This is a genomic window from Amycolatopsis sp. NPDC004378 (assembly GCF_053602455.1).
Window position 1 is genome coordinate 1 of the sequence record NZ_JBSGDR010000013.1, and the last position, 111,416, is coordinate 111,416.

The 111,416-nt window shown below is 72.1% G+C and carries 103 protein-coding genes, 1 tRNA gene and 1 pseudogene (1 of these 105 running past the window's edge); 39 read left to right on the top strand and 66 right to left on the bottom strand.

What is annotated here, in order from left to right; genetic code table 11:
- Positions 1-158: 158 nt before the first annotated feature.
- Positions 159-1,280 carry a CapA family protein gene (locus tag ACWEN0_RS31235; protein WP_451981556.1) on the bottom strand — a complete coding sequence of 374 codons (1,122 nt, stop codon included), beginning with the start codon at positions 1,278-1,280 and terminating at the stop codon, positions 159-161.
- Between the two features lie 370 nt (positions 1,281-1,650).
- Here ACWEN0_RS31235 and ACWEN0_RS31240 point away from each other — a divergent pair, with 370 nt between their 5' ends.
- From ACWEN0_RS31240 to ACWEN0_RS31260, 5 genes are all read left to right on the top strand, one after another.
- Entirely contained in the window at positions 1,651-2,625 is a 975-nt protein-coding gene (locus ACWEN0_RS31240) for a substrate-binding domain-containing protein (protein ID WP_451981559.1), read from the top strand.
- Positions 2,626-2,693: 68 nt separating this feature from the next.
- Positions 2,694-4,232, top strand: coding sequence for a sugar ABC transporter ATP-binding protein (locus tag ACWEN0_RS31245; RefSeq protein WP_451981562.1), 1,539 nt, complete (start codon positions 2,694-2,696; stop codon positions 4,230-4,232).
- A 64-nt stretch (positions 4,233-4,296) separates the two neighbouring features.
- Positions 4,297-5,322, top strand: coding sequence for an ABC transporter permease (locus ACWEN0_RS31250; RefSeq protein WP_451981565.1), 1,026 nt, complete (start codon positions 4,297-4,299; stop codon positions 5,320-5,322).
- 2 nt (positions 5,323-5,324) lie between these two features.
- Positions 5,325-5,966: a FadR/GntR family transcriptional regulator gene (locus tag ACWEN0_RS31255; RefSeq protein WP_451981568.1), complete on the top strand. Its 642-nt coding sequence runs from the start codon at positions 5,325-5,327 to the stop codon at positions 5,964-5,966.
- Between the two features lie 83 nt (positions 5,967-6,049).
- Positions 6,050-7,129, top strand: a complete 1,080-nt coding sequence (locus tag ACWEN0_RS31260) for a glycoside hydrolase family 88 protein (RefSeq protein ID WP_451981571.1) — start codon at positions 6,050-6,052, stop codon at positions 7,127-7,129.
- 7 nt (positions 7,130-7,136) lie between these two features.
- Here the strand turns inward: ACWEN0_RS31260 and ACWEN0_RS31265 are convergent, their stop codons facing one another.
- From ACWEN0_RS31265 to ACWEN0_RS31315, 11 genes are all read right to left on the bottom strand, one after another.
- A complete protein-coding gene (locus tag ACWEN0_RS31265; RefSeq protein WP_451981574.1) occupies positions 7,137-8,447 on the bottom strand; it encodes a DNA polymerase IV in 1,311 nt (436 codons plus the stop codon).
- 1 nt (position 8,448) lies between these two features.
- Positions 8,449-8,760: a transcriptional regulator gene (locus ACWEN0_RS31270; protein ID WP_086671694.1), complete on the bottom strand. Its 312-nt coding sequence runs from the start codon at positions 8,758-8,760 to the stop codon at positions 8,449-8,451.
- Entirely contained in the window at positions 8,757-9,371 is a 615-nt protein-coding gene (locus ACWEN0_RS31275) for a hypothetical protein (protein ID WP_451981577.1), read from the bottom strand. The genes ACWEN0_RS31270 and ACWEN0_RS31275 overlap by 4 nt, the downstream gene beginning before the upstream one ends.
- 57 nt (positions 9,372-9,428) lie before the next feature.
- On the bottom strand, positions 9,429-10,160 hold the full coding sequence (locus tag ACWEN0_RS31280) for an ABC transporter permease (protein WP_451981580.1): 732 nt from the start codon (positions 10,158-10,160) through the stop codon (positions 9,429-9,431).
- Entirely contained in the window at positions 10,157-11,056 is a 900-nt protein-coding gene (locus ACWEN0_RS31285; protein ID WP_451981582.1) for an ABC transporter ATP-binding protein, read from the bottom strand. Before ACWEN0_RS31285 ends, ACWEN0_RS31280 begins: the two co-directional genes overlap by 4 nt.
- Before the next feature lie 153 nt (positions 11,057-11,209).
- Positions 11,210-12,784: an alpha/beta hydrolase gene (locus ACWEN0_RS31290; protein WP_451981585.1), complete on the bottom strand. Its 1,575-nt coding sequence runs from the start codon at positions 12,782-12,784 to the stop codon at positions 11,210-11,212.
- A gap of 197 nt (positions 12,785-12,981) precedes the next feature.
- Positions 12,982-13,353: an effector-associated constant component EACC1 gene (locus tag ACWEN0_RS31295; RefSeq protein ID WP_451981588.1), complete on the bottom strand. Its 372-nt coding sequence runs from the start codon at positions 13,351-13,353 to the stop codon at positions 12,982-12,984.
- Positions 13,354-13,406: 53 nt separating this feature from the next.
- Complete coding sequence (locus ACWEN0_RS31300) at positions 13,407-15,125, bottom strand: aminotransferase class V-fold PLP-dependent enzyme (RefSeq protein ID WP_451981591.1); 1,719 nt, start codon at positions 15,123-15,125, stop codon at positions 13,407-13,409.
- On the bottom strand, positions 15,122-15,889 hold the full coding sequence (locus tag ACWEN0_RS31305; RefSeq protein WP_451981594.1) for an amino acid ABC transporter ATP-binding protein: 768 nt from the start codon (positions 15,887-15,889) through the stop codon (positions 15,122-15,124). Before ACWEN0_RS31305 ends, ACWEN0_RS31300 begins: the two co-directional genes overlap by 4 nt.
- On the bottom strand, positions 15,882-16,760 hold the full coding sequence (locus ACWEN0_RS31310) for an amino acid ABC transporter permease (protein WP_451981597.1): 879 nt from the start codon (positions 16,758-16,760) through the stop codon (positions 15,882-15,884). Before ACWEN0_RS31310 ends, ACWEN0_RS31305 begins: the two co-directional genes overlap by 8 nt.
- Positions 16,747-17,694, bottom strand: coding sequence for an ABC transporter substrate-binding protein (locus ACWEN0_RS31315; RefSeq protein WP_451981600.1), 948 nt, complete (start codon positions 17,692-17,694; stop codon positions 16,747-16,749). The genes ACWEN0_RS31310 and ACWEN0_RS31315 overlap by 14 nt, the downstream gene beginning before the upstream one ends.
- A 96-nt stretch (positions 17,695-17,790) precedes the next feature.
- Here ACWEN0_RS31315 and ACWEN0_RS31320 point away from each other — a divergent pair, with 96 nt between their 5' ends.
- On the top strand, positions 17,791-18,777 hold the full coding sequence (locus ACWEN0_RS31320; RefSeq protein WP_451981603.1) for a Gfo/Idh/MocA family protein: 987 nt from the start codon (positions 17,791-17,793) through the stop codon (positions 18,775-18,777).
- Here the strand turns inward: ACWEN0_RS31320 and ACWEN0_RS31325 are convergent.
- A complete protein-coding gene (locus tag ACWEN0_RS31325) occupies positions 18,774-19,979 on the bottom strand; it encodes a glycosyl hydrolase family 8 (RefSeq protein WP_451981606.1) in 1,206 nt (401 codons plus the stop codon). The two genes, ACWEN0_RS31320 and ACWEN0_RS31325, sit on opposite strands and share 4 nt — an antisense overlap.
- A 163-nt stretch (positions 19,980-20,142) precedes the next feature.
- Here ACWEN0_RS31325 and ACWEN0_RS31330 point away from each other — a divergent pair, with 163 nt between their 5' ends.
- Positions 20,143-20,535, top strand: a complete 393-nt coding sequence (locus ACWEN0_RS31330; protein WP_451981609.1) for a TIGR03618 family F420-dependent PPOX class oxidoreductase — start codon at positions 20,143-20,145, stop codon at positions 20,533-20,535.
- A gap of 4 nt (positions 20,536-20,539) precedes the next feature.
- On the opposite strand, the gene ACWEN0_RS31335 is transcribed toward ACWEN0_RS31330, so the two are convergent.
- The 5 genes from ACWEN0_RS31335 to ACWEN0_RS31355 all read right to left on the bottom strand — a co-directional run bounded on the left by ACWEN0_RS31335 (position 20,540) and on the right by ACWEN0_RS31355 (position 26,814).
- A complete protein-coding gene (locus ACWEN0_RS31335; protein WP_451981612.1) occupies positions 20,540-21,082 on the bottom strand; it encodes a TetR/AcrR family transcriptional regulator in 543 nt (180 codons plus the stop codon).
- On the bottom strand, positions 21,082-22,614 hold the full coding sequence (locus ACWEN0_RS31340) for an acyl-CoA synthetase (protein WP_451981615.1): 1,533 nt from the start codon (positions 22,612-22,614) through the stop codon (positions 21,082-21,084). Before ACWEN0_RS31340 ends, ACWEN0_RS31335 begins: the two co-directional genes overlap by 1 nt.
- Positions 22,615-22,694: 80 nt before the next feature.
- A complete protein-coding gene (locus ACWEN0_RS31345; RefSeq protein WP_451981618.1) occupies positions 22,695-23,897 on the bottom strand; it encodes a GTPase in 1,203 nt (400 codons plus the stop codon).
- On the bottom strand, positions 23,894-25,678 hold the full coding sequence (locus ACWEN0_RS31350; RefSeq protein WP_451981621.1) for a dynamin family protein: 1,785 nt from the start codon (positions 25,676-25,678) through the stop codon (positions 23,894-23,896). The genes ACWEN0_RS31345 and ACWEN0_RS31350 overlap by 4 nt, the downstream gene beginning before the upstream one ends.
- A 101-nt stretch (positions 25,679-25,779) precedes the next feature.
- The gene (locus ACWEN0_RS31355; RefSeq protein ID WP_451981623.1) at positions 25,780-26,814 is read right to left on the bottom strand and encodes an IniB N-terminal domain-containing protein; all 1,035 of its coding nucleotides are present in this window, start codon (positions 26,812-26,814) and stop codon (positions 25,780-25,782) included.
- A 301-nt stretch (positions 26,815-27,115) separates the two neighbouring features.
- Between ACWEN0_RS31355 and ACWEN0_RS31360 the strand changes: the two genes are divergently transcribed.
- Complete coding sequence (locus ACWEN0_RS31360) at positions 27,116-28,246, top strand: molecular chaperone DnaK (protein ID WP_451981626.1); 1,131 nt, start codon at positions 27,116-27,118, stop codon at positions 28,244-28,246.
- Positions 28,243-30,654, top strand: a complete 2,412-nt coding sequence (locus tag ACWEN0_RS31365) for a LuxR C-terminal-related transcriptional regulator (protein WP_451981629.1) — start codon at positions 28,243-28,245, stop codon at positions 30,652-30,654. Before ACWEN0_RS31360 ends, ACWEN0_RS31365 begins: the two co-directional genes overlap by 4 nt.
- A gap of 6 nt (positions 30,655-30,660) precedes the next feature.
- On the opposite strand, the gene ACWEN0_RS31370 is transcribed toward ACWEN0_RS31365, so the two are convergent.
- The 4 genes from ACWEN0_RS31370 to ACWEN0_RS31385 all read right to left on the bottom strand — a co-directional run bounded on the left by ACWEN0_RS31370 (position 30,661) and on the right by ACWEN0_RS31385 (position 35,317).
- The gene (locus tag ACWEN0_RS31370) at positions 30,661-33,276 is read right to left on the bottom strand and encodes a fibronectin type III domain-containing protein (RefSeq protein ID WP_451981632.1); all 2,616 of its coding nucleotides are present in this window, start codon (positions 33,274-33,276) and stop codon (positions 30,661-30,663) included.
- 90 nt (positions 33,277-33,366) lie between these two features.
- Complete coding sequence (locus ACWEN0_RS31375; protein ID WP_451981634.1) at positions 33,367-34,110, bottom strand: ferredoxin reductase; 744 nt, start codon at positions 34,108-34,110, stop codon at positions 33,367-33,369.
- On the bottom strand, positions 34,080-34,679 hold the full coding sequence (locus ACWEN0_RS31380; protein ID WP_451981638.1) for a sulfite oxidase-like oxidoreductase: 600 nt from the start codon (positions 34,677-34,679) through the stop codon (positions 34,080-34,082). Before ACWEN0_RS31380 ends, ACWEN0_RS31375 begins: the two co-directional genes overlap by 31 nt.
- A 26-nt stretch (positions 34,680-34,705) precedes the next feature.
- Positions 34,706-35,317, bottom strand: coding sequence for a pentapeptide repeat-containing protein (locus ACWEN0_RS31385; protein ID WP_451981641.1), 612 nt, complete (start codon positions 35,315-35,317; stop codon positions 34,706-34,708).
- 44 nt (positions 35,318-35,361) lie between these two features.
- On the opposite strand from ACWEN0_RS31385, the gene ACWEN0_RS31390 reads away from it, so the two are divergent.
- From ACWEN0_RS31390 to ACWEN0_RS31400, 3 genes are all read left to right on the top strand, one after another.
- A complete protein-coding gene (locus ACWEN0_RS31390) occupies positions 35,362-36,276 on the top strand; it encodes an ornithine cyclodeaminase family protein (RefSeq protein WP_451981644.1) in 915 nt (304 codons plus the stop codon).
- 327 nt (positions 36,277-36,603) lie between these two features.
- Positions 36,604-36,858, top strand: coding sequence for a hypothetical protein (locus ACWEN0_RS31395; protein ID WP_451981647.1), 255 nt, complete (start codon positions 36,604-36,606; stop codon positions 36,856-36,858).
- Between the two features lie 207 nt (positions 36,859-37,065).
- Positions 37,066-37,884 (top strand): LmeA family phospholipid-binding protein, encoded by an 819-nt coding sequence (locus ACWEN0_RS31400; RefSeq protein ID WP_451981650.1) that lies wholly within the window; start codon positions 37,066-37,068, stop codon positions 37,882-37,884.
- Between the two features lie 264 nt (positions 37,885-38,148).
- Here ACWEN0_RS31400 and ACWEN0_RS31405 read toward each other — a convergent pair whose 3' ends face one another.
- The 6 genes from ACWEN0_RS31405 to ACWEN0_RS31430 form a co-directional block, all read right to left on the bottom strand.
- Positions 38,149-39,642: a carboxylesterase/lipase family protein gene (locus tag ACWEN0_RS31405; RefSeq protein ID WP_451981653.1), complete on the bottom strand. Its 1,494-nt coding sequence runs from the start codon at positions 39,640-39,642 to the stop codon at positions 38,149-38,151.
- On the bottom strand, positions 39,642-41,063 hold the full coding sequence (locus tag ACWEN0_RS31410) for an ATP-binding protein (protein ID WP_451981656.1): 1,422 nt from the start codon (positions 41,061-41,063) through the stop codon (positions 39,642-39,644). Before ACWEN0_RS31410 ends, ACWEN0_RS31405 begins: the two co-directional genes overlap by 1 nt.
- Positions 41,060-42,712 carry an FAD-dependent oxidoreductase gene (locus tag ACWEN0_RS31415; RefSeq protein ID WP_451981659.1) on the bottom strand — a complete coding sequence of 551 codons (1,653 nt, stop codon included), beginning with the start codon at positions 42,710-42,712 and terminating at the stop codon, positions 41,060-41,062. Before ACWEN0_RS31415 ends, ACWEN0_RS31410 begins: the two co-directional genes overlap by 4 nt.
- Positions 42,713-42,731: 19 nt before the next feature.
- The gene (locus ACWEN0_RS31420) at positions 42,732-43,649 is read right to left on the bottom strand and encodes a ribonuclease Z (protein WP_451981662.1); all 918 of its coding nucleotides are present in this window, start codon (positions 43,647-43,649) and stop codon (positions 42,732-42,734) included.
- Between the two features lie 13 nt (positions 43,650-43,662).
- Positions 43,663-44,232: an HdeD family acid-resistance protein gene (locus tag ACWEN0_RS31425; RefSeq protein ID WP_451981665.1), complete on the bottom strand. Its 570-nt coding sequence runs from the start codon at positions 44,230-44,232 to the stop codon at positions 43,663-43,665.
- 154 nt (positions 44,233-44,386) lie between these two features.
- Positions 44,387-46,573 carry an RICIN domain-containing protein gene (locus ACWEN0_RS31430; protein ID WP_451981668.1) on the bottom strand — a complete coding sequence of 729 codons (2,187 nt, stop codon included), beginning with the start codon at positions 46,571-46,573 and terminating at the stop codon, positions 44,387-44,389.
- Between the two features lie 290 nt (positions 46,574-46,863).
- Here ACWEN0_RS31430 and ACWEN0_RS31435 point away from each other — a divergent pair.
- Positions 46,864-46,936: transfer RNA gene (locus tag ACWEN0_RS31435), tRNA-Ala, on the top strand.
- A 509-nt stretch (positions 46,937-47,445) separates the two neighbouring features.
- On the opposite strand, the gene ACWEN0_RS31440 is transcribed toward ACWEN0_RS31435, so the two are convergent.
- Together ACWEN0_RS31440 and ACWEN0_RS31445 are read right to left on the bottom strand one after the other, a co-directional pair.
- Complete coding sequence (locus ACWEN0_RS31440) at positions 47,446-48,267, bottom strand: hypothetical protein (RefSeq protein WP_451981671.1); 822 nt, start codon at positions 48,265-48,267, stop codon at positions 47,446-47,448.
- Positions 48,264-48,875 (bottom strand): hypothetical protein, encoded by a 612-nt coding sequence (locus tag ACWEN0_RS31445; RefSeq protein ID WP_451981673.1) that lies wholly within the window; start codon positions 48,873-48,875, stop codon positions 48,264-48,266. Before ACWEN0_RS31445 ends, ACWEN0_RS31440 begins: the two co-directional genes overlap by 4 nt.
- Positions 48,876-49,086: 211 nt before the next feature.
- Here ACWEN0_RS31445 and ACWEN0_RS31450 point away from each other — a divergent pair, with 211 nt between their 5' ends.
- The gene (locus ACWEN0_RS31450; RefSeq protein ID WP_451981676.1) at positions 49,087-49,536 is read left to right on the top strand and encodes a DUF1931 family protein; all 450 of its coding nucleotides are present in this window, start codon (positions 49,087-49,089) and stop codon (positions 49,534-49,536) included.
- Between the two features lie 8 nt (positions 49,537-49,544).
- Here the strand turns inward: ACWEN0_RS31450 and ACWEN0_RS31455 are convergent, their stop codons facing one another.
- The gene (locus tag ACWEN0_RS31455) at positions 49,545-50,579 is read right to left on the bottom strand and encodes a hypothetical protein (RefSeq protein WP_451981679.1); all 1,035 of its coding nucleotides are present in this window, start codon (positions 50,577-50,579) and stop codon (positions 49,545-49,547) included.
- Positions 50,579-51,079: a SigE family RNA polymerase sigma factor gene (locus tag ACWEN0_RS31460; RefSeq protein ID WP_451981682.1), complete on the bottom strand. Its 501-nt coding sequence runs from the start codon at positions 51,077-51,079 to the stop codon at positions 50,579-50,581. The genes ACWEN0_RS31455 and ACWEN0_RS31460 overlap by 1 nt, the downstream gene beginning before the upstream one ends.
- Positions 51,080-51,208: 129 nt before the next feature.
- On the opposite strand from ACWEN0_RS31460, the gene ACWEN0_RS31465 reads away from it, so the two are divergent.
- Positions 51,209-52,603, top strand: a complete 1,395-nt coding sequence (locus tag ACWEN0_RS31465) for a M1 family metallopeptidase (protein WP_451981685.1) — start codon at positions 51,209-51,211, stop codon at positions 52,601-52,603.
- Here the strand turns inward: ACWEN0_RS31465 and ACWEN0_RS31470 are convergent.
- Positions 52,600-53,967 carry a serine hydrolase domain-containing protein gene (locus ACWEN0_RS31470; protein ID WP_451981688.1) on the bottom strand — a complete coding sequence of 456 codons (1,368 nt, stop codon included), beginning with the start codon at positions 53,965-53,967 and terminating at the stop codon, positions 52,600-52,602. The two genes, ACWEN0_RS31465 and ACWEN0_RS31470, sit on opposite strands and share 4 nt — an antisense overlap.
- A 142-nt stretch (positions 53,968-54,109) precedes the next feature.
- Between ACWEN0_RS31470 and ACWEN0_RS31475 the strand changes: the two genes are divergently transcribed.
- From ACWEN0_RS31475 to ACWEN0_RS31505, 7 genes and pseudogenes are all read left to right on the top strand, one after another.
- Positions 54,110-55,525 (top strand): amidohydrolase family protein, encoded by a 1,416-nt coding sequence (locus ACWEN0_RS31475; RefSeq protein ID WP_451981691.1) that lies wholly within the window; start codon positions 54,110-54,112, stop codon positions 55,523-55,525.
- Positions 55,525-56,469: a dipeptidase gene (locus ACWEN0_RS31480; protein ID WP_451981694.1), complete on the top strand. Its 945-nt coding sequence runs from the start codon at positions 55,525-55,527 to the stop codon at positions 56,467-56,469. The genes ACWEN0_RS31475 and ACWEN0_RS31480 overlap by 1 nt, the downstream gene beginning before the upstream one ends.
- Positions 56,466-56,597, top strand: a pseudogene (locus tag ACWEN0_RS31485) (FAD-dependent oxidoreductase); the annotation flags it as partial. The gene ACWEN0_RS31480 and the pseudogene ACWEN0_RS31485, both read left to right, overlap by 4 nt.
- 158 nt (positions 56,598-56,755) lie before the next feature.
- Positions 56,756-57,658: an NAD(P)/FAD-dependent oxidoreductase gene (locus tag ACWEN0_RS31490; RefSeq protein WP_451981697.1), complete on the top strand. Its 903-nt coding sequence runs from the start codon at positions 56,756-56,758 to the stop codon at positions 57,656-57,658.
- Positions 57,655-58,017 (top strand): RidA family protein, encoded by a 363-nt coding sequence (locus ACWEN0_RS31495; protein ID WP_451981700.1) that lies wholly within the window; start codon positions 57,655-57,657, stop codon positions 58,015-58,017. The genes ACWEN0_RS31490 and ACWEN0_RS31495 overlap by 4 nt, the downstream gene beginning before the upstream one ends.
- Positions 58,018-58,064: 47 nt before the next feature.
- Positions 58,065-59,270, top strand: coding sequence for a PucR family transcriptional regulator (locus ACWEN0_RS31500; RefSeq protein ID WP_451981703.1), 1,206 nt, complete (start codon positions 58,065-58,067; stop codon positions 59,268-59,270).
- A 200-nt stretch (positions 59,271-59,470) separates the two neighbouring features.
- Positions 59,471-60,907 carry a sialidase family protein gene (locus ACWEN0_RS31505; RefSeq protein ID WP_451981706.1) on the top strand — a complete coding sequence of 479 codons (1,437 nt, stop codon included), beginning with the start codon at positions 59,471-59,473 and terminating at the stop codon, positions 60,905-60,907.
- A gap of 15 nt (positions 60,908-60,922) precedes the next feature.
- Here the strand turns inward: ACWEN0_RS31505 and ACWEN0_RS31510 are convergent, their stop codons facing one another.
- Genes ACWEN0_RS31510 through ACWEN0_RS31520 form a run of 3 tightly spaced genes read right to left on the bottom strand, consistent with a single transcriptional unit; the run spans position 60,923 to position 63,231 of the window.
- Positions 60,923-61,672: an MBL fold metallo-hydrolase gene (locus ACWEN0_RS31510; protein WP_451981709.1), complete on the bottom strand. Its 750-nt coding sequence runs from the start codon at positions 61,670-61,672 to the stop codon at positions 60,923-60,925.
- A gap of 12 nt (positions 61,673-61,684) precedes the next feature.
- Entirely contained in the window at positions 61,685-62,911 is a 1,227-nt protein-coding gene (locus tag ACWEN0_RS31515; RefSeq protein ID WP_451981712.1) for an RNA polymerase sigma factor, read from the bottom strand.
- Entirely contained in the window at positions 62,908-63,231 is a 324-nt protein-coding gene (locus ACWEN0_RS31520) for a YciI family protein (protein WP_451981715.1), read from the bottom strand. Before ACWEN0_RS31520 ends, ACWEN0_RS31515 begins: the two co-directional genes overlap by 4 nt.
- Positions 63,232-63,477: 246 nt before the next feature.
- On the opposite strand from ACWEN0_RS31520, the gene ACWEN0_RS31525 reads away from it, so the two are divergent.
- A complete protein-coding gene (locus ACWEN0_RS31525; RefSeq protein ID WP_451981718.1) occupies positions 63,478-64,200 on the top strand; it encodes an alpha/beta hydrolase in 723 nt (240 codons plus the stop codon).
- Between the two features lies 1 nt (position 64,201).
- Here ACWEN0_RS31525 and ACWEN0_RS31530 read toward each other — a convergent pair whose 3' ends face one another.
- On the bottom strand, positions 64,202-65,110 hold the full coding sequence (locus ACWEN0_RS31530; RefSeq protein WP_451981721.1) for an SAM-dependent methyltransferase: 909 nt from the start codon (positions 65,108-65,110) through the stop codon (positions 64,202-64,204).
- A gap of 45 nt (positions 65,111-65,155) precedes the next feature.
- Complete coding sequence (locus ACWEN0_RS31535) at positions 65,156-65,542, bottom strand: STAS domain-containing protein (RefSeq protein ID WP_451981724.1); 387 nt, start codon at positions 65,540-65,542, stop codon at positions 65,156-65,158.
- A gap of 262 nt (positions 65,543-65,804) precedes the next feature.
- On the opposite strand from ACWEN0_RS31535, the gene ACWEN0_RS31540 reads away from it, so the two are divergent.
- Genes ACWEN0_RS31540 through ACWEN0_RS31550 form a run of 3 tightly spaced genes read left to right on the top strand, consistent with a single transcriptional unit; the run spans position 65,805 to position 70,134 of the window.
- Entirely contained in the window at positions 65,805-67,187 is a 1,383-nt protein-coding gene (locus tag ACWEN0_RS31540) for an FAD-binding oxidoreductase (RefSeq protein WP_451982241.1), read from the top strand.
- Positions 67,184-68,569, top strand: a complete 1,386-nt coding sequence (locus tag ACWEN0_RS31545; RefSeq protein ID WP_451981727.1) for a carboxylesterase/lipase family protein — start codon at positions 67,184-67,186, stop codon at positions 68,567-68,569. The genes ACWEN0_RS31540 and ACWEN0_RS31545 overlap by 4 nt, the downstream gene beginning before the upstream one ends.
- A complete protein-coding gene (locus ACWEN0_RS31550; protein WP_451981730.1) occupies positions 68,569-70,134 on the top strand; it encodes a helix-turn-helix domain-containing protein in 1,566 nt (521 codons plus the stop codon). Before ACWEN0_RS31545 ends, ACWEN0_RS31550 begins: the two co-directional genes overlap by 1 nt.
- A gap of 57 nt (positions 70,135-70,191) precedes the next feature.
- On the opposite strand, the gene ACWEN0_RS31555 is transcribed toward ACWEN0_RS31550, so the two are convergent.
- The 3 genes from ACWEN0_RS31555 to ACWEN0_RS31565 are packed head-to-tail and all read right to left on the bottom strand — an operon-like array spanning position 70,192 to position 75,195.
- Positions 70,192-72,933 carry an alkaline phosphatase family protein gene (locus ACWEN0_RS31555; RefSeq protein WP_451981733.1) on the bottom strand — a complete coding sequence of 914 codons (2,742 nt, stop codon included), beginning with the start codon at positions 72,931-72,933 and terminating at the stop codon, positions 70,192-70,194.
- A 4-nt stretch (positions 72,934-72,937) separates the two neighbouring features.
- Positions 72,938-74,281, bottom strand: a complete 1,344-nt coding sequence (locus ACWEN0_RS31560) for an ABC transporter permease (protein WP_451981736.1) — start codon at positions 74,279-74,281, stop codon at positions 72,938-72,940.
- Positions 74,278-75,195, bottom strand: a complete 918-nt coding sequence (locus ACWEN0_RS31565) for an ABC transporter ATP-binding protein (RefSeq protein WP_451981739.1) — start codon at positions 75,193-75,195, stop codon at positions 74,278-74,280. Before ACWEN0_RS31565 ends, ACWEN0_RS31560 begins: the two co-directional genes overlap by 4 nt.
- 294 nt (positions 75,196-75,489) lie before the next feature.
- Between ACWEN0_RS31565 and ACWEN0_RS31570 the strand changes: the two genes are divergently transcribed.
- Positions 75,490-75,675 carry a hypothetical protein gene (locus ACWEN0_RS31570; RefSeq protein ID WP_451981742.1) on the top strand — a complete coding sequence of 62 codons (186 nt, stop codon included), beginning with the start codon at positions 75,490-75,492 and terminating at the stop codon, positions 75,673-75,675.
- A 144-nt stretch (positions 75,676-75,819) separates the two neighbouring features.
- Here the strand turns inward: ACWEN0_RS31570 and ACWEN0_RS31575 are convergent, their stop codons facing one another.
- The 5 genes from ACWEN0_RS31575 to ACWEN0_RS31595 form a co-directional block, all read right to left on the bottom strand.
- Positions 75,820-76,470 carry a response regulator gene (locus ACWEN0_RS31575; protein WP_451981745.1) on the bottom strand — a complete coding sequence of 217 codons (651 nt, stop codon included), beginning with the start codon at positions 76,468-76,470 and terminating at the stop codon, positions 75,820-75,822.
- 102 nt (positions 76,471-76,572) lie between these two features.
- Positions 76,573-77,226, bottom strand: coding sequence for a polysaccharide deacetylase family protein (locus ACWEN0_RS31580; RefSeq protein WP_451981748.1), 654 nt, complete (start codon positions 77,224-77,226; stop codon positions 76,573-76,575).
- Between the two features lie 2 nt (positions 77,227-77,228).
- Positions 77,229-77,885, bottom strand: a complete 657-nt coding sequence (locus tag ACWEN0_RS31585) for a glycoside hydrolase family 11 protein (RefSeq protein ID WP_451981751.1) — start codon at positions 77,883-77,885, stop codon at positions 77,229-77,231.
- A 351-nt stretch (positions 77,886-78,236) separates the two neighbouring features.
- Complete coding sequence (locus ACWEN0_RS31590; RefSeq protein WP_451981754.1) at positions 78,237-80,762, bottom strand: FtsX-like permease family protein; 2,526 nt, start codon at positions 80,760-80,762, stop codon at positions 78,237-78,239.
- Positions 80,756-81,490, bottom strand: coding sequence for an ABC transporter ATP-binding protein (locus ACWEN0_RS31595; protein WP_451981757.1), 735 nt, complete (start codon positions 81,488-81,490; stop codon positions 80,756-80,758). The genes ACWEN0_RS31590 and ACWEN0_RS31595 overlap by 7 nt, the downstream gene beginning before the upstream one ends.
- Before the next feature lie 125 nt (positions 81,491-81,615).
- On the opposite strand from ACWEN0_RS31595, the gene ACWEN0_RS31600 reads away from it, so the two are divergent.
- From ACWEN0_RS31600 to ACWEN0_RS31610, 3 genes are all read left to right on the top strand, one after another.
- Complete coding sequence (locus ACWEN0_RS31600) at positions 81,616-82,815, top strand: sensor histidine kinase (protein WP_451981760.1); 1,200 nt, start codon at positions 81,616-81,618, stop codon at positions 82,813-82,815.
- Positions 82,803-83,459 (top strand): response regulator, encoded by a 657-nt coding sequence (locus ACWEN0_RS31605; RefSeq protein ID WP_451981763.1) that lies wholly within the window; start codon positions 82,803-82,805, stop codon positions 83,457-83,459. The genes ACWEN0_RS31600 and ACWEN0_RS31605 overlap by 13 nt, the downstream gene beginning before the upstream one ends.
- Positions 83,460-83,530: 71 nt before the next feature.
- Positions 83,531-83,722 (top strand): hypothetical protein, encoded by a 192-nt coding sequence (locus ACWEN0_RS31610; RefSeq protein ID WP_451981766.1) that lies wholly within the window; start codon positions 83,531-83,533, stop codon positions 83,720-83,722.
- A 34-nt stretch (positions 83,723-83,756) separates the two neighbouring features.
- Here the strand turns inward: ACWEN0_RS31610 and ACWEN0_RS31615 are convergent, their stop codons facing one another.
- The 7 genes from ACWEN0_RS31615 to ACWEN0_RS31645 all read right to left on the bottom strand — a co-directional run bounded on the left by ACWEN0_RS31615 (position 83,757) and on the right by ACWEN0_RS31645 (position 90,308).
- Entirely contained in the window at positions 83,757-84,323 is a 567-nt protein-coding gene (locus ACWEN0_RS31615) for a TetR/AcrR family transcriptional regulator (protein WP_451981769.1), read from the bottom strand.
- A gap of 49 nt (positions 84,324-84,372) precedes the next feature.
- Entirely contained in the window at positions 84,373-85,686 is a 1,314-nt protein-coding gene (locus ACWEN0_RS31620; protein ID WP_451981772.1) for an ABC transporter substrate-binding protein, read from the bottom strand.
- Entirely contained in the window at positions 85,673-86,743 is a 1,071-nt protein-coding gene (locus ACWEN0_RS31625; RefSeq protein ID WP_451981775.1) for a branched-chain amino acid ABC transporter permease, read from the bottom strand. Before ACWEN0_RS31625 ends, ACWEN0_RS31620 begins: the two co-directional genes overlap by 14 nt.
- On the bottom strand, positions 86,740-87,591 hold the full coding sequence (locus tag ACWEN0_RS31630) for a branched-chain amino acid ABC transporter permease (RefSeq protein ID WP_451981778.1): 852 nt from the start codon (positions 87,589-87,591) through the stop codon (positions 86,740-86,742). Before ACWEN0_RS31630 ends, ACWEN0_RS31625 begins: the two co-directional genes overlap by 4 nt.
- Before the next feature lie 29 nt (positions 87,592-87,620).
- Positions 87,621-88,328 (bottom strand): ABC transporter ATP-binding protein, encoded by a 708-nt coding sequence (locus tag ACWEN0_RS31635; protein ID WP_451981782.1) that lies wholly within the window; start codon positions 88,326-88,328, stop codon positions 87,621-87,623.
- Positions 88,321-89,112, bottom strand: a complete 792-nt coding sequence (locus ACWEN0_RS31640) for an ABC transporter ATP-binding protein (RefSeq protein ID WP_451981785.1) — start codon at positions 89,110-89,112, stop codon at positions 88,321-88,323. The genes ACWEN0_RS31635 and ACWEN0_RS31640 overlap by 8 nt, the downstream gene beginning before the upstream one ends.
- A 221-nt stretch (positions 89,113-89,333) precedes the next feature.
- Complete coding sequence (locus tag ACWEN0_RS31645; RefSeq protein ID WP_451981788.1) at positions 89,334-90,308, bottom strand: ABC transporter substrate-binding protein; 975 nt, start codon at positions 90,306-90,308, stop codon at positions 89,334-89,336.
- A 346-nt stretch (positions 90,309-90,654) separates the two neighbouring features.
- Between ACWEN0_RS31645 and ACWEN0_RS31650 the strand changes: the two genes are divergently transcribed.
- Positions 90,655-91,572, top strand: coding sequence for a Kelch repeat-containing protein (locus ACWEN0_RS31650; RefSeq protein WP_451981791.1), 918 nt, complete (start codon positions 90,655-90,657; stop codon positions 91,570-91,572).
- Here the strand turns inward: ACWEN0_RS31650 and ACWEN0_RS31655 are convergent.
- The gene (locus tag ACWEN0_RS31655) at positions 91,559-92,866 is read right to left on the bottom strand and encodes an MFS transporter (protein ID WP_451981794.1); all 1,308 of its coding nucleotides are present in this window, start codon (positions 92,864-92,866) and stop codon (positions 91,559-91,561) included. The genes ACWEN0_RS31650 and ACWEN0_RS31655 overlap by 14 nt on opposite strands.
- Before the next feature lie 20 nt (positions 92,867-92,886).
- Positions 92,887-93,873: a methyltransferase gene (locus tag ACWEN0_RS31660; RefSeq protein WP_451981797.1), complete on the bottom strand. Its 987-nt coding sequence runs from the start codon at positions 93,871-93,873 to the stop codon at positions 92,887-92,889.
- A 136-nt stretch (positions 93,874-94,009) separates the two neighbouring features.
- Between ACWEN0_RS31660 and ACWEN0_RS31665 the strand changes: the two genes are divergently transcribed.
- Entirely contained in the window at positions 94,010-94,189 is a 180-nt protein-coding gene (locus ACWEN0_RS31665; protein ID WP_451981800.1) for a hypothetical protein, read from the top strand.
- On the opposite strand, the gene ACWEN0_RS31670 is transcribed toward ACWEN0_RS31665, so the two are convergent.
- Positions 94,132-94,749 carry a thioesterase II family protein gene (locus tag ACWEN0_RS31670; RefSeq protein ID WP_451981803.1) on the bottom strand — a complete coding sequence of 206 codons (618 nt, stop codon included), beginning with the start codon at positions 94,747-94,749 and terminating at the stop codon, positions 94,132-94,134. The two genes, ACWEN0_RS31665 and ACWEN0_RS31670, sit on opposite strands and share 58 nt — an antisense overlap.
- 85 nt (positions 94,750-94,834) lie before the next feature.
- Here ACWEN0_RS31670 and ACWEN0_RS31675 point away from each other — a divergent pair, with 85 nt between their 5' ends.
- Both ACWEN0_RS31675 and ACWEN0_RS31680 read left to right on the top strand, forming a co-directional pair.
- Entirely contained in the window at positions 94,835-97,918 is a 3,084-nt protein-coding gene (locus tag ACWEN0_RS31675; protein ID WP_451981806.1) for a BTAD domain-containing putative transcriptional regulator, read from the top strand.
- A gap of 372 nt (positions 97,919-98,290) precedes the next feature.
- Entirely contained in the window at positions 98,291-99,058 is a 768-nt protein-coding gene (locus tag ACWEN0_RS31680) for a GntR family transcriptional regulator (protein ID WP_451981809.1), read from the top strand.
- On the opposite strand, the gene ACWEN0_RS31685 is transcribed toward ACWEN0_RS31680, so the two are convergent.
- Genes ACWEN0_RS31685 through ACWEN0_RS31700 form a run of 4 tightly spaced genes read right to left on the bottom strand, consistent with a single transcriptional unit; the run spans position 99,030 to position 102,859 of the window.
- Positions 99,030-100,352, bottom strand: coding sequence for a hypothetical protein (locus ACWEN0_RS31685; protein WP_451981812.1), 1,323 nt, complete (start codon positions 100,350-100,352; stop codon positions 99,030-99,032). The genes ACWEN0_RS31680 and ACWEN0_RS31685 overlap by 29 nt on opposite strands.
- Positions 100,349-100,747 (bottom strand): PTS sugar transporter subunit IIA, encoded by a 399-nt coding sequence (locus tag ACWEN0_RS31690; protein ID WP_451981815.1) that lies wholly within the window; start codon positions 100,745-100,747, stop codon positions 100,349-100,351. Before ACWEN0_RS31690 ends, ACWEN0_RS31685 begins: the two co-directional genes overlap by 4 nt.
- Before the next feature lie 9 nt (positions 100,748-100,756).
- A complete protein-coding gene (locus tag ACWEN0_RS31695) occupies positions 100,757-102,373 on the bottom strand; it encodes a PTS system mannose/fructose/sorbose family transporter subunit IID (RefSeq protein ID WP_451981818.1) in 1,617 nt (538 codons plus the stop codon).
- Between the two features lie 6 nt (positions 102,374-102,379).
- Positions 102,380-102,859, bottom strand: coding sequence for a PTS sugar transporter subunit IIB (locus ACWEN0_RS31700; RefSeq protein WP_451981821.1), 480 nt, complete (start codon positions 102,857-102,859; stop codon positions 102,380-102,382).
- A gap of 412 nt (positions 102,860-103,271) precedes the next feature.
- Between ACWEN0_RS31700 and ACWEN0_RS31705 the strand changes: the two genes are divergently transcribed.
- Entirely contained in the window at positions 103,272-103,574 is a 303-nt protein-coding gene (locus tag ACWEN0_RS31705) for an RICIN domain-containing protein (RefSeq protein ID WP_451981824.1), read from the top strand.
- Positions 103,575-103,695: 121 nt separating this feature from the next.
- Complete coding sequence (locus ACWEN0_RS31710; RefSeq protein WP_451981827.1) at positions 103,696-104,640, top strand: MBL fold metallo-hydrolase; 945 nt, start codon at positions 103,696-103,698, stop codon at positions 104,638-104,640.
- 65 nt (positions 104,641-104,705) lie between these two features.
- Here the strand turns inward: ACWEN0_RS31710 and ACWEN0_RS31715 are convergent, their stop codons facing one another.
- Positions 104,706-104,903, bottom strand: coding sequence for a hypothetical protein (locus tag ACWEN0_RS31715; protein ID WP_451981830.1), 198 nt, complete (start codon positions 104,901-104,903; stop codon positions 104,706-104,708).
- Positions 104,904-105,032: 129 nt separating this feature from the next.
- Here ACWEN0_RS31715 and ACWEN0_RS31720 point away from each other — a divergent pair, with 129 nt between their 5' ends.
- A complete protein-coding gene (locus ACWEN0_RS31720; RefSeq protein WP_451981833.1) occupies positions 105,033-105,839 on the top strand; it encodes an esterase/lipase family protein in 807 nt (268 codons plus the stop codon).
- Here ACWEN0_RS31720 and ACWEN0_RS31725 read toward each other — a convergent pair.
- From ACWEN0_RS31725 to ACWEN0_RS31735, 3 genes are read right to left on the bottom strand one after another with little or no spacing between them, the layout of a single operon-like run.
- Positions 105,829-106,671, bottom strand: coding sequence for an ABC transporter permease (locus ACWEN0_RS31725; RefSeq protein ID WP_451981836.1), 843 nt, complete (start codon positions 106,669-106,671; stop codon positions 105,829-105,831). The genes ACWEN0_RS31720 and ACWEN0_RS31725 overlap by 11 nt on opposite strands.
- Entirely contained in the window at positions 106,668-107,579 is a 912-nt protein-coding gene (locus ACWEN0_RS31730) for an ABC transporter ATP-binding protein (RefSeq protein ID WP_451981839.1), read from the bottom strand. Before ACWEN0_RS31730 ends, ACWEN0_RS31725 begins: the two co-directional genes overlap by 4 nt.
- Positions 107,576-108,703 carry a hypothetical protein gene (locus tag ACWEN0_RS31735; protein ID WP_451981842.1) on the bottom strand — a complete coding sequence of 376 codons (1,128 nt, stop codon included), beginning with the start codon at positions 108,701-108,703 and terminating at the stop codon, positions 107,576-107,578. The genes ACWEN0_RS31730 and ACWEN0_RS31735 overlap by 4 nt, the downstream gene beginning before the upstream one ends.
- A 161-nt stretch (positions 108,704-108,864) precedes the next feature.
- Here ACWEN0_RS31735 and ACWEN0_RS31740 point away from each other — a divergent pair, with 161 nt between their 5' ends.
- Positions 108,865-109,518, top strand: coding sequence for a rhomboid family intramembrane serine protease (locus ACWEN0_RS31740; protein WP_451981845.1), 654 nt, complete (start codon positions 108,865-108,867; stop codon positions 109,516-109,518).
- 3 nt (positions 109,519-109,521) lie between these two features.
- Here the strand turns inward: ACWEN0_RS31740 and ACWEN0_RS31745 are convergent, their stop codons facing one another.
- Positions 109,522-110,295 carry an alpha/beta fold hydrolase gene (locus ACWEN0_RS31745; RefSeq protein ID WP_451981848.1) on the bottom strand — a complete coding sequence of 258 codons (774 nt, stop codon included), beginning with the start codon at positions 110,293-110,295 and terminating at the stop codon, positions 109,522-109,524.
- Positions 110,296-110,400: 105 nt separating this feature from the next.
- Here ACWEN0_RS31745 and ACWEN0_RS31750 point away from each other — a divergent pair, with 105 nt between their 5' ends.
- Positions 110,401-111,159, top strand: a complete 759-nt coding sequence (locus ACWEN0_RS31750) for a trypsin-like serine peptidase (RefSeq protein WP_451981851.1) — start codon at positions 110,401-110,403, stop codon at positions 111,157-111,159.
- A gap of 63 nt (positions 111,160-111,222) precedes the next feature.
- On the opposite strand, the gene ACWEN0_RS31755 is transcribed toward ACWEN0_RS31750, so the two are convergent.
- On the bottom strand, positions 111,223-111,416 hold the end of the coding sequence (locus tag ACWEN0_RS31755) for a hypothetical protein (protein ID WP_451981854.1). It continues 631 nt past the right edge of the window; only the last 194 of its 825 coding nucleotides appear in the window; the start codon falls outside the window, past its right edge — the gene reads right to left on this strand; it ends in the stop codon at positions 111,223-111,225.

Sequence of the window (111,416 nt, forward strand, 5' to 3'; positions counted from 1 at the left end):
GATACTTCGACCTGCGAGACACCAGGACATCCTCCCTCCAGACCACTGTCTGGAATCAAGGTGTCCGGCCCCACGGGGCAACTCCACGTGATTGGCGGGGCATCACCGTGATGCCCTCCCAATCACGCGTGATGCCTCCCTGATCACGCGTGAAGCCTCTACTTGCCGGGGCGAGTGAGGCCGGCTTTGTCCGCTTTGAGGCTCAGGATGTTCTTGTCGGTGTCGGCCAGGGCCTTGGTGAACTGTGGTGACGGCGGGGTTGTCGACAAGTCGAGGAGGCGGATCGGGGCGTCGAGCTTGATGTACGTCGGGATGTACTCGGCCTTGTCGACCTTCCAGCGGTCGCCGTCGCGGACGAAGCGGAAGCGGGCCGCCGCACCTTCCTCCGTGTCGCCGCGCGGCTCGGAGTGGCGGGCGACGCTGTTGCCGAGCCCGTAGGCCACCCACTTGCCGCCGATCTTCTCGAACGGCTGGACCACGTGCGCGTGGTGCCCGACGATCAGGTCGACGTCGTCGGACGCCAGGATCTTCTTGGCCTGGGACCGCTGCTCGGCCGTCGGGTCGTGCTGGTACTCGACGCCCCAGTGCAGGCTCGCGATCACGACCTGCGCACCCGCCTCGCGTGCGCGACGAGCCGCCGCCAGGACGTCGCCGACGTCGATCTGGTTGGCCAGCCACGGCTTCCCGGCCGGGACCTTGATGCCGTTGAACCCGAAGGCGTACGACACCTGCGCGACCTTGACGCCGTGGACGTCGAGGATCAGCGGCTTCCCCGCTTCCGCAGCCGACCGCGCCGAGCCCGTGTGCTTGATCCCGACGTCGTCGAGCTTGTCCAGCGTGCGCGAGACGCCGTCCGCGCCTTGGTCGATCGTGTGGTTGGACGCCGTCGAGCAGGTGTCGTAGCCGGTGTCCTTGAGCGCGTCCGCGATCTCCGGCGGCGCGCTGAACGACGGGTACCCGCTGTACGGGCCGCCTTCCGGCGCCAGCGGCGTCTCGAGGTGGCAGATCCCGAGGTCGGCGCCGGAGATCAGCGGCTTGACCCCGGCGAGGAGCGGCCGGTAGTCGATCTTCCCGCCGCCGTCGGCCTCGGCTTGTTCGGTCAGGGCCGGGTGGATCAGGACGTCGCCGGTCGCGACGACGCTGAACGAGCCCTCCGGAGCGGCCGAGAAGGAAGGCGTCTCGGGGAACGGCGTCGGCGCCGGACCGGACTGCGGCGGGCTGCTGCACGCGGCCGCCAGGACGGCGACCCCGGCGAGCGCGGCGACGCGGTACTTCGTCATCGGTCCCCCTCCGGACGTGGTCCGGCCATCCTGCCATCCGGACGAACCCGGCAGGTACGGCGTCCCGATCAACACCAACTTCCACCACAGTCGACAACACCAATCAGAACATTCGCACAGGACAAAACCGGACAACGCGCAGGACAGGCCGGAAAAAATACGATAAATGACCGGCGAGCATGCCACGATGCAACTACGGAGAGTAGGTCTCGCTCCGCTAACTGCGCCTTGACGCTCCACGAACGGGTGTTTTGTAATACGAGTCACCCGGCGGTAACCCGCCAGCAACACTCGTCCCCGGCCCCCATGGGAGCACTCGATGTCCACATACCCGCACAGGTTGCGCACCTGGAGCGTTGTTGGTTGTTGTTTGATTTCCGGTGTCCTGATGGCTTCGTGCTCCTCCGGCAAGGACACCGCCGCCCCGCAGCAGCAGGCGCCCGCCAACGGCAAGATCACCCTGTACTACCTGCAGAAACAGGGCGACCAGCAGTACTTCGTCGAGCAGGCGCAGGGGGCGCAGGAGAAGGCGAAGGAGCTCGGCGTCGAGCTCAAGGTCGTCAACCTCGGCCAGGACGCCAACAAGGCGATCACCGAACTCGACGCCGCGGTCGCGCAGGGCGCGAACGGCGTCGCCATCGTCGTCCCGGACCAGGCCATCGGCCCGCAGGTGATCGACAAGGCCAAGAGCGCCGGCATCCCGCTCATCGCCTCGGACGACGTCATCAAGGACGGCACCGGCGCGAAGGCCCCCTTCGTCGGCTTCAACGGCAGCCAGATGGGCGACTCGGTCGGCACCGAGGCCGGGAAGCTCTTCAAGGCCGCCGGCTGGACCGCCGCGGACACGAAGATCATCAGCGCCTACAAGCAGGACCTGAGCGTCTGCACCGACCGCGTCAACGCCGCGAAGACGGCGTTCGCCAAGTCCGCGGGCGCGGACGTCCAGGTGATCGACGTCGGCACCGACAACTCCCCCGTCGACGCCCAGAACCGCTCCGGCGCGGTGATCGGCTCCAACCCGGGCGTCAAGCACTGGGTCGTGTGGGGCTGCAACGACGAGAACGAGACCGGTGTCGTGACGGCGCTGGCCAACTCCGGCGTGCAGGCGAACAACATCATCGGCGTCGGGCTCGGCGCCTACCTGGACTGCAAGGACTGGGCGGCCGGCAAGGACACCGGCAACAAGTCCGCGCTCTACATCTCCGGCGCCGAGGTCGGCCGCTCGGCGATCCAGGTGCTGGTGGACAAGGTGAAGAACGGCAAGGCACTGCCCGCGGAGACGATCGCGAAGACCACGATCGTCAACAAGGACAACTACAAGCAGGCCGGCGTCAACTGCACCTGACCGAACTCCCGGGCCCGGCACTTTCCCGGGAAGGTGCCGGGCCCGGGCCCCACCGCCGAAGGATCACCATGTCCAGCTCCGCTCCCGCGCTCGCCGTCGAGGGCATCGGCAAGCGCTTCTCCGGCGTCACCGCCCTCGACGACGTCTCGCTGGAGATCCGCTCCGGCGAAGTGCTCGCGCTGATGGGGGAAAACGGCGCCGGGAAGTCGACGCTCCTGCGCGTCCTCTCCGGTGACCAGGGTCCCGACGACGGGCGCCTGCTCCTCGACGGCACCGAGGTCGCGTTCGACACCCCACGCGCGGCGATGGCCGCCGGGGTCCGCGTGATCTACCAGGAACCCGAGATCATCCCGCACGTTTCGGTGGCGGAGAACGTCTTCGTCGGCGAACTGCCCGCGAAGGCGCGCCTCTTCAACCGCCGCACGCTCACGAAGGCGACGCACGACGCGCTCGTCGAGTACGGCTTCGAAGGTGTCCTCAACCCTTCGACGCTCGGCACCGCGCTGTCGCCAGCGCAGCGCCAGCTCGTCGAGATCCTGCGCGTGCTCACCGCGGCCGCGCCGCCGAAGGTGATCGCGTTCGACGAACCGACGTCGTCGCTGTCCGAGCACGAGGTCGAGGCGTTGTTCCGGTTGATCGGCCGGCTGCGCGACAGCGGCGTCGCGGTCGTCTACGTCTCGCACCGGATGAAGGAGATCTTCCAGCTCGCCGACCGCGTCGCGGTGCTGCGCGACGGCAAGCTCGTCGGCGTCCAGCAGGTCTCGGAGACCGACGAGCCCGGCCTGGTGCGGATGATGATCGGCCGTGACCTGTCGGCGCTCGAGCGCCGCGTCACGCAGGACACCGGCGACGTCGTCCTCAAGCTGACCGACGTCACGACCGACGACGTGCACGACATCTCGCTGCAGGTCCGCGCGGGCGAAGTCGTCTGCCTCGCCGGGCTGGTCGGCGCCGGACGCTCGGAGCTGGCCCGCGCGATCGTCGGCGACCTGCCGATCCGGTCCGGGACCGTCGAACTCGACGGGAAGCGGCTTCGCGCGCACAACCCGGGTGACGCCGTGAAGGCCGGGATCGGCTTCGCGCCCGAAGAGCGCAAGACGGACGCGTTGCTCATGCAGCGGTCTGTACGCGACAACGTCTCTATCGCCGTTCTCGACCGCCTTCGCCGCTTTCGCGTCGTGAAGCGCGCGAAGGAACGCGCGCTCGTCGAGGAGTACGTACGCGAGCTTCGCGTGCGTACGCCGTCGATGGAGCAGGAAGTCCGGAAGCTGTCGGGGGGCAACCAGCAGAAGGCCGTCCTCGCGCGCTGGCTCGCGCGGCGGCCGAAGCTGCTGATCCTCGACGAGCCCACCCGCGGTGTCGACGTCGGCGCGAAGGCCGAGATCTACCGGATCATCGACGGCCTCGCCGCGGAAGGCATCGCGCTGCTGGTCATCTCCTCCGACCTGCCCGAGGTGCTGACGCTCGCCGACCGCATCCTCGTGATGCGCGCCGGGCGGCTGGCCGGCGAGCTCGGCCGCGACGAAGCGACCGAGGAAGCCGTGCTGACCCTCGCCATCCCCGAAACCGAACCAGCCGTGGAAGAAGCCCAGGAGATCGGCGCATGAGTGAGCTTGCGAACGAATCACATGTCACAGGAGTAGCCGCGCCGCGCGCCGGCGAGGTCGGCGCATGAGTACCCCCACGAAGGAAACGACGGCCCCCGCCGCGCCGGCCCAGCCGAGCGCCGCGCGCCGCGTGCTCACCGGCATCGGCGTGCAGAACTCGAGCCTGATCATCACGCTGATCGCGTTGATCGTCCTGCTGAGCATCCTGAACGACAACTTCCTGCGCACCAACAACCTGCTGCTGATCGGCAGCGCGATCACCATCATGGGGCTGCTGGCCCTGGTCCAGACGCTGGTGATCATCCTGGGCGCGCTGGACATCTCGGTCGGCTCGATGGCCGGGCTCGCGTCCGTCGTCTCGGCGATGGTGTTCACCTCGACCGGCAACGCCGAGGTCGGCATCCTCGCCGCGATCGGCATCGGCATCGTCTGCGGCCTGATCAACGGCATGATCATCATCTTCGGCCGGGTCAACCCGGTGGTCGCGACGCTGGCCATGCTCGCCACCTACAAGGGGGTCGCGCAGGTCATCTCGGACGGCAAGTCGCAGGGCTACACCGGCGGCGACGACCTGTTCATCTTCCTGGCCAAGGGATCCGTGCTCGGGCTGCCCTCGCTGGTGTGGGTGTTCCTGATCGTCGCGGCGCTGCTGCACTTCCTGCTGAAGTACACCGACATCGGCCGCAACGTCTACGCGATCGGCGGCAACGACACGGCCGCGCGGCTGGCCGGCATCAACATCAACCGGTACATCATCGGCGTCTACGCCCTCGCCGGCGTGGTCGCGGCGGTCGCGGGCATCCTGATCACCGCGCGCACCGGCTCGGGCCAGCCGGTTTCCGGGTCGGAAGGCCTGGAGCTGCAGGCCGTCACCGGTGCCGCGCTCGGCGGCACGATGCTCAAGGGCGGCCGCGGTTCGATCATTTCGACCGTGCTCGCGGTGATCATCCTGGGCGTGCTCGACAACGGCATGTCCGGCCTGGGCATCAACCCCTTCTGGCAGAACGTCGCGCACGGCGCCCTGCTCGTGATCGCGGTCGTGCTGCAGCAGCTGCGCAGCGGGGAGCGCCGCGTCGGCCTGCCCGAGTAGCGGTGCGGAACCTCCACGCGCGCATCGTCGACGAACTGGGCAGGCTCATCGTCGAAGGCGTCCTCGGGGACGGGCAGCCGCTCGTCCCCGAGGAGCTCGGCCGCCGGTTCTCCGCGTCCCGCACGGTGGTCCGCGAGGCGTTGCGCGTGCTCGAGTCCAAGGGGATGGTCACCGCGCGCCCGCGGGTCGGCACCTGGACGTTGCCGCCCGAGGCGTGGGACGCGATCGACCCGGACGTCATCGCCTGGCGCGTCGGCGGTCCCGGTGGCCGCGAGCACCTGCGCGAGCTGCTGGAGCTGCGGCTGGCCATCGAGCCGCAGGCGGCGCGGATGGCGGCGCGGCACCGGCGTCCCGACGAGCTTTCGGCGATGGCGGCGGCCTACACGCAGATGGCCGACGCCGAAGACACCGCGGCCTTCATGGCCGCCGATGCGCAGTTCCACGCCGCGCTGGTCCGCGCTTCGGGGAACACGTTGATCGCGCAGCTGCAGGTGCCGGTGGTGGCGGCGCTGCGGGCGCAGGGCGAACCGGCGGACACGCTCGTCGCGCATTCCCGGGTGCTGACGCTGGTGCTGGCGAAGAACGCCGACGGCGCCGAGTCCGCGTGCCGCCGGCTGCTGGAAACCGTTGCGGCGTACCGGTGATCGGTACCTTGACACGGTTACCGGGACGCGCTTCACTCGCTGCGACCCACCCGCCGCCATGACGTGCTGAGGAGGACGCTTCCATGCGTTTCCCGGGTATTCGTGGCATCGGCGTGCTCGCGGCCGCGGCGGTGGCAGGCAGCCTGTTCACCGCTCCGGTGGCGGCGGCATCGGCGGCCTGCCCGATCACCGGCCAGATGGTCGCCGCGGGCAACTACTGGGTGACCAACGGGACGAACCTCGACGCCCCGGACTGGCAGAACGCGACGTTCCACGTCGGCAACCTCGCGCTGGTCCGGACCACCGGCCAGTCGAACCACAAGACGCTGCCGTGGGCGCAGGCCAACGGCTACCAGCTGCCGCTCGACCCGAAGCGGCCGTTCTTCCCGGACAACCAGGCCGCCGGCGAGGCGTACCTGGACCTGTACACCTACTTCCACCCGGAGATCTCCCTCGACTCGATCCGCACGCGCATCAAGGACGAGGTCGCTTCGGTGCAGGCGGGGCACCGGGACTACTGGAACTACGTCGACGCGCTGAACATGGCGATGCCTTCGTTCGCGCGGATGAGCGCGATCGACCACGATCCGTCCTATTTGGACGCGATGGATCAGCTGTTCCGGTCGTCGGAACACAAGCTGTTCAACGAGCGCACCGGCCTGTGGTACCGCGACGCGCGATTCACCGGCTCGGGGGTGTTCTGGTCGCGCGGCAACGGCTGGGCGCTGGCCGCGGTGACGAAGGTCCTGCAGGTCCTCCCGGCGAACGACCCGCGTCGCCCGGAATACCTGCGGGTGTTCAAGAAGATGGCCGCCACGCTGGCCGCGACGCAACGCCGTGACGGCTTCTGGAACTCGGACCTGCTGAACCCGTGGGACCACGGCGGCCCGGAGACGAGCGGCACGGCGTTCTTCACCTTCGGCATCGGCTGGGGCATCACCGCGGGCATCCTCGACGCGGCGCGGTACCGCCCGGTGGTGGACAAGGCCTGGACGGCGTTGTCGACGAAGTCGTTGCAGGCGTCCGGCCTGGTCGGCTACGTCCAGCCGGTCGGCGACCGCCCGGCGACGGCGCGCGCCACCGACACGGCGGCCTACGGCGTCGGCGCGTTCCTCATCGCGGGCCAGGAAGTGGCCAAGCTGCAGGGCTGCTCGGCCGAGTAGTCATCGTTCAGCGGAGGCAGTCGCCGGGATCGCCGCGGGTCAGGGCCGGGTCGGTCTGCGGGAAGGTGCGGGCCACGCCGGGGCCGGACGTGCGGTGCTCGAACCGGACCGTGACCCGGCCGTGGCCCGCGCCCTGGACCCAGCCCGTGCCGAACTCCGCATGGACCACGTCGTCGCCCTGGCGCCACTCCGAAGGGGCGGCGACGGGTGCCGGCGCCGCGGAGACGACTGTCGACGGTGACGGCGTTGAAGGGGCCGCGAGGGTGAACAAAGCGTCCTGGTGGGGCACGGAAAGGCCGCTGAACGCGACCCCCGCCAGCCGGATGCCGCCGAACTCCGCCGGGTCCAGCAGCAGCCGCTCGGCCGTCGCGGACAGCTCCGCCAGGTCGTCCGTCGGGGCCGAGATCGTCTCCGAACGGGTCACCGTGTGCATGTCCGTGTGGCGCAGCTTGATCACCACCGTGCGCGCCACGCGCTCGGCCTTCAGGAGCCGTTTGTGCGCCCCCACCGCGATCCGGCGGACTTCCGCGCGCAGCGTGGGCAGGTCGATGATGTCCGAGTCGAACGTCGTTTCCGCGCTGACCTGCTTCGTCTCGCCGCGGTCGGCCACCGGGCGGTCGTCGAAGCCGGTCGCCAGGCGGCGCAGGTCGCGGCCGACCACGCCGCCGAGCGTCGCCACCGCGTCCTGTTCGGACAGTGCCGCGAGCTGCCCGAGCGTCTGGACGCCGATGAACCGCAGCTTCCCCTCGGCCACCGGCCCGATCCCCCACAGGGCGCGCACCGGCAGCGGCGCCAGGAACTCGCGCTCGGTGCCCTGCGGGACCACCAGCAGTCCGTCCGGTTTGGCTTCGTCCGACGCGATCTTCGCGATTTGCTTGCCGTTGCCCGCGCCGATCGACGCCACCAGGCCCGTCTCCGCGCGGATCCGGGCCCGCAGCGAGGCGCAAAACTCCGTGACGTCGTCGAAAGAAGCGCCGACGAGCGAAGGTGGCTCGGCGAAGGCCTCGTCGAGGGAGATCTTCTCCAGCAGCGGCGCCACCGCCGTGACGACGGCGAAGACCTCCTGGCTCAGCCGTTCGTAGACGCGGAACCGCGGCGGCACGATCACGCCGTTGGCCGGCAGCAGCCGTCGCGCCTGGGCCATCGGCATGGCCGACTTGATCCCGAACGCGCGCGACTCGTAACTCGCCCCCGCGACGACGCCGCGGGGCCCCAGCCCGCCGACGAGCACCGGGCGCCCGGCCAGCGTCGGGCGGGTGAGCTGCTCGGCCGACGCGTAGAAGGCGTCCAGGTCGAGGTGGATCACCCAGCGAGCCACGTCAGTCGCCGCCGGTGGCGTCCAGCAGCTGGTGCAGCGCCTTGGTGTAGCTCTCGAACGCCGCGCGCCCGGCGGCGGTCAGCCGGACCAGCGTCACGGGCGTGCGGTGCTCGTAGGCCTTGGTGATCTCGACGTACTCGGCGTCCTCGAGCTTGCGCAGGTGCGTCGAGAGGTTGCCGGCCGTCATGTCGAGGAGCTGCTGCAGCCGCGGGAAGGTGATCTGGTCGCCGGCGTGCAGGCCGGCGAGCGCGACCGTCACGCGCAGCCGCGCCTGGGCGTGGATGACCGGGTCGAGCTGCGGCAGTTCGCTCATCGGCGCTTCTCGCGGACGAAGTACACGATCGCCGCGAGCAGGAACCCGCCCCCGCCGCAGAGCGTCAGCACCAGGAAGTTCACCGGGAAGCCGACCAGCACGCTCAGCGCCGAGGACACGATCATCCACGCGCCGAGGCCGTACATCAGCTTGTCCTGCCAGAGCATGCCGCCCGCGAGGTACATGACGCCGGTGAGCAGCAGCCAGGTGCCCGACCACAGCAGCGACACCTGGTCGGAGTCCAGCGCGGCGAAGTCCGTGATCCGGATGTCGATCACGGAGAGCCCGATCGCGGAGAGGGCCCAGCTGTAGCCGTACATCGCGCCGGCGGTCCGCGACGGGCCGCGGATGCCCCGGCCGGCCCGCGCGCTGACGAACGCGGTGTAGCCCATCGCGGCGAGGAACAGCACGGTGACGAGCACCCCGCAGATCCAGCCGGGCACGCTCGAGGTCTGCGTCGCGAAGTAGGTGAAACCCCAGCCGAGCAGCCAGGCGAGGGCCCACGCCGCGAGCATGCGCGCGGGGCCCCCGCCCAGTTCCCGGCGGTTGCGCCGGTTCTGCTGGGCGATCAGGTTCAGCGACTCCTCCGCCGACATCGGCTCGTCGTCCACCCGTCCCGCCCTTCGTCCGCGCAGACCCCTCAGTACTGCACGGAGGTTAACAAGCATTCACAGCCTGGCCGTGTCCAGCCGGAACCGGCGGACCACGATCAGGGCGGGCACGACCAGCCAGCCGGCCAGCACGAGCACCGCGACCCAGGTCCCGGAGGCGTGGGTCAACGGGTCGATGCCGACGCGGCGCAGCCAGTAGGTCGGGACGAAGTGCGCCAGCGCCGTCATCCAGCCGGGCAGGAACTCGAGCGGGATCCACAGGCCGCCGAGCATGCCGAGCGGCATCATCAGCGCACCGGTCACCGCGCCGACCGTGTCGCCCTTGCCGAACAGGCCGATCGCCAGGCCGAGCACGGCGAACGGCAGGGTGGCCGCCCACAGGTAGACCAGCAGCCGGCCCCAGTCGGCCAGGCCGAGCTGCTCGCCGCGCAGGAAGCCGACGAGGAAGATGACCAAGAGCACCGGCAGGGCGACGGCCATCGCCGAGGCGACCTTCACCGCCAGGTAGCCGGGGCCGCGCATTGGCGTGAGGCGGATCTGGCGCTGCCAGCCGTCCGTGCGTTCCTGGGCCACGCGGGTGCCGGTGAACAGGGCACCGCCGCTGGCGCCGTACGCCGCCATGGTGATCATCGTCTGGGTGCTCGAGTGCAGGCCGTTGTCCAGGAGGGTGTCGCCGAAGATGGACCCGAACAGCAGGTACATCGCCGTCGGCATGCCGATGGTGAAGATCGTGAACTGCGGGCTCCGGACGATCCGCTTGATCTCCAGGCTCAGGTAGGTCGTGTTCACGCGGCCGCCTCCTCGGCAGTCAGCGCCAGGAAGGCTTCTTCGAGGCCCAGCGCGGTGATTTCGATGTCGGCGGCCTGCGGGTACGCGGCCAGGAGAGCGCGGATCGCGGCGTCGGAGTCGGCGCACGCCAGCTCGGCGCGGCCGGCGCGCAGCTGCACGCTCGTGACGCCCGGCAGGCCCAGCAGGCCGGCTTCGGCCGCGCCGGGCACGGCGGCCTTGAGGACCCGCCCGGACACCGCGGCGCGGACCTCGGCGACCGGGCCGTCGGCGACGACGGCGCCGTGGCGCATCAGCACCACGCGGTCGGCGTAGTCCTCGGCCTCGGCGAGGTAGTGCGTCGCGAAGAGGACGGTCCGGCCCGTGCCGGCGTACTCGCGGATGGCCGCCCAGAAGGCGCGCCGCCCGTCGACGTCCATCGCGGCGGTCGGCTCGTCCAGCACGAGCAGCCGCGGGTCGCCGGCCAGGGCGAGCGCGAACCGGACGCGTTGCCGTTCGCCGCCGGAAAGCTTGCCGCAGCGGCGCTTCACGAGGTTCTCGAGCCCGGCCCGGGCGATCACCTCCTTCGCCGGCAGCGGCTTCACGTGCGTCGAGACGACCAGGTCGACGATCTCGCCGACCGTGACGTCCCCCAGCAGCGCGCCGTTCTGCATCATCGCGCCGACGAGCCCCCGGTCGACGGCTCCGCGCGGGGTGCCGCCCGCGACGGTGACCTCCCCCGCGTCGGGCTTGGTCAGGCCGAGCAGCATGTCGACGGTGGTCGACTTGCCCGCGCCGTTCGGCCCGAGCAGCGCGACGACCTCGCCGCGCGCGACCTCGACGGACACGCCGTCGACCGCCGTGACCCGGCCGAACCGCTTGGTCAGGCCCTGGAGCGCGAACGCCGGTCCCCCAGTCATGGCGTCCTCCTTTCGTGGACTTTGCGTTTCAAACTTGACCCGCACTTTGTAACACAAAGTCCGCGCGAGTACAAAGCCCACGGTGTCGGAGAGCGCAAAAGACGGGGTGCCGGGCTCTGGGCCCGACACCCCGTCGTGCAGGGTTTACGCAGGTCAGCCGGTGAACCGCCCGGCGACGAGACCCTGGGTGGCACTCACGTCGGCCTTCGCCGCCGTCGGCGCCGGGGGCGTCGGCTGGGGCAGCGGGACGCACTCGACGTCGGCCGTGCGACCCGGCTTGCGGGCCGGGAGCGCGCCCGTCGCCAGGTAGTCGGCGATCTTGCTGTCGACGCACGCGTTGCCGCGCGGGGTGATCGCGTGACTGGTGCCGCCCGGCTCCGCGATCAGGGAAGCACCCGGGAAGCGGCTGCGGACCTCGAGGCTGCCCGGGAACGGCGTCGCCGCGTCGAGGGTCTCGTCGATCATCAGGACGCTCTGGACGCCCTTGCCGTCGACCTTGGTCGGCTTGCCGGCCTTCGCGGGCCAGTACAGGCAGGGCGCGTTGAACCAGGCGTTCTGCCAGGTGAAGTACGGCGCCTTCGCGAACGTCTTCCAGTTGTCGCGCTTCCACTGCTCCCAGCTCTGCGGCCACTGGACGTCGGTGCACTGGACGGCCAGGTAGACCGCGTAGCCGTTGTCGTCACCGCGGCCGCCGAAGGCCTCGAAGAGCGACTTCCAGTTCTGCCAGTCACCCTTGTTCACGAACCGCGACAGCGCGTCCCCGAGCAGCGTCCACCGCAGCTGGTAGTACGACGCCTGCTGGATGACGTCGAGGATCTCGTCCGGGCCGATCACGCCACCCGCCGGGGTGAACTGGGTCTTGAGCAGCTGTTCGTTGACCACGCGCTGCACGGCGGCCTGCGTCTTGCCGAGGTGGTAGACGTCGTCGTGCTGGGCGAGCCAGCCGAACCAGATGAGGATGTTCTGGTCGAACGCGACGTCCTGGTTCAGGTTGTCGCCGTACCAGACGCCCCGCGGGTCGACGGTCGAGTCGAGCACCATCCGGCGCACGTTCTGCGGGAACAGCGTGCCGTAGACCTGGCCGAGGTAGGTGCCGTAGGAGTAGCCGTAGAAGTTCAGCTGCTTCTGGCCGAGCGCCTGCCGGATGGAGTCCATGTCCTTGACCGTGTCGGTCGTCTTCATGTTCTCCAGCAGGGCCTTCGGGTTGTTCTTCGCGCACGCTTCGGCGTAGCCCTTCGACCGGTCGAGCCAGGTCTTCTCCAGCTGCGGCGTGAACGGCACGTACTGCGGCCGGTCGTAGTCCATGTAGTTCGGGTCGCAGCTCAGCGCGGGCTTGCTGGCGCCGACACCGCGCGGGTCGAAACCGATCCAGTCGTAGGCGTCGCCGGCGTGGTTCGGCACGCGGGGCCCGCGGGTGGCGAGCAGCAGGCCGGAGCCGCCGGGCCCGCCCGGGTTGGTCAGCATGACACCCTGGTACTGCGCGTCGGCGACCTTGTGCTTGACGCGGTCGACGGCGAGCTGGATCTGCGCGCCGTGCGGTTTCGAGTAGTCGAGCGGAACCCCCAGGAACCCGCATTCGGCGCCCGCGGCGACGAGCGTGGGATCGGTACACGGCCCCCAGGCGATCGTCCCGGCTGCCGGCGCGGGCGCCGCGGACGCGGCCGGCGCGGCCACGAGCGCGGACGCCACGGCGGCAGCGGCCACCGCGGCGAGAACGGCACGTCTCACTGTTCTTCTCCCTTGTTGGCTGCGACTTCGAGCGGATGAACCCTATGCCCGGCACCGGTCCGCGGGAACGGCAAACGCCCGGTGCCCTACTAAAGGCGGAAATCGGATGCACCCGGCTCGCCGGTGCGGTGTCTCCGTCGCCGCGGCTGCTGTGGAGTCCTTTGTGGAGTGCGAGTGGTCCGGGCCTTCACGGCCGGCTAGCCATGGCGCCGGACGAAGGCCTCGATCAGCTGCTGGCGCTCCGCCGTGGTCGCGCGCTCGAGTTCCACCGTGTCGCCGTCGATCGTCACCTTGATCTTGTGCTTGCCCGCCTGGCGGCCCAGCCACTCCTTCAGCGTCTCCACCAGTCCCGGGAACACCCCGCCCGCCGCGCTGAACGCCACCAGCAGCGAGCCCACCGTCACCGGGTCCGCCGCCTTCGCGCCCGCCGGGGCTTCGGCCGGCAGCGCGCGGAGGTCGACGTTCAGCTCGCCCAGCTCGGCGCGCAGCCGGCGGGCGAGCCGGTCGAACTCCTCCGCGTCCGACTCGTCGTCCAGCTCCAGCCGCACCAGGGCGCGCCGTTCGGTCATGCGCGCCATGGTCCGCCCCGCGCCACCCGGCGGCAAGGTCTGATCGGGCAGCGTCAGGCGCGGATTTCGTTGAGGTAGTTGTAGATCGTGTAGCGCGTGACGTCGAGGCGCCCGGCCAGGTGGTCGACCGCGTCCTTGATGAGGAAATAACCGGCTTCGTCGAGTTCCCGCACCACCGCCGCCTTGTGCCGTTTCTTCATCAGGTCCACCGGGATCCCGGCTTTCGCGACCGCGCGGTCGACGAGGAACCGTTGCAGGCTGTCGACGTCCGGTGGGAAAGTCTCCGGCTCGCCGTTGCCGCCGGACGAAGCGGACGCGTCGACGCTGTTGACGCACAGGCAGCCCACCGCGACCCCGTCGGCGTCCCGCAGGAACAGCGTCGACGAGCGGATCGGACGGCCGTCCGGGCCGTGCGTGCGGTAGTTCGTCAGGTCCTGGGTGGTGCCGCGCCGGACCAGGCCGAGCAGCAGGTCGGTCATCGGGCCACCGACGCTGCGGCCGGTCAGGTCGCCCGCGATGGCGACGATCGAGTCCGGCAGCCGGCTCAGGTCGTGCAGCAGGACTTCGTTGCCCGGCCCGAGCATCGCCGCGAGCCCCGGGATCGCCGGCACCAGGGCGGTGAGCACCTCGTGCGTCGTCGCCCCGGCGGCCGGGACGACCAGCGGTTCCCGCGGTTTCGTCAGCGTCTCCAGCGCTTGCCGGAGCAGGTCCGCCGCGGCCACCGGGGTCGACGCGTGCGGCGAGAGCCGGACGTGCTCGGGCCGCACGGTCGCCGCGATCCCCGCGTTCGCCAGCGCCGCCCCCACCTGTTCGGCGGGGTGGCCGGGCAAGGTGAACGCCAGGATGCCCGCGCGGCGGTCGACCGCCGAGACGACTTCGGCGCCGCAGGACGCCAAAACCTCTTCGAAGGCGCCCAGCCGCTCGGCGATCCGCGCCGCGATGGCACCGACGCCGGCGTCCTCGACGAGTTCGAGGGCCTCGGCGAACGCGCCGGACGTGATCGGGCTGAGGTTCGAGATCGACCAGGCCTGGGCGGTGTCGTCCGGCGGGTGGATCTCATCGTCGAACAGGCCGGGGTCGCGCGCGCCGGTCCAGCCGGACAGCACGGGGTCCATCCGCTCCAGCGCGCGGTCGGACAGCACCGCGAAGCCGGTCCCCCAGCCCGCGCGCAGCCACTTCTGCCCGCCGACGACCAGGACGTCGGCGACTTCCCAGGGCTCTTCGACGACGCCGAAGCCCTGGATCCCGTCGACGACCAGGAGCCGGTCGCCGACGGCTTCGCGCAGGGCGGCGAGGTCGGCGCGGTAGCCGGTGCGGAAGTCGACCGCGCTGACGCTCACCGTGGTGATCTCCGGCGTCAACGCCGCCGCCAGCCGCTCGGGCGTGACATAACCGCCGGTCAGCCGGTGCACCCGCAGCCGCCCGGCCTGCTCGGCGCGGGCCCACGGGTAGGTGTTGGCGGGGAACTCGGCCGCCGACACGAGCACGTCGCCGGAGCTGTTGAACGCGGCCTGGAACAGCCCGAGACTCGTGTGCGGCAGCAGCACCGTGTGGTCGGTGTCCGAGCCGGACAGCCGCGCGGCCGCCGCCTTGGCGCGGACCTCCTGCCGCATCAGCTCGTCCACAGTGGACGGACCGGCGGTGGTGGCCTGGTCGAGCAGCGCGGCCGTCGTGTCGAGCACCGCGTGCGACGGCGGGCCGAACCGGGCGAAGTCGAGGTAGCCGGCGGGCTCGTCGAACTGGAGCAGGTACCGGGGCGAAATCCGCGTCACGCGAGGATCCTCGCCAGGAACTGCCGGGTGCGCTCGTGCTTCGGCGCGCTCAGCACTTCCGAGGGCGGCCCCGTCTCGACGACCGCGCCGTCGGCCAGGAACACCACCTCGTCGGCGGCCTCCGCGGCGAAGCTCATCTCGTGCGTCACGACGACCATCGTCATCCCCTCCCCCGCCAACGTACTCATCACCTCGAGGACCTCCCCGACCAGCTCCGGGTCCAGCGCCGACGTCGGCTCGTCGAACAGCATCAGCTTCGGCTTCATCGCCAGCGACCGCGCGATCGCCACGCGCTGCTGCTGCCCGCCCGAGAGCTGGGCCGGGTAGGCGTCGGCGCGGTGCGCCAGCCCCACTCGATCCAAGAGTTCGAGCCCCTGTTTCCGGGCGTCGTCCGGCTTCCGCCCGAGCACCCGGATCGGGCCCTCGACGACGTTCTCCAGTGCCGTCCGGTGCGCGAACAGGTTGAACCGCTGGAACACCATGCCGATGTCCCGCCGTTGGCGCGCGACGTCGCGTTCGCGCAGTTCGTACAGCTTCCCGCCGCGCTGCCGGAAGCCGATCGGTTCGCCGTCGACCCAGATCTGGCCCGCGTCGATGGTCTCGAGGTGGTTGATGCAGCGCAGGAAGGTGCTCTTCCCGGCGCCGGACGGCCCGAGCAGGCAGACGACCTGTCCCTTGCGGACGTCCAGGTCGATGCCGCCGAGGACTTCGGTGTGGCCGTAGGACTTCCGGACGCCGACGGCGCGCAGCAGTGGCTCAGACACGGGCACTCCTCACCAGCGGCACGCCGCGCAACGCCTTGCCCGCGCGGGCGAGCGGACCGCGGTCGGCCTGGCCGAACGCGCGTTCCAGGTAGTGCTGGCCGACGCCGGCGACGGTCACGACGACCATGTACCAGACGGCCGCGGCCAGCAGCGTCTCCATCACCAGCAGGTTGTTGGACGAGATGTTGTTGGCCGCGTGGATCAGCTCGGTCACGCCGATCACCGACGCCATCGACGTGCCCTTGAGCATGTTGATGAAGTCGTTGCCGGTCGGCGGGATGATCACGCGCATGGCCTGCGGCAGCACGACCCGGCGCAGCGTCGCGGCCGGGGTCATGCCGATCGACTTCGCCGCTTCGGTCTGTCCACTGTCGACACTGTTGAGCCCCGCTCGGACGATCTCTGCCATGTACGCGCTTTCGTTGAGCGCCAGGCCGAGGAACGCCGCGGTGAACGCGCTGATCAGCACGTTCGTCTGCTCGTTCACCAGGAACGGGATGTGGATCACCGGGAAGACGAGCGCGAGGTTGTACCAGAGCAGGATCTGCAGCAGCACGGGCAGGCCGCGGAAGATCCAGATGTAGCCGGCGGCGAACCACCGCGCGACGGGGTTGGCGCTGCGGCGCAGCAGGGCGATCACGATGCCCAGGACGATCGCGACCGCCTGGGACAGCACCGCCAGCAAAACGGTGTTGAGCAGGCCGGTCGCCATCACCTTGAAGAAGACGAAGTCCGGGACCTGGCTCCACTCGATCTGCGCGTTGCCGAGGGCGACGCCCAGCAGCACGAGCAGCGCGAGGATGACGACGGCGGCGACCCAGCGACCCCAGTGGCGGAGCCGGACGATCGGGAGCGGTTCAGGACCCGCCATTGACCACGGCCTCCTTGATCGCACCCTGTTCGACGCCCCAGGCCTGCAGGATCTTGCCGTAGGTGCCGTCCGCGATGAGGGCCTGCAGGGCCTTCTGGACGGCGTCGCGCAACGGCGTGTTCTGCTTGTTGACCCCGATGCCGTACGGCCCGCCCTCGATCGGCTCGCCCGGCACGACCTCGAAGAACTTGCCGTCGCCGGCGGTCCGCGAGATGTAGACGGCGCTGGGCAGGTCGTTGAGGATCGCGGCGACGCGGCCGGTGCGCAGCTGGTTCTGGTTCTGGTTGTCGCTGTCGGTCGCGGTGACGGTCAGCGCGGGCTTGCCGGCCTGCGTGCACTTCGCGCTCTGCGCTTCGGCGAACTTCTGGTGGCTGGTGCCCTGCACGACGGCGACGTTCTTGCCGCAGAGGGTGTCCGGGCCGGTGATGCCGTCGGGGTTGCCCTTGCGGATCATGATCGTGATGCCCGAGGTGAAGTAGTCGACGAAGTCGATCTGGGCCTGGCGCGCCTTGGTGTCGTTCATGCCGGCCATGGTCAGGTCGATGCGGCCGGACTGGAGGCTGGTGATCAGCGAGCCGAACGCCATGTCCTGGTGGGCGACGGGGACGCCGAGCTTGGCGGCGATCGCCTTGGCGAGGTCGACCTCGTAGCCGATCGGGGTCTTGCCGTCGGCGGCGTAGAAGTTGTTGGGCGCGGACTGCAGGTTGGACGCCAGGTGCAGGCCCGCCTGCTTGACGTTCGCCGGCAGGGCGGCGTTGAGCTGGGCGTCCTTCTGCACGCCCTGGACGATCGCCGCGGTGTCCGGGATGCCGGACGCGGGCGCGCCGGCCGCCTGTGACGTCCCGCCCGCGCCGTCCGGACCGCCACCACAGGCCGTCACCAGGACGGCCAGGCTCGCGAGCAAACCCGCCTGCACGGCGCGTGAACGGGACATAACGGACCTCCACTGTTCGGCTGGCCGGAACGGTACAACTCGTTGTTGAAGAGGTCAACTGGCTGTTGAAATCTTGTTCGGTGCTAGCTTGCGCGCATGAGCCTGCGGATCGGCATCCTCGGGGCGGCTCGCATCGCCCCCGCTGCCCTGGTCAAGCCCGCTTCTTCGAACGCCGAGGTCGAGGTCGTCGCGGTCGCGGCCCGCGCGCTCGACCGGGCGCAAGCGTTTGCGACCCGGTATCGCATCCCCCGCGTCCACGCCGGCTACGAAGCCCTGCTCGAAGACCCGGAAGTCGACGCCGTCTACAACCCGCTCCCCAACGGCCTGCACGGCCGCTGGACGCGGGCGGCCCTGGCGGCCGGCAAGCACGTCCTGTGCGAGAAGCCGTTCACGGCGAACGCGGCCGAAGCACGCGAGATCGCCGACCTCGCGGCGGCGTCCGACCGCGTCGTGATGGAGGCGTTCCACTACCGCTACCACCCGTTGGCCCTGCGGGTGGAGGAAATCGTGGCCTCGGGCGAGCTGGGCACGCTGCAGCGCGTCGAGACGGCGTTGTGCTTCCCGCTGCCGATGTTCTCCGACATCCGCTACAACTACGAACTCGCGGGCGGCGCGACGATGGACGCGGGCTGCTACGCGGTCCACATGGCACGCACCTTCGGCGGCGGCGAGACGCCTTCGGTGGTCGCGGCCACGGCGAAGCTGCGAGACCCGCGAGTCGACCGCGCGATGACGGCCGAGCTGCGGTTCCCGTCGGGCCACACCGGGCGGATCGAGTGCTCGATGTGGTCGTCGACGCTGCTGAAGATCAGCGCCAAGGTGGTCGGCTCGCGCGGCTCGATCCGGATCGTGAACCCGGTGGCCCCGCAGGCGTTCCACCGCGTGCGCGTCGAGGTGGACGGCGCCCGCCGCGCGGAGCGTTTCCCGCGCCGCGCGTCGTACTCCTACCAGCTGGACGCGTTCGCGGCGGCCGTCCTGCGCGGCGAGCCGGTCAAGACCTCGGCGGCCGACGCGGTCGAGACGATGACCGTGATCGACGAGATCTACCGCGCCGCGGGACTGCCGCCGCGAGAGCCGTCCTAGGCGGCCACGTAGTTGCCGCTCAGGATGAGCAGGACCTGGACCGTGATGCCCGTTCCGTAGTAGTCCGTCGCGTCCGGGGACCACGTCGAGACCGCCGTCCACAGCTTGTCCAGCCAGGCCTGGCTGCCCGGGTCCGTCATCGCCGCCACCGCGAACGGGGCGGTGAAGCACGGGTGCCGGCCGCTTTCGGTCTTCGAGCCCGACAGCGAGTAACCGCCCTGGATCTTCGCCGGGTCGCCGCCCGTCGCGGACTTGATCCAGGTGTTCATCTTGCGGACCTGCGCGGCCGCGGCGCTGCCGGAGAACGAGATCGCGTCCGCGCCCAGGCGCCACGGGTCACGGCAGGCGTTCCAGCTGTACTTGCCGTCGTTCGGGCCCTCGAGGAAGTTCGACGGCGCCGGCTTCGGCGTCGAATTCGTGGTGACCACGAAGTCCGGCAGCAGGCCCGTGTTCGGCGCGTACGACGACTGCAGCCGGCTCACCGCCGTCTCCGAGCGGGTCCGGACCTGGTCCCAGAAGCCGTCGCCGGTCGCCGCGGCGAAGGCGCGCAGGTGGCCCGGCATCCAGTCCGAGGACCGCGAGCTGTTCTCGTACTCCGCGTCGTTGCCCCAGTCGCCGAGCAGGGTGAACTTCGTGCTGCCGTTGACCTCGGACTTCTTGATCGCGGTGATGATCCGGACGGCTTCGGCCTTGTAGTTCACCGAGCCCGTGCTGCCCCACTTCTTGTCCGCGACCAGCAGGCCGTAGGCGATTTCGAGGTCGCCGTCGGTGGCGGAGTCGCTGCCGTTGACGCTCTTGCAGTTCGAGTCCTGCTCGGCCGCGTGCAGGTCCTTGTCGTTGACCGACGGGTGCGCCTTGACGAACTTGAGGATCCCGTCGACGATCGCACGGGCCTGCGGGTCCTTGTCGGCCATCATCGCCGAGATCGTCATGCCGTAACCCTCGCCCTCGGCGACGAAGGCGTGGTCGGCGTCCTTGGACAGCACGGCGTAGGTGCCGCTGCCGCACTTGGTGGTGAGGAAGTTCTTCTTCCAGAAGTCGTAGTACTTCTGGAGGGCCTGGTCCTGCGCCGCTTGCGAGACGGACGGGCGCAGGGTTCCCGGCACGTAGGGCGTTCCGGCCGCGGACGCGGTCGCCGGCACGCTCAGCAGCCCGGCGGCGAGCGCGGCCGAAGCCACCACCGCCCGGACGATTCTCTTCATCGGTCCTCCGTAAAGACAGACATCGTGGGCTGCGGCGACGACGGCGAACCCGAGCGTGACAGAAAGTTCAAGACGAGGTCAAGACTGTTAAGAAACTTTCCTTACAATTACCGTGAGTGGTTTCACCCCTGCACCGCCGCCCGGACGGACTAGCGTGAGCCGCATGGAGATCGACCGCGGCGCGGACTTCCGCGCCTTCTGGACCGAACGGCACCTGGCCACCCTGACGACGGTCCGGCCGGACGGCACCCCGCACGTCGTCGCGGTCGGGGTGACCGTCGACTTCGAGACCGGGATCGCCCGGGTCATCACGCGCGACGGCTCGGTGAAGGCCCGGCTGGCCCGCAAGGCGGGCGCCGACGGTCTCCCGGCCGCGGTCTGCCAGGTCGACGGCCGCACGTGGTCCACTTTGGAGGGCCGGGTCGTCCTGCGCGACGACCCGGAGTCGGTGCGGGACGCGGAAACCCGCTACGCCGCGCGCTACCGCCGGCCCAAGCCGAACCCGCAGCGGGTGGTCCTGGAGATCACCATCGCCCGGATCCTCGGCAACGCCTGACCCCTCACGAGGCGCGGGAGTGCACCAGCCGCGTGTATTCGGCCAGCAGCGTCGCCAGCTCGCTGTGCTCCCCCGCCGACGCCAGCTGCTGGTGGCCGACCAGCATCGCCATGCCCAGGGACGTCAGGGTCCGCGCGAGGTCGCCGTCGCCGACGATGCCCTTCACCGCCTTGCCGACCGTCCGCAGCCGCGCCGAGTCGACGCGCTTCTGGGCGGCCCGCACGGTTTCGTCGTTCGCCGCCCACGCCCGGATCGCCGCCTCGGCCTGGTGCGGCAGCCCGAGTGTCAGGTCCATCAGCGCGGCGAAGTCCGCCGACGGGCCGCCCGTGCCGAAGTTCCGCTCGCGCAGGATGAGCACCTGCCGGTTCTCCCAGTGCTCCAGGAGCTGGTCGACGAACCCGGGCCAGCCCCCGAAGTGGTGGTAGAACGACCCGCTCGTGACGCCGAGGGCGCGGCAGAGCCGGCCGACGTTGAGCTCGGTGAACCCGTGCTCCGCCAGCACGTCCAGCGCGGCCTCGAAGTACGCCCGCCGCGTGACCGGGGGCATCAGACGTTCCGGTCCCGGTCCCGCCAGTACGGCTCGCGCAGCGAACGCTTGAGGATCTTGCCGGTCGCGTTGCGCGGCAACGCCTGCACCACGTCGACGCTGCGCGGGCACTTGTAGTGGGCCAGGCGCTCCCGGCAGAACTCGACGATCTTGTCGGCGTCGAGCTGTTCACCGGCGACGACGGCCTTGACCTGTTCGCCCCAGCGGTCGTCCGGTACGCCGATCACGGCCACCTCGGTGACCCCGGGGAACTCGGCGACCACCCGCTCGACCTCCGGCGAGTAGACGTTCTCGCCCCCGGTGATGATCATGTCCTTGACGCGGTCCTGGAGGAACAGGAAACCGCCGTCGTCGAGGGTGCCGACGTCGCCGGTGCGCACCCAGCCGTCCACTATGGTCTCCGCGGTGGCTTCGGGGTTGCCGAGGTAGCCCGCCATCCGCTGTTCGGTGCGGATCCAGACCTCGCCGACCTCGGTGTCCTCGCGCGTGACCAGGTCGACGATCCGGATGTCCACACCGGACAGTGCGGTGCCCGCGGACGCCAGCCGTTCCGGACGCGAGGCGTCGCGGTGGGCTTCCGGGTCGAGCGCGGTGACCGCGCCGGACAGCTCGGTCATGCCGTAGACCTGCGCGAACCGGACGTCCGGCCAGGCCGCCAGTACCGTGCGCAGCAGGGGAAGCGGCATCGGCGACGCGCCGTAGCAGAGGTACTTCAGGCGGGAGAACGCCTTGAGCGCGGCCTCACCGGCCTGCGCGATCCCGGCGACCACGGCGGGCACCAGGAAGGCGTGCGTGATCCCCGCCTGCAGCGCGGCGAACAGCGAAGCCGCGTCCGGCTCGCGCGTCAGGTAGGACGGTTCGCCGTAGAGGAACCCGGAAACCGCGTAGCAGCTGCCGCCGACGTGGAACAGCGGCATCGCGACGAGGTTGACGTCGCCCGGCCCGATCGGGAACGCGGTGCCCGCGGCCATGCCGTGGGAAAGCACGCTGTGGTGCGTCAGCACCGCGCCCTTCGGGAACCCGGTGGTGCCGCTGGTGTACATGATCAGGACGCCGTCGTCCTCGTCGAGGTCCGGCGCCCGGTAGGGCTCGCCGGCGGCCAGGAAGTCCTCGTACTCGTCGAGGACCACCACGCGCTCGAGGGCCGGCAGCCGGTCGCGGATCGCGTCGAGCACGGGCAGGCATTCGCTGCCGGCGAACACGACCTTCGCGCCCGAATCGTCGAGGACGTAGGCGAGTTCGTCGCCGGAGAGCCGCCAGTTAACGACCGCGTTGGCCGCGCCGATCCCGCCCGCCGCGAAGGTCGTCTCCAGGCACGCGGGGTGGTTCTTGTCGACGAACGCGACGCGGTCGCCCTTGCCCACGCCCGCGGCGGCGAGCGCGCCCGAAAGCCTGCGGACCCGCTCGTCGAACTCGGTCCAGGTCCAGGACCGGTCGCCGAAGATCAGCGCGGTGTCGCCGGGGCGTTCACGCGCCCAGTGCGCCAGGAGGTCGCCGAACAGCCGGACGCGGGGGCGGACGTCTTCGGGCATGGGCGTTCCCTTTCGGACCGGCGCTGGACCATAGACCGGTCTATGGTGCGTCGCGGTCGCCCGTCCGTCAACCGGGTGACTCAGGCGAACAGGGCAAGCAGACCTTCGGCCGAGCGCACGACGACGTGCGCTGCCGCGCGCTCCGCGTGCGGGCGGTCCGGCCGTTCCGCCTCGTGGCGCCAGCGCCGCAGCGCGTCCAGGCCCGCGTCGTAGATGTCGCCCGGGTCCGCGTCCGGGTCCAGGCCGAGGCGGTCGGCCGGGGCCGTGCCCTGGGCACCCAGCAGCCGGATCGCCTCCTCCGCGGGCTCGCCCGAGAGCGCCGTGCGGCCACCGGTGATGTCCGCGATCAGGCGCAGCTCCCGGAAGTCGTGCGCCGCGGCCGCGAACCGCTCCACCCGGGACACCAGCCGGTCGCCGCCCGGGCGGGGCTGCGCCGCCAGCAGGGCCTCGAGCCGGATGATCGCCGTGCGGGCCTTCAACGCCTCGGCCCGCGCGACGAAACACCCCGCGAGGGTGTCCCGCAGCTCGCCGAGACCGCTGCGGCGGACCAGTTCCGCCGACAGCTTGACGCGGTCGTCGCAGCCGGTACGGATCAGCGTCAGCGCGAGCCGGACGCCGAACATCCCGAAGCGCACCACCAGCGAGCGCCGGGTGTCCACGGTGATCGGTCCGGGGAACGCCGGGTCGGTGAACGAATCCACCGACAGCACGTGCCGTTCCAGCTCTTCGCGCGGCACCGCGGCGAACGCCGCCAGGAGGTCGAACTCGTCGTCGCGCAACGACCGCCCGCCGTACGCGAGCTGCCCCGCCACGGCGATGACCCCCAGGAACCCCGTGCACAGCGGGTCTTCCCGCCACGCCCGGCGCGCCAGCTGCTTCGCGTTGAGCAACGCGTCGATCCGGCCCGCGCCGACCTCGTCGGCCCGCGACAGCACGAGCACCGAGTTGACCGCGCTCTGCTTCGCGAACGGCGAGCCACCCGGCGGGTGCGCCGCCGCGAGCTCGTCCGGTTCGAGGTGGCGCACCAGCCGCACGGTCGCGTCCGGGAAGTCATCGGCCGGGCCGGGGTCGTCCAGCAGGACGAGGTCGCGCAGCGCCCGCGTCGGCCACTCCCCCAGCGCCGCGGCGAGCGTCGTCTTCCCCGACGACGGCGCCCCCGTGAAGGCGACGCGCAGCGGCTGCTCGAGCCGGTGCAGGCAGTCCTGCAGGAGCGCCGAAGCACGCGGGTCGTCGCGGTAGAGCCCGGCCGCGGCGTGCAGCAGGTCGCGAACGTCCTGTGTCACGCCGAAAGCTCCCGCCGCTGCCGCCCGGCGATCGTGCCGAGCTCGCCCGCGCGCTGGTGCAGGGCGGCCAGGCGGTCGATCTCCCGGCGGATGTGCCCGGTGCGCCGCTCCCGCTCCGCCGTGCCGGCCATGATCGTCTCGCGTTCGCGCGTCAGCTCGTCCGCGAGATCCTCGGCCAGCGCGGTGAAGTGGTCACGCAGCCGGCGCTGCACCACGCGGATCGCGTCCCGGCTTTCCTTGCTGAAGCGCAGGAAGACGTCGTCGACGTGCCGCTGCGCCGCCATCTTGGCGACCGCCTGCCGCCGCTGCAGCCGCATCCCGCCCTCGTCGCGGATCGTCTTCACCGCGAACGCCGCGCCGGCACTGATCGAAACCGGGTTGATCAGCGGCAGGCCCAGCCAGGGCAGGCTGGTGACCAGGCCGAACATCAGCACGCCACCGTACGAGCCGCGCAGCCCGGTGAAGGCCTGCTGGCCGATCTTGAACTTCTCGATCTTGGGCCGCCGGACGTCGTCGAGGGATTCGACACCCGAGCCGTCGAGGGGCAGTTCGGGCAGGGCGCGGTCGTACTGGGCGCCGAAGCACGCCGCGACCGCCTGCGCGGTCCACTGCGCCCGCTCGGTCAGCCACGCGTAGTTCGTTTCGACCGCGTCGGCGAGCGCGCCGTCCAGCCACGGCGCGAACTCGTCCCACACCTTCGCCGGGTCGCCCTCGTCGAAGGTCTGGTCGATCGTGTTCACGATCTTGCGGGTCCGCTCGCGCAGGTCGTACTCGACGTCGCCCATCAGGTCGGTGATCTCGTCGGAAAGCAGGTTCTGCCACCGGGTGTTCTGCCGCCGCAGGTCGTCGGCCCGGCGTTGCGCGCGCTGCAGCTGCGCCGCCTGGCCGAGCCCGGCGTCCTGGGCCGCGGTGTCGATGCGGTCGCGGAGCGACTCGACGAGCTCCGCCGCGGCGGCACGGATCCCGACGGCGGCGAGCAGCGCGCGGGACTGCTCCGGCGGACGCGCGGCCTGCTCGGCGATCCAGGTGAGCAGATCCGGGAACCCGGACCGGGCGTTGAGATCCGCGTCACCCGCCTTCGCCGCGGCTTGGCGGACCACGGCCGAAACGGGCAGCACGGGCGCGTCGATCCCGGCCTCGGCGAGCATCCCGCGGTTGCGTTCGGCGACCGCGCGCCAGCCGGGCGAAGCGTCGATCTTGGTCAGCGCCAGCAGGACGTGCGGGCACCAGGTGCGGACGTGCCGGGCCAGCGCGAGCTCGGCCGCGCTGAGCGGCGCGGTCGCGTCGGAGACGAGGATCACGGCGTCCGCCTCGGCGAGCAGGTCGAGCGCCGCGGCCGTGCGCGGCGAGCGCGGGTCGCCGACCGGCGGGGTGTCCACGAGGACGAGCCCGGCCGAAAGGAGCTCCCGGGGCACGCCGACCTCGACGCGGCTGAGCGTGCCGGGCGGCCGGTTGCCGAGCTCGCCGGTGAGCCGGTCGACCGCGACGGGGATCCGTTCGCGGGAGCGGCCGACCAGGGTGGCGGCGGGTTCGGCGGCGTAGCCGATTTCGGTGGGGACTTCGGGGGTCGCGGCGTCGCCGACCGCGCACACGGGCGCGTTCAGGACGGCGTTGAGCAGGTATCCCTTGCCCTGTTTGGGGAAGCCGAGGACGCCGAGCCGGATCTGGCCGGCGGGGGCGTCACGGCGTCTGCGGAGGCGCTCGGCGAGATCGGCGCGGCCGTGGGTGCGGCACGCGTCCAGCGTCTCGTTGAGCACTTCGAGCCAAGCCGGTGCGGTCACGGGGGACGAGTGTCCCCGGTTTGCTCCGGGTGCGCACACCGGGTGCCCGTTCCGCGGCTGCACCCAGACCGCGGAACGGGCACCGGTGACCGGTTCGGGGATCAGTGCCCGATGTGGATGTCGTTGTCGTGCGGCGAAGCGATGTCGCCGATGTGCAGGTTGCCCAGCGCGTTGTGGCTGACATCGGTGACGCCGGACACCACGTCGTGGACGGCGGTGCCGTTGCCGCTGGCGATGTCGCCGACGGCGCCCGCGACGTTGTGGTCGACGCTGATGCCCGTGGCGTTCGACACGACGTTGGTGACCTCGCCCAGCGGGCCGTGGCCGTGGCCGCCGTGGTGCTCGCCACCCGAGGACTTCGCGGAGCCGAGGTCGCCGGCGCCCTGGAGGATGCCGGAGAAGTCACCGACGTGGGTCGCGGTGTCGACGACACCGGACACGGCGCCGGTCAGGTCACCGGTGTGCGCCGCGACCTCGTTGGCCGGGCCGGAAACGGTGCTCAGCACCTCGGTGCCGACGGTGTGCGCGGTGCCCACGCCGCCGACGACCGGCTGCTCGGCCAGCGTCGTCAGCTGGGCGATCTGGTTGGCGTCGGTGAGGTACGCCGGGGCGGCGGTCAGGTTCGTCAGCGCGGCCGAGTCGAGGCCGTTCGCCAGGTCGCCACCGAGGACGGCGCTGGTCACGTTGCCGGCGAGCGCGGTCGCGCTGGCGGCGTTGGTGACGTCACCCACACCCGGCAGGGCACCGACGGGCAGGGAGCCGACGCCGGGCAGGTCGCCCACGCCCGGCAGCGAGCCGACGCCGAGGTCGCCGACACCCGGCAGCTCCGGGGTCGCCGGCAGGCTGAGGCCCGAGGTGAGGGCGGTGAGCTGGTCGATCGCGCCCTGGATGCCGGGGGCGTCGGTGCCGACCGGGGACAGGCCACCGACGGCGGGGAGGGCGCCGACGGCCGGGAGGCTGTCGACCGGCACGTAGTCGAGCACCAGCGGGATGACCTCGTGCACGTCGGCGGCGCTGACGTCGCCGAGACCGGCGGCAGCGAGGGCGCCCTGCGGGTCCGTCCCGAAGGCCGCGAGCGCGGTCGGGTCGTTGAGCAGGTTGAGGGCGAAGTCGTGCAACGTCTGCACGGAGTCCATGGGGATTTCTCCTGGTCCGGTGGATCGGGGACAGCATCGGCCGCTACGACCGGTGCTCCGTGATCAAGTTAGGGAGACCGACCCCCCACGCACATCGGGGATCACTCCGAGTCGCGGGCCGGTCAGCCGATAGGGGATCGATATGTCATCGTTAGGGAGTTAGGGGCTCATCCGAGACGCACGCAGTTGGGTTAAATCCCGCCAAGCCCTTGCCTGACTAACCCGTTTGGGTGAGGATGCCCCGAGCCCTAGGGGGATTTCGTACCCCTGTTCGGCCCCACGAGGTGAGGAGGAAGCGCCGGTGCCCTACGTCCTCGGGATCGATGTGGCCCAGGGGCGGACCCACGCCGCGACCTGCCGCCGGCACGGCCCCGGCTGGGGCGAGCCCGAACCCCTGTGGCTGGGCGAGCGGACCCCGGCCGCCGCGTCCGCGCTGTTCCTCGACGACGAGGGTTACCTGCTCACCGGGGACGCGGCCGCGCAGGCGGGCACCCGGGTCCCCTCCCGGCTGCTCACCGGCTTCCACCGGCGGATCGGCGACGACGTGCCGATGCTCGTCGAAGGCGAGGCGTTCCCGCCGGAGACGCTCACCACAGTGCTCGTCGAAGGCATCGCCGAGCACGCCGCGAACGTGACCGGCGGCCCCCCTGCTCACCTGGTCGTGACCCACCCCGGCGACTGGGGCGCCTACCGGCGTGACCTGCTGCGGCGCGCGCTGGCCGACGCCGGGTTCGCCGCGGTCACGCTGGTTCCCGGGTCGATCGCCGCGCTCGGCGCGCACCTGCCCGTCCCCGGTCCCGGCGCGACCGCCGCCGGGGTGTGCGAGTTCGGCGCCGACGGCGTGCACGTCACGCTGGCCACGGCCACCGGCGCGAGCGGCTGGCAGCCGGCCTCGAGCGCGGAAGGCGTGGCCCCGGCCGCCGCGCTCAGCACGCTGTTCGCCCTCGCCGGCGCGGCGTCGACGTCCCCCAAGGGCCTCGCCGGCGTGGTGTTCTGCGGCGACGTCCCGCCGCACGCGCTGCCGGCCCGGCCACCGTGCCCGGTGTTCACGGGACCGGTTCCGCCGGCGACCGCCGCGCTCGGCGCGGCCGCCATCGGGACGCTGCGCGCGGACAACCGGAGCAGCCCGCTGGCACCACCGGCCGTCGAGACCACCCTGCTCCCCCAGGTGGACACGCTCGGTGACCTCGGCGAGCGGCCGCCCCGGCCGCCGGTCGACATCACGCCGTTCGAACTGCCCGAGCGCGCCGGCCCGATGAACCTGTTCCGGCGGCGACGCCCCCTCGCCGCCGCCGTCCTCGTGCTCGCCGCGGCCATCTCGGCCGTGGTGATCACCGTTACCGCCCGCGAAGCCACCGCCGGCCCCGACCCGTCCCCCGCCCCGAGTCACTGCGCCACCCCCGGCGCCCCCTCCGGTGAAGGTCACTGTTGAACACTGTGCTCACGCAGGTTCCCCCGCTTCGTGCCGTCCCCGTGCACCCCGCGGTGCGGCAGCTGCTCGACCAGGTCGCCGCCGCCCCGGCGGCCCCGTTGCGGCTCGCCGTCGTCGCGCCCGGCGGGTACGGCAAGAGCGTGCTGCTCGCCGCGCTCGACCGCTGCTACCGCGAGGCCGGCGTCGACGCCCTGCTCGTCGACGACGCCGACCGCCTCGGCCCCGACCAGCTCGAGGAGCTGCTCACCGGTGCGGACGGCCCGATCGTCGTCGCGCACCGGCCGGCCGCGGTGGCGTCCGGCTGGACGCTGCTGCAGCTCGGCCCGCTCGGTGTCGAAGACATCGCGCGCCTGATCGAGACCGTGAGCGGCAAGCCGGCCGACCCGGCGGCCGCGGCCGACCTGCACGCGCGCAGCGGCGGCGTGCCGCGGCTGGCCGAGCGGGAACTGCTCGGCCGGCTGGAGGAGTTCCGGCCGGAGCTCGACGAGCTCGACGACGACGTCCTGCGCTACCTGATCGCGGCCGAAGCCGGCGCGGGGCGCAACCTCGACCTGCTGTGCGCGCTGCTGGACCGCGGCCCCGAGCAGCTGCCCGGGATCGTCGACGCCGCCCGCGCGACCGGCCTGCTCGGCCCGGACGACACGCTGCTGCCGCTGGCCGAGGTCGCCGTCCGCGACTACGGGCCACCCGCGCGGCGGCTGACGACCGTGCAGCGGCTGGTGGAACTGCAGCTGGCCAACGGCCTCCCGGTGCTCGACCTCGCGCGTTCGCTGCTGGGCACCGGCAGCTCCGGCGCGTCCGCGGCGGCCGCGTTCGCCGCGGCGGCGGCCGAGGCCCTGCCGGTCGACGCACGGCTGGCGACCCGGCTGTTCGAGGCGGCGGCCGAAGCGGGCGACCGCTCGTCCGCCGTGACGACGGGCTGGGCCCGGGCGGCGGCGTTGTCCGGCGACCTCGACCTGGCGTTGCGCCTGGGCGACGGGATGCTCGGCGCGGCCGACCCGGAAACCCGCGCCGCGGGCGCGGCGATCGCGGCGACCGTGCTGGCGCACCGGGGTGAGCTGGCCCGCAGCGCCGAGCTGTACCACTGGGCGTCCCGCACGGCCGAGAGCTCCCCCGCCGCCGACTGGGCGGGCGCCGACGCGTTCGCGGCCATCGCGTTGCTCGGCACCGGCGACGTCGACGGCGCCCGGCGGCTCCTCGACTCCCCCTCGCCCGGCGTCGCCCCGACGCTGTTCGCCGGCGCGGCGACCCGGATGGCCCGCGGCATCACGGATTCCGTGGTCGGCTGCGCGCCGGAGACGTTGTCGACCCTGCTGGGCGCGGCGGCGATGCTGGAGCCGGCCCTGGGCGGCACGCTGCTGCCGGACAGCCCGGCGGCGCTGGCCGCGCTCTCCGCCCTGCACACCGGCGAACTGGCGCTGGCGGAGTCGGTGCTGACGAGGGCGCTGGACGGCGGCATCGGCGGCGAACTGCTGTCGGTGCGCCACCGGCTCCTGCTGGGCTGGGTCGCGATGACGGCGGGCGACCTCGCGACGGCGGCAGAGCACCACGACGCCGTGGCGGGGCGCGAGCTGGAGGCCCGCGACGAGCTGTTCTTCGCGACGCTGGAGCTGGGGCTGGCCCGGCGGGCGAGCGACCTGGTCGGGCTGCAGCGGTCGTGGAACCGCGCGTACCAGGCGTCGATGCGGCAGCAGACGGACCTGTTTTCGCTGCTGCCCCTGGGCGAGCTGGCGATCGCGGCGGCCCGCACCGGCGCGTACGCCAAGCTTTCGGGCCAGCTCGAACGTGCCCACAGCCTGCTGGCCCGCCTCGGCGAGCCTCCACTGTGGACGGTTTCGCTGGTCTGGCACGAGCTGCACGCGGCGATCACGCTGGAGGACGCGGACGCGGCGAAGGCCCACCTGGCGACGTTGACCACGCACGCCCACTGCGGCCGCTACCCGAGCGCGCTGGCCACGGCGGCCCAGGGCTGGCTGTCGGTGCTGGGCGGCTCGTTCGCCCCGGACTCGATCGCCGAGGCGGCGGCGGAACTGCACGACCTGGGCCTCCGCTGGGACGCGTCCCGCCTGGCCGGCCAGGCGGCGATCCGCACGTCCGACCGCAAGGCGATGGTCCAGCTCCTGGAGGCGGCCCGCCAGTTCCAGGGCACGGCGGCCCGCCGCGACCCGGGCACCTCGGAACCGGCGGCGGCCGGGACGGGGCTGGCGGCGTTGAGCGAGCGGGAGCTCGAGGTCGCACGGCTGGTGGTCGACGGGCTGACGTACAAGCAGGCCGGGTCGAAGCTGTTCATCTCCGGGAAGACCGTGGAGCACCACATGGCCCGGATCCGCGGGAAGCTGGGAGCGTCGGACCGCCGCGAGCTGCTCGCGACACTGCGAGAGCTGCTTTCGCGACCCGACGCCCCCTGAGTCCCGTCAGGCGGCCGCCGTCGTCGCGGTGAACGTCGCCGCCGGGCCCGTTCCCGTCGCCGTCAAAGCCGCCACCGTGAACGTGTACGTCGTCGCCGGCTTCAGGTCGTTCACCACCCTCGTCATGCCCTTGATCGTCGGTTGGGTCACCAGGGCGTCGCGGCCCTGGACCGTGATCGTGCGACCGTCGGACACCGTGATCGTGTAGCCCAGGACCGGGGTGTCGCCGGTGGCCGCCGGCGGGTTCCAGCGGATCGAGGCCGCCGTCGCGCTCGGCAGGGCCCGCGCGCTCGTCGGGACCCCCGGCAGTGCTCCCGGCTTCGGACCCGGCGTCACCGGCGCCGCGGCCAGAGACGGTTCGCTGGTGCCGTAAGCGTTTCGGGACGCGACGGTCACCGTGTACGCCGTTCCGTCCGTCAGGCCGGGCAACTCCGCGTATGCGCGCTTCGCGAAATCGGCCGCCGAGATCGTCGCCGACTTCGTCTCGCCGCCACCCGTGGCCGTCACCACGTAGTCCGTCACGGGTGCGTTGTTGAACGCGAACGTCGGGTTCCACGTCGCGTAAAGCTTCCCGGAGACGGCGAACGTGCCGACCCGCGACGGCGCCTCGGCCGGCGCCCGGCCGCCGACCTGGCGCGTGAGGAGGCCGCGGTAGGCCGGTTCGAGGCCCGCGTTCGCGACGATCGACGCCGGGGCGTCGGCCGGGTCACCCAGGAGCTTGTTGCCGCGGGTGATCGCGCCCTTGTCGACCTTGTCGCGATCGCCCTGTTCCCAGTAGTTGTCCTCGGTGAGGGTCGGGTCGTTGTTGCCGAGGCCGTCGCGGTAGTCGACGTGCACCGTGCCGACGTTCGCGTACGCCATGCGGTACAGCACGTTGCCGCGGATCGTCTCGTACGTGTTGCCGTTGTCGGTGTAGACGCCCTTGCCCAGCCCCCACTGGTCGTGGATCACGTTGCCGGTGACCTTCTCGCCGTCGTCCAGCGAACTGCCCGTGATGCCCTGGGTGTAGACGCCGCCGCCGTCGTCGAGCATCAGCATGTAGTCGGAGATCAGGTTGTCCGAGACCGCGTTGTCGTGCGACAGGTTCGGCGTGGCCGGCTTCTGGATCTTGTCCGGCCAGCCGCCCCAGCCGACCGAGATCGCCGAATAGCCGACGTGGTCGATCTGGTTGTGGGAGATCGTGTTCCGCACGGTGTAGCCGTTGACGATCGCCACGCCGCCATGGAATTCGCGCGGCAGGCCGTAGAGGTGGTTGTCGGTCACCGCGACGTCGCGCACGACGTCCGCGTCCGTGTCCGTCGTCGGTTTGTCGACGCCACCGACCTGCACGCCGTTGCCGGAGATGTCGGTGAAGACGTCGCCGCGGACCTGGGACTCCTTGGTCCCGTCGACGAGGTCGAGCCCGGCGCCGCCGAGGTGGGCGAACACGCTGTCGCTGAACTCGACGCGCTGCCCGTGCGACACGGAGACGTTCGCGGGCTCACGCGTCCACGACGCGTACGGGCAGGTGCCGCCGGGCACGAACTGGCAGAGCCCTTGGGTGGCCCAGCCGTTCGCGCCGGTGATCGTGTAACCCGCCTGGATCTCGGAGAACCCTTCCGGCGAAGACGGTGTCAGCCACGTCGCGTACGAGTAGCGCAGCCCGCGGAAAGCGACGTCGTGGATCCCCCGCGCGTCGACGAGCTTCTCCAGCACCGGCACCTCGACGTCGGCGCGGCGCAGGTCCTGGCCCGGCTCCGGCAGGTAGTAGACGACGTGCGCGGCCCGGTCGAGGTACCACTCGCCCGGGGTGTCGAGCAGCTCGAAGGCGTTTTCCGCGTAGGTCGGGTGCCGGCCGTTGGTGAGGTCGGCCGGGCCGACCATGTTCACGCTGCGGCCGGGGATGTCGGGGAACAGCACGCGTTTCGTCGAGTTGTCCCAGCACGGCTGGGCCATCGTGATCGTCGTGCCCTCGGCCGCGGCCAGCGGGCAGCGCGGCTCGGTCCACTGGCCGAGGCCGTCGCGCTGGATGTTCCAGAGGGCTTCGCCCGCGGTGTAGACGAACTCGATGTCCCGCGGATTGCGCCAGTGCGCCAGGGTGTCCGCGCTCGCGGTGTACCCGGTGGCGGTGGCCTTGACGGTCACCGGCACCGGCCCGCGGGCCCGCTGTTCGCGGACGCCGTCGACGTACAGCTGCCGGGTGTTGTCCAGCCCGGCGGGCGCGGCGGCGGCGAACAGCCCGGGGCGGCCCGCGACCGGCCGCCACCCGGTGACGCGCACGCCGCCGTTCAGCTCGGTGTCGCCGCTGCCCTGCCAGATGACGCGGTGCCCGTTGCCGCCGGAGTCCCGGGCGTCGAGGCGCAGCGGCTGCCCCAACCGGAAGACGCCGGCCGCGAGGTGGACGGTGAGGTCCCGCGTGAGGTGCGGCGCCCGCTGCCGCACGAGGTCGCGGGCCTTGTCCAGCGTCCGCACGGGCTGACGCGCGGTGCCGGGAGCGTGGTCGGAACCGCCGAGCGAGACGTAGACGTCGCGGCTCGCGGCGTCCGGGTCCGCCGAGGCCACCGAGCCGGTCGTGGCGAGCAGCGCGCCCACCGCCAGGAGAACGGCCGCCGCGCGCCGCTTCGAGCCCCACTTGGTCAGCATGGGACGAAACATAGGATCTCTCGACGACGATGTCGACAGCTTCCCGCTCAACGGAGCAGGTTGTCACCTATTCATCGGATGGATGTCCGATCAGTCGCGGCTCGGGCCGAAGCGTTCCGTGCGGATGCGGTGCGGGTCGTGGCCGAGGGCGACCAGGATGTCCGCCACCGTCTCGACGAAGCCCGTCGGACCGCAGACGAAGCACTCGGCACCGAACTCGGCCGGCCAGCCCGCGGTGTTGAGCGTCGCGACGTCGATGCGGCGCGGAATGCCCGAGCGGCCTTCGGGCAGCTCGCGCGTGTAGACGTACGTGACGTCCAGGCCCGCGACCGGCGTGCGCAGCTCGTCGGCGTAGTACAGCTCGGCGGGGGTGCGCAGCGAGTAGATGAGCTTGAACGGCGTCCGGACGCCGGCCGCGCGGCGCGCCCGGACCATCGCCATCAGCGGCACGATGCCCGAGCCGCCCGCGACGAGCAGGACCGGCGCGGGGTCCGCCGGGCGCCAGACGAACCAACCGCCGACCGGGCCGCGGATCTCGACGGGATCGCCGATCGCGTACGGGCCGGTGAGGTGCTCGGACACCTCACCGTCGGCGACGCGCTGGACGGTGAGCTCAACCCGATCGCCGTCGGCGGGTGCGGCGAGGGAGTAGCTGCGCTGCGCGCGGTAGCCGTCGGCCGCGGTGAGCCGGACGTCGACGTGCTGCCCCGCCAGGTGTCCCGGCCAGCCGGGGATGTCGAAGACGAGCGTCCGGGCCGTCGGCGTCTCGTCGCGGAATTCGGCCAGGCGGGCGACCCGCCAGGCTAGTCGCCCTGATACCGCTGTTCGCGCCATGGATCCCCGTAGTCGTGGTAGCCGACGTTCTCCCAGAAGCCGGGCTCGTCCCGGGTCTTCAGCTCCAGGCCGCGAACCCACTTCGCGGACTTCCAGAAGTACAGGTGCGGCACGAGCAGCCGCGCCGGGCCGCCGTGCTCGGGGGTGAGCGGCTTGCCGCCGTATTCGTAGGCGATCCACGCCTGGCCGTCGAGCAGGTCGGCGAGCGGCAGGTTCGTGGTGTAGCCGCCGTAGGAGTGCACCATGACGTAGTCGGCGGCGGTGTCGAGGCCACCGACCAGGGTGTCCACCGAGACGCCGCACCAGCGGGTGTCCAGTTTGGACCACTGGGTGACGCAGTGGATGTCCACCGTCGGCTTCTCGCTGGGCAGGGCCATCAGCTCGGCCCAGCTCCAGGTGTGCTTCTCGCCGGTCTCGGTGGTGACCGCGAACTCCCACGTTTCGGTGCGCACGCGCGGGGTCGGGCCCGCCGACAGCACGGGGAAGTCCTCGGCGAGGTACTGGCCGGGTGGCAGGCGCGGGTTGCCGCTGCGGGCCCGGCCGCGGAACCCCGGTGTCACGACGCCCATGCGGCCTCCTTCCGGTCGAAGCGAGCCTACGCCCGGACGCGCAGCCCGAGCGACGTGACGAGCACCGCAGCCTGTTCGGGTGACACGATCGCCCCGGTCAGCTCGGCGTTCACCGGGTCGAGCGCCGAGAGGTCACTGCCCCGCAGGTCGGCGCGGGGCAGCTTGACGCCGTGCAGCATCGCCGCCGACAGGTCGACATCGGTGAACACGGCGTCGGCGCAGTTCGCCCCGGTGAGGTCGGCCTCGCGCATCCGCACCCCCTGGAAGGCGACGGACCGCAGGTCGGCGCCCGCCAGCCCGGCGAACGACCAGTCGCCACCGGTGACGCGCAACGGGCGCAGCTCGCACTCGCCGAACGTCGCGCCGACGAGCTTGCACCCGGCGAACTCGGCGTCGAAGAAGTTGCACCGCTTGAAGGCGCAGCCGGTGAACGCCGAGTCCGTGTGCCGGGACGCGTTGAAGCGCACGTTGCCGAACACGCAGTCGGTGAAGACCGAGTTCACGGTGTGGGCCTCGGAGAAGTCGACCTCCTGGAACTCGCATCGCACGTAGTGCCGCCCGGCGATGCCCTCCCCGTACCAGTCGTCGCGGACGAACCGCCGTTGCTCGACGGGCGGATCTTGCGTGGCATCGGACACCCCGTCAGGCTAGCGGGAAGTGTCCGACTCCGAAGGGCCCGCACATGCTCGACGCCGACGCCGTCCGCGCGGCCGTGCCGATGGCCGCCGCCGTCGACGCCGTACGGGAGGCGTTCCTCGACCTCGCCGCCGGCCTTTTCGTGGTGCCGCAACGGTTGTCCTTCGGGGGCGGCACGACGCTGGTGATGAGCGCCTGCCACACACCGACGTCCACAACGGTGGTGAAGACGCTCAGCCTGGCCGCCGGCCGCACCCCGATGATCATCGGAACGCTGGTCTGGAACACGGCGGCCGGCCAGGTGATAGCCGACGCGACCGAGGTGACCACGCTCCGGACCGGCGCGGCTTCGGGCGTCGCGACGGACCTGCTGGCGCCACCGTCCGCGAGCCGCTTGGCGCTCCTGGGCACCGGCGCCCAGGCCGCGGACCAAGTCCGTGCCGTGGCAGCGGTGCGCCCGCTGAGCCAGGTGGCGGTGTCCGGACGCGACCGGCCGCGCTTGACCGCGTTCGTTTCCCGTCTGAGAGCCGAATTCCCGGGGATCACGGTGCGGGCCGCCGAATCCGCAGCCGACGCCGTGTCCGACGCGGAGATCGTTTGTTGCGCTACTTCATCTTCGACTCCCTTGTTCGCCGCGGACGACCTGCCCGCTCGGGTGCACGTCAATGCGATCGGGTCGTATCTGCCCTCCATGCGGGAACTGCCTGCCGAGTTGCTCGCGGAGGCGGGGTGTTTGGTGGTGGATCAGGTCGGCGCCGTTCTCGAGGAGGCGGGGGAAGTGATCCACGCAGTCGAGAGGGGGTTGGTGGAGCGGTCTTCGTTGGTCGAACTCGGTGATGCGTTGCGGACACCTCCGGTCGTGAGCGGACGGACGGTTTTCAAGTCCGTCGGGCTGGCCGTGCAGGATTGGGCCATTGCGCGGTTGCTCGGCGCTTCCGTGGCCGGTGCCGCGCGGACCTAGGTGGACGATGCGCCGCCGAGCACAGATCGCGAGCACGCCCGGAGGACCTGGCCAGCGCTCGGCGCCGAACGCACCCGCGGGCATAGGCGGTCAACACGCGGACTTGGCGAGCGGCGCAGGTCCGCCCGGATCCGAGTCGACGAGACGCATACTTGGGCGGGCGACACGGGATTGGCGTGCTGCCTGGCTGGGTAAGCGGGCCTCACGGAGAGCAACGCGAGCCGCCGAACGGCGCAATCTTGGGGGTGGCGCGTTTGATCTGTCACCCGATCCGGGAATTTTGCGCGCATGTCTCCTTGGCGAACCACCACCAGACGGAACACGGCCGTGCGGGTCATCACGGCGATCGGCGCGATCTTCGCGGGGATCGAAGTTCTCTACATGATCATGGTGCTCGCCGGTGCCAACGCCGGCAATGCGTTCTTCATCTTCATCAAGTCACTGGCGGTTCCTCTCGCCTTGTTCTTCCCGGGCCTGTTCCCGGTGGACAACCCCAGCCTGGCCGTCATCCTCGACTTCGGTCTGGCCGCGGTGTTCTGGCTGGTCGTCACCGGCATCATCGCCCGCTTCGCGGGCCGGTGACCCTCAGCGGGCCGCTGTTCGCCGGCCGCCTGCCGGCACCCGTCGATCCTGTGTCGTGTCAGCGACATCGGCGACGGGCCACGGCGGGCGGTCACGGCGCCCGGCCGCCCGCGCTCCGGCGGTGACCGGCCGTAGGCAGGCGTCTTCACTCCGCTGCCGGGCCACCCGGCGTCGCCTTCTTCGGTGTCCTTCGGCGACACTGGAGGGATGAGCGACGGCAGATGGTTCGACGGCTGGGCGCCTTGGCCGGAGCTGGCCGGGCTGGCCGCGGCCGGGCGTTCGCTGTTCCCGAACGTCCCGGTCACGCCCGCCGCCCTCGTGCGCACCGTCACCGAACAGCTCGTCGGACGACGGCTGACCGCCAAGGTCGGGGACCGCGAAGTCGGCCTGACCCTCACCGAGCTCGACTACCCCGCCGACAGCCTCCGGCTGGCCACCGGCCGCATCGGCGACGTCCGGATCGTCGCCGAGGACGTCGACTGGCCCGAGCCCGACCCCGAGGACGGCAGCATCCTGCTGCGCCGGGTCACCGTGCTCGCCGAAGACGTCCGCCTCCGCTCATTGCCCACCCCCTCCGCCAAGCCCGCGCGCGTCGAGCTGCGGATCACGGTCTCCGCGGACGTGCTGCGCGAACGGGTGGCGGCCGTCCGCCCCGGGATCGTCGCGACCCCGGCCGAAAGCGGACTGCTCCAGATCCACTGGGCCAAGCACCCGGACTGGGGACACCTGACGCTGGAGGCCGTGGTGGAGGACGACGCCGTGGTGCTCGTGCCGCGAAACCTCCACATGCGACAGCGAAAACTCCGCGCACCCAAACGCTTCCGGCCCATCGTGCTGCCGCTGCCGGAGCTCCCGCCGGGGATAAAGCTGACGAAAGTCGAGCCCCGGCACGACGAACTCGTGCTGCACACCGTGGCGGAGGAATGGCCTGAACGGCTTTCCCGCATTCCCCTGGCCGACCTGCTGAGCTGGCTGACGACCGCCGCGATGACGCTGACCCTGCCGAACCTCGGTACCCGTTCATGACCCCTCCCTGGGTGAGCCGGACACCGAAAACGCTACTCGAACGCGCGTTCGAACATCACCACCCACAAGGGTAGAGCCGCGAACTCACCCATCCCGGTCGCCCAGTTCCGTGCCCGCGCCGAGCGGCGAACCACCAGGGCAGGTCCAAAGAGGTTTCCCGTGACAGCGGCAGATCCGTCCGCGCCAGGCGCACCACGGAATGCGCCGACAGCCTTGACGCGGAAGCGAGCCGGTTCGAGGCGAACAGCGGGCGAAGGAACGGTCTCAGGTCACCGGGAACCAGGTCCCGGACGCCCATTCCGTGTCGCCCCAGGCTTTCCGCTCGTCCGCCCGCGGGTCGAGCACCAGGTCCGTGTCTTCCCGGAAAACCAGCACCGGCCGCAGTTCCGGGCCGTACGAAGGCCATTCGGGCCCGTCGGCGTCGGCGGCGCCGTCCCGGACGAACCGCACCCAGGCTCGGTGGATCAGCAAGGCCGCCCGCTCGCGCTTCGGGTTCACGTCGCTCGCCTGGGCGTACAGCGGCAGCGGAGTCTTCCACGCCATGGTCGTCTCGGTGCCGTGGCCGCCGTCGAGCTGCTCGGGCACGCCGGGCGCGGCGATGTCGATGCGGTAGCGGTAAACGGGCGCGTGCGCGGACTGCGCGTCGGCGAGGCGCTGCGTCGGGATGCCGTAGCGCTCGTCGCCCATCGCGGCGATCTTCGCGGATTTGAGGTCGGGGACACGGCGAAGGTACGTCTCGAGAAGGTGCGAAGCGCCTTCGTCGCCGAGGATGCTCGAGAGAACACCCGACGCCGGAGCCGTCGCGACGTCGTCGCCGAGCATCAGGGCGTACGTGCTGCCTTCGTTGCTGTTGCAGCCGATCAGCAGCGGGACGCCCGCCGCGCTCCCCCGGCGGATCGGCTCGATCGGGACCTCGGGCAGCACGCGCGGGTGGAGCGTCGGGCGCCAGAGCCACAGCGCCTGGAACCCGGTGAGGATGCGTTCCTGCGCCTCGACGAACTCCTTGGCCGGCAACGCCCGGAGCGCGTCCGCGCTGTGACAGCCGACCTCGTCCAGGAGCCGCCGCGCGAGCGCCGTCCCGGCTTCCGGCGTCGCGACGTGGTCCGCGCCGCCGCTGCTGCTGATCGCCTGCACGAACAACCCCTTGCCGAGCGGGCTGCCCAGCAGGTTCCCGACGCTCTTCGCGCCCGCCGAAACGCCGTAGACGGTGATCCGCTCCGGGTCACCGCCGAACGCGGAGATGTTGCGCCGCACCCACTTCAGGGCCTCGACCTGGTCGAGGAAGCCGCACACCCCGGCGTCCGGTTCCGACGAGCCGAAGATCCCCGCGAGGTGCAGGAAGCCGAGCGAGCCGAGGCGGTAGTTGATCGTGACGACGACGATCCCGGCGCGCGCGAACTCCTCGCCGTCGCCCAGCTGCTCACCGTGCCCGACGCGGTACCCGCCGCCGTGCAGCCAGAACAGCACGGGCCACCCGCCGTCCGGCGCGGGCCCTTCGGGCGTGCAGACGTTGAGGTACAGGCAGTCCTCGTCGCAGACGGCCGCCGGGTTCATCGGGTCCGGCGACTGCATCGCGTGCGGCCCGTACTCCGTCGCGACGTGCACGCCGCCCGAGAGCGACGGCGGCTGCGGCGCCTTCCACCGCAGCTCGCCGACCGGCGGGCGGGCGTACGGGATCCCGCGCCAGACGCGGACGCCCTCACCCGCCAGCCCCACCAGCGCCCCGAGTTCGGTCGTGACCGTCGGGACGGAAGCCATCAGAGCGAAGCCTGCTCGACCGTCGGCAGGCAGACCTCGAACCGCGTGTTCCCGGGCTCGGACTCGACGCGCAGGTCGCCCTGGTGGCGTTCGACGACGATCTTCCACGAGATGTCCAGGCCCAGCCCGGTGCCCTCGCCGACCGGCTTGGTCGTGAAGAACGGCTCGAAGATCCGCTGCTTGATGTCCGCCGGGATGCCGGGGCCGGTGTCGCCGATCTCGACGCGGACCTGCTCGTTCTGACCCCACGTCCGCAGCGTCAGCGTGCCTTCGCCGTTCATCGCGCCGAGGGCGTTGTCGATGACGTTCGTCCAGACCTGGTTCAGCTCCGCCGGGTACGCCGGGATCTTCGGCAGGCTCCGGTCGTACTCCTTGACGACGCGGATCCCGCTGCCGATCTTGCCGGACAGCATCACGAGCGTGGAGTCGAGGCCGTCGTGGACGTCGATCCACTGGTGCGGCGCCCGGTCCATCTGCGAGTACTGCTTGGCCTTGCCGACCAGGGCGGAGATGCGCGTGGTCGAGTCCTCGATCTCGCCCATCAGCATCTCGGTCTCGAGCGCGTAGGCGAGCCAGCGGACGGCGCCGTCCATGAAGGTGTCGCCGACCTGCTCCAGCACGTGGTCCAGGTCGGCCGTGGTCAGCCCGGCGCGGACGTAGATGTCGGCGAGGTCCCAGCCACCGTCGATGTCGTGGTCGTCGAACCAGTCGGTGATCTCGTCCTCGCGGTCGGCCTGCTGCATCGCGGTCAGCTTCTCGGCCTGCGAGACCTGCTTGACCAGGCGTTCCTGGACGTCGATGAGCTGGTAGAGCAGCTCCGGGTCGATGTCCTTCTTGGCCAGGAAGGCGAGCTTGTGCCGCATCCCGGCGACGCGCTCGCGCAGCGACGCCGTGGCCCGCACGGCCGCGGCCGCCGGGTTGTTCAGCTCGTGCGTCAGGCCGGCCGAGAGCTCGCCCAGCGCCAGTAGCCGGCGGCGCGAGCCGATCACGGTGTCGCTGTTGCGCCAGCCGAGGTACATGCCCTCCAGCAGGTGCGTCGCCATCGGGAACCACCGGCGGAACTCGAAGGAGAACTCCTTCGAGGGCAGCGCCAGGAACGTGACGTCGGACAGCGCGCGCACCGTCGCGTTGTAGGTGTGCTCGCTCTCCTGGTGCACGAAGAACTGCGTCGCGCCGAAGTAGGCGCCACGCTGATCGGACCGGTTGGTCTCCACCTCGGTGCCGCTGACCAGCCGCGTCATCCGGATCGCGCCGTTCAGCAGGACGTAGAAGCAGGTCGCCTCGCCGCCCTCGCTGATGACGGTGGAGTCGGCCGCGTACTCCTCGAGCACGGCGTTGTCGGCGATCCAGTCGAGCTGGTCTTCGGAAAGGTGTTCGAAAAGGAAGAGCCCGCGAAGCTCTTCCCGCGGCAATGCGCTCATTGTTCCTCCAGGTACCGGTGTACCAGCGTCACGGCCATCGCGCCCTCGCCGACCGCCGACGCCACCCGCTTGACCGACTGCGCCCGCACGTCACCGGCAACGAACACCCCCGGGACGGACGATTCGAGGTAGTGCGGATCACGGTCGAGGGTCCAGCCGGCCGGCCGCTGCCCGCCCGCCACCAGGTCGGGCCCGGTGCAGACGAAGCCGTGCTCGTCGCGGTGGATCGTCTCGCCGAGCCAGTCGGTGCGCGGGACCGCGCCGATGAAGATGAACAGGTGGCCGCTCTCGACGGTCTCGGTGACGCCGTTCTCGCAGAGCGTGAGCCGCTCGAGGTGCTCGTCGCCGTGGGCCTGCTTGACCGTGGTGTGGGTGCGGACGTGGATGTTCTCGATGCCGGCGATCTGCTCGATCAGGTAGTGCGACATCGACGCCTCGAGGGACTCGCCGCGCACCAGGATCGTGACGTCGCTGGCGTGCCGGGAGAAGAACACCGCGGCCTGGCCGGCGGAGTTGGCGCCGCCGACGATGTAGACGTGCTCGCCCTTGCACTCGGGGGCCTCGGTGGCGGCCGAGCCGTAGTAGACGCCGCGGCCGGTGAGCTCCTCGACGCCCTCGGCGTCGAGTGCCCGGTAGGTCACGCCGCTGGCGAGGATCACCGAGTGGGCGGCGATCTCGCTGCCGTCGCCGAAGGTGACGACCCGGGACGAGCCGCGGGCTTCGAGGCCGACGACGTCGCGCGCGGTCAGCACCTCGGCGCCGAACTTCTGCGCCTGGCGCCGCGCCCGGTCGGTCAGCTGCGCGCCGGAGACACCGTCTGGGAAGCCGAGGTAGTTCTCGATGCGCGAACTGGTGCCGGCCTGGCCGCCGGTCGCCTTCTTCTCGACGAGCACCGTCCGCAGGCCTTCGGACGCGCCATAGACGGCGGCGCCGAGCCCGGCCGGACCGCCGCCGATCACGACGAGGTCGTAGAACTCCTGCGCCGGGCGCGTCGACAGGCCGACCGCGTCCGCGATCTCGCCGCCGGTGGGGTTCTTCAGGACGGCGCCGTCCGGGGTCACGACCACCGGGATGTCGGCGTCGGTGGCGTCCGCGGCCTGCAGGATCCGGCAGCCTTCGTCGTCTTCGACGGAGTACCAGCGGTACGGCACGGCGTTGCGCGCGAGGAAGTCGCGCAGCTGGAACGACGGCGAGTTGTACCGGTGGCCGATGAGCTTGACCTCTTCGACCGGCTTGTCGCCGACGGCCTTCCAGGTCTCGACCAGCGCGTCGATCACCGGGTAGAGCTTCTCCTCCGGCGGGTCCCACGGCTTGAGCAGGTAGTGGTCGACGTCGACGACGTTGATCGCCTGGATCGCGGCGTCGGTGTCGGCGTAGGCGGTCAGCAGGGCGCGGCGCGCGTGCGGGAACAGGTCCATCGCCTTCTCGAGGAAGGCGATACCGTCCATCTGCGGCATCCGGTAGTCGGCGAGGATGGCCGCGACGGCATCGCCGCGCAGCTTGATCTCGCGCAGCGCTTCGAGCGCGTCCATGCCCGAGTCGGCACGGATGACGCGGTAGTCCTTCCCGTAGCGGCGCCGCAGGTCTCGGGCGACCGAGCGGGACACGGCGGGATCGTCGTCGACGGTCATCAGGATCGGCTGGCTCACGAAGGTCAGCCTACGGCGCTCAGTGCCCCGCTGGGGAGGACCGCCGTTTCGGCACCTGGACCCGCTCCAGGTCCTCGGCCACGACGATCTCGCCGCCGAACTCGGCCTTGGCCTCGTGCAGGAACCGCTCCGGCTCGGGGTAGCGCTGCGAGAAGTGCGTCAGCACGAGCTGGCGGACGCCCGACTCGGCGGCGACGCGCGCGGCCTGCTGCGCGGTCAGGTGCCCGAAGTCACGGGCGAGGTGGGTGTCCTCCGCGAGGAACGTCGATTCGATGACGAGGGTGTCGGCGTGGTCGGCGAGGGCGTACACGGCGTCGCACAGCCGGGTGTCCATGACGAACGCGAACCGCTGGCCGGGCCGCGGCACGCTGACGTCCTCGAGGCGCGTGTCGCCCAGCCGGCCCGCCCGCTGCAGGCGGCCGACGTCCGGGCCTTCGATGCCGCGTTCGCGCAGCCGCTCGGGGAGCATGGTCCGGCCGTCCGGCTCGACCAGGCGGTAGCCGAACGCCTCGACCGGGTGACTCAGCCGGCGGGCCTCGAGGGTGACCTTCCCGGTGGCGATGGGGCCGTCGTCGTCGATCGGGTGTTCGCGCAGGTCGGCCGTCTCGTAGAACGCCGTCGCGTGCCGGAGCCGTGCGAAGTAGTGCGCGCCGGACGCCGGGAAGTGGGCGTGGACCGGGTGTTTCACCTTGTCCAGCGAAAGGCGCTGGATGACGCCGGACAGGCCGAGGCTGTGGTCGCCGTGGAAGTGCGTGACGCAGAGGCGCGTGATGTCCGTGGCCGCGACACCGGCCCGCAGCATCTGGCGCTGGGTCCCCTCGCCGGGATCGAAGAGGATGCCCTCCCCGTCCCAGCGGAGGAGGTAGCCGTTCTGGTTGCGGTGGCGCGTGGGCACCTGGCTCGCGGTGCCCAGCACCACCAGTTCGCGGGTCGACACACCCGCACGCTACTCAGGACGCGGGAGTGGTGTCCCCCAGTTTGCGCAGCCGGAACGCCAGCACCAGCAGCATGATCCCGTAGAGCAGGGCGTAGATGCCGACGAGCAGCGCGATGCCGAACGCGCCCGCGATCGGGTTGATCACGATGAGGACACCGGCGATCGCCGAGAGCGCACCGGCCGCGATGAGGAACGCCTCGCCCTCGATCTGCTTGCGGAGCCGGATCGCGGCGGCGATCTCCGCTACGCCGGTGACGATCGCCCACAGGCCGACCAGCAGGGCCAGCAGCAGAACCGTGATCCCGGGCCACACCAGGACGAGGATTCCGGCGATGATGCCGAGCGCGCCGAGGATTCCGTAGGCGGCGCGGTGCCCGGCGTCGCCCGGCCGGAAGGCCTGCATCAGGCCGCCGACGCCGTCGATGATCGCGTACACGCCATACAGGATCGCCAGGACGAGGACGGTGGCGCCCGGCCAGACCAGCGCGAAGACACCGAAAAGGACGGCGAACACGCCACGCACCGCGGCGATCGGCCAGGCCTGGCGGGGTTCTACGACGGAAAACGCTGCGAAGGAGGTCATCGGGTCGCTCCTCGGGGTGTATGGGGACACCCAGTATCGCGACAAAACGGGTGGTTGGCGCGATCCACCACCCGTTCGGGCCACATCGTCCTTTGTGGCCGGACACATAGGACCGGCGTGCGCCGCGGCCGCCACCACGGCGCACGCCGGTTGCTCAGGGGTAGCCGACCAGGTTGACCGGCTTGGTGCCGGCCGGGGTCGTGTCACCCGTGGTGTTGATGACGTGCGTGATCGTGCCCTGGTAGTTGAGCGACACGGTCACCATGTCGTGGAACTTCACGCCCGGGGTGTTCGGCGCCTCGAAGGCGTGGGCGCTGGCGACCGAGGGGTTGGTGCTGAAGTAGCAGTAGCTGCCCAGCCCCCACGCCTCGTGGCTGGTGACGTTCGGGCCGACCTTGTAGGCCGAGTAGCCCTTCGTCGCCCCGTTCATCCAGCCCGCCTGGTTCGGCACGTCGTAAGGCATCTCGTTCTGGAAGAAGTACGTCCGGCCGCCGTTGCCGTTCCAGACGACCTGCGTCTTCTGGTAGTGCTCGACGAACAGGCCGTACATCGTCACGTTGTTGCCGTTGACCGTCAGCCCGTTGTCCGCGGTGTTCGTGGTCCAGCCGACGTTGCCGCCGTTGTCGGCGTGGTCGGCGCGCCAGATCCACATGTGGTCGCCGATCACGTTGTTGCTGTTCACCACCAGGCTGTTCGTCGCCTTCCCGACGGCCGGGCCGCCGATCCGGAAGAACACGTCGTGCAGCGACGTCGGGTCGGCCGCGTGGTCCGCGGCCGAGCCGGCCTGGCCGACCTGCATCAGGGTGGCCGAGTTGGTGGTGCCGGCGTCGATCAGCAGGCCGGCGACCTTGACGCCGTCGACGTCGTCGACGTTCACCGCGGTGACGCCGCCGTCCGGCACCAGCGTGGCGATGCCGAGGCCGAGCACGACGGTGTCCGGCCGGGTGACGTGCAGCGCCTGGTTGAGGTGGTAGACACCGGGCGTGACCAGCAGGTTCTTGCCGGCGGCCAGCGCGGCGTTCAGATCCGCGGCGGTGGCGCCGGGCTTGGCGATGTAGAACTGGTCGATCGGCAGCGAGGTGCCCGGCGCGGTGCCGTTCGCCCAGGTCGTGCCGGACGCGTTGGTCTTCACGCTCGGCACGAAGACCTGGTAGTTGCCGGCGCCGTCGATGTAGAGGAACGGCTTCTCGCGCGTCACCGGCGTCTGGCCGACCGTGGTGTAGGGCGGGCTCGGGAAGGTGTTCGCCGGGGCACCCTGGACGCCCGCGAAGACCATGTTCCAGTTCGAGCCGTTCCAGCTGCCGAACTGCGAGTTGCGCGAGATCCACTGCTGCTGCGAGCCGGACCGGACCTGGCCGTCGATCTTGCTGTCGGAGATCCAGCCGCCGCTGGCCCAGCCGCCGTCGTCGAGCTGCAGGTCGCCGCGGACGTGCATCCGGCGGTACGGCGCGGCCTGGGAGACGGCCCAGCGGTCGGCGCCGCCGGTCGGGTTCACCGACACGTTCTCGGCGCCGCGCCAGAAGTTCTGCGTCGCGTTCTGGGGCGGGAACCAGTCGGCCTCGACGTGCACGGCCCCGTTGATCGTCACGGCGTCGGGGCTCTGGCCGAGGCCGAGCACCTGCGTGTAGAAGCCGACGTTGACGTCGTTGGAGTACGTGCCCGGCTTGAACATCACGGCGTAGCGCTGGCTGCCGAACTGGTTGCGTTCCTGCTGGCCGAAGATGCTGTCGAGCCGGCTCTGGATGGTCGAGCTCGGCATCGACGGGTCGAAGACCACCACGTTCGGGCCGAAGTCCGGCTGCCCGGGCTGCGTCGTGTTCACGGGGTTCAGGATGAAGGACTGGGCGGCGGTGCCGTTGCAGGCGTACTGCTGGAGTTGCACGGAATCGGCGGTGGACGCGCCGGGGACGTCGAGGCACTTCCCGCTGTTGCGGCTGACGAAGTGGTAGCGGCCGTTGCCCTCGTCGACGGCCTGCCACTGCTGGTTGGCCCCGCTCGAGTAGGTCCACAGCTGCACGAGACCACCATCGGCCGTGGAGACCCCGGTGACGTCCCACGCGGCGGCCGGGTTGGTGCGCGCGTTGACCCGGAAGTAGCCGTCCCCGGTGGACTGGAACTGCCACTGCTGCGACGCGGTCTGGTTGCACGAGTACTGCTGGACGACGGTGCCGTTCGCGGTACCGGCCGCCCGCGCGTCGACGCACTTCCCGCTGTTGGCGGCACTCACGGTGTACCACCCGTCCGGGGTGATCGCGGCCTGCGCCGGGCTCGTCGTCAGCACGCCCGCGACCAGGGCGGACGCCGCGGAGAGCAGCGTCACCACCCGCCGTCTCGTCTTCATCGAAACCTCCTCAGCCGCACGGGGGCGGCGTCCGTCGAGCAGGAAACGGCAGAGGCGTGCCCGGTCTAGGGGGTAGACGCGGCGTAACGGGCGGGGACCTCGGCGTCACAACCGCGCAAAATGTAACGGCGGCCACACCGGGAGTCAATACACGACTAAAAATAAGGCTTAAAGTCGCAGGTCAGCGCCCCACTGAGCGGAACAGCCGGGAAGAGGCACCCCCTCTGCGGCGGCCGTCCGCGGGCCGTGTACTGTATTGCCATACGAGATGCGGAGTTCACCTTCGCTCCGGGGCTATGGCGCAGCTGGTAGCGCACCTCACTGGCAGTGAGGGGGTCAGGGGTTCGAGTCCCCTTAGCTCCACACTCACGAAACCCCTTCGGCTGGCCGGAGGGGTTTCTTGTGTTCCGAGTCCGATCTTCGGTGGTCGGCTTGCGGCGCGCTCTTGGTGGTGCAGAACTGGAGCACTCCCCCGGCCCCGGCGCACCGGCGGTGCGATCTTCCCGCTGATCTCGGGCGCGGCTGGAGGGGGACAGCCGGTGCCCATCCCGCACCGTCGGCTTGCATCAATTTGAAAGGGTCGCCCCACGGGCTACGGCAGTCCGACGGGCGATCGGTTTACGGCGCACTGCGGATCTGGCTGCTGGCAGTCAAGGCCGTCTTTCGTCTGTGAATCAGCGGTGAATCGCGGCGCTCGTCTCGTACGGTGGCTATCAGATGGCGTCGGCTTTGCTGGTGCGAGCGAAGTCCGACCACGCCGTGTCCTGCTTCAGCGTCGGTGCCGGCCCGAAGAAGACCTCCTTCGCCGTCTGGTCGCCCGCCAGCTGGTACTGCAGCCAAGCGGTGATCGCGCCGACGATCGGTGACCGTGTTCAACGGTCGATGGCCGCTGACGTCGGATACGGCTCGTGCCCACTCCATCCGTCCTGGTGCGACCACAGCAACACTCGGCGGCCGAACACCGGGGCGACCCACAAATGCGAGAGGTCACCGCGATTTCGCAGCGGCTCCTGCGGAACTCCGTCGGCTCGCACGAGCGCGTCGAACGCGTCGGACGCCAGCCCGGTGTAGTCCACGGTCAGGTAGAGGTGCCGTTCGTCGGCTCGGCGCCGGGCCAACGTCGCCAGGGCGCGGGCCGCTTGCGCGGTCACCAGCCACCGTTCCAGCGCGGGCGCCACCGTGGCCATGTCCGCCGGTGCCCGGCCGTGGGCGGGCGTCACGCTGACCGTCGCCGGCTCGTCCAGCTTCTCCGGGTGGCCCACCAGCCGGGCCGGCGCCGTGTGCACCAGCCAGTGCAGGTCGGGTACCGCGGCCGTCACCGGCACCGGGAGCTCGGCGGGCGTGGTCACGCCGTGCGCTTCGCACGCCCTTGCCGCCACGGGGAACACGTCCCGCACCCGGGACAGGCACCGGACGTCGCCGACCGTCACGAGCCACCACCAGCGGGCCGGTGCCGTCCACCGCAGGTCCGACTCACGCCGCAGGTGGGCAAGTCCGAGCTCCCGCTGCTCCCCGACGGTCGACTCGGCCAGAGCCACCCGTCGGCCGTCGGGACGGACCAGGGAAATCCCTCCCCTGTCCTCGCCCGGGTGTGCCGTCGCGTCGAGCACCCGGCCCACCACTTCGACGGCCGCCGTCTCCTGGGGTGAAAGCGCGGCATCCACGCGGTCGACGTCGAGCTGGAGAACGTTCACTCGGCCAGACCCGCCGTGTCATGGGCAGCTTCGTCGACTGCCTTGCTCACTTCGGCCGCCAGGCCGGCCAAGTCGGGCAGGTCCGGGTTCAGCTCCCTGGCTCGGCCGGCGAGCCGCTCGACCAGCGCCGCCGAGTTCCGTGCCAGCCGTACCGCGTCGGCCACCCGGTCGTCGGCGACCAGCCGTTCGATGTGCCAGGCCAGCCCGGCGAGCGTCTCGTCGTCGGTGTCCGGGGACAGGTAGCCGGCCAGCCCCGGCGGGTACCGGGTGCCGGCGCGGAGTTCGGACAGCGCGGTCACCACCGCGGGCTCGGCGCTGACCGTGTCCAGCAGGTCGATCAGCGCGAAGAGCCTGGCCACGATCTTCGGGGGGCCGGGGAAGCGGTCCAGCCACCGCACCAGCCCGGCCTCGCCGCCGAGGTGCCGCACGATCCGGGTCATCTGCGCGGCGAGCGCGGTGGGCAGCTCCGCGTGGAACATGACGAGGACGGCCACCTGGCCGGCCAGCTCGGCCTGGCCGTCCTCGTCCAGCTCGCCGGCGACGAACTTCTTGGCCAGCTTCGTGTCCAGGACGAAGCCCGGTTTCGGGGACTGCTCGTGGTCGGACATGGGCCTCCCAGGTTCGGGACTACGTCCGGTGTGGACGGCCTCCTCGGATCCCGTCCGCTCTTCCCGGTCTCACCAGCCTGTCTCGGCAACGTCTCCGCCGTACCGACCTGGCAGGGTGAATCGGCCCGGCAAATTCAGTCCCCGGTGTGTGAGCCGCCGCCCGCCCGCGGCGGCCATGCTTCGTGTACCCACACCTTTCCCAGGAGGTCTGATGCCGGTCATGGGTGCGGCGAGGTTCGAACGGTTCTTCCGGATGGCCGCGAGCCTGGACGTCGACAAGAGCGATCTGAAACGGTACGACGAGTTCCTGGACCGCAAGATCCACGACCTCTTCGTGGTCGCCAAGGCCACGGCCAAGGCCAACCTGCGGGACGTCATCGAGCCGCGGGACCTGCCGATCACCAAGGGACTGCAGGAGCGCATGCACGAGTTCTCCAAAATGGACGAAGACCTGGAGGTGGTGCCGCTGCTCGAGCAGCTCCTCGCGCGTCCCCCGCTCGGGATCGCGATCTCCGAGGACGCCGAGGCACGGCTCCCGGCCGTCGCCGGCGGTCTCAGCGTGGCTCTCGCCCAGGCGTTCAAGATCGTCGACCCGCGCGTGAAGAACCCCGGCTCCGCCGAGTGGGACCAGGTCTTCCGGATTTTCGACCTGCTCGTCTGAACGCCTGGTTACCCGTGGGGTAGCACGAGATTGTCGGCGATGGCGTACAGCTCCGCCTGCGCGCCGGAGCCCGCGACGGCGACCGGCGCGTCGTGAACGGCCTTGAGGATCCAGAGCGTGCGGTAACCGTTCTCGTCCTGGTAGCGGGTCGCGTGCCCCTGGACCGGGTGCCCCGCGGTGCCCCGCACCTGGCCGGGCTCATCGCCGCGCACCTGGACCGGTGGCCGGGTGGCGCACGTGCCCACCGAGTAGCTCGTGCGCGGGCCGCTCGGGCCGCTCTTCTCGACGTCGAACGCGCACATCCGCAGGCCACCGGGCAGCTTGCCGAGGCCGAACGCCGGGGTGACGGTCGTCGTGCCCGGGAAGGCGACGTTCTCCGCGACGCGGCGGCCCGCGTCGACCAGCTGCTGCGCCGACGCCGTGCTGCCCGGCTGCGCGGCCACGTTGACGTACAGCGAGCCGCCCTCGGGGTGGGTCAAGTACACCTCGTACCCGCCCGGGCCGTCGGAGCGCGAACTCTCCACGCCGGCCCGCCCGCCGAGGGTGACGCGCCGGCCCGGACCGGACTTGAAGGCGGCCTGTTCCACCGGCATCATCCGCATTTCCTGCACATCCACCAGCAGGACCTGGGGTCCGGAGGTGACGGTCAGCAGGTACTCGCCGCCGTACACCGGCTTGTCGGGGTCGGCCGCGCTGCCACCGGTGTTGATCCGGCGCGCGAGGTAGTCGGCCGTGCCCGGCGGCAGCCAGCCCAGCGAGAAGGGCATGGGCAGCTCCGCGATGGCCGCCTTGGCGGGCGCCTCGACGGCGGCCGGACCGGTGCCCGCGGCGGCCTGGGTGTCCTGCGCGGGCCGGTTCAGCGCGGCGACGGCGACCGCGGCCAGGACGAGCAGGGCCACCCCGGCGCCGACCACGAGCGGACGGCTCACCACGGGCCGCCTTCGGTCGAGGCGCCGGCGTGTGGCCGCCAGGACCTGGTCGCTGTCGGGAGCGTCGGGCTCGTGGGCGGTGAAGGTGTCCTTGATCAGGTTCTCGAGGTCCATCAGCTCTCCTTCGCCTGAGCCACGCGCTCGATGCTCAGGCCGTTTCGCAGGGTCGTCAGGGCTTTGCGGGCGTGGGCCCGCACGGTGGCCTGGGCGCAGCCGAGCAGGTCGGCGATGTCGGCGTCGGCGAGCTGCTCGTAGTACCGCAGCACCACGACCGCGCGCTGGCGCCGGGGCAGCCGCGCCAGGCGCTGCCACATGTCCTCGCGTGCCGCGTGGTCCGACGCGAAGTCGTCCGGCCGCGCCTCCTCCGGCGGGTCGCCCACGGCGATCAGCCGCGCCGACCGGCTGCGCCGCCAGGACAGGTAGTCGTTGGTCACCATCCGCAGGACGTAGTGGTCGGGGTGGTCGGCGTCGCTGACCCGCGACCACCGCCGGTACGCCTTGACCAGCACGTCCTGCACCAGGTCAGCCGCCTGTTCCCGCTCCCCGGTCAGCATCGTCGCGTAGCGCAGCAACCGCGGCAGGTGCGCCCGGACGAAGTCCTCGTAGTCAGCCATCACCAGGAAGACTCCCGCCGCGCGCGATCCGTGTACTCCCCCGCGGAACTTCTTCGCGGCCGGCGAGAGGGTTGATCCGTTTTTCCGGCCGACCTACTCTTCAGCGTCGATGCTTGCCGAGGAGGACCGATGCGTGGCTTGGTGATCATCTCTTGTGCACTGGCCGCCGGGCTGGTGGCCGCCACGAGTCCGGTGGCGGAGGCGGCGCCCCGGTACTCCCCCGGTGCGCCCGGCGCCGGGGATCCGTACTTCCCCGACATGGGCAACGGCGGCTACGACGTCGGCCACTACGACATCCGGCTGACGTACAGCCCGGCGACCCAGGCGATCGACGCCACCACGACGATCCTCGCCACCGCCACCCAGGACCTCTCCCGCTTCGACCTGGACTTCCAGGGACCGCTGACCATCAGCCGGCTTTCGGTGAACGGGCTGGACGCCGCCTTCACCCGCAGTGGGGCCCAGGAGCTGGTGATCACCCCGCCGTACGGGCTGCGGAAGGGCAGCCCGTTCGTCGTCTCGGTGAGCTACGCCGGCGTGCCGCAGAAGATCGACGATCCCGCGCTCGGCCTGTCCGGCTGGGTCGCCACCAAGGACGGGGCGGTCGCGCTCAACCAGCCGATCGGGGCCGCGACCTACTACCCGGTGAACGACACCACCGACGACAAGGCGACCTACACCCAGACCATCACCGTGCCGACCGGGCTCACCGTGCTGGCCAACGGCGAACCCGGGCCCACCACCACGCACGATCACCAGACCACCTTCCGCTGGTCCATGAACCGGCCGATGGCCAGCGAGCTGAGCATGCTCGCGATCGGCGACTACGACGTCACCCGCGGCGTGACGGCCGGGGGCCTGCCGAACATCACCGCGATCGGCAAGTCGATCGACACCAAGTCCGGGCAGGGCCAGGTGTTCAACCAGACCACGGCACAGATCGTCCAGTGGGAGTCCTCGGTGTACGGGCCGTACGCGTTCGACTCGACCGGCGGCATCCTCGCCGACGTCGGCGTCGGGTACGCCCTCGAGACGCAGAGCCGGCCGGTCTACGACCAGGGCACCAGCGACGTCGACGGCGACCTGCTCGCCCACGAGCTCGGCCACCAGTGGTTCGGCGACAGCCTCACCCCGGTGCACTGGTCGGACATCTGGCTCAACGAAGGCTTCGCGACCTACTCGGAGTGGCTCTACCAGGAGAAGTTCAACGGCGTCCCCGTGCAGCAGACCTTCGCGAAGACCTACGCCGACGAGAAGGACTGGACCGGGAAGGTCGCCGACCCCGGACGCGACCACATCTTCGACGACCTCGTCTACAACCGCGGCGCGATGACCCTGCAGGCCCTGCGCACGAAGATCGGCGACCGCGACTTCTTCCGGGTGCTGACGCAGTGGCCGACGGCAAACCGCTACGGCAACGTCTCGACGCGGCAGTTCGTCCAGTTCGTCGAGCGGCTGACCGGCCGCGACCTCGACGCGTTCTTCCGCACCTGGCTCTACCAGCCGGGCAAGCCGGCGCTCTAGCCCCGTTCGTAGAGCGTCCCCAGCCGGACCAGGGCCGGGCGGCCGTCCGGGCCGGGGTCGTGGAACTGCACCGCCGCGACGCTTCCCGGGCTGCCGAGGTCCATGACGAACCGGCTTCGGTCGCGGTCGATGCACGTGATCGGCAGCGCCCGGCCGCCGCCGGCCGGGCTGCCCATCAGGCGTTCCCATTCGGCCAGGCCGGCGTCGGGGATCAAGCGCACGTGGAGCCGGCCGTCGTGGTCCTCGACGGACACCTGGCCGTCGGACGCTCGGTAGCGGCCGGTGAACTTGCCGTTCTCGACCTCGAAGGTGGATCCGGGCGCGGTGACGGCCGCCGGGCCGCGGACGGAGAAGTACTCGTCGAGGATCTCCGTGCACAGGGTGGAATGCAGCATCGCTCCCGTACTGCTGTTGGTGAGCACCGCGAGCACGACCTGCTGCCGGGGAATGACGTAGAGGGTCGAATGCATCCCGAGGTTGGCGCCCGAATGCGTCAGGACCGGGTCGTCGCCCTCCCGGAACAGGCCCCAGCCCAGGCCGAAGTTCGCGCACCCGCGCAGGCAGCCCCAGAACTCGTCGTACTGGGGCGTGCGCATCTGCTCCACGGCTTCCGGCGAGAGGAGGCCGTGGCCGTCGATGTGCGCCCGGCCGAAGCGGACCAAGGACTCGACGTCGAGCCACAGGCGGGACCCCGCCGGGCCGTACTCGGGCCAGACGCGCAGGCGGGGCACTCGTGAGACGGTGCCGTCGACGACGTGCCCGACGGCGGTCGAATGGAGGAGCATCTCCTCGGCGTCCGCGGTCGCGGTCATCCCGAGCGGCCGCAGGACGCGCGTGCTCAGGGCGACGTCGAACCGTTCGCCGGTGAGCACCTCCACGATGCGGCCGAGCGTGCTCATGCCCATGTTGCTGTAGGAAAACCGCCGGCCGGGGACGCCCGTGACGGCCAACGCCGCCAGCTCGCGCTGCAACCGCTCGAGGACGTCGTCGCCCGGGGGCAGGTTCGGCAGGTAGTTGCCGGGCAGCCCGGACGAGTGGTTGAGCAGCATGCGCACGGTGATCGCCGCCGAGCGATCCGGAGTGGCCGTCGTGAAGCCCGGGAGGTACGCCGGCACCGGTGCGTCGAGGTCGAGCCGGCCTTCGTCCACCAGGGTCATGGCCAGGGACGCAGTCAGCACCTTCGTGACGGATCCGGCCGCGAACAGCGTGTCCGGCCGCACGGGAGCGCCGGTCGTGACGTTGACCGTCCCAGTTTCGGCGCGGACGAGGGCGCCGTCGTGCCACAGCGCGGCCGACGCACCCGTCACGGTGAACTTCTCCGCCAGCCGTGACAACCGACCGGCGAGTTCGTTCGATGTGAGCATCGGGCCATCCTGTCAAGCGAAGGGCCACGACGCATGCGACAGCTGTCGAACGGCCGTCCGTGGCCGCGCGACTCCTGTCCATACCTGGGCGGTGCCGCCGGTTCTACCGTGAGGGGAAGAGCTGGAGAACGAAAGGACGACGATGTCACTCCTGCTGACTGGCGCGACCGTCATCGACGGCGTTTCCGACAAGGGCATCGACGGTCACGCGATCCTGATCGACGACGGCCGCATCGTGGCGATCGGGCGCCCGGACGAGCTGACCGGCACCGAAACCCTCGACCTCAGCGGGAAGTTCGTCATCCCCGGGCTGATGAACGCCAACGTGCACCTCCTCGTGAACGTCCTCTTCGAGACGCTCGTCCGGTACGAAGGGCGCTACGAGGACCTGATCGTCGAGGCCGCGCAGGTCGCGCTGAAAAACGGGATGACGACGGTCTTCGACACCTGGGGCCCGCGACGCGCGCTGACGGCGGTCCGCGACCGGATCGACCGGGGCGAGACGACCGGCAGCCGGATCCGCTGCGCGGGCAACATCATCGGGTTCGAGGGCCCGTTCTCCGACGACTTCGACAAGCGGATCCCCGGCGTCGGGAGCACCCACTTCGTCGACCGGGTGAACGCGACGTGGGTCGAGAACGTCGGGCGGCACCTCATGTGGCTCACGCCCGAGGACGTCGGCAAGGAGGTCCGCGCGTACCTCGAACGCGGCGTGAACTTCGTCAAGTACGCGTCGAACGAGCACGGCGGGGCCTCGGCCGGTGCCTTCCTCCAGTTCTCGGAGCGCACGCAACGCGTCATCGTCGAAGAGGCCCACCGCGCCGGGTTGACCGCGCAGTCCCACACCGGGACGGTCGAGGGCCTGCGGATGGCCCTGGAAGCGGGCTGCGACCTGGTGCAGCACTGCAACATGACCGGCCCCACCGAGATCCCGCGCGAAACCCTCGACCTCTTCGCCGAGAAGAACTGCGGCGCCGTCGTCTTCCCCTTGACCGACAACGGGATCAAGGTCCTCAAGGAGTCCATTTCGGACTTCGAATGGACCCTGTGGAAGGCCTCGGACGCCAACGCCCGCAACCTCGTCGACTCGGGCGCGTCGATCCTCCTCGCCAACGACGGCGGCATCTTCGCCCCGGAGGTCATGACCGAGCCGATGATCAAGGGCACCTGGAACGGCCTGCCCGAAGAGGAGGGCCTGGGCCGCCTGGCGACCGGCCACTTCGTCTGGCTCCGGGCCATGGAGGAAAAGGGCATGTCGCCGATGGCCTTGCTGCACGCGGCGACCCGCAACGTCGCGAAGGCCTACCACGTCGATGACGATCTCGGGACGCTCGAACCCGGCAAGATCGCCGACATGGTGGTCCTGGACGAGGATCCGTTGCGCGGCGCCAAGAACTACCAGAGCATCCACGCCGTCATCAAGGACGGCGTCGTGGTGGACCGCGACGCGCTGCCGGAGCGGCCGTTGCTGACCGCGGACCTCCCGCCTTCGCTCGAGGAAGAGGCCCGCTACAAGAAGGCCCTCCATCACGGCGCGCGGCTGCCCGGGTGCCACTGATGCCGGTGTGGGAGCAGCACTGCTGCCTGCCGCTCGACCCGGACACCGACGTCGGCGCGTTGTGGCGGTACGCCGAGGCGGGCGCGTCGTTCGTGTCGGTGAACGTCGGCTACGCGCCGCACGACATCGCCGGCACGATCCGGGTGTTGTCGGGGTTCCGGCGGCAGCTGCTCGCCCGGCCCGACCGCTACGTCCTGGCCCGCACGGCCGAGGACGTGCGCGAGGCCGAGGCCACCGGGCGGCTCGCGGTCGCGTTCGACCTCGAAGACACCAACCCGCTCGGCGGGCGGCTCGACCTCGTCCGGACCTACTACGACCTGGGTGTGCGCACGATGCTGCTGACCTACAACCAGCGCAACGCGGCCGGCTCGGGCTGTCACGACGAGACCGACGGCGGCCTCACGGACTACGGCCGGGAGGTGGTGGCCGAGATGAACCGGGTGGGCATGGTGGTCGACGTCGCGCACTGCTCGTACCGGACGTCGATGGACGTCTTCGCTGCGTCGACGGCGCCGGTGGTGGTGTCCCACACCGCGGCGCGAGCGGTGCACGACGACCCGCGCAACGTGGGGGACGACCAGATGCTCGCGTGCGCCGCGACCGGCGGGGTCGTCGGGATCGACGGCGTGGGGATGTTCCTGGGACACAACGACGCGAGCACCGAGACGCTCGTCCGCCACGTCGAGCACGCCGTGAAGCTCCTCGGCTGGGAGCACGTGGGCCTCGGGCTGGACTACTGCTTCGACCAGGCCGGCGATGAGCTGGCCGCGAACCCCGACCTGTTCCCGGCGAGCTACGCGCGGTGGGACCGGCTGGAGTTCGTCGAGCCGGAGCGCCTGCCCGCCATCGCCGAGGCCCTGCTGGAACGCGGCCACACGCCGGAGGCCGTCGACGGGATCATGGGCGGGAACTTCCTGCGCGTGGCGGAAGCGGTGTGGCGATGACCCGGGTGGTGGTCGTGGGCGCCGGCGTCGTCGGGCTTTCGTGCGCGTGGTTCCTGCAGGAGCACGGCGCGGAAGTCACCGTCCTGGAGCGGTCGGTCGTCGGGGCGGGTGCGTCGTGGGGCAACGCCGGCTACCTCGTGCCGGCCATGGTGGCGCCGCTGGCGGAGCCGGCCCTGCTGCGGGAGGGCCTGCGCAGCCTGCTCACCCCGGGCTCGCCGGTCTCGGTGAGCGGGCGGCCGTCCGTGGCGTTCCTGGCCGGGTTCACCCGGAACGCGACCGCGTCCCGGTGGCAGCGCGGGATGGCCGCGCTCGGGCCGCTGGCGGCCGACAGCCTGGGCGCGTTCGACGAGCTGATCAAGGTGGTGTCGCGGCGGAGGTTCACGAGCGGACCGTCCGGATCGGGTTCACCGCCGGCCAGGACACCGCCGGGCTCGAGCACGAGCTCGCCGGCGCGTCCTACCGGATCTCGGCGGGCCACGAGGCGCCGTTCTCCGACCTCGTCACGCAGGTCCTGCACCTGGAGGGCCAGCGCTTCCTCGCGCCGGGCGCGTTCCTCGACGCGCTCGCCGGGTCGGTGCGCGAGCGCGGTGGCGAAGTCGCCGAGGGCGCGCACGTGCGGTCGATCGGGTTCGGGCCGGGCGGGCTGCAGGTGGACACCTGGGCGGGACCGCCGAACCGGGCCGACGCCGTCGTGCTCGCGACGGGTGCGTGGCTGCCGGAGCTGGGCCGCCGGCTGGGCGTGCGCGTGCCGGTGCAGGCCGGGCGCGGGTACTCGTGCAGCGTCCGGCTCGCCGGACCGCTCCCGGGTCCGGCCTACCTGCCCGGCGCCCGGGTGACGCTCACGCCGTACGGAGACCGGGTCCGCGTCGCGGGCGCGATGGAGATCGCCGGCCGGGACGCGCCCTTCGACGGTCGCCGCCTGGACGCCGTCCTGCGTTCGCTCCACCCCCTGATCGACGCCGGCTGGGACGACGTGCGCGAACCGTGGGTCGGGTCCCGGCCGCTGACGCCCGACGGCCTCCCGGTGATCGGCGCGACGAAGGTTCCCGGCGTCCACGTCGCGGGAGGCCACGGCATGTGGGGCGTGACGCTCGGACCGGTCACCGGGAAGCGGCTGGCCGCGCAGGTCGTGTGCGGGACACCCGCCATCGCCCCGTTCGACCCGCTGCGCCGAGGAAGGCTTCGATGAAACCGAACGCGATCACCCCGCCGCCCGCGCCGGCGTTCCGCCGTCAGGGCGACCTCCTGCTGCTCTCGGGCCAGGTCGGGGTCGACGACGGCTGGCGGCCGGTGACCGGGGCCTTCCAGGACGAGGCCCGCGCGGCCTTCGCGAACGTCCGGCGGGTGCTGGCCGAGGCCGGCGCGCGGCCGGACCAGGTCCTCAAGGTCACCGCCTACCTGGCCGACCTCGGCGACTTCGCCGGCTACAACGAGGTCTGGATCGAGGAGTTCCCCGATCGGCGGCCCGCCCGGACGACGATCGGCGCGCCGCTCGTCCAGCCCTTCCGCGTCGAACTCGACGTCGTCGCGTGGCTCGGCGAAGACTAGGCCGACCGGGTTACATTCACGGGCGTGATGCGTCCGGACGCGGTTCCGTGAGCGAAGACCTGCAGCGGGTGGTCGACACGCTGGCCCGGCAGCTGGGCCGGTCGGTCGCGGTCGACGACGTCCACTTCCGGCTGCTCGCCTACAGCGCGCAGGCCGGCCCGATCGACGACATGCGCGCGCAGGTGATCCTGAACCGCGAGGCGCCACCGGAAGCGGTCGCCTGGTTGCGGCGGTTCCGGCTCCCCCGCGCCGACGGGCCGGTCCGCCTGCCCGCGTCGGCGGAGTTCGACCTGCTGCCGCGGGTCGCGATCCCGATCCGGTTCCAGGGCGTCCAGTTCGGCTACCTGTGGCTGATCGACGCCGACGACCCGGTCGACGACGCCGGGCTCGCGCTGGCCGGGGTCGCGGCCGGCGAAGCCGCGGAGGTGCTATTCCGCGAGCGGGCTCTGGGCGAGTTGCACGACGCCCGCGTCGGGGAGCTCCTCCGCGACCTGCTGTCGGACGACCAGGCGGCGCGCGCCCTCGCCGCCGACGGGCTCGTCGAGTCGGACCTCTTCGCGGCCCGCGGTGACGTCGTCGCCGTCGTCGTCGCGCCCTTGCCGGTGGCCGGGCAGGAGGTCGACGCGGGTGACCGCCTGGCGCTCGGCGCGGCGCTGCGTGCGGCCGCCACGGCGCTGCCGGTCCGCGAGAGCATGGCCCTGGTCCGCCCCGGCCACGGACTGCTCGTCGTGACGCGGCGCGCGCTGGACCGGCTCCCCCGGCTCGCGGACGAGCTGTGCTCGTCGGCGGTGCGGCGGCTCGGGCGCGCCGACCGGTGGCGGGCCGTGGTCGCGGGAGTGGGCCGTCCCGCGGCGCGGCTGGCGGACGTCGCGACGTCGTACCGGCAGGCGCTCGACGCGATCCGGGTCGCCGACGTCATCCCCGTGTTCCGGCCCGTCGCCCGCCACGACGCGCTGGGGATCTACGCCCTGCTGGCCGCCCAGCCGCGCGAGCAGCTCCGCGGCATGGGGGTCGCGCAGGCGATCACGGCGCTCGTCGAGGCCGACCCCGAACTCCTCGTCACGGCGGAGACCTTCCTCGACCGCGCGGGCGACTCCCGCGCGGTGGCCGAGTCCCTCGGCGTCCACCGGGCGACGATCTACCACCGGCTCCGCCGCATCGAGGAACTCACCGGCTTCGACCTCGGCGACGGGGAACGCCGCCTGGTCCTGCACCTGGGCATCAAGGCGGCGAGACTGCTCGGCGACATCTGAGGCCTTCGACTGTCCACTTGCGACCAGGTAAGCGGTGGGCCAACTCCTGGGCCGTTCGGCCGCCACCGAACGGGTCTGGATCGGTCGAGAGCCTTTACGGCGCCCGCGGCGAGTGGCTGGATCGACAGTCGTCACGGCCCGCAACGGCGATCCCGCTGCCCGCCTCGGATTCTTCACTCGACGGAGAAGGTGAACGCGCCATGCCGTTTTCCCGAAAACTCGTCACCGCCACCGCACTGCCCGCCGTCGTGGTCGGCGGGCTCCTGGTCGCCGCGACGCCCGCGTCCGCGAACGTCACCGTGACCCAGGTCAGCTCCGATCCGTTCACCGACGCGCAAGCCCAGCACAGAACCGAGGTCGAACCCGACACGTTCGCGTTCGGGTCGACCATCGTCTCCGCCTTCCAGGTCGGGCGCGTCTCCGGCGGCGGCTCGTCCGACATCGGCTTCGCCACCTCCACCGACGGCGGCGCGACCTGGACGCAGGGCTTCCTGCCCGGCACGACCGCCAACACCGGCGGCCCCTGCGGCCAGATCAGCGACGCCGCGGTCGCCTACGACGCCAAGCACGGCGTCTGGCTGATCTCCGCCCTCGGCGTCACCTGCCCGAGCGGCACGCCGGTGCTCACCAGCCGCTCCACCGACGGCGGCAAGACGTTCGGCACCCCCGTCACGACGGCCACCGGCTCGCTGGACAAGAACTGGATCGCCTGCGACAACACGGCGTCCAGCCCGTTCTTCGGCAGTTGCTACACCGAATACGACATCACGAGCTCCGGTGACTCGATCCGGATGAAGACCTCGAGCGACGGCGGGCTCACCTGGGGCCCGGCCCGAGCTCCCGCCGGCACGCACACCGGGCTCGGCGGCCAGCCGGTCGTCCAGCCGAACGGCACCGTCGTGGTCCCGTACCTCTCGCTCAACGACCAGATCCGCAGCTTCCGCTCCACCACCGGCGGTGCGAGCTGGACCTCGACCGTCCAGGTCGCCGCGGTCAGCCACCACGACGCGGCCGGCGGCCTGCGCGAGGAAGCCTTGCCCACGGCCGAAATCGACGGCACGGGCACGGTCTACGTCGCGTGGTCGGACTGCCGGTTCCGCTCGGGCTGCCCGCGCAACGACATCGTGCTGAGCAAGTCCGCGAACGGCACCACGTGGTCGGCTCCGGCACGCGTCCCGATCGACGCCACCACCAGCACGGTCGACCACTTCGTCCCCGGCATCGGCGTCGACGCGTCGACCTCGGGCACGAGCGCGCGGATCGGCCTGACGTACTACTCCTACCCGGACTCCGCCTGCACCGCCGCGACCTGCCAGCTCGACGCCGGGTTCGTCTCTTCGACCAACGGCGGCACGAGCTGGAGCACCGCCACCCAGGTGGCCGGCCCGATGAGCCTGTCGTGGATCCCGAACACCTCGCAGGGCCGGATGTTCGGCGACTACATCTCGACGTCGGTCCGCGCCGGCGGCAACGCGTTCCCGGTCGTCCCGATCGCCACCGCGCCGACCGGCTCGACGTTCAACCAGGCCATGTTCGCCCCGGCCGGCGGCCTGCCCCTGACCGGCGGCGCCCGCCGCGCGACGGACAATCCGGCGCCGCAACCGGCTGCGGCGCACTCGGCCCTGACCGCCTTCTGACCCCGATGCGCCGGGTCAGCGTCGCGCCTGCTCCAGGTTCGCCTGGTGGGGGCGGGCGAGCCAGTCCTGTTCGAGACGGACGTCGACCGGGTCTTCACCTCGCCTCAGCGCGTCGAGGTAGGCGTGGTCGGCCGCGAAGCGGGCTGCCACCTCCGGGCCCTCGGCGACCGCGCCGTGGCCGGGGATCACGACGCCGACCTCTCCCGCGGCCTCGGCCAGCCGGTCGAGGGCCGTCTGGTACGCGTCCGGCTGGCCGGGGCGGCGGGGGTCGAGCAGCGGGATCAGGACGTCGGACAGCATGTCGCCGGCGATGAGGACGCCGCGGTCCGCGAGGAGGAGGGCCGCGTGGCCGGGGGCGTGCGCGTCGTGCTCGACGAGCTCGCCCGGCAGCGGTCCGCCGTCCCCCGGGAGCGGGGTGAGGAGCGCGACCAGCTCGAGCGGGATCCCTGACGCGCTTTCCGCGGCCATCGCCTGGGCCCGCTCGCGGGCTTCACCCGCGACCGAGGCGCAGGTGGACGTCGCGTAGCGCGGCACGTCGCCGAACCGGGGATGCCAGAGCAGGTGGTCCCAGTGGGGATGCGTGGAAAACCCGGCCACCACCGGGATGCCGAGCGCTTCGACGTCGTCGGCGAGCTGGTCCAGGTCGGCGCCGGCGATGCCGGGGTCGACCAGGATCAGGCCGTCGTCCGCGCGGACCACGACCGCGTTGCTCCACACCCATTCGCTCTGCCGGACCCAGACGCCGTCGGCCACCTGCTTCAGCACCGGGCCACCCTGTCACACCACGAGGTCCCGGCGGCGGATCAGCGCGGCGGTTTCGGCGGTGTTGCCGGCCAGTTCGATCGCCTTGTCGTACGCCGCGCGGGAATCCCGCGTGCGGCCCAGCCGGCGCAGCAGATCGGCGCGGGTCGCGTGGTAGGCGTGGTAGCCCGCCAGCTTCTCCGCCAGGCGGTCGACGGCCGCCAGCGCGACGTCCGGGCCGTCGAGCTCGGCGACCGCGACGGCCCGGTTCAGGGCGACGACCGGTGACGGGTCGAGGCGGACGAGCTGGTCGTAGAGCGCGAGGACCTGCGACCAGTCCGTGTCGCGCATGGCGCGGGCGGACGTGTGCACGGCGTTGATCGCCGCGAGGACCTGGTAGGGGCCCGGCGCCACCCCGGTGGCGAGCCGCTCGCGCACCAGCCGGTGGCCCTCGGCGATCAGCGTCGCGTCCCAGGTTCCGCGGTCCTGCTCGTCGAGGGCGACCAGTTCGCCGCCGGCCGAGACGCGGGCGGGGCGGCGGGCCTCGGTGAGGAGCATCAGGGCCAGCAGCCCGGCCACCTCGCCGTCGTCCGGCAGCAGGGCGCGGACCAGCCGGGTCAGCCGGATCGCCTCGGCGGTCAGGTCGTGCCGGACCGGGCTTGTGTCCGGGCCGGTGGCCAGGTAGCCCTCGTTGAACACGAGGTACAGCACGGTGAGCACGCCGGCGACCCGGGCCGGGAGGTCCTCGGCGGCGGGCACGCGGTACGGGATGCGCGCCGCTTTGATCTTGGCTTTCGCCCGGGTGATCCGCTGCCCCACGGCCGTCTCGGCGACCAGGAACGCGCGGGCGATCTCGGGCACGGTCAGGCCGCCGACCATGCGCAACGTCAGGGCGAGCCGGGCTTCCACCGCCAGCGCCGGGTGGCAGCAGGTGAAGATCAGCCGGAGCCGGTCGTCGTCGATGGCGCCCGGCGGCTCGGGCGGGTCGTCGTCGTAGCCCATCCGTGCCTCCTTCTGCTTGTCGTCGCGCTTGCTTTCGCGCCGGATCCGGTCGATGGCCTTGCGGTTGGCGGTGGTGGTCAGCCAGGCGCCGGGGCTGGGCGGCACGCCGTCGGCCGGCCACCGCTCGACGGCGATCGCGAACGCCTCGGCGGCCGCGTCTTCGGCGATGTCGAGGTCGCCGAAGCGCCTGGTCAGGCCGGCGACGACCCGGGCCCACTCCTCCTGGTGGGCCCGGGTGACGGCCGCTTCGACGTCGTTCACCGGAACGGCCGCACTTCGATCTTCCGGTCGCACACCTTCGACGCCTCGGCGGCGAGCTTGAGCGCGACGTCCAGGTCGGGGGCCTCCCACACCCAGACACCCGCGAGGTACTCCTTGGACTCCACGAAGGGCCCGTCGGTGACCACCGGCTGCCCGCCGCGGTTGTCGATCACCGTGGCCGTGGTGGTGTCGGCGAGCCCGCCGGCGAAGACCCAGTAGCCGTCGGCGATCAGGCGGTCGTTGAACTCGCCGATCGCGGGCTGCCGGTCCGTGCTGCCGGGGTTTTCCTTGTCGTCGATGACGGAAACCAGGTACTGCATCCGAAGCTCCTCCCTTGTCCGTGTGTCAGTTTCGCGCGCCGAGGAACGCCGCCGGCCCGATCCGACAACCTTGCCGGAAAATATTTCGGTGGCGAGGCGTCACCGTCGCTGCTAGCTTTCGCCGGAGCCGTGCGAGAGACCGAGGAGGTGGTACCCGTGAACCAGACGACATGGGTGCTCCCCTCAGGGGTCACGGCCGGGCGATAGGTCGTCCGGGAGCGCCGAGCCCTCCCGAAAGGCACGACCATGCACTTCACTTCCGAACAGCGCCTCGACGACGGCGTCCTCGAGCGCGCGTTCACCCTCGGCGACATTCCCGGCGTCCTGTGGACGCCCGCGTCCGCACCGGCTCCGCTGATCCTGCTCGGCCACCCCGGCGGAATCGGCCGGATGCACTCCCGGCTGGTGGCCCGGGCCCAGGCCTGCGCGGCCGAGGGCTACGCGGCGGCGACCATCGAGCTTCCGGGCGGCGGTGACCGGCCGCGGCTGCCCGCCCTCGAAGCGGCCCGCGCCGACCTGCGGCGGGCGCTGGCCGCCGGCGAGCCCGTCGACGAGATCGTCGACCGGCTCATCCTTCCGCTGGCCGAGCAGGCGGTCCCGGAATGGCAGGCCACCCTGGACGCCCTCCTCGAGCTGCCGGAGATCGACGGCCCGGTCGGGTTCGCGGGCGGGGTGCTCGCCGTCGCCATCCGGCTGGCGGCGATCGACCCGCGGATCGCGGCGGCCGTGCTGTTCGCCGGGAGCTACGTGCCGCGCAGCATGCTCGAGGAGGCCCGGCAGGTCACCATCCCGCTGCTGGTCCTGCTGCAGTGGGACGACGAAGGCAACGACCGGCAGCTGGCCCTGGACGTGTTCGACGCCCTCGGCTCGAAGGAGAAGACGTTGCACGCCAACATGGGCGGGCACACCGGCGTCCCTCGGTTCGAAGGGGACGCCGGGAACCGGTTCTTCGCCCGGCACCTGAAGTGAGTCAGCCGAGGACGCCGCGGACGTAGCGCACGGTCCCCATCCGCAGGCCGTCGTCGTCCAAGGGCGGCAGGGCGCTGCCCGCGAGCAGCTCGCCGACGCTGCTCCCGGTCAGCGCCCAGCCGCGTTCCACCAGGTACGGACCCGCTTCGTTGCGCTCGCCGAAGTAGCGCAGCTTCGCCATGTCCGGATCGAACCCGCGCTCGCGCCAGCGGGCGGAGATGCGGTCCAGGCGTTCCTTCGTCTCCTCCTCGTCGCCGGGCTCCGGGTTGGGCCGGCTTTCGGTGGCCACGCGGCTGCCCGGTGCGCTGAGCTCGGTGATGGTGTCCAGCAGGCGGTCCTGCGCGTCCGGCGGCAGGTAGCCCAGCAGGCCTTCGGCGCTCCACGCGGTCGGCCGGGCCGGGTCGAAGCCGACGGCACGCAGGGCCGCGGGCCAGTCGTCGCGCAGGTCGACGGCGGCCACCCGCCGGTCGGCGGCGGGCTCGGCGCCCAGCTCCGCCAGCGCCCGGGTCTTGAACTCGACGACCGGCGGCTGGTCGACCTCGTACACCACCGTCCCGGCCGGCCAGGGCAGCCGGTACGCGCGGGAATCCAGCCCCGAAGCCAGGATCACGGCCTGGGTGACGCCCGCGTTCGCCGCGTCGAGGAAGAAGTCGTCGTAGAACCTGGTCCGCACCTTGGCGACGTCGATCGCGCTCCGCTCGACCAGGTCGCCGGGCGGGGTTTCGCCGCTCGCCAGCCGGGTGAGCAGGTCGATGCCGACCGCCCGGACCAGCGGTTCGGCGAACGGGTCGTCGACGAGCGAACGGTCCTCGCGGGTCGCGATCGCCCGGGCCGCCGCGGCGGCGGTGGCCGTCGCGCCGACGCCGGCGGCGAGGTCCCAGGTGTCTCCGTCGTGCCGGTGAGTCGTCATGGTCCGATCATGCCAACGAACCAGTCCGGCTGACCGGCGCGCGACCTAGCGGTCCCTGACCGGCTGGGGCAGCCGCGGCACCAACGCGAACCACGCCAGCGCTTCCGCCGTGCTGGCGTGCAGCGGGAGGACGTGTTGCAGGCTCAGCGCGGTGATCGGCCGCAGCAGTGCGCGGTGCCGGCCGACCACCGCGAACGGGACGGCGTTCCCCTCGGCGGCGGCCGCCGTGGCCAGCAGGATCGTCAGCGTGCGGGCGCCGCAGAACGTCACGGCCGAGGCGTCGAACACCAGGGCCGGCGGGGTCAGCCGGAGCTCGCGGTCCAGCAGGGTTTCCAGGCGGCCGGTCACGGTCAGGTCGAGGTCGCCGGCCGCGGTGACCGCGCTCGCGTCGGCGGTGGTGGTCACGGCGAAGGTGGCCGTCGGTGAGGGCATGCGATGCCTCCTCGGTGGGCACCGTGCGGCCCGGGTGCGGACCCACGGCAGCCCGGATCGGGGGCTGGGTGCGGGGCACGACGGCTGCAGGCTGAACCGCTGCACCGCCACCCTACATTCGATGCGAAAACGATGCATCCAGCCGACATCGGACCACTGTGGGACGAGCACACCCGGCGGCCCGCCCAGTGGGGATTTTCCCCATGGCCAGAGTGGCGCCTCCGCCCTAGCGTGGACCCCGGTGACGAGGAGGTTCCCGCTGATGGTGCTCGACGACCTGACCGCCGTGCTGCCGCCGGACCGGCTGGTCCGCGATCCGGACGTCCTGGCGGGCTTCGCCCACGACGAGGCCGAGTGGGCGCCCTACGCACCACCCGCCGTGGTCGTCCGGCCGCACAGCGCCGAAGAGGTCCAGGCCGTGGTCAAGGCCTGCCTGAAGAGCCGCACCCCGCTCGTCCCGCGCGGCGCCGGCACCGGCCTCTCCGGCGGGGCGAACGCCGTCGACGGCTGCGTCGTGCTGGTCACCGACCGGCTCACCGCGGTCAAGGAGATCGACGAGCGGGAGCGCTACGCGGTCGTCGAGCCCGGCGTCGTCAACGACGACCTGCGCGCGGCCTGCGCCGGGCGCGGGCTCTGGTACCCGCCCGACCCGGCCAGCTCGCCGTGGTCGACCATCGGCGGCAACGTCGCCACCAACGCCGGCGGCGTCTGCTGCGTCAAGTACGGCGTCACCCGCGACTACGTCCTCGGCCTGCAGGTCGTCACCGGCACCGGCGAGCTCGTCCGGCTCGGCCGCCGCACGGCCAAGGGCGTCGCGGGCTACGACCTGACCGGGCTGCTGGTCGGCTCGGAGGGCACCCTCGGCGTGGTCACCGAGGTCACCGTGCGGCTGCGGCCGGCCCGGGCCGCGGAACGGACGGTCGCCGGGTACTTCGACACGACCGTCGCCGCCGGGCGGGCCGCGGCCGCGGTCGCCGCGCGGGGCGTGCTGCCCTCGGCGCTCGAGCTGGTCGACCGGCACTGCCTGGCCGCCGTCGACCGGTGGAAGAACATGGGCCTCAGCGCCGACGCGAACGTCGTCCTCCTGGCCCGCACCGACGCACCCGGCGCCCTCGGCGAGCACGAAGCCGCGGAGATCCTCGCCTGCTTCGAAGGAGCGGGCGCGACGTGGGCGGCGCAGTCCACCGACCAGGCCGAGGCCGACGCGCTGTTCTCCGCCCGCCGCCTCGCCTACCCGGCGCTGGAACGGCTCGGCCCGCTGCTCACCGAGGACGTCTGCGTGCCGACGCAGGCCGTGCCCGAAATGCTCGCCCGCATCGATGCCGCAGCGCAGCGCCACGGCGTGCTCATCGCCAACGTCGCCCACATCGGCGACGGCAACCTGCACCCGCTGCTGGTCACCCCGGCCGGCGACGAAACCGCGAAGAAGAACGCCCAAGCCGCGTTCGACGACATCATCGCCGGCGCCCTCGACCTCGGCGGCACCGTCACCGGCGAACACGGCGTCGGCCTGCTCAAGCAACCCGGCCTCTCGCGCGAGCTCGGCCCGGCCGTGCTCGAAATGCACCGCGCGGTCAAGAAGGCCCTCGACCCGCACAACATCCTCAACCCCGGCAAGGTCTTCCCCGAAGGGACACCCGCATGATCGTCCGCACCCCCGCCGGCGAAGTCCGCGGCGAGCCGACCGCCACCGGTGTCCGGTTCCGCGGCCTCCCCTACGCCGCCGCGCCCGAGGGCGACCTGCGGTTCGCCCCGCCCGCCCCGGCGCCGTCGTGGGACGGCGTGCGCGACGCCCGCGAAGCCGGGCCCACCGCGCCCCAGAAGCGCCGCGAAATCCCGGGCCTCGATCTGTCGGCCGTGGTCGGCAACGGCTGGCGCAAAGGCGCGGAGTACCTGACGGTCGACGTCTGGACGCCGGACCCGGGCGCGTCCGGGCTGCCGGTGCTGGTGTTCGTGCACGGCGGCGCGTTCATCGGCGGGACCGGCTCGGCCCCGGTCTACGACGGGACGGCGTTCACCCGCGCCGGCGCGGTGCTGGTCACCGTGCAGTACCGGCTCGGCATCGACGGCTTCCTCCCGCTGGACGGCGGCGCGACCAACCTCGGCCTGCGCGACCAGCTCGCGGCGCTGCACTGGGTCCGGGACAGCATCGCCGCGTTCGGCGGCGACCCCGGCAACGTGACGTTGTTCGGCGAGTCCGCGGGCGCCATCAGCGTCGCCTGCCTGCTCGGTTCGCCGCTCTCGGCCGGGCTCTTCCGCCGCGCGATCGTCCAAAGCGGACACGCGAACATGGTGCGCGGGCAGGCGGAGTTCGAGCGGCTGACCAAGACGGTCGCCGACGTGCTGGGCGTCGAACCGGCCGCGGAGGCGTTCCGGAAGCTCTCGACCGAGCAACTGCTCGACACGCAGGACGTGCTGCTGACCCCGGGGCGCGGCCCCGACCTGCGGGGCGAGGACGGCCGCGACCGCAGCTTCGGCCTCAGCCCGTTCCTCCCGCTGGTCGGCGACGACGTCCTGCCCGAGCACCCGGGCGAAGCGATCCGCAACGGCGCCGGCGCGGACGTCGACCTCGTCGCCGGGACCTGCCGCGAGGAGATGCTGCTGTACTTCGGCCCGACCGGGCTGCTCGACGTCCTCACCGACGAGCAGGCCGTCGCGACGCTGTCGGCGTCGCACCCGGACGCGGCGGGCGTGCTCGAGGGTTACGGCCTCGGCGGCGGCCGGAAGGCGGGCGAAGTGTTCGTCGAGGCCATGACCGACCTCGTCTTCCGCGACGGCGTCAAAGAGCTCGTCGAAAGCCACCGGGGCCGTTCGTTCCGCTACGAATTCGACTGGCGCGCCCCGAAACTCGGGGCCTGCCACGGCATGGAGCTGCCGTTCGTGTTCGACTCCCTGGCCGCGTCCGCCGGCCTCGTCGGCGAAAACCCGCCCGCGGACCTGGCCCGTGAAGTCAACGGCGCGTGGGCGCGGTTCGCCGCCACCGGCGACCCCGGCTGGCACCCGGACGAGACCACGCACCTGGGCTGATGGACACCCACGGCCTGCGCGAGCTCTACGACCTCGTTCTGCGCCTGTCGGCGGTCCACGACCTCGACGCGCTGGTGCAGGAGGTCGTCGACCACGCGCGGCGCCTGCTCGGCGTCGACGTCGCGTACCTCGCGCTGGCCGAACCGGACGGCTCGCTCGTCATCCGGGTCACCGACGGCTCGCTCGGGCCGCGGCTGCGCGGGGTCGTGCTGCCGCCGCACGGCGGGCTGGCCGGGCAGGTGGCCGACACGGGCGAGCCGGTGCAGAGCGCCGACTACCTCGGCGACGCCGCGTTGACCCACCTCGGCGAGGTCGACCGCGTCGCCGAGGACGAGGGCCTGCGCACGATCCTCGGCGTGCCGCTGCGGCTGCGCGGCAAGGTGGCGGGCGTGCTGATGGTGTCGCAGCGCGCGGTGCGCCGGTTCACCGCGGCGGAGTCGTCGCTGCTGACGTCGCTGGGGTCGTTCGCCGCGATCGCCATCGAGAACGCCAAGCTGGTGACCGCGCTGGCGGCGGCGAACGACCGGTTGGAACGCGCGGTCCGGCTGCACGACCGGCTCTCGGAGGTGGCGCTGCGCGGCGGCGCGCCCGAAGACGTCGTAATCCCGCTTTCGGAGCTGGTGCCCGGCTTGGTGCTCGTCGCCGACGAACACGACGAGGTCCGCGCGGCCGCCCGCGCCGGAACCCTCGTGGCGGCGCGGCTCGACGGGAAGCCGTCGACGCTGTTCACCGGCGCCCGGCGGACGCGCGCCGGCGAGCGGGCCGTGACCGTGCCGGTCGCGTCGGCGAACGCGTACTTCGGGGCCCTGCAGGTGGTTCCCGACGCTCCGCTCGACGAGGCCGACGTCCGGCTGCTGGAACGCTCGGCGATGACGGTCGCGCTGGTGGCGTCGGTCGAACGGGCCGAACGCCGGACGGCGGAGGAGCTGGTCGAGCACGTCGTGACCCGCCGCGTCCGCGAGATCCCGGCGTACGCCCGCGACCTCCGGCACCCGCACCTGGTCGTGGTGACCGAAGACCCGCGGCTGCGGGCCCTCGCCCCGCTCTCGTCCACAGTGGACGGCCGGGTGGTCGCCCTGGTCCGCGCCGGCGAAGCGACGGTCCGCGCCTGGTCACTGGGCACGACGGGCCTGGCGGGCCCGGCCACCGGAGCGGCCGAGCTGGCCGACGCCTACGACGACGCGGTCGCGTGCCTCCGGGCGTTGGAAGCGCTGGGCCGCACCGGGTCCACGGCGTCGCCCGCCGACCTGGGCCCCTACCGCTACCTGCTGAGCCAGACCGGCCGCGAGGAGGCGAACACCTTCGCCGGACGCACCCTCGCCCCGCTGCTGACCCACGACGAAGACCGCGGCACGGACCTGGTCCGCACCGCCGAGGTCTTCCTGCGCCACGGCCGCCGCAAGACCCCGGCGGCCGAAGAGCTGACGATCCACCCGAACACGCTCTACCAGCGCCTGGACCGCATCACCGCGTTGCTGGGCGAGGACTGGCAGGAGGGCGACCGAGCGCTGGACGTCCAGCTGGCGCTGCGCATCCACCGCCTCTCCCTCGGCCTGACGTCGTGAGTGTTCAGGGCGGTCAGAACCGCCCTGAACACCCACGACAAGCCGCGGCAGACCTGGTCAGCCGTCGGACTCCGCGGCGGGGAGGTACGCCCCCGGCACCTGATCCGGCGCCACGACCTGGGTCTCACCCGGGTAGGGCGTGGACCAGCCGTGCGTCTGGTACCACGTGAAGTGGTTCATCTGCGCGGGGTTGGCGTAGTCCGCGACGGCGCTCGGGCCGGTCAGCCGCTGGTGCGTCGTCCACTCCTGCCACTGCGCCGCCAGCTGCTTCTTGTCCGCCGGCACCGCCGAGGACGGCACCGGGGCCGCTGCCGGGTTCGCCGCGGCCGGGGTGTCCGGGCCGCAGGACGGCTGGGTCGCCAGGCCGTCGGTCAGCGACGTCCGGTTCGGCAGCGCGGTGAACGGCGTGTAGTCCGGCTTCGGGGTGAAGGCCGCACTCATCGGCGTCGCCGCGCTGTCCTTCTGGTTCATCGGCTTGACCCCGAGGATCTGCTCGATCGTCCGGATCATCGTGATCTGCGAGTAGTAGTGGCTGTCGACGACGCCGTGCTGGGCGTACGGGCTGATGATCTGCACCGGCGCCCGGTGCCCGTCGACGTGGTCGAGCCCGGCCTGGGAGTCGTCCTCGACGACGAAGATCGCCGAGTCCTTCCAGTACTGGCTGTGCGAGATCTCGTCGACGATCCTGCCGACGGCGAGGTCGTTGTCGGCGACCTGGGCGGCCGCGTTCGGCGGGCCGCCGGTGTGGTCGCTGGACAGCCAGAACATGTTGAGGTTGGCCGGCCCGTTCTTCTCGAAGTCGTTCTTCCAGACCTGGTACCGGTAGACGTCCGGCACCGAGGTGTCGAACTTCGGGAAGCCCGGCACCGAAACGTTGTTCAGCGACGGGATCGGCGACGACGACACCAGCGGGTAGGCCGTCGGCTGCCCGGTGGCCATGTTCTTCGAGTCGCAGTACAGGTTCTGCCAGCTCGCCCCGGCGGGCTTGGTCAGGAACTGCTGGAACTCGCCGAAGTCACGCACCGACTTCCCGGCCGCCTGCGCGCCGGTCCACAGGAACCCGCTGCTCTGGTGACCGAGGGCGTCGTCCTCGGTGTCGTAGCTGCGCAGGTACTCCCCCGCCGAAGATTCGGTGTACTCGGGGTTGTCGGCCTGCATCAGCCAGTTGTGGCCCTCGGCGGAGTTCGTGCCGATGTCGTAGGTGTTGTCGTACAACCCGAACTGCTTCTCCAGCGCGTGCTGGTTCGGCGTCACGTTCTCGCCGAACTGCGTCACCGACGGGTCGCCGTTGCCGCGCGCGTCGTCGCCGAAGACCTGGTCGTAGGTCCGGTTCTCCTTGACCAGCAGGAAGACGTGCTTGATCGTCGACGGGTCGCCGAGGCGAGCCGGGACGGGCACCGGGTTGCGGTGGCCGTTCGACTCCGCCTGCCGCACCGCGTCGTCCGTCCAGCCGTTCTGCTTGAAGACCTGGCCGGTGTAGCCGCGGATGGCCCGGTCGTCCGGCAGCCGGAAGCGCTGGACGCTCGACGTCGTGTCGTGCGTGCCGTGCCCGGCGGCCGTGGTGGGGCGGCGCGCGTCGATGCCGCGGGTGTTGGACACGACGACGTCCTTGCCGACGGTCGCGATCGCCGTCGGGAAGTAGTCCGTGGGCAGCAGGCCGACGTAGCTCACCGGCTCCTGCGCGCGGCCGTAGCGGTAGACGGCGACGGCGTTGGCGCGTCCCAGCGTCACCAGCAGGTGCCCGTCGTCGGTCAGCGTCACGCCGTCCGGCTCGTACCCGACCGAGGCCTGCGGCCACGGCTGGGTCGCGATCGTCTGGACGACCTTGTCGCGGCCGGTGTCGATGACCGAGACCGAGTTGCTCGCGGTGTTCGTCACGAACACCGTGCCGTTCTTCGTGTACACCGCGGTCGGGTGCAGGCCGACGTCGATGCTCTTCGGCGTGGCGGCCGCGTTCGCGAGGTCGATGACGCTGACCGTGCCGCTGGTGGTGGCGCCGGTGAACTGGCTGGCCGGCACCTGGGTGTTGTACGAGTTCAGCGTCGGCTCGCCGGGCCGCGCGGCGCGCCCGCCTTCGTTGCTGACGTACAGCTTGGTCCCGACGCGCACCAGGTCACGCGGCGCGTTGCCGGTGGCCCAGCTCTGCTTGATCGCGCCGGTCGCCGCGTCGAGGGCGACGACGCGGTTCTGGCCGTTGACCGCGGAGTACACGGTGGAGCCGTCGGGCGAGAACACCGCCTGGGCGACCAGGGCGTGCTTGGCACCGTCGGCCGGGATCTTGACCGGCGTCGGCGCCGCGACGGTGCCGTCGGGGTTCACCGTGAACTTCGTGTAGCCGTCGGTCTGCGCCAGCCACAGCGACTTGCCGTCCGGGGCGTACGACGGCCCTTCCTGGCCGACGTCGTTGCCCGGGATGCGCAGGTTCGCCGTCGCGGAGTTGCCGACGAGCTGCTGCACCTTCCAGGTCTTGAGGTCGACGATCGTCAGCGCGATCCCGCCGTCGGTGGTCAGCGCGGCGAGGTGCCCGCCGTCGGGGCTGACCGAGGACGCCATGATTTTGCCGTTGTTCACGACCAGGCGGTCGCCGATCGGCTTGATGTACTGGTCGGCGGAGACGACCTGGCCGTTCGGGGTGACCTGGCCGACCTGGTCCTCGCCGAACTGCTGCGTCGACGCGATGCCGACACCGGTGCCGGTGGCGACCAGCGCGAGCGTGGCGGAGCCGGCCGTGACGTACCGCAGCCGATGGCGGCCGAGCCGGCTCTTCGCGGCACGCCGTCTGCGGCGTGTTACCTGCATCGGGCTATCCCTTCGTGGTGGTGAGCAGTTCGACGTTCCCGTCGAACTGCCAAAGCGGGTTCGGTTGGTCCCCTGCCGGGGTCCGCACCTGGAAGTAGCCGTTCACTTCCTTCGGTCCGTCGCCGTCGGCGACGTACCGCCCGTCCGAGGTGATGTCCAGCTGGTAGATCGCCTGGCCGGTCGCGTCCACGCCCGGCAGGTGCCAGGAGACGACACACCGCCAGTCGTTGCCGGGGCCGTCGGGCTCGACCAGGCCGTCGCCCTTGGTGCAGGCGGCCGTGGCGCCCAGCTGCGCTTCCGTGACGTCCGGCCGGTTCAGTTGCCCGGCCTGCAGCCGGTAGAGGTGGCCGAACGCGGTGGCGACCGACTGCTGCACCTTGCCGAGCTCGATGCCCGACCCGGTGGCCGGCGTGGCCACGGCGACGACCCCGGCCGTGACGGCCAGCAGCGCGACCAGCGGCAGGGCGCCGACGACGAGCGCGCGGCGGCCCGAGCCGTCGTGCGCGGAGTTGGTGAAGTCGCGGCGCACGAACAGCACGTACGCGAGCACGGTGGCGACCACCGCCCAAGCCAGGCTGACGCCGACCGCGATCAGCAGCGGCCCGAGCTGGACCGGGTCGGTGAAGAGGCCGTTCCACGCGATGAAGGCGTAGCTGGGCAGGGCGAGGCGCACGGCCACGGGCAGCGGCAGCAGCTGGGCGAGCGCCAGCACCAGCGCGACGACCGCGGGCAGCAGCAGGCCCATCGGCGAGCGGCCCCAGGCGACCGAGCCGAGCAGCCCGAGCGCGCCGAGCGCCAGCGTCGGGGCGAGCACACAGACCCACGCGAGCAGCACCTGCGTGGCGGCGTCGCCCGGGGCGAGCAGGTGGCCGTCGAGCCCGGTCAGCGGCCGGTTGCCCGCCGCGAGGACCCCGCCGACCGCGCCGGACACGGCCATCCCGGCGACCAGCACGAGGATCACGGTCAGGCTGGCCAGCGCTTTCGCGGCGAAGATCCGCCGCGTCGACCGGACCGCGACCAGCAGGTGGCGCCAGGTGCCGAGCCGGTCCTCGGCCGCGAAGACGTCCCCCGCGACCACCGACGTCAGCAGCGGAAGCGCGTAGGTGCCCGCGAAGCCGAGCATCACCAGCGGCCCGGCCCAGCCCGTGGCGTTCATCCAGCGGCCGAAGAGCGTGTCGACCGGCAGCGAGCTCTGCTCGCTGACCACGGCGACGAACAACGCGGGCGCGATCCAGCAGGCGAGCACGAGCAGGCGGATCCGCCAGGCGGCGAAGAGCTTGACGAGCTCGAAGCGGTAGCCGCGGGCCACCGGCACGGGCCGGGCGGCTTCGACGACGGCGGCGGTCATCGGCGGGCCTCCGGCTGCTCGGTGAGGGCGAGGAACGCGGCTTCGAGCGGCGATACCACCGGCGCGAGCTCGCGCACCGCGATGTCGTCCTTCGCCAGCCGCAGCACCAGCTCGTCGAGCGCGGGCACCAGCGCGCGCACCACGAGCACGTCGTCGTCGCGGTCGGCGACGCGGATCCCCGGCGCGTCACCGACCAGGCGGCGCGCGGCCGCCGGGTCGGAAGTGCGCAGCCGGTACTCGAGCTCGCCGTTCTCGGCGGACAGCTTCGCGAGCGGGCCGGTGAAGACGACGCGTCCGGTGGCGAGGATGGTGACCTCCGAGCACAGGGCCTCGAGGTCGTCCATCCGGTGGCTGGAGAGGACCACGGTGGTGCCGCCGGCCGCGAGCCGGCCGAGGACGCCGTGGACGTGCTTCTTGCCCGCCGGGTCGAGGCCGTTGGCGGGCTCGTCGAGCACCAGGAGCCGCGGTTCGGCGAGCAGGGCCGCGGCGAGGCCGAGCCGCTGGCGCATGCCGAGGGAGAAGCCGCGGACGCGGTCGTCGGCGACGTCGGTGAGCCCGACCTCGCCGAGCACGTCGTCGATCCGCTTCGCCTTCCGGTCGCGGCCCTGGAGCGCGAGCAGGGCGGCGAGGTTCTGGCGGGCGGTGAGCGCGGGGTAGAGGCCGGGGCCGTCGACGAAGCCCGCGACACCGCCGAGGGTCCGGCCGGCGGGCGTCCCGAGGACCTCGAGCCGGCCTTCGTCGGCGGCGGCCAAGCCGAGTAGCAGGCCGAGCAGGGTGGTCTTGCCGGCGCCGTTCGGGCCGACGAGGCCGTGGATCTGCCCCTGGGCCACGTCGAGGTCGATCGCGTCGAGGGCGACGACGTCGCCGAAGCACTTGGTGATCCCGCGCGCTCTGACTGCCAGGGGTGCGTCCATGGGTTCCTTGCTTTCGTTCCGCGGCTCGAGCCAGAAACTTAGGCACCACAAATGACGGCGGCGGGCGACCAGGGTGAACGACGGCCGAACGGCAACCGACCGGCGCTCACCCGCGCGGTGAAATGTCCGAGTTAAGCCCCAGTCTTACGGCGAGTTAACCTCTCGCTTGCCTTCCGTGTTCGTCCACAGTGGACGTATCTCCACCGCGATCTCCACCCCTCGGTGGTCCTCCTCCACCCGGGCGGCGCCGTAGCGTTTCCCGCGTCGAATTCCGCTTCCGGGGAGGAACCCGAAATGGGTGAAGTAGTCCAGTTCATGCTGCTCAGGTTCGCGCTGATCGGCGGCGGCATCCTGCTGCTGGTGCTGCTGGTCGGCGTCATCGCGATCGCGCTGAAGAAGGCGGGCCACTACGACCAGGCGAAGCGGGTGGTGGAACCGATGGTGCGCGAGCAGCTGGAGAAGCGCCGGAAGCGCGGGTGACTGGGGTGTCCCGGCGCCGTCGAGGGGGCGGCGCCGGGACAGCCTCGCAGCCCATGGCCCACGGCGCGGCGATCCGCGAGCCGCCCAGCGCTCAGCCTCGCAGCCCGCGCCGCACGGCGTGCCGAGCCGCGATCCACCCGCTGCTCACCCGTCCAGCCCGTGGTGCGCGGCATACCGAGCCGCCTCGACGCGGTTGCGTACGCGGATCTTGGCGAACGCGTTGTTGATGTGCGTCTTCACCGTTGCCTCGCCGATGAACAGCCGGGCCGCGATCTGGCCGTTGCTCAGCCCCGCGCCGATCAGGCCGAGCACCTCGGCCTCGCGGGCCGTCAGGCCGTCCGGGGGCTTTGGCTTGCGCGGTGCCGGTTGGGCCAGCGCGCTCGCGACGCGGCCCGAGACGTCCGCGCCGAACGTGAGCTGGCCGGTCACCACCGCGCGCAGTGCGGAGCCGATCTCGTGGCGGCCCGCGTCCTTCGTCAGGTAGCCGCGGGCGCCCGCGGCCAACGCCCCGGCGATCGACTCGTCGTCGGAGTAGGTCGTCAGCACCAGCACCGCCACGTTCGGGTGCTCCCGCGTGATGCGCCCGGTCGCCTCGGCGCCGCTCAGCACCGGCATGTTCAGGTCCATGAGCACCACGTCGGGCGGGTCGAGCCGGCCGAGCAGGTCGAGGGCCTGCGCACCGTCCGCCGCCGAGCCGACCACCTCGACGTCGTCGAGCAGGCCCAGCAGCGCCACCAGGCCCTCGCGCACCACCTGCTGGTCGTCGACCACGACCACCCTGATCGCCCTGTCCATGCCCAGAGTCTGCCGCATTGTCCGGAGCCGGTGAAGATCACCCACGGGCGGATCCGAGACGTCCACTGTGGACGCGTGCGCGACGACGCCCCGCGGGTACGGCTAGCCCGGCGCCACCGCCCGGCCGGTCTGGGGCGAGATCATCCCCGCGCACAACCCGCGGCTCGCCAGCGTCTGCGCGATCCGCGGGATCGCCGCCAGGGTGTTGGCGGGCCATTCGTGCATGAGGATGATCTGACCGTTGGTCAGCCGGGCGTTGGCCTGGACGATCGCGTCGACGCTCGCGCCGTTCCAGTCCTGCGAATCGACGTCCCAGATGATCTGCCGCAGGCCGTACTTCGCCTCGACCGCCTGCAGCGTCCCGTTCGTCTCGCCGTACGGCGGCCGGAAGAGCCGGGGCGTGCCGCCGCCCGCGGCCGCGATCGCCTGCTGGGTCCGCGAAACCTCGGACTCCATCTGGGACTGGCTCAGCTGCGTCATGTGCGGGTGGGTGTAGCTGTGGTTGCCGACCCACATGCCCGCGCTCACCTGGGCCCGCACCTGCGCCGGGTACGCGGCGGCGTACTGGCCTTCGTTGAACATGGTGGCGCGCAACCCGTTCTGCCGCAGCGCGTTGAGCAGCGCCGGGGTGTGCGCGTTCGAGGGCCCGTCGTCGAAGGTGAGCCCGACGTACCCGGTGCAGGTGGCGGCCTGCGCGGGCATCACGGAAACGGCGCCGGTCACGGCCATCGCGGCGGCGAGGATCCACGGTCGCATGGTCAGCCCACCGTCAGGTTCGAGCTGCCGCTGCTCTGGTAGCCCTCGGTCGCGAGGATCATGTAGTAGCTGAAATTGCCGAGCCGCATGCCGTAGCGGGCCCACGCGTCGAAGTGGTTGCCGGTGGTGATGGTGCCGCCGGTCCGCTTCTGCTGCCGCACGCTCCAGTACTGGTTGAAGGTCTTGGTCCCTTCGACGGACGGCGCGTTGTACCGCGTGGTCTGGTAGATGTCGTAGGTGCCGCCGTCGCTGGTGACGGTGCCCTTGTAGGTCCCGGTCGGCCGGTAGGTGCCCCAGTTGTCGACGATGTAGTACTCGACGAGCGGGTTGGACGTCCAGCCGTAGAGCGAGAGGTAGCCGTTGCCGGACGGGCTGAAGCTGCCGGAGTAGTTCACGGTCCGCCGGCTGCCGTTGCTCCACCCCTTGCCGCCGACGAAGTTCCCGACGTTCCGCCAGTTCACCCGGTAGTTGCCCCCGGACCCGAGCGTCATGGAGACCGACCCGCCGCCATCGGTCCAGAAGGAGTAGTAGTAGCCCCCGTTGTTCCCGGTCTGGCTGGTGGTGATGACGGTGTCGGCCCGCGCAACCCCGGGCACGAGCGCGGCGATCAGCGCGAGCGCGATACCACCGGCGAACAGCCTGAAGCGGTTCCTGAGCATGCTTCCTCCTCGTCGAGGCTGAGATGGCGAAAGCATGCGATCGACGTCGCGGGCCGGGCAATCAGTTTCGGGAAGTTTCGGGAGTACGGCGGACTTTCCCGCATTCAGCCGGGTCTCTGACCTCGCGGTTCATCGAAATTTCAGCACGCCCGCCCACCATCGGGGCCATGAACCCCGACGAGTCCTAGGCGGCGGGGTCGGTGGATGCCATGGCGCGGCTCGAGCTGGTCGTCGAAGGCGAGATGCGGGCCACCACGGACGCGAGCGGGCCCGGCAGGGGTGTCGGGAACCTCGCCGAACACGGCCTGAGGTGGTCCGGGCGCCGGCCGAGGGGGACGGCGCCCGGGCCGCTCACTCCCGCAGGCCGATCGCGTCGATCGGGCGGGCGCGCAACGCCGCCCACGTCGACAGGCCCATGGCCGCCACGCCCAGCAGGGCCGCGCCGCCGATGATTCCGAAGTAGACGGACAGCGGGCCCGACGGCAGCGGGGTGCCCCGCAGGCCGGCGCTCAGCAACCCCAGCGGGATCACGGCGACCAGCGTGCCGACGACCACCGCGATCCCGACCGTGGCCAGTGCTTCCAGGCGCATCATGCGGGTCACCTGGCGGCGGGTCGTGCCGACCAGCCGCAGCAGGGCGAACTCGCGGGAGCGCTGGGCCGTCGTCAGGACCAGCGTGTTGGCCACCGAAATCGCCAGGTACCCGACGATGACACCGACCGCGACCAGGTTCAGGTAGAACTGCGCCTGCCGCTCGCCGCCCTCGGGAGCCGGTGCCGGAGAGGCCACCGTCACGCCCGGGTAGGGCAACGCGCGCAACGCCGAAGCCACGGCGGACGCGTCCGCGGCCGGGGCACGCCGGACCAGCACCGAGTCGTCCAGGCGGCCGCCCGCGTGTTCGCGTGCCAGCGCGACCGGCAGCACGAAGTCGCCGAACGCCAGGTCGTGCGTGTACGTCGCCACCAGCCGGAGCTTCGCCGGGACGCCGTCGCCGAAGTAGAACCAGACCTCGTCGCCGATCTTCTTGTCCAGCCAGTCCGCTTCCGAGCGGCTCAAGGCCACGGTCGAGCCCGTGAGGTCGGCCAGCCGGCCCGCGTCGACGCCCAGGTCCAGCACGCCCTGGACGTGGTCGCCCAGGCCCTGCGCGGGCTTGCGCTGGACGTCCACGCTGTCGCCGACCGTGGACACCGTGAGCACCGAGGTCCGCACCACCGGCGTCACCGCTGCCACGCCCGGCACGCGGGCCGCGGCCTCGGCGGCTTCCGGCGAGACCGGGCCAGTAAGGACGTAGTCGGCCGTCGTCGAGCGGGCCGTCTCCTCCGCCGCGGCGGCCGTGCTCGACGTCTGGCTGTAGAACGTCGCCAGCGCGAACGCGACCGACAGCATCAGCGGGGTGACCGCCGCCGCCAGGCGACGCGTGTTGGCCTGCGCGTTCGCGCCCGCCAGGTAGCCGCTGATCCGCCAGACCCGCCCGAGCACCGGCGCCAGCACGCGCACCACCAGGCCGGTCACCTGCGGGCCGACCACGGCCAGCCCGATGACGACCACCAGCGTCGCCATGGTCGAGATCGCGGTCGCGACGTCGCCGCGCAGGAACAGCGGGACCAGCGCGCCGCCGAGGCCGGTCAGCACCAGGCCCCAGCCCGTGGCCAGGCGGACCCGGCCGAGTTCACGGCGTTCGACCGCGGCCTCGCCGAGCGCTTCGACCGGCCGGATCGACGACGGCCGCCGCGACGCCGCCCACGCCGCCAGCCGGGCCGCGCCGAGGCCGAGCAGCAGCGCGGCCAGCGACGGCAGCGGGCTGAACGCCAGCCGGAAGTCCTCCGGGATGACGCCGATCGCGGCGAACGCGTCCCGCAGCCCGGCCGCCACCGCGAGGCCCGCGGCGCCGCCGAGGATCCCGGCGACGAGCGCGACCAACGTCGTTTCGGTGCCGATGAGCTTGCGGATCTGCCGGGGTGTCGCGGCGACCGCGCGCAGCAGCGCGAACTCGCGGCGGCGCTGGTTGATCGTCAGCGCGAGCGTGCTCGCCACCACGAACACGGCCACGAGCAGGGCGAACCCGCCGAACGAGCCGGCCACCGCGAGCAGGAGCGTCCGCGTCTGGCTGACGTCGAGGAACTCGATCGTGCTGCGCTCGACGCCGGTGGTCACCTCGGTGCCGGCCGCGACCGCGCCGATCCGCTCGGCGAGCGTCTCCGGCGCCACTCCCGGGTCGGCGAGGACGCCGATCGCGTGGGCCTGGCCGGGCCGGCCGGCCAGCTCCATGGCCCGCTCCGGGGTGAAGAACAGCGCCGACTGCCGCGAGAGGGCGTCGACGACCCCGCTCACCTTGAACGTCACCGGCACCGAGCGGGTCGCGACCCGCACCTGCCCGCCGACCCCGAGTCCGGCCTGTTTCGCCAGATCGGCGTCGAGGACGACCTCGTCGGCGGCTTCGGGCGCCCGGCCCGCGCGCAGGGTGAACGGCGCCAGCACGGCGGCGTCCCAGTTGTGGCCCAGCGACTGCGCGCCGCCGAGCACCTGCCCGTCCCCGGTGACCACGCGCGCCGGGAAGCTCTGCTCGGCCACGGCCGTGCGGACGCCGGGCACCGAAGCGATCTTCGCGGCCAGGCCGGCCGGGACCGGCGGCTGCTCGCCGACCTGCTCGAACGTCAGGGCGTCGGCCCCCGGCGGGTGCACGCTCTGGGCGCCGCCGACGACGACGGCCGCGGCGGCGTACCGCTCGGTGGGGACGCCGGCCCGCAGGCCGGACTCCATGAGGACACCGCAGCCCGCCACCAGGGCGGTGCCGCACAGGATCGCGACGAACGCGCCGGCGAAGCCGCCGAGCCGGCTGCGGATCGTCTGCCAGGCGAGGGTCAGCACGCTCACCACTCCCCGAGGTGCGTCATCCGCTCCGCCACCCGCTCGGGCGTCGGGTGCGGCAGGTGGCCGGCCAGCTTGCCGTCGGCCAGGAAGAGGACGCCGTGCGCGGCCGAGGCCGCGACCGGGTCGTGGGTCACCATCAGGACCGTCTGGCCCATCCCGTCGACGACCGCGCGGAGCAGGTCCAGCACCTGCCGCGCGGTGCGGGTGTCGAGCGCGCCGGTCGGCTCGTCGGCCAGCACGACGTCGGGCCGCGTGACGAGCGCCCGCGCGATCGCGACGCGCTGCTGCTGGCCGCCGGACAGCTCCGCCGGGCGGTGCTCCAGCCGCTTCGCCATCCCGACGCCTTCGACGATCTCCCGCAGCCACCGCGGGTCCGGCTTGGTGCCGGCCAGCCGCAGCGGCAGCGTGATGTTCTGGAGCACGTTCAGCGCCGGCAGCAGGTTGTAGGCCTGGAAGACGAACCCGACGCGGGTGCGCCGCAGTCGCGTCAGCTCGCCTTCCTTCAGCCGCCCGATCTCGGTGCCGCCGAGCAGCACCCGCCCCGACGTCGGCCGGTCCAGGCCGGCCGCGCAGTGCAGGAAGGTGCTCTTGCCCGAGCCCGACGGGCCCATCACGGCGGTGAACGTCCCCCGCGGCACGCCGGCCGTCACGCCGTCCAGCGCGGTGACGGCGCCGTCGCCGGAGCCGTACACCTTCCGCACGCCGGCCAGCTCCAGCGCATTCGGTGTCGTCATTTCGATCCCCTTACGTTCTGTCGTAAGGAAAACTAGGTCGACGGCGGCCGCCGATCGATCCCGTGGGGAGGTGGATCCGGGGTAGCGCCAGCACCACCACGGGGGTGGGGTGGGACACTGGCGGCGTGACGACCCGCCTGCGGAAGGTCTGGTCGGCGGTTCGTTACCTCGTGGTCGGCGCCGGCACTTCGATGCTGTCGCTCTTCGCTCTCGTCGGGCTCTTCGCCGTGCTCCTGCTGTGCCCGTTCGGCGTCGGGATCCCGTCCTTGGCCCCGGCGACCAGGCTGGCGCGGTGGCCGGTCGGGATCGACCGGCGGCGGGCCGCGCGCCGGCTCGGCGAAGCGATCCCCGAGCCCTACCGCGACGGTTCCCCGCTGAAGGACCCGGCCACCCGCCGCGACCTCGCGTGGCTCGCGATCCACGCGGTCACCGGGCTGGTCGTCGGCGCACTCGCGATCGGCCTGCCGCTGGGCGCCGTGCAGCAGGTCGTCACGGCCGTCGTCTGGCCCGCGGTGCCCGGCGGGATCCAGGGGTCGCTCGGGATCGTCGTGAACTCGTGGCCGACGGCCGCGTTGGGCGTCCTCTCCGGCGTCGCGATGGCCGCGGTGACGCTGGTCGCGCCGCGGGTGGCGCGGTGGCAGGCCCGCACCGCGCGGCGGCTGCTCGCCCCCGGCCCCGGCACCGTCCTGGCCGACCGCGTCGCCGAACTGACCGCGACCCGGGCCGCCGCGCTGGAGGCGCACGGCGCGGAGCTGCGCCGCATCGAGCGTGACCTGCACGACGGCACCCAGGCGCGGATCGCGGCGGTCGTCCTGCAGCTGGGCATCGCCGGGCAGCTGTACGAGCGCGACCCGGAAACGGTGCGCGACCTGCTGGTCAAGGCCCAGGACACGGCGACCGACGCGCTGGCCGAGCTGCGCACCGTCGTCCGCAGCATCTACCCGCCGCTGCTGAGCGAGCGCGGCCTGACCGGGGCGGCGCGCGCGCTCGCCGAGCACTGCCCGGTGCCGGCGACGGTCACCGTCGAGTACGAGACCGGCCGCCCGGCCGCGGTGGAGGCGGCCGCCTACTTCGTCGTCGCGGAGGTGCTGGCGAACGTCACCAAGCACGCCGGAGCGTCCGAAGTGGACATCACCATCGGCGGCACGGCTTCCGTGCTCTGCCTGCAGATCCGCGACGACGGCCACGGCGGCGCCGACGAGTCCCGCGGCAGCGGCCTGGCCGGGATCCGGCGCCGCGCCGAAGCCTTCGACGGAACCCTCACCCTGACCAGCCCACCCGGTGGGCCGACCGTGCTGCGAGTGGAGCTGCCATGCGGGTCGTGATCGCCGAAGACGACGCCTTGTTGCGCGAAGGCCTCGCGCTGCTGCTGAAGACGTCGGGCATCGAGGTGGCCGCCGCGGTCGACAACGCCGAGGACTTCCTGGCGGTCATCACCGCCGACCGGCCCGACGCCGTCGTGATGGACGTCCGGATGCCGCCGACCCACACCGACGAGGGCCTGCGCGCGGCCGTGCGGGCCCGCGAGATCCACCCGGCGCTGCCGGTGCTGGTGCTGTCCGCCCACGTCGAGACCAGTTACGCGGTCGAACTGCTCGCCGACGGCGTCGGCGGGGTCGGCTACCTGCTCAAGGAGCGGGTCGGCAAGGTCGAGCGGTTCCTCGACGCGCTGCAGCGGGTCGCCAAGGGCGGCACGGCGATGGACCCCGAGGTGATCGGCCACCTGATGTCCCGCCGCCGCGCGAAGGACCCGCTGGAGGCGTTGACCGCGCGCGAGCGCGAAGTACTGGGCCTGATGGCCGAGGGCTACAACAACGGCACGATCGCCGAGCTGCTGGTGGTCAGCGACGGCGCGGTGCTCAAGCACATCCGCAACATCTTCGCGAAGCTCGGCCTCCCGTCGGACGAGGGCGGCGGCCACCGCCGGGTGCTGGCGGTCCTCGCCTACCTCGGCCGCGACGCGGGGTAGCGCAGGCACCACCCCGGTTCCGGGTGCCGACGGGATCGTCCGGGCGGCGGCCGGTTCGTAGTGTTTCCGGCATGGACAACACCACCGCCCCCACCCGCACCGCAGTCCCCGTCGTCCTCTGGCCGCTCCTGGCGGTCGGCGCCGCGGTCAACGCGACCGGCTCCTTCACCGGCCTGCCCGAGCCGATCCGCCTCACGGCGGGCGGGATCGCGACCGTCGCCCTGGTCCTGCTGGTCGTCCACTACGTCCGCCGCCGGCGGTGACCCGGTCCCTCCCGGTGCGCGCCGCCGGTGTCCACTAAGGACGGAGGCTGCGCAGCATCAGGTTCGCGAAGTGCGCCCCCACCTGCTCTCCCGACAGCTCTCCGTCCGCGTGGTACCACATGCCGAGCCGGTGGATGGCGCCGAAGTGGTAGTTGATCACCAGGTCCGCCGGGACGTCGGCGCGGAACACCCCCGACCGCTGACCTTCCGCCACCAGGTCCCGGACCCGCTCGTGGTACGTGCGGCGCTCGGCGCGGACCTGGACCTGCTTGGACTTCTCCAACAACGGGAACGACTGGAAGAACACCGTCGCCGCGTCGAGGTCGGCGATGCTCGTCACCACCACGTCGACGATGATCGCGTGCAGCCGCTCCGGCAGCGGCAGGTCCGACTCGGCGATCGTCACCATGCGGCGGGTCTGCATCCGCAGCATCGCCGTGTAGATCTCGAAGAGCAGGTCGTCCTTGGACTCGAAGTAGTGGTAGAGCCCGCCCTTCGTCACGCCGGCCTCTTCGACGATCTCCCGGACCGTCGTCGCCTCGAACCCCTTCTCGGCGAACAGGCGCACGGCCGCTCGCACGACCCTCTCCTTGACCGTCATGTCGTCACCCTAAGAAGGGGCCGGACCGCGGCGCGGCCCGGCCCCCGCCTCACTTGCCGAGCAGGTTGACCTGGTCGGGGGTGGCCCGCTCACCGGTGTACGGCGTGATGGCCCCGGTGCCCCGGTCGGTGACGGCCGGCGGCTGGATCATCGTGGTCGTCGTGTCCGGGTTGATCTTGAACACGTACGCGCCGGTGTAGCCCGAATGCGACTCCTTGGAGAACCCGAACGGCGTCAGGCCCGGGCCCTTCAACGCGCCGGAGCTCATCGCGTCGACGATCTTCTGCCGCGTCGGGTCCGGCCCGGCGGCCTTCAGCGCCTGCGCGAACGTGTAGGCCTGCACCATCCCGTAGAACAGCGTGTTGGTCAGCGGCTCCTTCGGGATGTACTTGTCGTGGATGCCCTTGAAGTACGCGACCCACGGGTCGGACGTCTGCGCGACGTCGGGCAGGTAGCCGGTGCCGATCAGGCCGGCCAGCAGCTGCGCGCTCGACACGCTCGCGCCGCCGCGCTTGGCGAAGTCCTGCAGCAGCCCGGAAAGCGTCGCCGGGTCGGCGCCGATGCTGCTGACCACGAACTGCGGGTGGTAGCCGATCTTCGCCGCGGCCAGGATGGCGAGCGCGGTGAACGCCGGGATGCACTCGCACACGACGACCTCGGCACCCGCCGTCTTGAGCGCCGACAGCTGCGGCGTGACGTCGGTGTTGGCGCTGTCGTAGCCCTGCCGGACCACGGTCTGGTCCTTGACGAACTGGTCCAGCCCGGCCTGCGTGTCGCGGCCGACGTCGTCGTTCTGCGTGAAGTAGCCGACCTTCTTGCCGGCGAAGGTGTCCTTGACGTACTTGCCCTGGATCTTGCCTTCGCGCGTGTAGTCCACTTGGTACCCGAAGGTCATCGGGTCCTTCTGCGGGTTGTCCCAGGCGAGCGCGCCCGAAGACACCAGCAGGTCCGGCACGCCTTCGGAGTTGAGGTAGTCGACGACCTTCGAGTGCGTCGGCGTTCCCAGGCCGCCGACGATCGCGAAGACCTTGTCCTGCAACACGAGCTTCTTGACGACCTCGACGGTCTTGGTCGGGTTGTAGCCGTCGTCCTCCACCTTGTAGTCGATCTTGCGGCCGTTGATCCCGCCGCCGTCGTTGATCGCCTGGTACACCGCGCGGGCGCCGACGGAGATCTTGGAGTAGCCGGGTGCGGCGGGCCCGGTGAGCGGCTGGTGGGTCCCGATGGTGACGGTGTCCTTGGTGACGCCGACGGCCGAGTCGGCGGCCTGCTGCCCGCCGCCGTCGCTCTCCCCCGCGCCGCCGCACGCGGTCAGCGCCAGGGCGAGGGCGAGGAACCCCGCGCCGTACCTAGTGGTCTTCATGGTTCTCCTTCTGTTCGGCGGGTCGGCGGAGAAGTGCGCGCAGCTTGTGCAAACCGCCCTGGATGCCGCGCGGGAAGGCGAGCACGACGACGATGAGGATCACGCCGTACACCGCCAGCGGGAGGTTGTTGGCCACGTCGGTGTTCAGGTGCAGCGCGTCGGCGAGGTCTTCGGACCACGCCTGGAAGTAGACGAGCGCGACCGCGCCCCACAGCGCGCCCCACAGGGAGCCGAGCCCGCCCAGCACGACGGCGGCCAGCAGGCTCAGCGACAGCGCGGGCGTGAACGAGCCGGGTGCGGCGGTACCGAGCAGGAAGGCCTGCAGGCCCCCGGCGAGCCCGCCGCACACGGCGCTGACCAGGAACGCGAGGATCTTCGTGCGGCCGACGGCGATCCCGCTCAGCGACGCCGCGACCTCGTCGTCGCGCACGGCCCGGAAGTCGCGCCCGAGCCGGCCGCGCACGATGTTCACCACGAACACCAGCGCGATGAGCACGCTGAGCCAGACGATCCAGGTCTGCCAGCGCAGCTCGGGAACGGCCACCCCGGCCGGTCTGCTGTGGACGGTGAAGCTCAGCCCGTTGCTGCCACCCAGGAAGTCCTGGAACCGGCGGGTGAGCGCGGGCAGGCCGACGGCCAGCGCCAGCGTCGCCCCGGCGAGGTACGGGCCGCGCAGCCGGGCCGCGGCGGCCCCGGCCACCAGCCCGGCGAGCCCGCCCGCGGCCGAGGCGAGCAGCAGGTCGGCCCACAGCGGGAACGACGGCACGTGCTTCACCAGCAACGCCACCGTGTACGCGCCGATGAACATGAACGCGCCGTGGCCCAGCGAAACCTGCCCGGTGAGGCCGGTCAGCAGGGTCAGCCCGGCCACCGCGACCAGGTAGTAGCCGATGGTCGCGATCCGGAGGTTGGTGAACTCGTCGGTGACCAGCGTTGCCACCACGACCACGGCGAACGCGGCCAGCGCGAACAGGACGTGGCGCAGCAGCGGCGGCAGCACCCGCTTCTTCGCCGCGGTTTCCACGCGGGTCTCCGGAAGGCTCGTGCGCACCGTCATACCCGCCTCACCTTCGCGCGGCCGAACAGCCCGCTGGGCCGCACGATCAGGACGACGACGAGGATCGCGAGCGCGGCGATCGTCACCATCTCCGGTCCGAAGTAGCCGGACACATAGGACAGTCCGACGCCGAGGACGAACCCGCCAGCAATGGTGCCCAAGGGGTTGTCGAGACCGCCGAGCACCGCGGCGGTGAGCGCGTAGACGAAGACGCCGTCCAGCACGTTGGGGAAGAGGAACGGCGGGGTGGCCAGCAGCCCGGCGAGCGAGCCGACGGCCGCGGCGAGCCCCCAGCCGACGGTGAGCATGAGCCCGACCCGGACGCCGAGCGTGCGCGCGACGTCCGGCGCGAACGCGGCCGCGCGCATCCGCAGGCCGAGCGGCGTGTACTTGAACACGACCAGCACGAGCGTGGCGATCACCAGCACGACCAGCACCACGAACAGGTCGTTGGCGGAGAACCGGCCGACGAAGTCGAAGGCGTACGGGAAAGCGAGCGGCTCGTTCGACCAGATCATGCCCGCGATCGCCTGCAGCACCAGCAAAAGCCCCAGGGTGACGATGATCGAGCTCAGCTCGGAGCGGTGCCGCAGCGGCCGGATCAGCAGCCGTTCGGTCGCGACGCCCAGCACGGTCCCGGCCACGATCGCGACGGCGAAGCCGAGCCAGTAGCTGCCCGTCGCCTTCGTCACCGAGTACGCGAGGTACGTCGAGATCAGGGCGAGGGCGGGCTGGGCGAAGTTCACCACCCGGGTGGCCCGGTAGATGATGACCAGCGCGAGCCCGAGCGCCGCGTAGACCGCGCCGGCGGAGATCCCGCCGAGGGTCAGGTCGAGGAATTCCTGCATACCGGACCGGTCTCCTCCAGGTTGACGCGTCAGAATCCGAGGTAGGCGTGGCGGAGGCCGTCGTCGGCCAGCAGTTCCGCCGCGGTGTCGACGGCGACGACCCGGCCCAGCGCGAGGACGTACCCGCGGTCGGCGATGGACAGCGCGCTGTGCGCGTTCTGCTCGACGAGCACCACGGTGAGCCCGGTCGAGGCCCGCAGGTCCCGCAGGATGCCCATGATCCGGGCGGTGATCAGCGGCGCGAGACCGAGCGACGGCTCGTCGAGCAGCAGCAGCTCGGGCCGGCTCATCAGCGCGCGGCCGATGGCCAGCATCTGCCGTTCGCCGCCGGACAGCGTCGCGGCGGGTTTCGCCGAACGTTCTTCCAGGGGCGGGAAAAGCTCGTAGACCTCCTTGCGGGCGGCCGCGCGGTCGGCGCGGTCGCGGCGCCACAGCGCGCCCAGCCGGAGGTTTTCGTCGACGGTCAGCTCGGTGATGACGCCGCCGCCCTCGGGCACGTGCGCGACCCCGCCGCGGGCGATGCGGTCCGGGGCCCGGCCGGTGAGGTCCGTGCCGTCCCAGGTGATCCGCCCGCCGCGCGCCGGCTGCAGGCCGCTGATCGCGCGCAGCAGCGTCGTCTTGCCGGCGCCGTTCGCGCCGAGCACGGCGGTGATCCCACCGCGCTCGACCTCGAGGCCGACGCCGTCGAGCGCGCGGACCGCGCCGTAGGCCACGGAAAGCCCGTCGATCTCAAGCACCGGGCACCTCCTCGGCGGGGTCGCCGAGGTAGGCCTCGGCCACGCGCGGGTCGGCCTGGATCTCCGCCGGGCTGCCGGCCGCGATCACCTCGCCGAAGTTGAGCACCACGACCCGGTCGCACACCTGCATGACCAGGTCCATGTGGTGCTCGACGAGCACGATCGCCATGTGCCGCCGCAGCGAAAGGATCAGCGTCGCCAGCTCGACGAGCTCGGCGGCCGAGAGCCCGCTCGCCGGTTCGTCGAGCAACAGCAGGTCCGGATCGGCCACCAGCGCCCGGGCCAGCGCGACGCGTTTCCGGACGCCGTAAGGCAGCACGCCCGGCAGCCGGTCCGCGAGGTCGGCGATCCCGAGCTCGCCGAGCGTCTCCCGGGCGCGAGCGGTCAGGTCGGCTTCGTCGCGCGCCGACCGGCCGGCGCCGACGAGCGCCGGGAGCACCCCGGTGCGAGCGTGCCGGCCCGCGCCGGCCAGCACGTTCTCGAGCACGGTCAGCCCGGCGAACAGGCCGAGGCCCTGCAGCGTCCGGACGATCCCGAGCCCGGCGAGGTGCTCCGGGCGCTGCCGCACGAGCGGCTCGCCCCGCCACAGCACGCGGCCGGACTGCGGCCGCACGAACCCGCAGATGACGTTGAACAGCGTGGTCTTCCCGGCGCCGTTGGGCCCGATGACCCCGACGACCGTGCCGGCGCCGACGCCGAGCCGGACGTCGTGCAGCGCGGTGAGCCCGCCGAAGCGCACGGTGAGGCCGTCGACCACCAGCAGGTCCTCGCCGGGAAGGGTCATCGATGACTCTCCTGTCTCACCATGCGGACAACGCCGTACCGCGCGGTCGGTATGAAGAGGGTGGGGTGCGAGGCCGGTCATGTCAAGGCGCGAAGCACCGGAACCGGGATCTTCGTACCCGGTCCGAAAATAACGCGAAGGCCGTGCGACGTGGAAAAGTCCTTACGCGACAAAGAAGGGCGGGTGCATCGCGCACCCGCCCTTCTTTCGCGTCCCGCCGCTCAGCCGGTACTGGCCTGCGGGGTGATCATCGACGAGGCGTCGATCTTCGTCTGGACGACGCCCAGCTGCTGCAGCAGGTCCGGCACCCGCTGGATGCGGCGGGCGTCCAGGGTGGACCCGAACTCGGGCATCACCATCAGGCTCGCGGTGTCCTGGTCCACCTTGGCGTTCCGGACGACGAGCGGCTCGATCCGCGCGCGGTCGACCGCCGCACGCGTGGCGTTGAGCATCGCGCGCTGGAACGCCGCCATCGTCTTCGGGTGGTCCTGGACCCACTTCGCCGTGGCGCCGAAGCCGGTGAGGGGGAAGCCCTGGGTGCTGCCGCTGGCGGCGTCGATGACCGGGTACGCACCGGCGGACCGGGCGGCCTGGGTGAGGAACGGTTCGGGCTGGTAGGCGGCGTCCACCCGGCCCTGGGCGAGCGCGGTTCCCATGTCCGGCAACGGCATCGGGACCCACTGGACCTTGTCGAACTCGACGCCGTGGTCACGCATCACCGAGCGGGTCAGCACGTCCGAAGCGGCGTTCTTCGAGCTGATGGCGATCCGCTTGCCGTCCAGGTCGTTCACCGTCTTCACCGGCGAGTTGGGCACGGTGACCAGCTCGTTGCTGCGCGGGCTGGCGGACGTGCCGTCGGCGACCAGCTTCAGGTCGGCGCCGTTGTTCTTGGCCAGGAAGAACAGCGTGTAGGTCGACATCGCGAGGTCGGCTTGACCGCTCGTCATGCGGGTAAGCGCTTCCTGCCCGCTCGCGGCCGTGTCGGCCTGGACGTCGAGGCCCTCGGCCTTGAAGTAGCCGCCGTCCTGGGCCAGCCAGAACGTGGCGAGGTCGACGGCGGAGAAGATCGCGACCCGGATGGCCGGCTTCTCGACGGCGCCGGCGCTGCCGGAGCCGCCCCGCTGGCTGCAGCCGCCCACCAGGGCCAGCACGAGAGCGAAGACGGCGAACCGGCGGATCGAGGCGCACCTGCGCATGCCACTCCTCGGGAAAGAATCATTTCGACCATGGAATCCGGCTTCTCGAGCCGTTAGTCGCCGGACTGTAGATGACGATTTCCCGGTCCGCAAACATCATGTCGAAAGCGCCGCCCGCGCCGCGGAACGGGTAAACCACCCACCAGGACGGGCTCACCAAGGGAAACAAACCCACGAGAAACCGGCACACAGTGTGATCGTCAGCCGCCATCCGGCGGAGTGCACTGCGGCGGATGACCCATCCGGAATCCGATCGCCGGAATGCGGCCGGCAGCGGAAAACGAATCCGTCGTAACAAAGCGGGACACCGCGGAGATTCTGGCGGCCGAGGAAAAGGGGCGGGACGATGAACGGATCTTGGAAATACCGGCCACCACTGCTGTCGCCGCGGTTCGCGCACGAAGCGGCGGTCGTCGGCGAGGACCTCTTCGTGCTCGGCGGCACCGACGGGAACGTCGGCTACAGCTCGGTCGAGACGCGCAAGGTGACCGGCAGCGGCAGTTGGCGGTACGTCAGCCCGATGCCGTTCCCGCGCGCCAACCACGCGGCGGGCGTCGTCGGCGGGTTCGTCCACGTCGCCGGCGGTCTCGGCCCCGGGGACGCCGCTGTCGACGCGGTCGACCGGTACGACCCCGTGCCGGACGAATGGAGTTCCGCGCCGTCCCTGCCCGTGCCGCTGGCCGCGGCCTCCGCGGCCGGGCTCGGCGGCCGGCTCTACGTCGCGGGCGGCGTGGTCGGGAACGCCGACGCCGACGAGCACGCCACGGACGCCGTGCTCGTGCTCGACCCGGAAGAGCCGCGGCCGCACTGGGTTCCGGTGGCGCCGATGCTCACGCCGCGGGCGCGGTTCCGGCTGGTCGCGACGGAAACGCACCTGTACGCCATCGGCGGGGTTGCCAGCCGGCGGCAGGACGCGCTCGACTCGGTGGAGCGGTATTCGCCCGGGCTGGACAAGTGGGAAGCCGTGGCGCCGATGCACAAGCGGCGCGGCGCGCCCGGGGCCGTGTTCGCGGGCGACCGGATCGTGGTGGTCGGCGGCGGGCCCGCACCGGTCGAGGACCCGGCCGCGCGCGAACGCACGAGCGAGGTCCTCGACCTCGGCACGGAAACGTGGTGCCTGCTGAGCTCGCTGCTCCCCCACGGCCGGGCGTCGCTGGCCTGCGCCGCCGGCGCACCGCACCGGGTGCTGGCGATCGGGGGCAGCGCCACCCTGTACGGCCAGCGCGTCACCGTGCCGGACGTGTTGTCGCTCAAGGTTTCCTGAGCGGTCCGGCAGAACGGGCGCGACGGACGCGGCGCCAGCCGGCACCCACGGGTCGCCGAGCGGCAGGAGCTGGTGTGGCGAAGCGGCGCAGGCCCGGCGTTGCCGCGCCGACGAGCAGCACCGCCACCACGCACAGCACCCCGCCGCCGACGAGGGCGGCCGTCCCCGACGTGACGCTCGCGGTCAGGCCCGCCCGCACGTTGCCGAGGTCCGGCCCGGCCTGGCCGACGATCTGCTCCGCCGCCGCGACCCGGCCGAGCAGCGCGTCCGGCGTGTTCAGCTGCACCAGGGCCCCGCGCGACACCACCGAAACCGTGTCCGCCGCCCCGGCCAGCACGAGGCAGCCGAGGCCGAGCCACGGATCCGGGGCCGCCCCGAACAACGCCAGCGCGCCACCCCAGGTCACCGATCCGGCGAGCATCACCAGGCCCGGCCGCGGCAGCCGGGTGAACGTCCCCGAGAACACCGAAGCCGCCACGCCGCCGACCGCGATCGCCGAGAGGAACAGGCCCAGCGTCCGCGGGTCGCCGGCGAACCGCTCGGCGTTGACCAGCGGGAACAGGCTGATCGGCATCGAGAGGACCGTCGCCGCGAGGTCGGTCAGCAGCGCGCCCCGGACGACCGGGGTCCGCACCAGGAACGCCAGCCCGTCGAGGATCCCGCCCAGCCCCGGCCGCGACGGCTCGCCGTCCGGGCGCATCGGCGGGAGGCCGAAGACGCCGTAGAACGCCAGCACGAACGTCAGTGCGTCGACCAGGTAGCAGCCGCCCACGCCGAGCCAGCCGAGCAGCAGCCCGCCGAGCGCCGGGCCGAGCAGCATCGAGCCCTGGAACGCGATCCGGTTCAGCGCCAGCCCCGCCGGGAGCTGCTCGGGCGCCAGCAGCCGCGGGATGAACGTCCGTGCCGCCGGGCCGCCGCCCGCGACGAAGCAGGACTGCGCGGCCACCAGTCCCAGCACGGCGAGCACCGGCACGCCACCGAGAAACCCCTGCACCGCCAGGAGAACCGAGCAAGCCGCCTGCCCGGTCGTGGCGGCGAGCGCGAACTTCCGGCGGTCGACGCGGTCGACGAGCGAGCCGGCGAACAACCCGAACACGATCACTGGCAGCGCCTGCGCGAGCCCGACGGCGCCGGTCCAGACGGTGCTCCGGGTCTGCTCCCAGACCTGGAACATGACGGCGACGAGCGTCATCTGCGAGCCGAAGCCCGAGAACACGCGGCCGAGCCACAGCCGCCGGAAGGCCGGCGACACCCGAAGCGGGGTCAGCTCGACGAAGGCGCGGCTCAGGGACACGCGCCGAATTGTAACAGCGCTTATATAACTCGGAACTCCAGCAGGGAACGCCCTTCGCTCACGTCCGTGACGCCGTCGAGCACCAGCCCGTGCGCCGACCCGAGGGCCTCGAGCTCGCCGACCCGGCGCTCCCGGCCGCCGAAGATGACCAACATCGCGAGATCCATCTCGGTGCGCCCGTGCCGCCCGCCGACCGGCTCGACGACGAGGATCCGGCCGTCCGGACGGGCCGCCTCGGCGCAACGGGCCAGCACGCGCCCGGCGGCGGCGTCGGCCCAGTTGTGCAGGATGTCGACCAGCAGGTAGGCGTCCGCGCCCGCCGGGAGCGGGTCGAAGAAGCTGCCCGGGATCGCCTCGGCCCGGTCGCCGAGCCCGTGGGCGGTGAAGGTCCGGGCGGCCGCCGCCGCGGTGGCTTCGAGGTCGACCAGCCGGCCGCGCATCCCCGGGTGGGCGCCCAGGATCGCGGCGAGCAGCCCGCCGGTGCCGCCGCCGACGTCGACGAGCGTGGCGAACCGGCCCCAGCCGTAGCCGGCCGCGAGCTGCGGGATCTCGGCGCGGAGCCGGTGTTCCATCTGCCGGTCGAACGACGCCCGCAGCGGCGGGTGCGCGTCGAGGTCGGCCCAGAACTCCCGGCCGTGGCGGCGGGCGTACCCTGCCTCGCCGGTCGTCACGCTGTGCAGGAGCTCGACGAACGCCAGCTCGGCGCGCCCGCCCGCGGTGTCCAGGTCCAGCAGCACGGTGGTCAGGGTGTCGCCGCAGAGGTGTTCGCCGTATTCCGTGGTCCGGTACCCGGTGGCCGTCCGCTCGAAGAACCCCAGCGTCGCCAGGTGCGCCAGCAGCAGGTCCAGCGGCACCGGCGCGACGCCCAGCTCCCCGGCCAGGTCTTCGGTCCGGACACCCTCGCCGCGCAGCCGGTCCGCCACGCCCAGCGTCACCGCCACCCGCAGCGCCATCGGTGTCGCCAAGCTCGCCATCCGCCGGACCGTGTCCGCGCCGTCACTCCCCATGACGACGATCCTGGCGTGGCCGGATTCCCTCCACAAGGGACGATCGGTGACCGGATGACCACTACCGGCAAAGGGAAGCGGATTGGAAGCCGGCTCGGGCACTATCTGCGGTATCCCGAACCTGAGGAGTCGAACCATGAACGCCCGTTTGGCCCAGGCCGTCATCGGCACGGCCTTCTTGGCCGTCCTCGTCTTCGCCCCCGCCGCCCAGGCGGCCGAGCCCCCGCCCCAGAACGGCCCGTCCATCGGCGTCGGTCCCTACATCGGCGACTCGAAGCCGTCGACCGCCGGCACCGCGAGCGCCGAGACGAGGTAGGCCGACCGCAGGACCGCGTCCCGCAGCAGCGCCGCGCTGTCGCGGGCCCGGGCCGGGGCGAGCACGAACCCCGCGTTCGTGTGCTCGCCCCAGCCCGTCATCACGTGCGGCTCGCCGAAGCCGCGGATCGGGCACGGCAACGGCGGCGCGACCGGCACGTGCGCGTCACTGGCCAGCAGGCTGACGTCGGCCCGCGGCGCCTGCTCCGGCACGGCCCGCGCGGCCCGGTCCGGCGGCCCCTGGTGGGCGACGACGAGTGCCCGCGGGACCCCCAGTCCCGCGGCCACCCGCCGCTGCGCCAGCCGGTAGGCGACCAGCGCGCCCAGGCCCGCCCCGAACAGCACGTGCGGGCGGGCGAGCACCTCGGCGAGTTCCGCGCACAGCGACTCGACGAGCAGCCACATGTCCCGGTACGGGCGCTCGTCGCGGCGTTCACCCCGGCCGGGCAGCTCGACGACGTGCACGGCGATCCGCGGATCGCGCCAGGCCCGGTAGCGGCCGGCGGTCTCCCCCGCGTCCGGGAAGCAGACGAAGAGCATGCGCTCGGTCTCGGCGTCCACCCGTTCCCTCCGTTCCCTCCGGTCCGGAGATAGGGTCGGGCACGGCACTTCCGTTCCGCTTCGGTCGGCCTTCTGGGGGCTCCTCGTGCGCTACCGCCTGCTCGGACCGGTCACGGTCCTCGGCGACGCGGGCGCCGTCCGGCCCGGTGGCCAGAAGCAGACGTCCGTGCTGGCCGCGCTGCTGCTCACGCCGAACCGCGTGGTGTCCGAGGACCGCCTGATCGACCTGACCTGGGGCGAGAACGCGCCGCCGAGCGTCCGCGGGCGGCTGCAGGTGCACATCTCGGAGCTGCGGAAGCTGCTCGGCCGCGACGTCATCGTCCGGCGCGCCCCCGGCTACGTGCTGGCGGCCGGGCCCGGTGAGCGGGACCTCGACGTGTTCGACGACGAGGTCGCGCGGGCGCGGGCGACGTCCGGGCCCGAAGCCGTCACGCACCTGCGGGCGGCCCTGGCCCTGTGGGACGGCGTCCCGCTCGGCGGGGTGAGCGACGCGCTGGCCGAGCACGAAGGCCCGGCGCTGGCCGAACGCCGGCTCGTCGTGCTGGAGGAGCTGTACGAGCAGGAGCTGGCTTCGGGACGGCACGGCCAGGTGGCCGGGGAGCTGCGCCGGCTCGTCGACGAGCACCCGTTCCGGGAGCGGCTGCGGGCCGCGCTGATGCTCGCACTGCACCGCTGCGGCCGCACCCCCGAAGCCCTGGAGACGTACACGCGGGCGCACGAACTGCTGGTCGACGAGCTCGGCATCGAACCCGGCCAGGCCCTGCAGGACCTGCGGCTGCGGATCCTGCGCGGCGAGGACGAGCCGGCGCCGGCCGCGGCCCCGGTCGTGCCGCGGCCCGCCGAGCTGCCCCTGGACGTCCGCGGGTTCACCGGCCGGGCGCCGGAGCTGGCCGCGCTCGACGAGCCCGGCGACGTCTGGGTGATCACGGGCACCGCCGGCGTCGGCAAGACCGCGCTGGCCGTGCACTGGGCCCACACCGCGCGGGCGCGCTTCCCCGACGGCGAGCTGTACGTCAACCTGCGCGGCTTCGACGCCGACGACGAGCCCCTGACGCCCGCCGCCGCGCTGGCCCAGCTGCTGCGCACCCTCGGCGTCGACCTCCGGGACGTGCCGCCGGGCCTCGACGACCAGGCCAAGCTCTACCGGTCGCTGCTGGCCGACCGGCAGGCCCTCGTCGTGCTGGACAACGCCCGCGACACCGCCCAGGTGCTGCCGCTGCTGCCGTCGTCGGGCCGGGTGCTGGTGACCAGCCGCCACCGGCTCGACGAGCTCGTCGCCCGGGTCGGCGCGCGGTCCCTCGGCCTGGCCCAGCTGCGGGAAGCCGACTCGCGGGCGCTGCTGACCACCCTGCTCGGCGAGCGCGCCACCGCCGAACCCGGCGCCGCGGACGAGCTGGCCCGGCTCTGCGGGCACCACCCGCTGGCCCTGCGGATCGCGGCGGCGAACACCGGGCTCGCGAGCCTCGGCGAGCTGGTCGAGGAGCTGCGCGGCGACCCGCTGGCGCAGCTCGGGTTCGACGGCGACGGGGAAAGTGCCGTCGCGAAGGCGTTTTCGGTGTCCTACCAGGCGTTGCCGCGCGGGCTGCGGCAGGCGTTCCGGCTGCTCGCGCTGGTGCCGGGCGCCGACTTCACGGCGGTCGCCGCGGCCGCGCTGCTGGACGTGCCGGTCGAGGACGCCACGCGGCGGCTGCGCGGGCTGACCGCGGCCAACCTCCTGGAGGCGCACGCGCCCCGCCGCTACCGCTTCCACGACCTCGCCCGGCGCTACGCCGAACGGTGCGTCCGCGCCGAAGAAGACGAGGCCGCCCGGGACCGGGGGTGGGAGCGGCTGTTCCTCGGCTACTGCGCGGCGGCCGACGCGGCGGTCGCGCTGCTCGGCGCGCGGATCGTCACGCTCCCCCGCGAAGACGCGCCGGCGCTGCCGAGTCCCGTCGCCTTCGCCGGCGCCGCGGAAGCCGTGGCCTGGCTGGACGTCGAGGTCCCGAACCTGTCGGCGGCGCTGCGGCTGGCAGCGGCGCGGGGGCCGTACCCCGCGGCCTGGTACCTCGCCGACGCGCTGCGGCGGTTCTTCCACGACCACGGCCGCCGCGCGGAGTGGCTCGAGCTCGCGCCGATCGTCCTGCGGGCGGCGCGGGAGCACGGCGCCCGGCCGGCCGAAGCGCTCGTGCACCTGTCCGTCGGCGGCGCGTACTTCCGCGAAGGCCAGCACGAGGCGGGCATCCGGCACTCGGAGAAGGCGGTGCTGGCCAGCCGGGCGTGCGGCTGGCGCGAATGCGAGGCGACGGCCGTCGCGAACCTGGGGTCGATGCTGGAGTGGACCGGCCGGCTGTCGGAGGCCGTCGAACACAGCCGGCGCGCGATCCAGCTGTTCCGCGAGCTGGCCAACGCCTCGGGCGAGGCGCTCGCGCTGAATTCGCTGAGCTGCCACTACCGGCAGCTGGGCCGGCTGGAGCAGGCCGAAGACTGCCTGCACGAGGCGGTCGCGCTGTGCCGCAAGGAGGACCTGCGGTTCTGGGAGGCCGCGAACCTCGCCGACCTCGGCTGGGTGCTGCTGGAAACCGGCCGGTTCGTGGAGGCGGCCGCGGTGCTCGACCAGTCCTTGGGCGAGTTCCAGGACCTCGGCTCGAGCTTCGGCGAGGCGACGGCGCTGACGGCGTCGAGCGCACTGCAGACCGCGCGCGGCGACCACGACCCGGCGGCGCGCACAGCGGAGACGGCCCTGGAGCGCGTCCGCCGCGATGGCGACCGCCAAGTGGAGGCGGCGGCGTTGATCGCACTGGGCCGCGCGTCGGAAGCGGGCGGCGACGTGGTGACGGCGGAGCGCGTGCTGAGCGAAGCACGGGAGCTGGCGGCGGAGTCCGGGCTGCGGGGCCAGCTCGCGGAGGCATCGGCCACGCTGGCCTGGGTACTCGCGGCGGTCGGCCGCGTCCCCGAAGCGGGAGACCACGCACGAGCGGCCCTCGACGCGGCCCGCGCGGGCGGCTACCGGCTGCTGGAGGCGCAGGCATTGTTGAGCTTGGCGGCGGTGGAAGACGCGGCGGGCCGCCCGATGCTGGCGGCCGGAACCGCCCGCGAGGCCCGTGGCCTCTACCGATCGGTCGGCCACGTCACGGGCGAAGCCGCGGCCGAGCGCTTCCTCGCCGACCTCGCCCGCCGCGCGACCGGCTGACCCGCGCCCGCCTCCGGCCGACCCGCCCGCCGCACCACCGGCCGAGCCGCGCCCGCCTCCGGCCGCCCCAGCCCGCCGCGCCACCAGCTGACCCGCGCCCGCCTCCGGCCGCCCCCGCCCGCCGCACCACCGGCCGACCCGCGCCCGCCTCCGGCCGCCCCATCGGACAGGACACCAGCGAAACCGCGGCCTTCCCAGCCGACCTCACTCGCCGCGCCACCGGCCGACCCGCGCCCGCCTCCGACCCATCGGCCTCCCCGTCGCACCACGGACCGACCCACGCCCGCCGACGACCTGTCGGCCGAGCCTCGCCTCGGGTTGAACCGTGGCCTTCAGGGCACACGGCGGGCCCCGGCGCGACATACTTATGCCATGCCCCGTCCGAAACACGTCCCCGCGAGCGATCTCCGGCTCCCGGACGCGCTGCAGCCGGGGCGGCCCAAGGGCGACCAGCTGCGCGAGATCCTCGAAAGCGTCGCGACCGAGGCCGGTCCCGGCCGGCTGATGCCGTCGGAGCGGTTCCTCGCGGAGCACTTCGGTGTCGCGCGCGGGACCGTGCGCCAGGAGATCAACCGCCTGGTCTCCGACGGTGTCCTCTACCGGCGGCACGGCACCGCGACGTTCACCTCGGAACGCTCGCCGGCGCACATCGACATGCTCACGTCGTTCACCGAGGACATGAAGGCCCGCGGCGTCGTCCCGAAGACGAAGGTGCTGCACGCCGAGGTCGAGTCGGCGCTGCCCCGCCTCGCCGGCCGCCTGAACGTCCCCCCGGGCGCTCGCGTGTTCCGGCTGGAGCGCCTGCGCTACGTCGACGACGAGCCGTTCGCGGTCGAGCGCACCAACCTGTCCGTCGACCGGTTCCCGGGCATCGAGCTGTTCGACTGGGAGACGCACTCGCTGCACCGCACGCTGGAGGAACGCTGGGGCGTCCACGCGGAGTGGAACGACACGGCGATCTCCGCGGTGCTCCCGAACAGCCACGACGCGGCGCTGCTCGGGATGCAGCCGAGCAAGCCGTGCCTGATCATCGAAGGCACGCTGCACGACCAGCGCGGCGGGGTCATCGAGGCGGGCCGCTCGCTGTACCGGGCGGACCGCTACACGGTCTTCACGCAGGCTCGGCGTAGTCCATCCTGAGCCGGTGCGCCCGGAGCAGCTTCAGGCAGTGCTCCACCAGGACGTCACCGGCGTCCGGCCCGAACAGCGTCACGTACGACTCGTAGACCCCGTCCCGGTGCCCCTCGGCGTCCGGCAGGTACCCGAGGTAACCATCGGTGTAGCCGATCACCCGCGTGTGCCGGAACGGGCTCCCGCGCCGGATCCGCAGCCCCAGTGACGCGAACAGCTCGAACGGCGTGTGCAGCCACGCGATCCCGCCCAGCGACACCACGCTGACCGGGACCTCGGCGCAGCCCGTCGGCCGCTCCGCCGCCGCCATCGCGGCCAGCATCGCGCACCCCTCGTAGCGGGTCTGCGCGATCCGGACCGAAGGGTGGTCTTCGCCGTGCTGGGTCAGCTCGCGCCGCAGCGCCCGTTCCGCCGTTTCCCGCAGGTCCACGCTGTCCTCCAGCGAAGGCACGTCGCGGTAGGGCAGGTGCAGGGCCGATCTCGACAGGCGGACCGGGCCGGACGCGTCCGCCGCGGTGGCCACCGCCAGCGTCCGCGCGATCGACGTCGCCAGGTGGCCGCCGAGCGTGCGGACCTCGTCGTGGTCGCGACCGCGCCGGACGAACCGGGAGCTCGCGTCGCCCGCCGCGCCCTGCAGGAACGCCGAGACCGGCTGGCCGATCAGGGCCGCCAGTTCTCGCCGCGTCGCGCCCGGCCAGTCCGCCGACCAGCGGAGGTTGTCCGGGCCGAGCACCGTCGGGTGGCTGGCGTAGTCGAACAGCAGCGCCGCCGGGGTGCCGTCGTCGCGGCGCAGCTCGAGCACGCCGAACGACGTGTCGTGCGGCCCGTCGGGCCGGTAGCGGTTGCCGCCGACCGCCTCCGTCGACCCCGCGTGCCAGCAGGCCCGGACCCGGCCGCGGCCGGCGCGCAGCCGCAGGGCCGCGCCGGCGACCGTCTCCGCCATCCGGCCGACCAGCCCGTCGTCTCGCTGCCCCGGCAGCCCCGGGTGCAGCGGGCCGGTCCAGCCCTCGGGCCCGGAATGCGTGTGCGACGCGCAGACCAGCACGCGCGCCGGGTCGATGCCGACCGCGGCGGCGACGGCGTCGGCCAGGGTGTGGGTGAGCCCGGCGTCGACCGCGAGCGCGTCCAGCGCCACCCACAGCACGCCGGGGTCGTCTTCGGTGGACAGCCAGATCAGGGAAGCTTCGAGTTCGTCGTGCGTGCCGGTCGCGACGCCGTGCCGGGCCAGGTACCCGCCGAGCGGGTGCCCGGGTCCCGGGGTGATCCGGACGTCTTGCGCGGCGAGCAGGAGGTCGGCGGTCACCAGGTCGATTCCAGGACGTCGACGACGCCGTCGCGGCCGGCGGCGCGCGCCACCCCCGCGAGCTCGGTGACGTCGTCGGTCGTGTGCAGCAGGACCTCCAGCAGCATCGGCAGGTTGAGCCCGGAAACGAGCTCGATGCGCGTGCGCCGGCCGGACGCGGCGGCGAGCGCGCGCACGGCGTTGAACGGCGAACCGCCGTGCAGGTCGGCGAGCACGAGCACTTCGGTGGCCTCGCCGAGCAGCGCGATCAGCCGGACGCCGAACTCCTCCGGGCTGTCGTGCGGGCTCAGCTCGCAGACCTTCAGCCGCGACTGCGGGCCGAGGATCATTTCGGCGGCTTCCCCCACGCCGGAAGGCAGGCGGCCGTGCCCGGCGAGAACGATCGGAACGGTCATGGCGGACTCCTAACCCTTCGCCGGGGCCGACGGCGCGAACCAGCCGAGCCACCCCAGGACGACCCCGGCGACGACGACGATGGCGATGACCCAGACCGGCCGCAGGCGGGCCTTCGCGGTCAGCAGGTACACCCCCGCGGTGACCAGCACCGGCAGCAGGAACGGGACGAGCTCGTCGAGCCGGTCCTGGATCGCCACGGCCTGGGTCACGGACTTGCCCTGGACCTCGGTGGTCTGCCGGTAGGTCAGCGTGGTGACGACCTTGACGATCGACGGGATGAACCCGCCGAGCACGACGAACCCGAGCACGGTCGCCCCCTGCGCGACGCGCGCGAGCGCGCCGGCGGCGAGGCGGCCGGCCAGCCGTTTCCCTTCGCGGTAGGCGAACCCGAACTGCCAGCGCCGCACCAGCGCGTACGGCACGAGCACCATCACGGCGGCGAACGCGGGGCCGACCCAGCTGCCCTGCAGCGCCCACGACGCGCCCATGGTGAAGATGATGCTGTTGTACAGCGCGAAGACCACGGTGTCGCCGATGCCGGCCATCGGCCCCATCAGCGCGACCTTCGTGCCGGCGGCCGACTTCGGGGTGCCGGCTTCTTCCAGCGCGACGCTCGAGCCGAGGATCAGCGGGCCGCCGACCAGCACGGAGGTGTTGAAGAACTGCAGGTGCCGCTGCAGCCCGGCGACGTAGTCGGCCTTGTCCGGGTAGAGCCGGCGCAGCACGGGTTCCATCGAGTACGCGAACCCGAGCGCCTGCATCCGCTCGTAGTTCCAGGAGATCTGGCTGGACCAGAAGTACCGGCGGAACACCCGGCGCAGGTCCTGCCTGGTCAGCCGTACGTCCACAGTGGACTCTTCGGCTGTTTCCGGGATCTCGATCGCCGGCTCGTCGCCCTTGAGCGTCACGAACAGCATCGCGACCGCGACACCGATCAGGGCGATGCCCAGCAGCGGCACGTGGAGGTAGGCGAACGCGACGAACCCGATCAGCAGCAGGTACCAGTACCGCGAAAGCTCCATCATGCCGAGCAGCAGCGCGAACCCGACGGCCGGCAGCAGCGCCCCGGCGAGCGTCATGCCCTGCACGAACCCCGCGGGGATGCTCGCGGTGATGTCCTTGACCAGGCCGCCGGAGGCGGCGAGCGCGGCGAGGAACGTCGGGATCGCGCGCACCGCCACCCACGGCACCAGGCTGACCCAGTGGATCATCGCCAGGCCGCGCGCGTTGCCGTCCGCGGCGTAGCCGTCGGCCCGGTGGACCAGCGCGGTGGTGATGATCTTGCCGACCGGGTCGAGCGCGGAGAGCAGGATCGCGGCCGGCAGCCCGACGCCCAGCCCGATCGCGACCTGCGCGGACGTGTCGCCGGCGGCGCCCGCGGCCAGCGCGGTGCCGACGATCGCGCCGGTCTGGTAGTCCGGGATGGTCGCGCCGCCGTAGGTGTAGACGCCGAGGGCGGCCAGCTCCAGCGTCGCGCCGATCAGCAGGCCGAGCAGCGGGTGCCCGACGATCAGCCCGGCGACCGAGCCGGCGATGAGCGGGCGCTGCGCGTAGATGAGGAACGGCCCGAGGCCGTCGTAGGTGCAGTAGATCGCCCAGAGGGTCAGGGCCAGCGCGACGAGCATGCGGGGCTACAGCCCTTTCCGGTCGAGCAACGGGACGAATTCGTGCGGCTTGTCGTGCGGCATCAGCTGCGTGACCAGCGGAACGCCGGTCGCGGCGAGCTTCCGGTAGGCGTCGGCCTCGTCCGCGGTGACCGCGATCGAGCGCGTCACCATGGTGTAGCCGGTCCCCGGCCGCGGCGCGACGTTCCCGACGTTGACCACCTGCGGCCGCGCCCCGCCTTCGACGAGCCGGAAGGCGTCGCCGGGGTGCTTCACGATGATCATGAGATCGGCCCCGGCGGGCACGTCGAGCGTCTCGGCGACGGTGAGCACCTCGGTCGGCAGCCCCCGGGCGGCCTGCGGCAGCAGCATCCGCTGCAGCTCGTCGGCGGCGACTTCGTCGTTGCAGACGACCAGCCGGCGCACCCCGAGCCGCCGGGTCCACGCAACGGTGACCTGCCCGTGAACAAGCCGGTTGTCGATCCGGACGTGTGCCCCCGCCACCATGGTTCTCCTCCCGGCCGGCAGGAGACAATCCTGGTTCGTACCAGTAGTTGTGTCAACACTGCCCGTGACCGGCTTTTTTCGTGCGACGGCTTCGCGCGGCCGACGGAAGGACCCCTCAGACCTTCCGTCGGCCCGCGAACGCGAAGCCCCCCTCGGTTACCCGGACCCTCCCATAAAGGTATATACCAGTATGGGCGTACGAGATCGACTGTCAAGACCTGCGCCGATGATCGGCACGGAAGATCATTTTCAATCGCTCGACCGAATTCACGACGACCGCCGCCGCGGAGGATTCCCTCCAAGCTGTCCGTTCTTGTCAGTGACAGCCCGCTCACCCGGCGCTTACCATCCCCAGTGGTCTAGACCGCACTTCTCGCCCACCGACGCACCGGGAAAGGCGGAACTTCCCCCCATGGCCGCGAGATCTGGCGCTTCGCCGCGCTCGGCACCGACCAGGCAGAGCGGCACCGTCCGGGCCCTCGGCAACTGCCTCTACGTCGCGAACGGCGGCACCGCGGACGGCACCCTCGTGCAGCTCCGGGACTGCAACGCCACCGGCGCGCAGACGTGGCAGGCGCGCTCCGACGGCACGCTGCTGAACCCGCGGTCGGGCATGTGCCTCGACGCGCCGGGCGGGTCCACCGGCTACGGCACCCGCCTGCAGGTCCGGACCTGCTCGGCGGCGGTCAACCAGCGCCGGCAACTCGCCGGATAAAAGGCGCAACCTGCCCGCGCCCCCGTCGTTAACCGCTTCGTCCGGCGCTGTCCGCCCTGCGTGCAGCGCCGGTACGCTGCGAAGCCGGGTCGTCACGGCTTCGCACCAGGGAGGGAAAGCAATGCCGGCCGTCACATCGAACATCGTCCCGCTCCGGCACGCGCGGCCGGGCGTCGTGGCGTACGTGAAGAGCCCGGCCGAGTGGTTCGTCTCGAACTCCGGCTGGATCCAGGGCAGCGAGGGTGTCGTGCTCATCGACACCTGCGGCACCGAACAGGCCACGCTGGAACTGGTGCGCGACGTCCGCAAGTACGCGGGCGAGCAGGAGCTGACCGTCGTCGTCACGCACGCGCACGGTGAGCACCACAACGGCGTCGGGGTCGCGCTGCGCGAAGGCGGCACGGCGCTGGCCGCGCCCGGCAGCGTCGACCTGGTCAAGGCCGGGCCGCAGACCTACGGCAACGTCTTCACCTACACGCAGTGGGGGGTGCTCGAGCCGCCGGAGCCCGAAGCGGTCCGCCCGGTCGTCGGCTGGCGGCGGCTCGACCTCGGCGACGCCGCGGCCGACGTCGTCGCGGTGCCCGGCGTCGCGCACACTTCCGGTGACCTCGTCGTGCACGAACCGCGTTCGGGCACGCTCTTCACCGGCGACCTGGTGTACATCGGCGACACACCACTGGCGGTGCACGGCTCGGTGCCCGGCTGGCTCGAGGCGCTCGACTGGCTGCAGGACACGTTCCGCCCGCGCACGCTGGTGCCGGGGCACGGCCCGGTGGCGACGCCGGGACACACCGCGCTGCACGGGATGCGCGTCTACCTGGAGTGGCTGCTGGAGGTGACCGAGCGGCAGACGGACTTCACGAAGCTGGCGCAGCAGGCCTCGCTGCGGTGGCCGACGTGGCGCAACCCGGAACGGCACATCGGGAACCTGATGCGCGCGTACGCCGACCAGCACGGCCGCAAGCTCGACGTCGACCTCGCGATCGACGCCGTCCTCGCGGCGGCGGGCGGCCGCATCGACCTCGACTGCCTGCTGGGCGGGGAGCCGGTGCGCCGCATCTCCTGAGCAATGGCCTGGATAATTTGCGATCACCGGCCTCGACGAGCGACAGCTGCGAAGCCAGGCCTACCTCAGGCTCGACCCGCCTGGAGCCGGACGATCTCCGGCGCCACCGGCGTGTCCCCGAGCCACGTGCACGCGGGCCCGCCGGTGCGCGCCGGGACCGGCTCGGCCTTCCCCACCACTTCGACGACCACCTCCGGCTGCCCGCAGGCGGCCAGTTCGAGCACGAGCAACGGCACGACGAACACACTGGCACGCATCCGCATGATCAGCTCACCCCGGTTGTCTCCACACTCCCACCGGGCACACGTTGCGGGCGGGCGACGGGTTCAGGGCGGTTCCCGCCGCCCTGAACACTCACGACCGCCACGCACGGGCCAGGTCATCATGGGGGTGTGCGGATCACGGCCTGGTGGCGCGGCATCAGCCCGCGACGGCGCCTGCTCATGGGCGGCGTCGCGGTGGTCGTCGTGGCCGTGCTCGTCGCGACCGCCGTCGCCACCACGCGGACCAGTGCCGCGCCGCAAGCCGGGACGCCCGACCAGGGCAAGCCCGGTCCCGTCCTGCTCGTCCCCGGCTACGGCGGCGGCCAAGGTGCGCTCAACGAGCTCGCCGCGCACATCCGCCAGTCCACCGGCCGCAGCACGCAAGTCCTCACCCTGGCCGGCGACGGTACCGGTGACCTGCTGGAACAGGTCGCCGTCCTGGCCGAAGCCGTCGAAGACGCGTACGCGAGCGGAGCGCCTTCGGTCGACGTCATCGGCTACTCCGCGGGTGGTGTCGTGGCCCGGCTGTGGGTGAGCCGCGACGGCGGGGACCACCAGGCCCGCCGGATCGTCACGCTCGGCGCGCCGATGCACGGCACCGGGCTCGCCGCCGCCGGCACCGCGCTCGACCCGGGTGCCTGTCCCGTCGCGTGCCGCCAGCTGGCGCCGGGCAGTTCGCTGCTGAAGGAGCTCGACCGGGTGCCGGTCCCCAAGACGCTGCCGTGGCTTTCGCTGTGGACCGAACGGGACGAGACGGTCACCCCGCCCGACTCCGCCCGGCTGGACGGCGCCGTCAACGTCGCGCTCCAGCAGGTCTGCCCCGGCAACCGGGCCGGCCACGGCGACCTGCCGACCGACCCGGCCGTCACCGGGCTCGTCCTGCAGGCCCTCGGCACGGCCCCGCTCGAAGCCCCGGCCGAATGCCTCAGCTCGTGACGTCCTTCGTCGCGAAGTTCGCCCACGCCGCCCCGAAGAACACGACGATGTAGCCGGCCTGCAGCAGCAGCCCGTGGTCGATGTTGCGCCACAGCACGGGATCCCGGAAGAAGTCGATCCACGACAGCCAGTAGTGCGTCGGCAGGTACGGCTTCACGGACGCGGCCGCGTCCAGGGTCTCCAGCACCGAACTGGTGATGAGCACGGCCAGCCCGCCCAGCGCGGCACCCAGCGCCGAGTCGGTCACCGTCGAGAGGAACACCGTGATCGCCGCGAACCCGAGCATCGACGCGACGACGTAGGACACCGCGCCCAGCAGCCGGAACCCCAGCCCGGACGACGTGAGCGACTGCCCCGACAGCGAGGTCACGCCGCTCGGCTGCCCGCTCGGCCCGGCGACGCCCGGCGCGCCGCCGGTGCCGAACAGGATCACCCCGAGCACCAGCGACGTCAGCACCACGATCACGATCGCCGCGGTCACGTACACGGCCAAAGCCACCATCTTGGCGCCGAGCAGGCGAGTCCGGCCGACGGGCCGCACCAGCAGGTAGCGCAGCGTCCCGCCGGACGCCTCGCCGGCGATCGAGTCGCCCGCGACGACCGCGACCGCGATCGGCAGGAACAACGGCAGGACGAGCGCGAGCGCGGCCGCCGGGAACAGTGCGCCGTCGCTCACGACGGCCGAGAGGAACGCCCCGCCCTGGCCGGGCGGCGGCGCGAAGTCGGCCGTCGCCAGGAAGACGCCGACGATCGCGGGCAGCAGGCAGAGCAGCAGCACGCTGACCCACACCCGCGGCCGCAGCGCGAGCTTCCGCAGTTCGACGGCGATCATCCGGCGGCTCCGAACCGGTCCGAGCCCGGACCCGTGACGTCGAGGACGACCTGTTCGAGCGTCCGCTGTTCGGCGTGGAGGGAGGCGACGCGCACGCCGGCTTCGACGAGCAGTGCGTTCAGGGCAGCCGGGTCGTCGTGCCGGATGACCAGGCGGTCGCCGTCGCGGGACTCGAGCTGCCCGTCCAGGACCGCGGCCGCCGCCGCGGGATCGGGCGTGGCGACGAGCACGCGGCCGGTCGCCGCGCGCAGCGTCGCCAGGTCCTCCTGCAGCACCAGCCGCCCGCGGTCGACGACGCCGACGCGCGTGCAGAGCTGCTCCACCTCGGCCAGCAGGTGGCTGGACAGGAACACCGTCGTGCCGCCCTCGTTCAGCTCGACGAGCAGCTCGCGGATCTCCTTGATGCCCTGCGGGTCGAGGCCGTTGGTCGGCTCGTCGAGGATCAGCAGCCGCGGCTTCCGCAGCAGCGCGCCCGCGAGCCCGAGCCGTTGCCGCATGCCGAGCGAGTACGCCTTCACCGGCCGCTGGTCGACGCCGCCCAGCCCGACCTGCTCCAGCGCCTCTTCGACGCGACGCCGCCGGGTGCGCCGCGCGCCACCGCGCCCGGCCGCGTCGAGCAGCGCGAGGTTCCGGCGGCCGGACAGGTGCGGGTACGCGGCCGGGCCCTCGACGAGCGCACCGACGTCCGGCAGCACCTCGGCGACCCGTTTCGGCACGGGCTTGCCGAGCACCTCGATCTCCCCGCCGGTCGCGTAGACCAGGCCGAGGAGCATCCGGACCAGGGTGGTCTTGCCCGAGCCGTTCGGGCCGAGGAAGCCGTAGCGGTCGCCTTCGCGGACCACCAGGTCGACCGCGTCGACGGCCAGGGTGCGGCCGTAGCGCTTGGTCAGCGCGTGCGTGACGATCATCGGGCGCCCCGCCGCAGGCGCGACAGCTCGTCCGCGACGGACTTGAGCACGTCCGCCGTGACGGTCCCGGCCAGCAGGTACGAGCGGCGCGACACCGACGAGCGGACGATCGCGAGCGACAACGGCGTGATCGACAGCTGCACCACCGTCCCGGCGGCCAGCCTGACCTGCACCGCACCGGCCTTCCCGGCGGCGTCGGCGGCCGCGTTCCCGACCGCGCGCGGCACCGCGGCCACGACGAAGGACGCCAGCCCGGTGCCGTAGAGCGCGGCGCCCTCGACCCCGCCGAAGTTCGACGACGCCACCGGCCGCCCGGCGAGCGTCGCCGGCAACGGCACCTCGCCCAGCGCGCCGAGCACGTTCGAGACGTCCGGGGCGCTCGCCACGGTGAACCCGGCGCCGGGCACCGGCCGTGGTGCCTCGACGACCGGCGTCGTCTGGTCGAGCTGCTGGAACTCGCTGACGAGGATCGGCGCCTGCTGCCCGCGGGCGGTCACCTCGACGCGCACCGCGAGCCCGGTCGCCGGGTCCGCCCAGACGTCGACCTGCCCGACCGTCGTGTCGGGATCGGCGGGCACGAGCCGGAACCCGGACGCGGCGACCCCGGCGACGTTCCGGCCCGGCAGCGCGCTCACCGGGTCGTTCTTCGCGGCCTGGACGACCCGCCGGGCCAGCTCCGGCGGCAGCAGGTCCCCGGCCCGCGGGAGCCGGACGCCCGGGTCGCCGATCAGCTCGGTCAGCGTGTGGTCGCCGTAGTCCCACGTGTATTCGCCGTCGGGCAGGCGGTAGACGTCGTGCTCGCCGGCGGTGCCGAGGATGTCGACGCGGTAGCGGTCGGGCCCGGCGTACCACGCGCGCATCGGCGTCCGCATGGAGAAGAGCGCGGTGACCGGGGTGAGGTTCGGCAGCTCCGGCAGGGCGAGCGAGCCGGCGCTTTCGGCGTACCCCTGGTACGGCCGTCCGGCCGACGCCAGGACGAGCGCACGCAGCCGGCCCGGATCGACCACCGTCCCGGCGGGCTCGAGCGCGGCGACGACCGAGGGAACGGACACGAGCACCGCGGCCACGGCGGCCACGACCGCCCACCGGCGCCGCTTCGCGTGCCGCACCACCGAGGGCGTCATCCGGCATCACCTCTCGCATCCTTTGTACGCCATGGCCGCGGGTCCGGGGCCAGGGTCGGCGGATGACGACGGCGGACCGAAGCCGTGCCGCGGGCCGCGGAAGTGACCTCGCCGTGACGGCTCGAGCGCTATTCTCGGGCCCAGAGCGAGCAGGGGGCAGGATGAGCACGACCGGTGAGGGCCCGGCCCGCAGCGAAGCCGAGATGATGATCGCCGAGGCCAAAAAGGCCTTCTGGGTGATGGTCGGCCTGCTGGCGCTGCTGTGGGCGATCCAGATCGTCAACGCGATCGGTGGCTACGACCTCAGCCGCGAGTTCGGCATCGAAACGCGCGACCCGGCGTCCCTGCCGGAGATCTTCACCGCGCCGCTGCTGCACTACGGCTGGGACCACATCGAAGCCAACTCGGGCCCCCTGTTCGTCTTCGGGTTCCTCGCCGCCTACCGCGGCGTGAAGAAGTGGCTCGGCGTCAGCCTGCTGATCGTCGTCGCGAGCGGGCTCGGCATCTGGTTCATCTCGCCCACCTCGGCCGTCACGGTCGGGGCCAGCGGCCTGGTCTTCGGCTACTTCGGCTACGTCATCGTGCGCGGGCTGTTCGACCGGCACCCGATCGACATCGTGATCGGGCTGGTGATGGCGTTGTGCTTCGCCTACACCTTCACGTCGCTGCTGCCGACCCAGGAGGGCGTCAGCTGGCAGGGTCACCTGTTCGGCTTCGCCGGCGGCATCATCGGCGGCTGGCTGTTCCGCGACCGCCGTCCGAAGGCGATCGCCTCGCCCGACGCGACGACCACGCTGCTGCCCAAGGACTCCTGAGCGTCACCCGAACGCGAAGACCGCCCGGACGAACTGGTCCGGGTCGAAGTCCATGGCCTGGTGCGCCTGGCCGTGCAGCGGGACGACGTCGGCGCCGGGGATGCGCTCCGCCACGGCTTCGGCGGCCAGCCGCAGGTAGGCGGGGCTTTCGGTGCCCGCGAACAGGCGGACCGGGATCTTGATCGCGCCCAGGTCGTCGCCGAATTCGACCGCCTCGACGACCTCGAGCTCCCGCGGGATCGTGTGCGCGGCGGCGACCCGGGCGCGCCAGACCGGCGTGCCGCGCATCGCCTCGACGTCCGCCGCGGGGAGCCGGAGCGCCTCCCGGAGGAAGATCTCCAGGACCTCCTCCGGGTCGCCGGCCGCACGCATGCGCTCACGCGCGTCCGGCCCGACGACGTGCTCCCCCGGCTTCGGCCTCGGCGGCTCGTAGGCCACGAGCCGCGAGACCGCGCCGGTGATCCGGACGGCTTCCAGCGAGCACAGCGCGCCGTAGGAGTGCGCGAGCAGGTAGACGTCACCCCCGGCGGCCTCCGCCACCGCCGCGATGTCTTCGGCTTCGCGCCGGATGCCGTACTCCGCGGCCTCGTCGCGGCTGAGCCCCCGCCCGCGGCGGTCGACGAGGTGGAGGCGGTACCGCGCGGCGAGCCGCTCGCGAACCACCGACCAGCGCGTGTGGTCCGCGCCGGTGCCGTGGACCAGGACCATCGGCGGACCGGCACCCAGCGTCTCGAAGCCGACGACCGTGCCGTCGGGCGACCTGACGGAACTCGACATGCCCCGAGGCTAGCGACGTCCGCGCCGTCTGGCAGCCGCTGTGAAGTCGCTGTGGATCCGCCGCCACAGGCTGCCAACCCGGCCGCGCTGTGGTGATCTGGATCGGTGGCGATCAAGTTCCTGAGGTCCGCGCTCGCGGGCGTGGCGACCGTGCTGGTGCTCGGCGCCGGCCTGCTCGCCGGCACGGGCACGACCGCCGACGACGCCTACGCCGAGGGAACACCGGCCCCCACGACCACGCCTGCTCCCACCACGGCACCCGCGCCCGTGGTCGCGAAAACGGTGTCCCCGGTCGGTGCGCTGTTCGCCGACGGCAGCCATTTCTGCACGGCGAGCGTCGTCCATTCCGGCACCGGTGACCTGGTGCTGACCGCCGCGCACTGCGTCAAAGACGGAATGGTGTTCGCACCCGGGTACCACGACGGCGTCGCCCCGCTGGGAATGTGGACGGTCACCGGCGTCGCGGTCGCGGACGGCTGGACGTCCTCGGCCGATCCGGATCTGGATTTCGCGTTCCTGACCGTTCAGCAGGCCGGCAATCCGGCGTCGCTGGAAAGCCTCACCGGCGCGAATGTGCTGGGCGTCGACCGCGGTTTCGACCACACGATCACCCTGACGGGCTACCCCGACACGACCGATTCCCCCGTGGTCTGCACGGGGACCACCACCCGGTTCGACACCTACCAGCTCCGCGTCGCGTGCCCCGGTTTCCCGGACGGCACCAGCGGCGGCCCGTGGGTCGCGGACGGCGCGGTCGTCGGGGTCATCGGCGGCTACGAGCTCGGCGGCGACACCCCAGACGTCTCCTACAGCGCCTACTTCGACGACGACATCGCGAAGCTCTACGCGTCGGCCACGGGCTGAAAACGCGAACCGGGCCCGCGTCCCTGGCGGAGGACACGAGCCCGGTTCACCTCTCGCGAACCCTCAGCAGGTCACGATGAGCCCGGTGAACGCCGAGCACGTCTTGGACGCGCTGTCGTTGGCGCCGTTGGGATCCTGCGGCGAGCTGGCCGTGCGCTGCGCGGTCGCGGTGTACGAACCGATCGCGAGCAGGCCGCCGTTGACCGAGAACTTCGCCGTCGCCGAAGCCCCGCTGGCCAGCGAAGCGACGTCGCAGT

Excerpts from the sequence above, each read along its gene's own strand:
- ACWEN0_RS31475 (WP_451981691.1), top strand. The coding sequence starts at position 54,110 with ATGTCACTCCTGCTGACTGGCGCGACCGTCATCGACGGCGTTTCCGAC.
- ACWEN0_RS31460 (WP_451981682.1), bottom strand. The coding sequence starts at position 51,079 with ATGGCTGACTACGAGGACTTCGTCCGGGCGCACCTGCCGCGGTTGCTG.
- ACWEN0_RS31740 (WP_451981845.1), top strand. The coding sequence starts at position 108,865 with ATGAGCACGACCGGTGAGGGCCCGGCCCGCAGCGAAGCCGAGATGATG.
- ACWEN0_RS31390 (WP_451981644.1), top strand. The coding sequence starts at position 35,362 with ATGCTCGACGCCGACGCCGTCCGCGCGGCCGTGCCGATGGCCGCCGCC.
- ACWEN0_RS31520 (WP_451981715.1), bottom strand. The coding sequence starts at position 63,231 with ATGCAGTACCTGGTTTCCGTCATCGACGACAAGGAAAACCCCGGCAGC.
- ACWEN0_RS31595 (WP_451981757.1), bottom strand. The coding sequence starts at position 81,490 with ATGACGACACCGAATGCGCTGGAGCTGGCCGGCGTGCGGAAGGTGTAC.
- ACWEN0_RS31545 (WP_451981727.1), top strand. The coding sequence starts at position 67,184 with ATGATCGTCCGCACCCCCGCCGGCGAAGTCCGCGGCGAGCCGACCGCC.
- ACWEN0_RS31585 (WP_451981751.1), bottom strand. The coding sequence starts at position 77,885 with ATGCTCAGGAACCGCTTCAGGCTGTTCGCCGGTGGTATCGCGCTCGCG.
- ACWEN0_RS31640 (WP_451981785.1), bottom strand. The coding sequence starts at position 89,112 with ATGACCCTTCCCGGCGAGGACCTGCTGGTGGTCGACGGCCTCACCGTG.
- ACWEN0_RS31610 (WP_451981766.1), top strand. The coding sequence starts at position 83,531 with ATGGACAACACCACCGCCCCCACCCGCACCGCAGTCCCCGTCGTCCTC.
- ACWEN0_RS31375 (WP_451981634.1), bottom strand. The coding sequence starts at position 34,110 with ATGGCGCGAACAGCGGTATCAGGGCGACTAGCCTGGCGGGTCGCCCGC.
- ACWEN0_RS31705 (WP_451981824.1), top strand. The coding sequence starts at position 103,272 with ATGGCCGCGAGATCTGGCGCTTCGCCGCGCTCGGCACCGACCAGGCAG.
- ACWEN0_RS31570 (WP_451981742.1), top strand. The coding sequence starts at position 75,490 with ATGGGTGAAGTAGTCCAGTTCATGCTGCTCAGGTTCGCGCTGATCGGC.
- ACWEN0_RS31405 (WP_451981653.1), bottom strand. The coding sequence starts at position 39,642 with ATGGCTTCCGTCCCGACGGTCACGACCGAACTCGGGGCGCTGGTGGGG.
- ACWEN0_RS31295 (WP_451981588.1), bottom strand. The coding sequence starts at position 13,353 with ATGACCGAACGGCGCGCCCTGGTGCGGCTGGAGCTGGACGACGAGTCG.
- ACWEN0_RS31270 (WP_086671694.1), bottom strand. The coding sequence starts at position 8,760 with ATGAGCGAACTGCCGCAGCTCGACCCGGTCATCCACGCCCAGGCGCGG.
- ACWEN0_RS31310 (WP_451981597.1), bottom strand. The coding sequence starts at position 16,760 with ATGGCGGGTCCTGAACCGCTCCCGATCGTCCGGCTCCGCCACTGGGGT.
- ACWEN0_RS31425 (WP_451981665.1), bottom strand. The coding sequence starts at position 44,232 with ATGACCTCCTTCGCAGCGTTTTCCGTCGTAGAACCCCGCCAGGCCTGG.
- ACWEN0_RS31550 (WP_451981730.1), top strand. The coding sequence starts at position 68,569 with ATGGACACCCACGGCCTGCGCGAGCTCTACGACCTCGTTCTGCGCCTG.
- ACWEN0_RS31700 (WP_451981821.1), bottom strand. The coding sequence starts at position 102,859 with ATGGTGGCGGGGGCACACGTCCGGATCGACAACCGGCTTGTTCACGGG.
- ACWEN0_RS31540 (WP_451982241.1), top strand. The coding sequence starts at position 65,805 with ATGGTGCTCGACGACCTGACCGCCGTGCTGCCGCCGGACCGGCTGGTC.
- ACWEN0_RS31470 (WP_451981688.1), bottom strand. The coding sequence starts at position 53,967 with ATGCTCACATCGAACGAACTCGCCGGTCGGTTGTCACGGCTGGCGGAG.
- ACWEN0_RS31695 (WP_451981818.1), bottom strand. The coding sequence starts at position 102,373 with ATGCTCGTCGCGCTGGCCCTGACCCTCTGGGCGATCTACTGCACCTAC.
- ACWEN0_RS31665 (WP_451981800.1), top strand. The coding sequence starts at position 94,010 with ATGAACGCCCGTTTGGCCCAGGCCGTCATCGGCACGGCCTTCTTGGCC.
- ACWEN0_RS31650 (WP_451981791.1), top strand. The coding sequence starts at position 90,655 with ATGAACGGATCTTGGAAATACCGGCCACCACTGCTGTCGCCGCGGTTC.
- ACWEN0_RS31445 (WP_451981673.1), bottom strand. The coding sequence starts at position 48,875 with ATGTCCGACCACGAGCAGTCCCCGAAACCGGGCTTCGTCCTGGACACG.
- ACWEN0_RS31605 (WP_451981763.1), top strand. The coding sequence starts at position 82,803 with ATGCGGGTCGTGATCGCCGAAGACGACGCCTTGTTGCGCGAAGGCCTC.
- ACWEN0_RS31625 (WP_451981775.1), bottom strand. The coding sequence starts at position 86,743 with ATGACGGTGCGCACGAGCCTTCCGGAGACCCGCGTGGAAACCGCGGCG.
- ACWEN0_RS31505 (WP_451981706.1), top strand. The coding sequence starts at position 59,471 with ATGCCGTTTTCCCGAAAACTCGTCACCGCCACCGCACTGCCCGCCGTC.
- ACWEN0_RS31250 (WP_451981565.1), top strand. The coding sequence starts at position 4,297 with ATGAGTACCCCCACGAAGGAAACGACGGCCCCCGCCGCGCCGGCCCAG.
- ACWEN0_RS31320 (WP_451981603.1), top strand. The coding sequence starts at position 17,791 with ATGAGCCTGCGGATCGGCATCCTCGGGGCGGCTCGCATCGCCCCCGCT.
- ACWEN0_RS31680 (WP_451981809.1), top strand. The coding sequence starts at position 98,291 with ATGCCCCGTCCGAAACACGTCCCCGCGAGCGATCTCCGGCTCCCGGAC.
- ACWEN0_RS31430 (WP_451981668.1), bottom strand. The coding sequence starts at position 46,573 with ATGAAGACGAGACGGCGGGTGGTGACGCTGCTCTCCGCGGCGTCCGCC.
- ACWEN0_RS31325 (WP_451981606.1), bottom strand. The coding sequence starts at position 19,979 with ATGAAGAGAATCGTCCGGGCGGTGGTGGCTTCGGCCGCGCTCGCCGCC.
- ACWEN0_RS31580 (WP_451981748.1), bottom strand. The coding sequence starts at position 77,226 with ATGCGACCGTGGATCCTCGCCGCCGCGATGGCCGTGACCGGCGCCGTT.
- ACWEN0_RS31615 (WP_451981769.1), bottom strand. The coding sequence starts at position 84,323 with ATGACGGTCAAGGAGAGGGTCGTGCGAGCGGCCGTGCGCCTGTTCGCC.
- ACWEN0_RS31555 (WP_451981733.1), bottom strand. The coding sequence starts at position 72,933 with ATGCAGGTAACACGCCGCAGACGGCGTGCCGCGAAGAGCCGGCTCGGC.
- ACWEN0_RS31410 (WP_451981656.1), bottom strand. The coding sequence starts at position 41,063 with ATGAGCGCATTGCCGCGGGAAGAGCTTCGCGGGCTCTTCCTTTTCGAA.
- ACWEN0_RS31330 (WP_451981609.1), top strand. The coding sequence starts at position 20,143 with ATGGAGATCGACCGCGGCGCGGACTTCCGCGCCTTCTGGACCGAACGG.
- ACWEN0_RS31645 (WP_451981788.1), bottom strand. The coding sequence starts at position 90,308 with ATGCGCAGGTGCGCCTCGATCCGCCGGTTCGCCGTCTTCGCTCTCGTG.
- ACWEN0_RS31370 (WP_451981632.1), bottom strand. The coding sequence starts at position 33,276 with ATGCTGACCAAGTGGGGCTCGAAGCGGCGCGCGGCGGCCGTTCTCCTG.
- ACWEN0_RS31335 (WP_451981612.1), bottom strand. The coding sequence starts at position 21,082 with ATGCCCCCGGTCACGCGGCGGGCGTACTTCGAGGCCGCGCTGGACGTG.
- ACWEN0_RS31355 (WP_451981623.1), bottom strand. The coding sequence starts at position 26,814 with ATGGACTCCGTGCAGACGTTGCACGACTTCGCCCTCAACCTGCTCAAC.
- ACWEN0_RS31660 (WP_451981797.1), bottom strand. The coding sequence starts at position 93,873 with ATGGGGAGTGACGGCGCGGACACGGTCCGGCGGATGGCGAGCTTGGCG.
- ACWEN0_RS31245 (WP_451981562.1), top strand. The coding sequence starts at position 2,694 with ATGTCCAGCTCCGCTCCCGCGCTCGCCGTCGAGGGCATCGGCAAGCGC.
- ACWEN0_RS31315 (WP_451981600.1), bottom strand. The coding sequence starts at position 17,694 with ATGTCCCGTTCACGCGCCGTGCAGGCGGGTTTGCTCGCGAGCCTGGCC.
- ACWEN0_RS31745 (WP_451981848.1), bottom strand. The coding sequence starts at position 110,295 with ATGTCGAGTTCCGTCAGGTCGCCCGACGGCACGGTCGTCGGCTTCGAG.
- ACWEN0_RS31575 (WP_451981745.1), bottom strand. The coding sequence starts at position 76,470 with ATGGACAGGGCGATCAGGGTGGTCGTGGTCGACGACCAGCAGGTGGTG.
- ACWEN0_RS31690 (WP_451981815.1), bottom strand. The coding sequence starts at position 100,747 with ATGACCGTTCCGATCGTTCTCGCCGGGCACGGCCGCCTGCCTTCCGGC.
- ACWEN0_RS31525 (WP_451981718.1), top strand. The coding sequence starts at position 63,478 with ATGCACTTCACTTCCGAACAGCGCCTCGACGACGGCGTCCTCGAGCGC.
- ACWEN0_RS31725 (WP_451981836.1), bottom strand. The coding sequence starts at position 106,671 with ATGATCGCCGTCGAACTGCGGAAGCTCGCGCTGCGGCCGCGGGTGTGG.
- ACWEN0_RS31340 (WP_451981615.1), bottom strand. The coding sequence starts at position 22,614 with ATGCCCGAAGACGTCCGCCCCCGCGTCCGGCTGTTCGGCGACCTCCTG.
- ACWEN0_RS31620 (WP_451981772.1), bottom strand. The coding sequence starts at position 85,686 with ATGAAGACCACTAGGTACGGCGCGGGGTTCCTCGCCCTCGCCCTGGCG.
- ACWEN0_RS31235 (WP_451981556.1), bottom strand. The coding sequence starts at position 1,280 with ATGACGAAGTACCGCGTCGCCGCGCTCGCCGGGGTCGCCGTCCTGGCG.
- ACWEN0_RS31480 (WP_451981694.1), top strand. The coding sequence starts at position 55,525 with ATGCCGGTGTGGGAGCAGCACTGCTGCCTGCCGCTCGACCCGGACACC.
- ACWEN0_RS31535 (WP_451981724.1), bottom strand. The coding sequence starts at position 65,542 with ATGCCCTCACCGACGGCCACCTTCGCCGTGACCACCACCGCCGACGCG.
- ACWEN0_RS31260 (WP_451981571.1), top strand. The coding sequence starts at position 6,050 with ATGCGTTTCCCGGGTATTCGTGGCATCGGCGTGCTCGCGGCCGCGGCG.
- ACWEN0_RS31715 (WP_451981830.1), bottom strand. The coding sequence starts at position 104,903 with ATGCGGATGCGTGCCAGTGTGTTCGTCGTGCCGTTGCTCGTGCTCGAA.
- ACWEN0_RS31630 (WP_451981778.1), bottom strand. The coding sequence starts at position 87,591 with ATGCAGGAATTCCTCGACCTGACCCTCGGCGGGATCTCCGCCGGCGCG.
- ACWEN0_RS31565 (WP_451981739.1), bottom strand. The coding sequence starts at position 75,195 with ATGGACGCACCCCTGGCAGTCAGAGCGCGCGGGATCACCAAGTGCTTC.
- ACWEN0_RS31455 (WP_451981679.1), bottom strand. The coding sequence starts at position 50,579 with ATGGACCTCGAGAACCTGATCAAGGACACCTTCACCGCCCACGAGCCC.
- ACWEN0_RS31465 (WP_451981685.1), top strand. The coding sequence starts at position 51,209 with ATGCGTGGCTTGGTGATCATCTCTTGTGCACTGGCCGCCGGGCTGGTG.
- ACWEN0_RS31710 (WP_451981827.1), top strand. The coding sequence starts at position 103,696 with ATGCCGGCCGTCACATCGAACATCGTCCCGCTCCGGCACGCGCGGCCG.
- ACWEN0_RS31560 (WP_451981736.1), bottom strand. The coding sequence starts at position 74,281 with ATGACCGCCGCCGTCGTCGAAGCCGCCCGGCCCGTGCCGGTGGCCCGC.
- ACWEN0_RS31400 (WP_451981650.1), top strand. The coding sequence starts at position 37,066 with ATGAGCGACGGCAGATGGTTCGACGGCTGGGCGCCTTGGCCGGAGCTG.
- ACWEN0_RS31530 (WP_451981721.1), bottom strand. The coding sequence starts at position 65,110 with ATGACGACTCACCGGCACGACGGAGACACCTGGGACCTCGCCGCCGGC.
- ACWEN0_RS31450 (WP_451981676.1), top strand. The coding sequence starts at position 49,087 with ATGCCGGTCATGGGTGCGGCGAGGTTCGAACGGTTCTTCCGGATGGCC.
- ACWEN0_RS31285 (WP_451981582.1), bottom strand. The coding sequence starts at position 11,056 with ATGACTGGGGGACCGGCGTTCGCGCTCCAGGGCCTGACCAAGCGGTTC.
- ACWEN0_RS31730 (WP_451981839.1), bottom strand. The coding sequence starts at position 107,579 with ATGATCGTCACGCACGCGCTGACCAAGCGCTACGGCCGCACCCTGGCC.
- ACWEN0_RS31735 (WP_451981842.1), bottom strand. The coding sequence starts at position 108,703 with ATGACGCCCTCGGTGGTGCGGCACGCGAAGCGGCGCCGGTGGGCGGTC.
- ACWEN0_RS31495 (WP_451981700.1), top strand. The coding sequence starts at position 57,655 with ATGAAACCGAACGCGATCACCCCGCCGCCCGCGCCGGCGTTCCGCCGT.
- ACWEN0_RS31380 (WP_451981638.1), bottom strand. The coding sequence starts at position 34,679 with ATGGGCGTCGTGACACCGGGGTTCCGCGGCCGGGCCCGCAGCGGCAAC.